Origin of the sequence: Methylobacterium sp. FF17 (genome assembly GCF_025813715.1) — a bacterium.
GTDB lineage: Bacteria > Pseudomonadota > Alphaproteobacteria > Rhizobiales > Beijerinckiaceae > Methylobacterium > Methylobacterium flocculans.
Map to the genome: position 1 here is coordinate 3,274,365 of NZ_CP107532.1, position 108,208 is coordinate 3,382,572.

The window sequence follows — 108,208 nt, forward strand, 5'->3', positions numbered from 1 at the left end:
CAGGTCGAGCCCGACGAAGCCGTAGGGCGGGTAATCGGCCGGCACGCCGATCTTCACGGTCTTGGATTTCGTGATCGTCGCCAGCGCGTCCTGCGCCAGGGCGCCGCCGGAAGACCACAGGGCTGCGCCCAGACCGAGGGCGAGGAAGAGACTACGTTTGGTGAAGTGCATGGTGAACCGGCTCTCGTGGGATGTACGGCCGGACGTTGTGCAATTTCTGTGCAGTTCGGAGCGTGCGTGGGTGACGATGCGCCGCAATCGTCAGGCGGATCGCGTCCGCTCAGACCGGGACCGCCTCCCGGGATGGGGCTCGTCCGAGCGAAGCAGCGAGCAGGTCGCGAAGTGCCCGCAAGGACGACGCCTGCGCGAGCGGATCGGAGGCCCTGGGTCGTTCGAGGGAGAGCGTGTCGTGGATACGTCCGGGGTGGGGACGCAGCACGACGACCCGGTCGGCGAGGGCCACCGCTTCACCGACATCATGGGTGACGAGCACGATGGTGGGCCGCGTCTCTTCCCAGAGGGCGAGGAGATGACGGTGCAGGTCCTCCCGGGTTACGGCGTCGAGGGCCGAGAACGGCTCGTCGAGGAGCAGCACCTTGGGGGCCGCCACGAAGGCGCGTGCGATGGCCGCGCGCTGCTGCTGGCCGCCGGAGAGGTCACGCGGCCAGCGCCGCTTATGCGCCGAAAGGCCGACCCGTTCGAGAACATGCGCGACCCGTGTCCGCCGCTCCGTACGGGTGAGATCGACGAGCCCGAAGCCTACATTATCCGCGATATCGAGCCAGGGCAGCAGGCGCGGCTCTTGGAACACCAGGCCGATGCCGGGATGCGGAGCTCGAACCGAGGCGCCGTCGAGGCGAATCGTCCCGGTGGTGGCGCTGTCGAGCCCAGCAACAAGGCGCAGCAGCGTGGTCTTCCCGCAGCCCGACCCGCCGACGAGGGCGAGGATCTCGCCGGAGGGAATCGCGAGGCGGATGCCGGACAAGGCCTCGGTGCCATCCGCGTAGGTCTTCCCGACATCCTGGATCGTGAGCATCGCCACCCCTCAGAGTACGTCGCGCGACACATCCTGCCAGCGCAGCAGCGGCCGGGTCAGGAGAATCAGGAGCGCGTCGGCGAGCTTACCCAGGACCGCGAAGGCCAGGATCGCAGCGAGAATCTGGTCCGGCTTGCCGAATTGCTGACCCTCCACGAGCAGGTAGCCGAGGCCCTCGGAAGCGCCCATGAGCTCGGCCGCCACCACGAACAGGACGCCGAGGCCGAGACCGGTGCGCAGCGCCACGATCGTGCCGGGCAGGACCGCCGGGAGCAGGATGCGGCGGGCGAGCGCGAGGTTCGACAGCCGGAAGAGGCGACCAACCTCCACGAGCTTGCGATCGACGGAGGCGATCGCTCCCGAGACGCCGATATAGACGGGAAAGAACACGCCTACCGCGATCAGCACCACCTTCGGCGTCTCCAGGATGCCGAGCCAGAGGATGAAGAGCGGAACCCAGGCCAGGGACGGCACGGCGCGCAGGGCCTGCAGCCCGGGGTCGACGAGATGGCGCACCACCGGCAGGGTTCCGGTAAGCGCTCCGGCCACGATCCCGATCCCAGCGCCGCCGAGGAAACCGAGGGTTACGCGCAGCAGCGTCGCCCGCACGTGCAGCCCGAGGTCACCGGACCGCGCCAGGATCAGGAGCGCGTCGAGCACCCGGCTCGGGGGTGGAAGCAGCCGTCCCTGCGCCCATCCGCCGCGAACGGCGATCTCCCAGGCAAGGGCGAAGCTCAAGGGGAGGAGAAGGCCTAGGACGAGGCGGCCGCCCCGACGCCAGCCGGCCCACATGACGGATCGGCGGCGCTCCGTGCCTTGCGCCGACGCTACGGCCTCGATGCCGAGGGCGGGTGTGATCGAGCCCGCGCTCACCGCTCCGGTCCGGTGTTGAAGCGGGTGTCGATGAGCCCGTCCACCGCCGCCGCGACGTTCGTCTCCGCCGGTATCACGCCGGCTTGCTGCAGGGCGAGGCCCGCCGCCTGGATGCTGTCGGCCTGAACCCGGCCGATCTTCGGCTGGCCGAGATCGGTGCGGGCGAGTTGGCGCGCGATCACCGGCTCGGGCAGCCGGGTGGCCGTGACGAGGGCCTTCCGTACGGCATCCGGGTTTGCGACCGCATAGGAGCGCGCCTGCTCGTAGGCGGCGATGACCGTGCGCACGACATCCGGGTGCGCGTTGGCGAAGTCCTCGCGCACGTCGAGGACGCCCCAGGTGTTGGCGGCCGGGTCGCGGAAGAACAACACGCTGCCGCCCTCGATTTCCGACGCCGCCATCATCGGATCGAGGCCGGCCCAGGCATCGACGTCGCCGCGCTCCAGAGCGGTGCGCCCATCGGCGTGCTGGAGGAGGACGAGCTTGGCGTCCTTCTCGGTGAGGCCAGCGCCATGGAGGGCGCGGATGAGGAAGATGTGCGGATCGGTGCCGCGCGTGACCGCGATGCGCTTCCCCTTGAGGTCGGCCGGTCCGGTGATGCCGCTCGCCCTGGTGGTGACCAGAGCGGTCCATTCCGGCTGCGAGAAGGCATAGATCGCCTTGACCGGGTTGCCGTTGATGCGCGCCAGCAGGGCGGCGGCGCCGGCCGACGAGCCGAAGTCGATCGCCCCGCCGTTGAGGTACTCGAGCGCCTTGTTCGAGCCGAGCGACTGCGTCCAGCGTACCGCGATGCCCTTCTCCTTCAGGGCGGCTTCGAGGAAGCCTTTCTCCTTCAGGACGAGGCTGACCGGGTTGTAGGTCGCCCAGTCGAGGCGGACTTCCCCGAGTTCGGCCGCCTCGCCGCGCGACGCCCCGACCCAGTGAAGCGCTCCGCACACGGCGACCAGGAGCAGGCCGGCGACCTTGCGGCGAGAGAGGAACGGGGCACGGTTCCGAAGGGCAGGCGTCATCGGGTCGGTTCCTGAGGCAGGGCGGATGGGCCGAGTGCGGGTTCAGAGGGACGGCGGCACCCAGATCCCGAGGGCGGAGGCGTCGACGGGGCGGGGCAGGAGCCCTTCGGCCCGGAAGGCGTCCGCGATGGTCTGCTGCTCGGCGAGTCCCGCCCGCGTCACCGGCTCGACGGCGTAGCTGCGCCGGCCGTTCGCCTGCAGGACGACGGCGGGTTCCAGCTTCCACAGGGTGCCGAGTCGGTTCGCGGCGGCGTCGGGGTTGGCCTTCACCCAGGCGCCCGTCTCACGTAGCTTGGCGAACAGGATCGCCAGGACATCGGCGCGCTGCGCCGCGTAGTCGGCGCTCGCGAGGTAGTAGCGCTTGTACTGGGAGAGACCGGTGCCGTCGCGCAGGATGCGCGCGCCCGTCTGCTGCTCCGCCGCCGAGAGGAACGGATCCCACGCGACCCAGGCCTCGACGCTGCCGCTGGCCAGCGCCGCGCGTCCGTCCGACGGGGTGAGATAGGCCGGACTGATCGCCTTGAACGGCAGGCCCTCGGCAGCGAGGGCCGCCAGCAGCAGGTAATGGCTGCCGGCGCCCTTGGTCACCGCGACCTTGCGGCCCTTCAGCTCGGCCACGCTCCTCAGGTCAGAACCCTTGTTCACCAGGATCGCCTGCGCCGACGGCGAGGCGGCTTCCTGGGCGATGTAGGTGATGTTGGCCTGTGCGGCCTGCGCGAAGATCGGCACGGTGTCGGCGACATCCGCGGAAACGTCGATCTGCCCGGCATTGAGTGCCTCCATAATAGGCAGACCGCTGGTGAATTCGTGCCACGAGACGGTCACGCCGAGCGGCTCCAGGGCCTTCTCCAGGGCCACGTCGAGCTTCAACAGGGCGATGAGTGTCGAGGATTTCTGGAAGCCGATACGCAGGCGCTTCGGCTCGGCGCCGCGGCCGGCGACGGGCGTCAGGGCGAGGAGGCCCAGCGCGGCGGCGGCCCGCAGGGCGTGGCGACGATCGATCATGTCAGCGGGTCTCGGTTTCGGAAGGATGCTTGTGGATGGGGTCGACCCAGTGGACCACCTCGGGGCGCTCGACCGGCTCCACATCGGTGATGTTGACCACCACGGCCTCGTTGTCGGAGCGCACGAGGACGCAGTTCAGGGGCTGGTCCGGGTCGGCGTTGATCTCCTGGTGCGGCACGTAGGGTGGTACGAAGATGAAGTCGCCCGGCCCCGCCTCCGCCACGTATTCGAGGCGCTCGCCCCAGCGCATGCGGGCCCGGCCCGAGACCACGTAGATCACGCTCTCCAGGGCGCCGTGGTGGTGCACGCCGGTCTTGGCATCGGGCGCGATCGCCACGGTCCCGGCCCAGATCTTCTGGGCTCCGACGCGCGCATGGTTGATCGCGGCCTGACGGAACATGCCCGGCGACTGGGCCGTGTTGGCGTCGAGCTTGTCGCCCGGAATCACGCGGACGCCGTCGTGCTTCCAGCGCTCGCCGATCGGCGCTTCTCCGTGTCCGTGTGCGTGCTGCTCGTGGGTGTGGTCGTCGTTCATGTCGCGTCCCTCCGGCTCATCGACGCCTAACGTACCGCGGTAGAGCCGCGTGCGAAGCCGCGACCTCGGAGGGCGTTGGGCGTGCGGGCCTGCGGGATGGACCTTGAGCGGGAGGAGGGGACCATGGAGCCCGAATGGTCGGTGATCTCCGCGTCGAAGCTGGGAAGGTTCCCCGGCGCGGCCCCGCACCTCCCGATGCCGCCGCGCGCCAAGTGGCCGTCGCGGACGATCGCGCTGAAGGCATACAGGATTGGCATCGTGCGGTGGTGGTTCCCAGGCGCGACCATCATCGACGGCGCGTCGTTCCGGCGGAGGTCTGCATCGTCCGGCGAGGCACGTGCCAAGTCAACCAGAACGTTCTTTTTTCAGAACGAGGATAGATAGGATTCTCATCCATAGGAGCTTCAATCGTGGAAATATCCTTACGTCTTGCTCATCGCTCAGTCGCTACAACCGTTCTGCACGGTTGCGAATGCTTCAGCCGGATGCGGGGTGGCCATCCTGATTAGGTGCCTTGTTCTCTAAAACGAACGACCCCTAAGAGCCTGCATCACGCTGCCGGATTGGAGTTCGTACCGATGACCTCGACCGTCCCGCCGCATTCCATCGCCATCATCGGCGGAGGCTTCAGCGGCTTTACGGTGGCGACGCAATTGCTGCGGGCACTTCCCGGCGAACGCCCCATCCTCCTCGTCGAGCGGGCCCACGAACCGGGGCGGGGGCTCGCCTATGCGACGGCCAACGCGGATCACCTGCTGAACCTGCGGGCCACGCATATGAGCGCCGATCCCGAGCGGCCAAGCGCATTCGCCGACTGGCTCGACTGCACCCGGCTCGACGCCGACGCACAGGCCGGCATCCGTGTCACCGATGCGGGCACCTTCGCCGCACGCGGCCTCTATGGACGATACATCTCGGAATCCTTCGAACGGACACGCGCCGAAGCGGGTGCGCGTCTCGACGTCCTGCGGGATGCGGTCCTCGATCTGGAGCCGATCGATGGCGGCTTCACCCTGCGCACGGAATCCGGCCGGTCCATCCCCATTGCCGGCGCGGTGCTGGCCATGGGCAATCTGCCGGGGCCCGTCACAGCGCGCAGCCGCTACCAGCGCGACCCCTGGGACGTCGCCGGCCTGCGCGACCTCGACCCAACCCGCGAGGTCCTGATCGTCGGCACCGGGCTGACGATGATGGATGCCGTGGCGACGCTGCGCCGTCAGGGCTTCCCGGGCAGAATCGTCGCCGTATCCCGCCGGGGTCTGGTGCCGAAGCCGCACGCCCCGGTGCCGGTCCGGGCGCGTCCGGAGTTCAGCGCGGAGACCCGAGCCTCCATCCGCAAGCTCCTCGCCTGGGGCCGGGCGGAGATCGCGGCGGCGCGAGCCGAGGGCGCCGATTGGCGCAGCGTAATCGATGCCCTCCGGCCCATCACGGATGAACTCTGGACGGGATTGCCGCGTCTCGAGCAGGCGCGCTTCCTACGCCACTTGCGCCCTTACTGGGACGTGCACCGCCACCGGACGGCACCGCCCGCCGCCGCGACCATCGCGGGGGAGGTGGCACGCGGCACCCTGCGCATCCTCGCGGGGCGTCTTCAGACCGTCGAGGATGCGACGGCGCACGCCATCGTCACAGTACAGCCGCGCGGCAGCGGCCGCCCCGTGCAGATCGCGGCGGGGGCGATCCTCGACGCCACCGGGTTCAGCCGGTTCGCGGAAACGGCGGATCCCCTCGTGCGCAACCTGCTGGCACGCGGCCTCGTGCGCCCCGGCCCCTTCGGCCTCGGCGTCGACGCCACGCCGGACGGCAAGGTCGTCTCGTCACGGGGAGACGCACCGCTCTGGGCGGTCGGCCCGCTCCTGCGCGGCGTCCTTTGGGAATGCATCGCCGTTCCCGATATACGCGATGCCTCGGTCGATCTCGCCGACGCCGTTGCGGCGCGGATTAGCCAGGATTGACCGGGCGCGCGGCCCGGCTTCGGCGAAACGGTCGTTCTTGTCCCGTGCCCCGCAACGTCATCACGCAACTCCCATTCCCAAGATCTTTGGAAGCACATTCCCGAAATGGTTCGGTAGAATAACCCGTATCAGCAAAGCCCGATGCCGATGAACCGGGACGACATCCCATGACCTTGCACATCGCCACCTTGCAACTCGCCATGCATGCCCCAACGCCCTGTTGTCCGTGCCCGATCGAAGACGAAGGACATTGCGCAATCGGCCCCGCGCTGGGGCGAAGCAAGGGACAGGACGATCATGGGATTTCACGCGGTACGATTTGACGGCGTCACGCCGGCGAGCCCGGCGGCGCTGCTCGGCGCGCGCAGCACCCGCCGAAGCTACGGCCGGGCCGCCGTCGCGGCGGCCATCGAGAACGGAATGCTGCCCGGCGAACTGTCCGAGGTGCTCGCAGGCCGCAGCGTCGTCGAGGCTTTTCCGGTCGCCGGTCACGAGAGCGTCTCGGATTACGCGGAGCGCGCCGTGGCCGAGTTGATGGTCGCCTATCTCAGCCACCCCCTCGTTTGAACGAAGGCCGGCACGTCAGCGAAAGCGCCCCCGGCATCGGTCACCCTCGGTGATGCATCCTGAACGCCGGAGCCGCTTCTCCGGCGGAAGGAGCTCACGATGCGGCGCGCCGGGCCCGGCTGTGTAGCAGATTGAGAATCAGCGCGGTCCAGCCCGTCTGGTGGGACGCACCGAGTCCGCGTCCCGTGTCGCCGTCGAAGAACTCGTGGAAGAGCAGCGCCTCCTCCGTGCCGGGCAATGGCGGAATGGGCGGCCTGCCCCCGAAGATCGGCCGGGTTCCGTCCTCGCCTCTGGCGAAGAGCGCGATCAGGCGGTCCTCCAGGGCATCCGCGATGGCGCTCAGGGTCAGCGAAGTCCCGGACCCAGTCGGATACTCCACCAGGAAGTCGTCGCCATAGTAGGTGTGGAAGCGGCGCAGGGCCTCGACGATGAGGTAGTTCATCGGCATCCAGACCGGACCCCGCCAGTTCGAGTTGCCACCGAACATGTTGGAGGTCGAATCCGCCGGATCGTAGCGGATCGTGAAGGAGGCCCCGAACTCGTTCAGCGCGTAGGGGTGGTCTCGGTGCGCCTTCGAGAGCGAGCGCACCCCGTGGGCGGAGAGGAACTCGGCCTCGTCGAGCATACGGCGCAGAAGCGCCTTCATGCGGTGTCCCCGCAGGAGGGAGAGGAGCTTGCGATCCTTCACACCCCCCTCGTCCCAGCGCGAGACGAGCAGGGCGAGGTGAGGGCGGTTCTCGAGCAGCCAGTTCAGGCGCCGGGCGAAATCCGGCAAACGCTGGAGCACGGAGGGTTCGATCACCTCCACGGCGAAGAGTGGCACCAGCCCCACCACCGAGCGAACCCGCAAGGGGAGCATGCTCCCGCCGGGGATGTCGACCTCGTCGTAGTAGAACTCGTCCTCGTCGTCCCAGAGACCGAAGCCCTCGCCCCCCATGTCGGTCATCGCCTCGGCGATGAGCAGGAAGTGCTCGAAGAACTTCGAGGCGGTGCTCTCGTAGACGTCGTTGTGAAGCGCGAGTTCCAGGGCGATGCGCATCATGTTGAGGGCGTACATCGCCATCCAGGCGGTCCCGTCCGCCTGATGGATCCGACCAAATCCGGGCGGCGGGCGCGAGCGGTCGAACACACCCACATTATCGAGGCCGAGGAAGCCGCCCTGAAAGACGTTGCGGCCCTCCGTGTCCTTGCGGTTCACCCACCATGTGAAGTTGATGAGCAGCTTGTGGAAGACCCCCTCCAGGAAGGCGAGGTCACCGCGCCCGCCGCGCCGGTCGCGGTCGATCTCGAACACCCTATAGGTCGCCCAGGCATGGACCGGGGGGTTCGCGTCGCCGAATTCCCACTCGTAGGCCGGAAGCTGGCCGTTGGGGTGCATGTACCATTCGCGCGTCAGCAACAGGAGCTGCTTCTTGGCGAAATCCGGATCGAGGAGCGCCAGCGGGAGGCAGTGGAAGGCGAGGTCCCAGGCGGCGAACCAGGGATACTCCCATTTGTCCGGCATCGAGAGCACGTCCGCACCGGCGAAGTGGCGCCAGTGGATGTTGCGCCCACCATCCCGCTCCCGGGGCGGCACCGGCTGCTGGGGATCACCCTTGAGCCAGAGGCGTACGTCGTAGGAATAGAGCTGCTTGGACCAGATCAGACCGGCAGCCGCCTGGCGGAAAATCGCGCGGGAATCCGCATCCGCGATGCCGTCCTGCAGGCTTTCGTAGAAGGCATCGGCTTCCGCGATCCGGCGGTGGACGATGGTGCCCTCACGGTCGACAGGGCGCAGGCGCGCCCCCGCCGAGAGGCGTAGGCTGACCCGTGTGGTCTCGCCCGGTTCCAGCAGACGCGCGTAGTGCAGGCCGAGCTTCGTGCCGCCGTCGCGCCACACGGCGGCCTCGTCGCCCCCGACGATGGCTGCATGGAGACCGTCCTTGAACGGGCCGACCGCCTCAGGCTGTCCGCCATGGAGCCGCAGATTGGTGTCGTTCTCGCAGAAGAGCGGGTCGGGATAGCCGTCGAAGGAGAGCCGGTAGGGTCCGAGGCGCGGATGATCGCAGGCCACGCCGCCGTCCGGCCGGATGCTGAGGCGGGGACGCCGATCGGTGCCCTCGGCGCGCCAGGACCACGTGTTGCGGAACCAGAGCTGCGGGATGATGTGCAGGTCGGCGGCTTCCGGCCCGCGATTGACGGCCGTGATCACCACGTGGATGTCCTCCACGTCCTCCTTGGCGTACTCCACCGTGACCTCGAAGAACCGGTCGCCTTCGAAGATTCCGGTGTCCTCGATCTCGTATTCCGGCTGGTCGCGCCCACGCCGTAGGCCTTCGCGCACGAGATCGTCGTAAGGGTAGGCCGCCTGAGGGTAGCGGTAGAGGAACTTGAGGTAGGCGTGGCTCGGGACCGCGTCGAGGTAGTGGTAGAGTTCCTTGACGTCCTCCCCGTGGTTGCCCTCCTCGTTGGCAAGCCCGAAGAGTCGCTCCTTGAGGATATGGTCCCGGCCGTTCCAGAGGGCGAGCGACAGGCACATCTGCCCCCGCTCGTCGCAGATCCCCGCCAGGCCGTCCTCACCCCAACGATAAGCGCGCGAGCGCGCCTCCTCGTGGGGGAGCGAACGCCAGGCATTGCCATCCCGGCTGTAGTCCTCCCGGACCGTCCCCCATTGGCGCTCGCTCAGGTAGGGTCCCCACAGCGACCAGGGCCGCTCGGCCCGCCCCTGTTCGGCGATGCGACGGCGCTCCGCCCAGCCATCGAGTTCGCTCACGCGCCGCACCCTTGTCCACCGCTCCGGGTGCGGCAGGCCGGAAAGCCTGTGCAGGAGACAGCATGCGGAGCAGGTGCCGTTCGGAAAGGCGGCTGGAGATACGGCAAGGCGATCATCAGATCCGGTCGGCTGAGACTTGATGGCGCCAGGGATGCATCATCAGCGCCAAGCTCACCACACGGCAGGGAATCGAGCGTTAACACGGCCGCGGCGGGATGGGCGGAACGCGAGATCCGCACGACTTGCCGGCCCCATCTCGCCGCAACCCGCGCCCGCATCAGCCGCGATGTCGCATCGAAGTCACAGGCCGCGGCAACCTGCACGGGCAGTGGCATCGTTTGCGCCGCAGCCGCGTTGCCCGATCCCGACCGGTGTCGGTTCCCGGCCCGCGTCGCGCGATGGAGCGCCCACGATGATCCCGAAGTTCCTTGTCGCCCTTCCCGTGTTCATCCTCGCGGGCCTAGGCACTGCTGAGGCCCAGGGCCTCGTTCAGGGGGCCCAGGAAGGAGCGGCACGCGGCGAGATGGCGGCTGGGCCGCTCGGCGCCGTGGTCGGCGGCGCCATCGGAGCGGCGGTGGGCACCGCCAACGGAATTCTCGGCGTCGACCGCCGCGAGCGCTTCCGCATCTACGCGCTGGCCGAGCGCCGGCCGTCCTTCAGCTATTCCGGTGGGATCCGAACCGGCACGGTCCTGCCCGAGGACGGTGTGGTCTATTACGACGTGCCGCCCGAGTTCGCGCTATCCGGCTACAACTACACCATCGTCAACGACCATCCCGTCCTCGTCGAGCCACGCACGCGACGGATCGTTGAAGTCATCGACTGAGCCTTCCCGGATGAACCGAGCCGGGCCGATGCTCCTGTCTCTCACCCGGAACCCACTTGCGTCGTGCTGTCGCTGTCTTCGGCCCAACCCAGCAGCGGCCTCCGTCGTACAGGCGAAAGACCGGAGCGGCGCGTCAGGTGACATCGCCCGAGGCGCCGCGGCGAAGGATCCCTCCGGCGCGACGCACCGGAGAATCCCTGCGGGAGGACAAAGGGTGCGGGGCACAGCGCGAACCGCCGTCACCGCTCGACGGTTATCGCTCGAAGAATGAGTGACGTCCGGGCCCGAGGGTTCCGGCCCACGCCGCGACATGAGAGAGGACGAACCATGGGACTGTTCTTCGCACTGTTTCTCATCGGCGTTCCCATGGCACTCGCCGGACTGGATTTTGTCCGGCTGCGGGCAACACGCCCGATGTGAGATTCGCGGGTCCCGACCGACGCGACAGGCGGGCTTCTCCGAGGCGTTGCTGGCTCCGCCGAACAACATCGCATGACACGGCGACCGTGTGTCGACGGCTCGGCCGTGTCGCGAAGAAGCATGTCGGTAGGTCGGCCCCGCATTTCGAAGAAAAGCGCCGCGACCTTCGGCGGACGTGCGTGCCGCCATTTCAAAGGGTTAGGCGCGATTTGTGACGAGGGACCCGCCGATCCACGTCGGAGAAGCCGGAAAGACGCGCAACAAAACCAGCTTCGAGAAGGGTCAGGTCGCGGAGGAGGCTGCCGGCGGCGATGTGGTTCGAGGCTCACGGCGCGTGAAGCCGTCCACCACCGCATCGTGCATACGGCCTAACCAGTCCTCGGCTTCTGCCGCGCGCCGCTCCGCAAGTTCCGCTCTGCTCTGCGTAACCGAAATCTGAGCCTCAAGAGCGGATTCCCGCGCCTTGAACTGTGCGACTGTTCGCTCGAGCTCCTCTTCCAGTTCGTTTGCACGTTCCTCGCTGATGCGGATCGCCGCTGTCGCTTCGTGGATGAGATCGAGGGACGCGGACCAGTCACGTCGCCGACCTTCATCAACACTCGACAGAGGCTGACGCGCGGTATCGAGGGAAACGGTCTCGGACGAGACTGTCTCCGCCACCGTTGCGTTGCGGTTCGGACTCGGAAGGCTACGCATGAGCCAGGCGCCAGCGGAGGACGGCTCTCGATCCCGAAGATTGCTGTCGGTCATGTCTGCTCCCTGTACCGAAGGTCGGCCGTGCCATATCGAAGATGCTGGGGGGTGATCCACTCAGTCGTCAGTCGGACGGTTGAGCCGGGGATCCCGGGGCACCAGCTTTCCCGGAGGCACTGAAGGGCCTGACATTGCTGGCCTCGGCGGCCGGTGCTGCCGGTTCCGTACGAGACGCCGCATCGTCTCCGGCGTAAGCGCGTGCAGAGCGCTTGAGGGCCTCATGCTGCTTCTGCAGAGAAACGCGGCTTTCGCGGGCAATGTCCAAGGCGCCCTGCGCCAGCTTCCGTTCGGAGCGCTCGTGCTGAAGCTCCTCGACGAGGCGGTGATTCACCGTCTCGAAATCGGCGCGTTCCACCTCCTGACGATGAACCAGGTGATCGATCCTGTCCGACAGGCTCCCGACGCGTCCCAGGGCTTGTTCGAGGGCTGCATCCTTGGCCGCCATCGCCTTGGTCAGCATCTCGCACCGGTGCTCGAACTCCGACCGTGCCCGCTGCATCTCGAGGGCGCGTTCATTCTGCCGGGCCAGGTCCGCCTGCGCGCTCTCGAGCCGTCGCTCCGCCGTCACCCGTTCGATGGAGGCCTCCTTCAAGCCACGCTCGGCAGCGCGGCCCACCTCATCCCGTTCGCGAAGCTGGTTGCGCAGTTGAGCCACCATCTGCTCGGTCGTGGCGAAACGGCTGGTGGCTGCGTCGACCCGCATCGTGAGGCTTGTGCGCTCCGCCCGCAGGTTGGCGATGTCCGCCTCGTACTGCACCTTTGCCTTCTCCGTCGCCGCGGTCTCAGCGGCCAGTTGCTGCTCGGCATTGCGCAGGGCGACGCGGCTGTTTTCGGCCTGGGCCTCGAAATCCTGGCTCCTCGCCGCGAGTTCGGCCAAATGTACCGCTTGGGACTCGCTTAGATTTTGAAGGCGCAAATTATCCCGTTCGAGGGCATGGCGGCTTTCGCGAAGGTCCTGGAGTTCGCCCTCCGATCTGGCGAGCGCTTGATCGAGGGCTTTTGCCTCGACACGGAGAGATTTACTCTCACCTTGCAGGGCACGAACCTGCTCGCTCGCCGCAAACAAGCGCCGCTCGAGGTCTTCCGCTTCAAGCGACTTGTCGCGCAAGGCCAAGCGTACGTCTTCTGCAGCCGCGTCACGCGCCTGCAGACTGGATTCCAGATGATGAAGCTGGATCTTCGACGCTGAGACGTCGTTCGTTGCGCCAGCCAAGCGATGCGTGGCGTCAGCCAGGTCACGCCGGAGATTGGACGCGTTTGCCTGTTCGAGGGATAACAGGGCTTCGAGTTCGGACGTCCGAACCTTGGCGCGCGGCAACTCGTCTGCAATCGCAATGATGGGCTCCAGCAGGGCGGCAAAATCGCCCTGGAGCGATTTCAGATCGTCCAACCGCTCCGACATCTCCGCCACGCGGAAGCGAAGGACCTCGTTGTGCTGCCCGAGCGTATCGAGCGAAAGATCGTCACTGTCGGATTGATGCTCGATATATTCGACGCCCTCATCGGGGAGAGGCGGCGACGACAAGAGTATCGGCCCCTCCAGCCGAAGGATTTCCGCTTCCTTCGAGGGCTTGTTCTTGCTCTCGGCTGCAGCAAATTTACGGAGTGAAATCCAGCTCATCTCTGCGGTCCGTTCGCATCGCACGCCGTATACGATTATCCGCACCAGAGTTGAAAGGGTGGCGCGCTGTCAATTGTGTGACGTTAAAGAAGTGTGATTTTCTGCGGGACGGTTCGCGCTCATCACATCACTTCTTCCGTGATGACCACGCGGCTCCGCCGGTCCATGTCCGGATCCTCTGCGGCGTGCTGGAGCGCGAGCTTGTCCGTCGGATCAAACACCTACGTGCCCACCCGAGACATAGGGTTCGGTGCCTGACAATGGGCGAGACCTGCGCAGAGACTGGGGTCTGGCAGCCCCAATGGGCGGCCGGTGCTGACTCCAGGAGGTCGTGGGCGGTGCGGGTCATCGCCCACTCGCTCCGGCCGATCGAGATGACGGAACAGGAACGGCCGGAAGCCCCTCGCCTGCTTGATCTGCCCGAAGACGGGCTCGACCACCTGCCTCCGAAGGCGGCAGCGGCGGCCAACCCGCATTGGGCGGGCGGCGGTGATCAGATGCATGTCTCCTGCCTCGGGCGACCGGCCGCGTCCGGCGCACCGTGACGCGCTCGATCCGACGTGAGATTGCCCGTGCGTCTCCACTCCGGCAGCGCGACCAAGTTCGCCGCGTTGGCAACGCCAGCATCCCGCCGAGATGCGAGGGCGGCAGCAACGGCCCTGATCCACGTTCAGGAGCGATCCGGGCGTCTCGAAGACGCCGACCGCACGAGCCCTAGGCCGGTTGATTCTTCCGGAAGCGAATACTGAGGAGCACCAGACCTGTCGCATTAAGCGACTTACATCCGCCGGCCATCAGATGGCACACAGGGACACGGCTACTTCTTTGAGATTGCTGGCGCACCCGACACGATTCGAACGTGTGACCTTTGCCTTCGGAGGGCAACGCTCTATCCAGCTGAGCTACGGGTGCTGACCGCGACGCTGTGTTAGCCCATGCGGAGGCCTTTCGCAACGGGGCAGTGGACGCCGACCCGTCAGGTCGGCGCGGGATCAGGCTGAACGTGCGGACGAGCCTGAACCGGAAGTGTCTGGGATGAAGCGGGTTCGACGAACCATGGCCTATGGCTAACGGGAAGCGGGCCAGAGAGTGGTCGGTGAACTCTCTGGCCGCCCCGATCGCATCGTGAGGCGGGCACCTCACGAACCGCTGCGATCGTTTCAGTTCGCCATGCGCTCGCGCCCTCGTCAATGAGACCCTTGGGAGTAGATCGAACGTCCCGTTGGATCGCGAAGCGGCAGCCGTTCGAAGGGCATCGGGGTCGATGCCGTGTCCCCGGAATGGGGCATCGGCATCGATCGAGGCGGACTCAGGCATTCGATGGGTCGCACACGGTCGCGCCGCTTCCACAGGGATCACCGCTCCCGATCGTCCTGTCGCATCCGGCGCGGTGCCCCCTTCCGCCCGGAAAGGCGATTTTCCGGGTCCGCCAATGCTGCTAAGGGCGACCGAGGGACGCTCTCGTCGCCGGCTCTCGCGAACCCGTTGCCTCCGGCGGTGGCGGGGAAGGCGTGAACGGGACGATCGGTCGGGTCGGTGCGGCAGGATGATGATTGACGTTATTCTGCGACGGCAAGAGGTTCGGCGCCTGCGAAGTCCTAGGGAGCGCGGATCCCCCGCAGGAGAGTTGGCCGGGATCATGCGTCGACAATGATCTGTTCCCAGAGAAGTGACGGTCTCGGAACACGCATCCTGTCGGCCGTCTATGCACAGTTGCTCTCACGGCACATCGACGTGCCGTTGCGCGTGTTCTGGACACCCCTCGGATGGCCCGACCCGCCGCACAGTCCTGTGCTGATGCATCCGCGATACGTCCTTGAGCTCTTCGCCAGCCTGCATCTGTTCAAGGACGCAACGAAGGGCCCGTACGCCGACATCGTCATCCATGAGGAACCGGTGACGACGGGCCTATTCAGCGTGTTCCACAACAAGGACGAGTTGTTCGATCTGTCCGAGAGCGAGGTCGCACAGATCGCGCGGATGGGGAACGGGATCAACTACGACTTCCCGATACCATTGTTTCAGTTCATGGCCGAGACGACAGATCTCAAGGCAAAGGTCGCGCATGTCGCTGCGCAGATCAACTGGAACCCTACCATTCTTGAGGCTTTGGCCGCGTTGGATCGGCGGTCGCCCCTATCCCATTGCATCTCAGTGCATGTCAGGCGAGGCGACATCCTGGACATGCTCCTGCATTCGAACCTGGACATCCTCGCCGATGGGCTGATGATCCAGATTCTTCAGCGGTTCATGCCCCTTCGGGGGTACTTCCATGCGGTCGATCAGCATCGCAGCGGCAGCATCATCGTCTGCACCGAGGACCAAAGCGTCGTGGCACAGTTCCGCGGCCGGTACGGGACCGAACGCATCGTGTCCTGCTCCGACCTGCCGTTGAGCGAAAACCAGCGTGCTGCGATGGATCTTCTCCTGCTGTCGCGATCGCAGCGGATCATCGCGCCGGTCGTCAGCTTCTTCTCGCAATGCGCCGCATCGATCGGAAACGTCCGCCTGGAGAATACGGCCTGGCATCTCGAAGAAACGACGGACGAGATCCGACAGCTTCTCGAGGAGACTGGTTGCGACCGTACGAAGCCGGTCATCGCCATCATGTATTCCGCGGCCTACCTCATCGCATTGCGCAACCATCTCGGTTCGGCGGAACGCTTCAAGACGCTCGGCCTGGACCTCGACCCCGAGACGTTCCATCGGGTTACGGCAAACAGCTGAACACTGGTCGGCCGGTCTGGGCCATGTCCAGGCGCGTTTCCGGCCCTAAGTGACCAACGACATCCACCTTCGCTGGAGCTCATGCCTCGATGACACCGACGCGACGCGCCTTCATCGCCGGGACCAGCCTCCTACCCCTCTCAGTACCGTTCCTCGAATGGGGCGCATCGCCCGCCCGCGCCGAGGCTGCGAGCCTGCTCCGGCGCCCCATCCCGTCATCCGGTGAAACCCTCCCCGTGATCGGGATCGGCACCTCCCGGCGCTACGAGGTCGAGCCGAGTGCCGCGGCGGTGGCGCCCCTGCGTGAGGCCGTACAGCGCTTCGTGGCGCTCGGCGGAACGGTCATCGATACCGCGCCGAGCTACGGCACCGCCGAGGACGTACTCGGCCTGATCCTCAATCAGGACGGACTGCGCGAGAAGGTGTTCCTTTGCAGCAAGGTCGGGACACCCGGCCGCGAAGGCGGGGCCGCGGAGATCGCACGCTCGTTCAAGCGCCTGAACACGCCGATGATCGATCTGGTCGCGGTCCACAACCTGATCGACCCGACCGCCAACCTCGCCACGCTCCGCGACCTGAAGGCAGAGAAGAAGATCCGCTACCTCGGCGTCACGGTCTGGCGCGACAGCCAGTTCGCCGATCTCGAAGCCCTGATGCGTCGTGAACCCCTGGATTTCATCCAGGTGAACTATGCCCTCGACGACCGCGCCGCCGCGACGCGCATCCTGCCGCTCGCCGCCGAGCGCGGCATGGCCGTGATGGTGAATGTGCCCTTCGGACGCGACCGCCTGTTCAAGGCCGTCCAGGGCCGGGAGCTTCCGCCCTGGACCGCGGAGTTCGATTGCGCCTCCTGGCCCCAATTCTTCCTGAAGTACGTTCTTGCGCACGAGGCGGTGACCTGCCCCATTCCCGGCATGGCCAAGGCCGCCTATGTCGAGGACAACCTGGGCGCCGCGCGGGGGCGGATGCCCGACGCGGGTCAACGCGCCCGGATGGAGGCTTTCGTCGATGCGCTCTGATCTCCTCTCGCGCCGCGCGCTCCTGGCGGCGACCGCCGCAGCAATCCTCATCCATCCCGCACGAGCCGAGACGCGGCCCATGCGCATTGGCATCATCGGTGCCGGCAACATCGGCGGTACGCTGGGCGGCCTCTGGGTCAAGGCGGGACACGAGGTGATGCTCTCGTCACGCCACCCCGAGGATCTCAAGGGGCTGGTCGACGGCCTCGGGCCGAAGGCACGCGCCGGGACGCCGAGCGAGGCGATCGCCTTTGGCGACGTCCTCCTCATCGCCGTCCCCTACAAGGCTTACCCACAACTCGCGCAGGATTACGCCAACGCCTGGAAGGGCAAGGTCGTCATCGACGCCGGGAACGCCACCCAGGCCCGCGACGGCGATGTCTACGGAGAGGTTCTGGCGAATGGGATCGCGGCGGTGTCCGCGAAGTACCTCGCCGGCGCCCGGGTGGTGCGGGCTTTCAATGCGGCGAACTACAAGCTCTTTGCCAGGAACGCCCATCGCGAGGGCGGCCGGATGGCCATTCCCATCGCGGGCGACGATGCCGATGCCTTGGCGAGCGCCGGTCAGCTCGTACGCGATGCCGGCTTCGATCCGGTGACGGTCGGTCCCCTCGCCAAGTCGGAGAGCTTCGCGATGGGGTCTCCGGGCTTTGGCCTCGACCTCACCGCGCCGGAGCTCAGTGCACGCCTCGGTGTCGCCCGTTGAACGCCAACGCCAGAGCACGTTCGTCCGGGTGGTTCGCCCGCCTCGTCGACGTCCGGCCCGGGGAGGCACCGGCGCTGGCGTGGTCGTGGGCCTACATCTTCTCGATTCTCGCCGCTTACTACGTGCTGCGGCCGATCCGCGACCAGATGGGCGTCGCGGGCGGCATCGAGAACCTGCCCTGGCTCTTCACCGGCACGCTCGTGGGGATGCTGGCCCTGAACGTGCCCTTCGGGTGGCTCGTCAAGACGCTGCCCCGGGCCCGGTTCGTCCCGCTGACCTACCGCTTCTTCGCCGCCAACATCCTGCTGTTTGCGGGCGCCCTTTACCTCGCGGGGCCGGACGGCGACGTCTGGATCGGGCGCGCCTTCTTCATCTGGCTGTCGATCTTCAACCTGTTCGTGGTCTCGGTCTTCTGGGCCACCATCGTGGACGTGTTCTCCGCCGATCAGGGCAAGCGCCTGTTCGGCTTCATCGCGGCGGGCGCGACCCTCGGCGCCATCGCCGGCTCGGCCACGACGGCGATCCTGGCGCGGGACGTGCCGACCTGGGCGCTCCTGCTCGGCGCGGCCCTGCTCCTCGAGGTGGCGGTGTTCAGCATGCGCGGCCTCGCGCGCCTGTCCGATCGGCTGAACCAGGCGCCGGTCGCGGGCGAGGCCGCATCCTCCGAGGCCATCGGTGGCAGCGCCATCGCAGGCATCACCCGGACGTTCCGGTCGCCCTACCTCCTCAATATCGGCCTGTTCCTGCTGCTGTTCTCGGTGACATCGACGTTCCTGTATTTCGAGCAGGCCGGCATCGCCAAGCGCAGCTTCCCCGATCGCGGCGCGCAGACGGCGTTCTTTGCGAGCGTCGACCTCCTCGTGAACCTGCTGACGCTCGGGATCCAGTTCTTCCTCACCGGCCGGATCGTTCGGCGCATCGGCGTCGGGCCGGCCCTGGCGCTGCTGCCGGCCGCCAGCGTCCTCGGCTTCGCGGCGCTTGCCGTCTCGCCCACCATCACCGCCATCGTGGTCTTTCAGGTTCTGCGCCGGGCGGGCAACTTCGCCATCGCGCGACCGATCCGCGAAGTGCTGTTCACCGTGGTCCCGCGGGAGGATCGCTACAAGGCCAAGAACTTCATCGACACCGTGGTCTATCGCGCGGGCGATCAGGTCGGGGCCTGGTCGTTTGCCGGCATCGCGGCCCTTGGCCTCGGCTCGACGGCGGTGGCCATCACCGCCGTTCCGCTTTCCGTCGTCTGGCTTCTGAACAGCCTCTGGCTCGGTCGCCGGCAGGAGGAGCGTGAGGCACGGGGGGAGGGGACCGCTCCTGAGACCCGCGCCGCCGCTCCGCTCTCCCGCCCCTGAGTCTGCAAGGCCAAGTTTGCACGGCCCACCGGCGATGCTAACAGCGCCCGCTCCCCGGCCATTCGTATTCGGTTTCACCCAGGACCGGGGACCAGGGTTTCCAGTTCCATGAATGAGATCGTGACGCGGAAGGTCATGTGGCGGCTGCTGCCGTTCCTGATGCTCTGCTACTTCGCCGCTTTCCTCGACCGCGTGAATGTCGGTTTCGCGGCACTGACGATGAACCGTGACCTCGGCCTCTCGGCTGCGGTCTACGGCTTCGGCGCCGGCGTCTTCTTCCTCGGTTACTTTCTCTTCGAAGTGCCGAGCAACATCATCCTGGAGAAGGTCGGCGCACGGCGCTGGATCGCCCGGATCATGGTCACCTGGTCGATCGTTTCGGCCTCCACCGCCTTCGTGGTCGGGGAATGGTCGTTCTATCTCGTGCGCGTCCTCCTCGGCGTCGCCGAGGCCGGGTTCTTCCCCGGCATCATCCTCTACCTGACCTACTGGTTCCCGTCGGAGCAGCGGGGCAAGGTCATCGGCGCCTTCATGGCTGCGATCCCGATCTCCTCCGTGGTCGGAGCGCCGCTCTCCGCCTGGATCATGTCAGCCACGGACGGGGCCTACGGTCTCGCCGGGTGGCAATGGCTCTACCTGATCGAGGCGGCCCCGAGCTTCGTCCTCGGTGTCCTGGTGCTCCTCTACCTGACCGACCGCCCAGCGGTGGCGAGCTGGCTCACGCCGGAGGAGCGCGCGTGGCTCGTCGCCCGCATCGAGCGCGACCGCAGCGAGACCGTCGCGGTCCAGAAGCTCAGCCTCGGCCAAGCCCTGCTCCACCCCCGGGTGATCGGTCTGGCGCTGGTCTATTTCGGTGTCAGCACGGGTCTCTATGGGATCGGCCTGTGGCTGCCGCAGATCGTGAAGAACTTCGGCCTCACCACCCTCCAGACCGGCTTCGTGACCGCCATCCCGTACCTCGTCTCGGTGGTGGGCATGATCCTATGGACGCGCCATTCCGACCGGACCATGGAGCGGACCTGGCACGTGGCAATTCCCGCCATTGCGGGCGGCATCGCCCTCGGTGCAGCGGGCTACGCCGCGTCGCCGACCCTAGCCATGATCGCCTTGAGCCTGGCGGCCCTCGGCGTCTTCAGCGCCATGCCCACCTTCTGGACCCTGCCGACGGCCCTGCTCACGGGCAGCGCCGCCGCCGGGGGCATCGCGCTCATCAACTCGGTGGGCGGGCTCGGCGGCTTCGTCGGACCCTACGTCATCGGCTGGATCCGCGAATCCACGGGGCAATTCAGCCTCGCTCTGCTGACGATCGCGGGCTTCATGGTCGCGGCTGGACTCCTGACCCTGATCCTCGGCCGTGCCGTGACTCCGGTGCGCAGCCCCGCCGCGCCGGTGCGGTAAGGCACGCGACGGTTCGCCTGCGCCATCGGCTCGCCCGGCGGCGTTGGACGGGCGGGTGGCTTCCCTCGCCGAAGGCGGCTCGACTTCCCATATCAGGTCGGTCCCCCGCCTGACCTGGAACCACCTTGCTCAAGATCGCCGCTCTCGCCTTCGTCCTCGTCTACCTCGCTCCCATCGCCATCTCCGCCGCTCTCTACTTCAGCCAGAATCATGCGGACTGGCGCTCCGCCGATCGGTCGAGCAGCGGCCTCCTGGCTTCCCCAGCGACGAACCCGGAGGCGATCGTGCGCATCTTTTCCGCGCGCACGGTAAGCTGGCGCGGAATTATCGCGACCCATAGCTGGATCGTGGTGAAGGATGCGGGGGCACGGGCCTACCAGCGCTTCGACTACACCGCTTGGGGTCAGCCGATCTGGATCGACCGCTTCGTTCCGGATGGGCGCTGGTTCGGAAGCCTGCCTCAGACGGTCTTCGCGGCCAATGGCGCAGCCGCCGAGGCCATGATCCCCCGCATTCGAGAGACCATCCGGACGTACCGCTACGCTCGCCCGGGCGACTATACGGTCTGGCCCGGTCCGAACTCGAACACCTTCGTGGCAGCGGTGATGAGCGCGCTCCCGGAAATCCAGGCGACCCTTCCGGCAACCGCCATCGGCAAGGATTTCCCCTATGACGGTCGCTGGATCGGTCTGACTCCATCGCGCACCGGCATCCGGTTTAACCTCGGCGGCTATCTGGGTCTGACATTGGGCTGGGTGGAGGGGCTTGAGGTCAACGTTCTCGGCGCCGTCGCGGGTATCGATATCCGGCGCCCGGCGCTCAAGCTGCCCGCATTCGGCCGTCTGGGGCTCTGACCGGGATTCATGAGGAACCCCCGCCGGGTCGAACCCGGCGAGGGGCATGGGTCCGCGATTCAGGCCGCGTCCGGCATACGGTCCAGGAGCTTGTCGAGGGTGATCGGGTAGTCGCGGACCCGTACGCCCGTGGCGTTGTAGACCGCGTTCGCCACAGCCGCGCCGACACCGCACAGACCGAGTTCGCCGACTCCCTTAGCCTTCATCGGCGAGGACATGGGATCGACCTCGTCCAGGAAGATGACCTCCTGGTGCGGGATGTCGGCATGCACCGGCACCTCGTAGCCCGCCAGATCGTGGTTGACGAAGAAGCCGCGCTTCGTATCGACCGCGAGTTCCTCCATCAGGGCCGCGCCGACGCCCATGGTCATCGCGCCGATCACCTGGCTGCGCGCCGATTTCGGGTTGAGGATGCGGCCGGCGGCACAGACCGCCAGCATGCGCCGGACCCGGACCTCGGCGGTCTGCACATCGACACCGACTTCGACGAAATGCCCGGCGAAGGTCGATTGCTGGGCCTTCTTCGAGAGGTCTCCGTACTCGATGGTGTCCTCGGCGACGAGCTCGCCGGCCTTAGCGGCGTCGCCGAGTGAGGCACTGCGGTTGCCCGCACGAACCATACCGTCCGTGAAGACCGTATCGGCGGAGTTGAAGCCCAGACGCTGCGCCACGTTCTCCCGCAGCTTGACGCAGGCCGCGTAGACGCCGGACGTCGCGTTGTTGGCGCCCCATTGCCCGCCCGAACCCGCCGAGGCGGGGAAGTCCGAATCGCCGAGGCGGACCACGACCCGATCCAGCGGAAGCCCCATCATCTCGGCTGCCGTCTGCGCGATGATGGTGTAGCTGCCCGTGCCGATATCGGTCATGTCGGTTTCGACGGTGACGATGCCGTCCGCGCCGAGGCGCACCCGGGCTGCCGATTTCGTCAGGAGATTGTTGCGGAACCCGGCGGCCATGCCCATTCCGACAAACCATTGCCGATCACGGACCTGCGCCGGTTTCGGGTTCCGCTTCGCCCAGCCGAACGTCTCCGCGCCGAGCTTGAGGCAGCCAACGAGGTCGCGTTGGGAGAACCGCCGTTCGGGATGCCCCGGATCGACCTGGGTGTCGTTGCGGATGCGAAACGCCACCGGGTCCTGCCCCAGCGCCTCGGCCATCTCGTCCATCGCCATCTCCAGCGCCATCATGCCGGGTGCCTCGCCGGGCGCGCGCATGGCGTTGCCCTCGGGCAAGTCGAGATGGGCGAGCTTCATGGCGGTCAGCCGGTTCGCACCGGCATAGATGAGCTTGGTCTGGTCGACCGCCGTCTCGGGCCGGCCTTCGGGCAGGTTTCCGGAGGTGCTCTCATGCGCGATCGCCGTGATGGTGCCGTCCTTGGTGGCGCCGATGCGGATGCGCTGGATGGTCGCCGGCCGATGCGTGGTGTTGTTGGCGATGAGCGGACGGGTGAGCGCCACCTTCACCGGGCGCTTGGCCGCCTTCGCCGCCAGGGCAGCGACGATCGCGTCGGAGCGCACGAACAACTTGCCGCCGAAGCCGCCGCCCACGTAGGGCGAGTCGAGACGGACGTTCTCTGCCGGCAATCCAAGGATCTTGGCGACGCTGCCCTTGCCCCAGGCGATCATCTGGTTTGAGGTCCAGAGGGTGAGCTTGTCGCCGTTCCACGCCGCGATGGTGGCGTGCGGCTCCATCATCGCATGGGTTTCATCCGGAGTCGTATAGGTCTCGTCGAGCTTGACAGCCGCCGCCGCGAAGGCGCCCTCGAAATCACCCGCCCGCTCCTCGCCGCCGCTGCTGCTGCCTTCGCCGCTATCGCCAGGAACCGGTGGCGCGCCTTTGGCTTCCGCCGCGAGATCGAAGCGTCCGGCTGTCGGCGCGTAGTCGACACGGACGAGGAAAGCCGCCGCCCGGGCCTGCTCGAAGGTTTCCGCCACCACGACGGCGATCGCCTGATGGTAGTGCTGGATTTCGTCGCCGCCGAAGAGGTTCGCGGTGTTCATCTTGCCGAGGCCCTGCTTCGGCAGATCGAGGGTGGTCACGATCGCGACGACGCCGGGCGCGCGCCGGGCTTCGGCGCTGTGGATCGCCCGGATGCGCCCCTTGGCGATCCCGGCGCCGAGAACGTAGCCATAGGCCGCGTTCGGCGCGATGTCGTGGCGCTCATAGGCATAGGGCGCCGTGCCGGTGGTCTTGGCCGGCCCGTCGATGCGGTCGGTCGGCTTCCCCACGACCTTGAGCTGGTCGATGGGGTTCTGGGCCGCGGGCGTGTCGAACTTCATGGCTCAGGCCCTCGCTTCGATGAGCGCCGCCCCGAGGGTGCGCTCGGCCAGCTTCAGCTTGTAGGCATTGTCGTGAGTCGGTTTGGCACCCGCCAGCATCCGCTCCGTCACCGCCTTTGCTCCGCGGGGCAGATCGGCCTCCGCCGCCTCCACCCGCCATGGCTTGTGCGCGACGGCGCCGATCGCGACCCGGCCGGTGCCGTCCGGCTGCACCACGGCCGCCACCGAGACCAGGGCATAGGCGTAGGAGGCACGGTCACGGACCTTGCGGTAGATGTGCTTGCCACCGAGCGGCTTCGGCAGGGTCACGGCGGTGATGAGCTCGCCGATCTTCAGCGTGGTATCCACCTCGGGCCTGTCGCCCGGCAGGCGGTGAAATTCGGCCATCGGGATCGACCGCTGCGTGCCAGCCGCATTCACGGTCTCGACCGTGGCGTCGAGCACGCGCATGGCCACCGCCATGTCGCCGGGATGGGTGGCGATGCAGGCCTCGCTCGCCCCGATCACCGCGAGTTGCCGGCTGACCCCGTCGAGGGCCGAACAACCCGAGCCCGGCTGACGCTTGTTGCAGGCTTGGGCGGTGTCATAGAAATACGGGCAGCGGGTGCGCTGGAGCAGGTTGCCGGCGGTGGTCGCCTTGTTGCGCAACTGGCCCGAGGCCCCAGCCAGAAGCGCCCGGCTGAGCACCCCGTAATCCTTGCGGACCCGGGCATCGGCGGCCAGATCCGTGTTGCGCACCAGCGCACCGACGCGCAGCCCACCCTCCGGTGTCGCCTCGATTCGATCCAGTCCCAGACCGTTTACGTCCACGAGATGGGTCGGCGTCTCGATCTGCAGCTTCATCAGGTCGAGAAGGTTGGTGCCGCCGGCGATGAACTTGGCGTTCGGTGTCCGGGCGACGGCTGCAGCGGCCTCGGCGGGTGTCCCAGGGCGCTCGTAGGTGAAGGACTTCATGCCTGCCTCCCGGCGACCTCGGTCATCGCCTCGACGATGTTGGAATAGGCGCCGCACCGGCAGATGTTGCCGCTCATGCGCTCCCGGATCTCGGCCTCGGTGGCCTCGTAGGTTCCGTTGAGATCGGCACTGACGTGGCTGGGAATACCCGCCTTGATCTCGGCCAGCACCGCGACGCCCGAGCAGATCTGACCGGGGGTACAGTAGCCGCACTGGTAACCGTCATGCTTGATGAAGGCCGCCTGCATCGGATGCAGGTTGTCGGGTTGGCCGAGCCCCTCGATGGTGGTGATCTCGCTGCCCTGATGCATCACCGCGAGCGTCAGGCAGGCGTTGATGCGCCGCCCATCGACGATCATCGTGCAGGCGCCGCACTGGCCGTGATCGCAGCCTTTCTTCGAGCCGGTCAGGTGCAAGTGTTCGCGGGCGGCATCGAGCAAGCTGGTGCGGATGTCGAGTTCAAGGTCGCGACGCTCGCCGTTCACGGTGAGCGACACCTTCGCCGAGACGGGCTGATCCGTCCCGGCATTCTCCGCGTGGCTCACGCCGGGGATGGCCGAGAAGGCCGCACAGGCGGCCGTCCCCGCCATCAGGTCGCGTCGGCTCAAGTCATAGTCTCCGGGATTGGGCATTCTGTTCTCCGAACCCGCTGCGCCGCGGCGACAGCGACATCCTCTCGGGCGGGTCATCCCACGTCGCGAAAGTCCCGCTCTCGTGGATCAACGCAAGGCTTCGCTTTCAGGGTTCGCCTTTCGGCATCATCGATCGAGGGAGAAACGCAGCAAACCCGCACTGGGATACATCCCGGTGACCGATAGTCGCGCCACGAGAACGGAGGCGCCGCGCAGGTCGAGCACCTCAAGACGCCGAGCTGGGGAAACCGCGCCTCGAAGACCGTCGAGCCGCGCCAATCTTGCTGCGCGTCTGCATCGAAAACGCGGCCGGGTTCTGCTCAGACGCGGATGGTCTCAAACCCCGAGCCCTACGTCATAGGTCCGAGGGGTCCAGGGATTCGCTGCAGCGAACGTGGCGACGCTCAAAATAGGAAACGGTCCGCTTCACGCGGATACAGGGCATGCTGTCTCATTGGCACCGAACGCCCCTCAGTTCAGTGGGCTGCGCTGGGGTTTGCTCGCGACCTTGGCCAGCGCCATGCCGAGTTCGATCAGCATCATATCGCTCATGCGCTGCAGGAGGGGCTCCGGCAATTCGTGGATGGTCCTTTGGAATGCGAGGCAGTGCTCTGCGGCGCGCTCCAGAGGGTGCCGCGCCGCTGTCGCGTCCTCCAAATCACCGGACCGTTCTTCCTCGCGCATCCTCGTGACATCGACCAGCACGCCATCGCCATGGATTGGCCGGCCCTCCGCATCATGCGTGATGCGGCCACGGTCGACGATCCAGCGGATAACGCCGTCCGCCGAACAGACGCGGTATTCAAATACCCAGCAACCGCCGGATTGCACGTGACGTTCGAACTGCCGCGTTGTCCGCTCCCGATCCTCGGGGTGAACCCCCGCCAGGAAGACGTCGATCGACGTGCCGGAACGGGCCAGGAGCGGATCCACGTTGAACACCATCGCCACCATGGCATCCGCGCAAGCCCGGTCGTTCTGAACGTCGTATTCCCAACGTCCGATCACATCGGAGGCGTCGATGGCGTCTTGCAGAACGAAGGCCGCGTCCTCGGTTTTGAATGTCTGATGTCGTCCCACCTGCACCTCGGGGCTCGTGGAAACTTTAGGTCCAGAATCGCCTAGGTGCGAAGATTTAACAATTGCTGTCCGGGTGAGATTAAGTGCCACATCGAGATCAGGGTAATTACAGCGAGAACGATATCTCTACGCCGCCCTCAAATTTTCGTGATGTGTACGAAGATGGCTTTCACCGACCAAGATCACCGACGACGAAATCGAGCGTGCTGAAGAGGCACCTGATGGAAATGGGCCCGATTCGAAACGCACCGGATCGGTCACGGTCTATCCGGGCGATGAGATGATCCTACTCGAACGATTGGCTCCGCGGATTGCTGACGTCTCCCGCTGGACCACCGCGCGGATCTCACAGTATCGAGCCCTTGCGAGGCAGCAACGGCACGATTCTTCGGCTCAGCCGCACGCTTGGCATACTAGGGCTGCGTCTGCACCGCTGGTGCCCCGCGACCCCTCGCCTACAACGAAGGAACGCTTTCCTCCCTAAGCGATCCTTCCCGCCCGGCGTGAGCCGCGGCGGGTTTTTGTTTCGAATTGCCCCACCTGTCGCTTTTCCTCAGAAAATTCGCTTTCCGCTCTGGCATACCAGTGCGATGGTGAGGCGTTCCTTCCCAGGAACAGTGACGCGCACCTTCACCCGCCATGGCCCAGCCGTGGCGGGTTTTTCTTTGTGCCGACCGGACGTCGACCGAAATGGCGAGTTCGGGCGGATAGGTCATCAAGAAGCCCCGGGCGCCTGTCGGGCACCCGGGGATCTTGAGGTCAGTCCGAATTTGCGCTGGCCCACATCGGGCCAGCGCTCCACGGCTCAGAGCCGCGCGGTCTCGCGCCGATTGAATCCGAGGGCACAAAGCGTCGCGACGGCGCCGGAGAGGAGGTAGACCCCCACCCACGAGAGACCGAATCGGCTCGACACACTGAGCGCGACGAGAGGTGCGAAACCCGCGCCGATCAGCCATGCGAGGTCCGAGGTCAGCGCCGCGCCGGTGTAGCGATAGCGCGAGCCGAGATTGGCGGTCACCGCCCCCGAGGTCTGGCCGTACGAAAGCCCGAGAAGCGCGAATCCACCCAGCACGTAGATCGTCTGCCCCAACTCGCTGTCGCCGAACACGATCGGCGCGATGATGCTGGCGATCGCGAACAACAGGATGAGGGCGGCGGCCACGCCCACCTGGGTGCGACGGCCGATGCGATCGGCCATCAGCCCGGACAGCACGATCGTGCCGGATGCCAGGAAGGCGCCGGCGCATTGCACGAGCAGGAACTCACCCGCATTGCGGCTCGTGAACAGGTGGATCCAGCTGATCGGAAACACCGTGACGAGGTGGAACAGCGCGAAGCTCGCGAGCGGCACGACCGCGCCGATGACGATCAATCGCCCGTGGGAGCGGAGCACCTCGAAAACCGGCGTCGGCTCGAGCTCCTGCATCTGCAGCATGCGCGAGAACTCCTCGGTCGCCACGAGCCGCAGCCGTGCGAAAAGGGCGACCACGTTGATCGCGAAGGCGACGAAGAACGGGTAGCGCCACCCCCAGTCCAGGAAGTCCTCGGTGGAGAGGTTGCCGAGGAAGAAGGCGAACAGCGCACTGGCGAGCATGAAGCCGACCGGCGCCCCGAGCTGCGGGATCATCGCGTACCAGCCGCGCTGTTTCTCGGGCGCGTTCAGGGCGAGGAGCGAGGCCAGGCCGTCCCAGGCGCCGCCGAGTGCGATGCCCTGACCGATTCGGAACACCGCGAGAAGCCAGATCGAGGCGGCGCCGAGGTGCTGATAGTTCGGCAGGAAGCTGATCGCCATCGTCGATCCCCCGAGCAGGAAGAGGGCGATCGTCAGCTTGACGCCGCGTCCGTGCCTCCGGTCGATCTCCATGAAGACGACCGACCCGATCGGGCGGGCGACGAACGCCAGGGCGAAGATCGCGAAGGCATAGATCGTCCCGGTCAGGGGGTCGGCAAAGGGGAAGAACACGCCCGGGAAGATCAGGACGGAGGCGATGCCGTAGACGAAGAAGTCGAAATACTCGGCGGCGCGACCGATGACGACACCGATGGCGATCTCGCCCGGCGCAACCCTGTGATCGCTGGAGGCCTCGTGTGCGTCGCGCTCCAGCGACGTCGAGGATGGCACTGCGTATTCTGCGCTCATCGGGGAAACCGTACTCGCTTCATCCGTTCCGGATCGAATCAGACGCGGCGTAGCCCGCGCGCTGCTTTCTTAGATCCTAGGGACTGTCCATGCCGTGGGTTCCGGCTGCGGCAAAGGGCAGCGCGGCTGAGCCCGAGGCCATTCACCTATCAGATCGGGACCACTCTAGCCTACAGGGAAAAGAAACCCCTACCGTATCCAGAAGCCGCCCGGCTATGATCCTAGCGCTGATCAGACACGTCGTATTTCACTTGTCAATTTGGTGCGATGCAGCGCAGTGAGACGCGGCGCTTCCCACCCCGAGCGATCGGGGCCTGACGGGGGGCGGCCTCACCGACGATTGCGCCAGACGAGTCCATGCCCGTCAAAATCCTTCGTACGCTCGTGCTCCTTCCGCTGTTCGGCCTGCTCTCGGGCTGCAACATGGTCCTGATGCAGCCCTCCGGCGACATCGCCACGCGGCAGCGCGATCTGATTCTGGCCTCCACCGGCCTGATGCTGCTCATCATCATCCCGGTCATCGCGTTCACCCTGCTGTTCGCGTGGCGCTACCGCGTCTCTAACAAGGAGGCCGAGTACGACCCGGACTGGCACCACTCGACGCAGCTCGAGGTGCTGATCTGGTCGGCGCCGCTGGTCATCATCATCGCGCTCGGCGCGCTGACGTGGATCAGCACGCACACCCTCGATCCCTACCGGCCCCTGAGCCGTCTCGACGCCGAGCGTCCGCTGCCGGCCGGGGTGAAGCCCCTGACGGTCGAGGTCGTCGCACTCGATTGGAAATGGCTGTTCTTCTACCCAGATCAGGGCATCGCCACCGTCAACGAACTGGCGGCACCGGTCGATGTGCCGATCTCCTTCAAGATCACCTCCGCCACCGTGATGAATTCATTTTTCATTCCTGCGCTCGCCGGGCAGATCTACGCCATGGCCGGCATGGAGACGAAGCTTCACGCGGTGATCAACAAGGCCGGTGTTTATGAGGGTCTATCGGCCAACTACAGCGGCTCCGGATTCTCGCGGATGAACTTCAAGTTCCACGGTCTCGACCAGGCCGGGTTCGACAATTGGGTCGCCAAGGTGAAGGCCGAGGGTAAGCCCCTCAGCCGGCAATCCTACCTCGACCTGGAGAAGCCGAGCGAGCGCGAGCCCGTCCGGTACTTCTCCTCGGTGGAGAACGGCCTCTACAGCGCAGTGCTCAACATGTGCGCCGTCCCCGGCAAGATGTGCATGAACGAGATGATGCACATCGACGCCATGGGAGGCGCTGGCAAGGAGAGCCACGCCAACCGCGCGCGGCTCGAATACGACAACCGCTACGCCGAGCAGGGCGTGGAGGCACCGGCCGCCACCGTCGGAGGCTCGGGACGCGAATCGCACAGCCCGGAGCAGCCGGAAGGCATGAAGCCCAAGTCCACTGCTCCCGAGGTGAAGCCCGGTTCGGCGCCCGAGCATTCGGCTCACGACCATGGCGGCCACCAGGGTCACGGCGGACCCGCCGGCGACAACAAGGATTCCAAGGGGTCCGACTCGGTCGCACCCGGCCAACTCAATCGATAGCGCGGACGCCTCGGACGCCCGCCACTCCCATTCGGCACTCTTCTCTCACGAGCAGGTCCCATGTTCTCCAATCCGGATCTCCAGAAGCTCCTGTTCGGGCGTTTGACGCTCGACGCCGTGCCGCTTCATGAGCCGATCCTCCTCATCACCTTCGCGATGGTCGGCCTCGGCGGCGTCGCGGTGCTCGGCGCGCTCACGTATTTCCGGCTCTGGGGAACCCTCTGGCGCGACTGGTTCACCTCCGTCGATCATAAGAAGATCGGCATCATGTACATCGTGCTCGCCCTGGTCATGCTGCTGCGCGGCTTTGCCGACGCGCTGATGATGCGCGCGCAGCAGGCGATGGCCTTCGGGCCGAACGAGGGCTACCTGCCGCCGCACCACTACGACCAGATCTTCACCGCCCACGGCGTGATCATGATCTTCTTCGTGGCGATGCCGCTGGTCACGGGCCTGATGAACTTCGTCGTTCCGCTGCAGATCGGCGCGCGCGACGTCGCCTTTCCGTTTCTCAACAACTTCAGCTTCTGGATGACGGTGTCCGGCGCCGTGACGGTGATGGCTTCGCTGTTCGTTGGTGAGTTCGCCCGCACCGGCTGGCTCGCCTATCCGCCGCTCTCGGGACCCGCCATGAGCCCCGGCGTCGGGGTGGACTACTACATCTGGGCGCTGCAGATCGCCGGCATCGGGACGTTGCTCTCGGGCATCAATCTCATCGCCACCATCGTGAAGATGCGCGCGCCCGGCATGACCATGATGAAGATGCCCGTCTTCACCTGGACGGCGCTCTGCACCAACATCCTCATCGTCGCCGCCTTCCCGATCCTTACGGCCGTTCTCGCGCTGCTGTCGCTCGACCGCTACGTCGGCACGCACTTCTTCTCGAACGACCTCGGCGGCAACCCGATGATGTACGTGAACCTCATCTGGATCTGGGGTCACCCGGAGGTCTACATCCTCATCCTGCCGGCGTTCGGCGTGTTCTCCGAGATCGTCTCGACCTTCTCGAGCAAGCGCCTCTTCGGTTACGCCTCGATGGTCTACGCGACCGTCGTCATCACGATCCTGTCCTACCTCGTGTGGCTGCACCACTTCTTCACGATGGGCTCGGGCGCCAGCGTGAACTCGTTCTTCGGCATCACGACGATGATCATCTCGATCCCGACGGGCGCCAAGATCTTCAACTGGCTGTTCACCATGTACAAGGGCCGCATCCGCTTCGACGTGCCCATGCTCTGGACCGTCGGCTTCATGGTGACCTTCGTCATCGGCGGCATGACCGGCGTGCTGCTCGCGGTGCCCCCGGCCGACTTCGTGCTGCACAACTCGCTGTTCCTCATCGCCCACTTCCACAACGTGATCATCGGCGGCGTGCTGTTCGGTATGCTGGCGGGTATCACCTACTGGTTCCCGAAGGCGTTCGGCTTCAAGCTCGACGAGTTCTGGGGCAAGGTGTCGTTCTGGTTCTGGCTCACCGGCTTCTGGTTCGCCTTCGCGCCGCTCTACGTGCTCGGCCTGATGGGCGTCACCCGCCGCGTCCAGCACTTCGACGATCCGTCGCTCCAGATCTGGTTCGTGATCGCGGCCTTCGGTGCCTTCCTCATCCTGCTCGGCATCGCCTCCTTCGGCGTCACCCTGCTCGTCAGCTTCCTGAAGCGCGACCAGCTGCGGGACACCACCGGCGATCCGTGGGGCGGCCGCACCCTTGAGTGGGCGACCTCCTCGCCGCCGCCGGACTACAACTTCGCCTTCACGCCCGTGATCCACGATCACGACGCGTGGTGGGACATGAAGAAGCGCGGCTACGCCCGTCCGCTGACCGGCTTCAAGCCGATCCACATGCCGAAGAACACCGCCACGGGCCTGATCCTCGGCGTCCTGAGCATCGTCTTCTCGTTCGCGATGATCTGGTACATCTGGTGGCTCGCAGCCTTCAGCTTCCTGGTCATCGCGGTGGTCACCATCGGCCACACCTTCAACTACAACCGCGACTTCTACATCCCGGCCGACGAGGTCATCCGGACGGAAGGCCAGCGGACAGCCCTGATGGCGGAGCGCGTCTAAGACCATGGCATCCCACTCCTCCGCCGCCATGAACCTGTCGACCGGCAAGGAGCCGGTCGACTCCGCGGCCTTCTACGACGCCGCCGGCGAGCATCACCCGGAAGGGAGCACGATGCTCGGCTTCTGGCTGTACCTGATGAGCGACTGCCTCATCTTCGCGGCGCTGTTCGCCACCTACGCAGTGGTGGGACGCAACTACGCGGCGGGGCCCTCGCCGAAGGATCTCTTCGACCTGCCGCTGGTGGCGCTCAACACCTCCATGCTGCTGTTCTCCTCCATCACCTACGGCTTCGCGATGCTGGAGATGGAGAAGGGCTACCTGGCACGCTGCCAACTCTGGCTCGCGGTCACCGGACTGTTCGGCATCGCCTTCGTGGGCCTCGAACTCTACGAGTTCCAGCACCTCATCCACGAGGGTGCGACCCCGCAGCGGAGCGCCTTCCTCTCCGCCTTCTTCACCCTGGTCGGTACCCACGGCCTGCACGTGACACTGGGTATCGTCTGGCTGGTGATCCTGATGGTCCAAGTGCACCGGCGCGGCCTCGTGCCCGAGAACAAGCGCCGGCTCCTCTGCCTCAGCATGTTCTGGCACTTCCTGGACGTGATCTGGATCGGCGTGTTCACCTTCGTGTACCTGATGGGAGTCCTGCAATGAGCGCCGCGTCGAAGGCAGCCTACGGGCAGGACGCCCACGGGCACGCGGGCCATGGCCACGCTGACGGGCATGGCGACCACGGCCAGACCCACGGTTCGTTCAAGGGCTACATGACCGGCTTCGTGCTGTCGGTCATCCTGACGGCGATCCCCTTCATCCTGGTGATGGGCAACGTGCTGGGGAACGACCGGCTCACCGGCATCGTCATCATGGGCTTCGCCGTGGTGCAGATCGTGGTTCATATGATTTACTTCCTGCACATGAACACGAAGTCCGAGAGCGGTTGGACCTTCCTGGCCCTGATCTTCACCCTGACCCTGGTGATCATCACCCTGACGGGTTCGCTCTGGGTGATGTACCACCTCAACACCAACATGATGCCGATGCACATGCATACGCGCTGATGCGAGCGTCCGGCCCGGGGCGATGGCGCTCCGGGTCCATCCTCCTGCTTCTCTGCTGTGTCGGGCTCATCCTGGTCGCCGCCCTGACGGCCCTCGGAACCTGGCAGATCCAGCGTCGGGCCTGGAAGCACGACCTCATCGCCCGGGTCGATGCCCGCATCCACAGCGATCCGGTCAAGGCACCCGGACCGGCGCTCTGGGATAGGCTGACCGCCGACGCGGACGCCTACCGGCGGGTTCGGGCGACGGGGCTCCTGCGCCATAATCAGGAAACACTGGTTCAGGCTGTGACCGAACTCGGAGCCGGGTTCTGGGTCATGACCCCGCTGGAGCGTGCGGACGGCACCACGATCCTCGTCAATCGCGGCTTCGTTCCTCCCGACCGGCGTGATCCGGCCACACGGGCCGAAGCGCGGGACGAGAGCCCCGTGACGATCACGGGGCTCCTCCGCTTGAGCGAACCCGGCGGCGGCTTCCTGCGCACGAACGATGCCGGTGCCGGGCGCTGGTACTCGCGGGACGTGGCAGCGATCGCGCAGGCGCGCGGGCTGTCCCGCGTCGCGCCCTACTTCATCGATGCCGAAGCCCAGCCCGATGCCGCTTCCTCGCCGGTGGGTGGCCTCACCATCGTGGCCTTCCCCGACCATCACCTCGTCTACGCCATCACCTGGTATGTTCTCGCCCTCATGGTCGCGGGCGCTGTTGCCTACACGGTGATCGATGCCCGCCGGACCCAACGGAGACCAAAGCCGTAGATCCCGGAGGGTACCGAGGGCAACGAGCGGTCACGCCGGGAAATGGCGAGCGATCCAGCCTGCGGACCGCTCCACATCCGCTTGCGTGAGGCCGTGTCCGGCCGGCAGGGTTTCGTGGGCAACATGGCCCCCATGGCCCCGCAACCGTTCCGCCAGCGCGCCGGCATTCGCGGCCGGCACGATCGGGTCTGCGAGGCCCGAGAGCATCAGCACAGGGCGCCCGCCGAGGTCCACGGGAGACGTCGCGGTCAGCGGCAGCATCGGCCGCAGCAGCACCGCGCCGGACAGGGCCTCGGGCTGCAGCAGCAGCAGGGCGGCGGCGATGTTGGCGCCGTTGGAGAAACCGACCGCCACGGGTGCGGCGAGGCCGTAGGCGGCCCGCGCATCCGAGACGAAGTCGGCGAGCTCCCCGGCGCGACGCCGGACATCCTCCTCGTCGAAGACGCCCTCGGCCAGGCGCCGGAAGAACCGGGGCATGCCGTTCTCCAGCACGGGCCCCCGCGGAGAGAGGAGGGCTGCCCCGGGAGCGAGGGCCTCCCCGAGGGGCAGGAGGTCGGTCTCGTTACCTCCGGTGCCGTGGAGCAGCAGGAGCGGCGCCCGCTCGGGCATGCCACCGGGCACGAAGCGGTGAAGGAAGCCAAGGGATGGAGCGTTCATGGCAATCTCGCGGTAGGGAGGGCCCGCCCCCGGAGGGGCGGGCGAAGACATCTCTTGCGACCTCACGTCAGGCGATCTGAGGCAGCTGCGCCTCGATCCGGGACCGGTGCGGTTCGAGGAAGCTCGGCAGTTTGAGCGCCTCGCCCAAGGATACTGCGGGCTCGTCCACGGTGAAGCCGGGCACGTCGGTCGCGATCTCGAACAGCACCCCGCCGGGCTCACGGAAGTAGACCGAGCGGAAATACTGCCGGTCGCGCTGCTCGGTGACGGCGAGCCCATGCGTTCCGGTCAGCTTCGCCACCATCTCGGCCTGCGCTGCATCGTCCGCCGCCCGAAATGCGATATGATGCACCGAGCCGGCGCCCTGCCGACCGGGCAGGAACTCGCCCACCGCCCGCAGGGTCACGGAGCCGCCGGCCTTCGCACCGCTGGTCAGGCGGACCATCACGCCCTCGCGTCCGGTCTCGCGGAAGCCGAGCACATCCGCGAGGATCGCCGCCGTGGGACCGGCCTCGACCACGAGCAGCGTGACGCCGTGGAAGCCCCGGATCGCATGCTCGACCGGAACCCGGCCGCCAACCCAGGCGAACGCTTCATCCACAGTCTCGACGCCCACGAGGGCCAGCATCATCCCATCCGGGTCCCGGAAGCGCAGGGTCGGTTCGCCGAAGGCCTGCACCGGGGATTCATGAGGCACGCCTTTTTCGACGAACCGATGGGTCCACCAGCCGATGGAGGCACGTGGCACCCGGAACGCGGTCTCCTGCGTCTCCCCGATCCCGACCCGGCCCGGAGCTGCGTGCGCGATCGGGAAGAAGGTCAGGATGGTGCCCGGTTGGCCGGTCTCATCACCATAATAGAGGTGATAGGTACCCGGGTCGTCGAAATTGACGGTTCTCTTTACGAACCGCAATCCGAGAACGTCGGTGTAGAAATCGAGATTGCGCGCGACGGGGCCGGAGAAGGCGGTCACGTGGTGGATGCCGTATTGGGACATGGGAGGCACTCCTGAAGAGCGGCAGTGCGTCGTCCCGACGGTGCCGCGATGGAGTGAAGATGCGTCCCCATCCCTCGCTTGAAAATGGAAACGATGGAAACTCATCGTTTCACATATACAGGCCTCAATCTTTCAGACCCAAGGCGGTGAATGTGGCCTGTGCCTCAGCGCCTCGGGGTCAGTGTGCTTCCCCGCCCTGCTGTCCGCATTCTGCATGCCTCCTCTCGCCCCAAGAGCATCTGGCCGCGACGGATCACGAGAACGCTTTCTTCACTGGAGCCTCGGCGCCGGGCAACGCATCGGAGCCTTCGGCGAAGCGGCTCGGCGATTCAGGTATGGCCCGTGCCGATCCTGTGCGATCCCACCATCCGGGGCGGAACGGCTTCGCCCCTCGCTGCGAACATCGAAGCCGAACGCGTTCGGCACGGAAAACCGAAGCGTTGTCGGTTACCGTGCGGAGGAAACCGTTCAAGCCTCCGCGATTTCAAGGTGGAGACCGCGACCCCGGAGGACCTTGTCGATGCGCCCGCGCATCTCCGGGCAGAGGCGGCTGACCCGCATATGCAGGGTGTCGCCCTGCGGAGTTCCGGTCACCCACAGACGGTAACGTAAGCCCTCGTCGCGCAGCTGCGTGAGCAGCCGTTCGGACGCGATCCGATTCGCCTCGTTGTTCATCGCGATGAGGCTGAAATCCATGGCGGTCTCCTTTCCGTGAGGAATGCAACGTCTGGGTGATCGGTTTCATTCCCACCGCCCCTGCAATAGGCCCGCCGTCGGACTACCGAGGCGCCGGCGGCCTCATCGGCGGCAATGGGAAATCACCGTCGCCGCAGCCAGTCCCGACACCGAGACGCGCGTTCGTCCCCATCATGCACCCACATCGTGGCCCGCGCGAATCACGCCAGGAGCGCAAGAAGGATCGTAATCCCATAAACGATCAGGAGGAGTGGAATGATCTCGCGAGGCTCCAGGATACGGATCAGGCCCTCCGGCTCACGCCCGTCCGAGACACGATCAGACAGTCGGCTCGCATCCTTTTCGGAAGCATCCCAACACGAAACGGGAGGACCACGGGACTCGGAAATTGGAACAGGCTGCACCACGGGATTGATCCTCCAGCGGGTACATGGATGCAGAAGGCTCGATGCGGCGCATTGCGGAGCGTTAACGTAAGATTTCGACGTTCGAATATTGCGCGTCCGGTGTGAAATCAGACGGACGCGGACGCTAAGCCGGCCGCCACGTTTCTGCTACACTCCTCGCCCTCGAATGCTTCTGAGCTGAGGCGAACGCGGCTGCGTCCAAGTCTTGACGCATCCTATCGAGGACACTCCTTTGGAGCCCCAATCACGCATGTGGTTGCCCCCGTGAATCGCCATCCCGCTCGTGTGAGGCCGCGTACCGATACGTGAACCAGTCTCCGGAACAATCTCACGAAAACGCTCACGACCCCAGCGTCACTTGACCTACGCAGACCTCCCGATTTGAGTCAGGATTGCCGCCCAAACTGACACAGCGCGTTGTGCCTCGATGCGGGAGCATCGCGCTGGAAGGGACGATAATTTGGGGAAATTGGAATGGCGGAGACGGAGGAACCCAAGGCTCGTTGATTTTGCTCAGGAATTCGCGGCAATTCTCTCGCTACCCCACCATTCACCCTACCCGAGCGCGGCGCGTTAGGATTTTGGGGTTCGGAAGGGCAGGGGAGGTGTGACCTCGGCGGCATAGCTCACCAGCGCGCCGATCCCCTATCCCGTCCGGCCCGCACCAGCCTCCGGACCCCATGCCCGCCACGCCTAAGATCGTCCCCGCCGACCCGAAGCTCTGGCGCCAGGGATTCCTCACACTCAGCCCCGGCGTGTCCCCCTGCCATGGCCTCACGGGCGCGAACTGGGCCGCCATTCACGCGAAGGGCATCGACTTCCTTGATCGGTGGGCGGATCAGGCCGTAGCGCTCGGCTGGACCACGCTCGATTGCTGGGGCGTTCACCCCGAGGCGGGCACCATCAGGTCCGACTTCTGTGGTGCTCTGGTGCTCAGCACCGATCTCGTGTCCGGCATCACCGAGACGCGCATGCGGTTCGTCAACACGACGTTCTACCGGGACACGCCGGGCCGGCCCGAGGGCGCGGTGCCGCTGTGGCAGTTCGGCCGGTGACCTCTATCTCGTCGGGGGCAGAAGCCGCGAAGGAAGCGCACATGCCCGACAAGCGAGGTCGTAAACCCGAGCCGCCAGCCGATGACGCCCCGGACCGGTCTCCCGCCGGCATGCGCGCAACGGCCGACCGCATCGAGGAGCGATCCTCGCAGGGGTTCTACGTCCCTCCCTCGGCTGCCGTGCTCTACGCCGAGGCGCTGCGAGCCCTCGCACGCGAGCACGAGAAGGGATGAGGATCGGTCAGGGCATGCTATCCAGCGCCCATGGCTGAGAACCCCACGACCGGCGAACTCTACAAGGCGAAGACCCTCACCGAAGAGGACGTCGGCGCGGCGGTCGACGCCTTCATAGCGGACCCGACGACGACGCTCTTCGTCTTCGGAGACGGCTACCGCCTGGACCTCGCTGCGGCGGTCCGAGATCACGCATGGGCGTCCACCACCGTGGCTTCTGGAGATGCGACCCCGCACCTGAAGCGCGCCGCCGTCCGCACGGCGATCCTGCTGGCGCGTCCAGAGAAGGCGTGAGCCGCACGATGAACATGTCCGTGTTGGCGCTCATGATCGGCATCACCTTCGGGGCTCTGGTGCTGCTCGTCTACGCAATCGCCTTCGACCACCCCATGCTGCTGGTGGCGATGGGCGCGGCCGCGCTTTTCGCGTTTGCGCCCTGGCACCGCTGGTAGCAGTGTGACCGGCGAGCTGCCGCCGTGGCGAGAGATCACCACGGACGACTACCACCCGCGCGTGTTCCCCGACGGTAAGGGCGGCGCGGCCTGGATCGCATCGAGCCAGCGAATCAAGGATCTCCTCGAGCGCCAGCATGCCGGCGAGTTCCGGCTGCGCCTCGTCCTGCGGGAAGCCGTCGACCTGAAGCGCGGCCCGAGGGTCGATCCGACCTGGCTCTGGGACTACGACGCCGGCCCGGCCGCCATCATGAGCGTGGCCGAGATCGTGATCCAGACGAAGGACGGCCGCCGGCGCAAAGAGGCCCGCACGGTCTCGTCGCCTCCGGTCGCTGCCCCGGAGGTCGCTGCCCGGCGCTTTGCACGTCCCTGGTCGGTACGCGAGATGCAGGGGGCCTTCGTCATCCAGGACGCCTCGGGCTTCTCGATCGCCCACCTCTACTTCTGCGACGACGAGCAGCGCCGATCCTCCACCGGGCGCATGTCGCGCGATGAGGCGCGCCGAATCGCCGTGAATATGGCGCGATTGCCGGACTTACTGCAGATCGAGCGGGAGAGGCCCGGCGAGCCGTAACGGGCATGGAGCAAGGGCATAGGAACGACGATGACCCGAGCGGTTCAACAGACCGAAATTGACGAGATCTGGCGCAGAGATGGTGAGAAAAATGGTTGGCAGCTGCCCAGATCAGCACCCCTGTTCTTCCGCTTGATGGGTGTCCGGCTCGCGAGAGCGGCTTTCCTAGAGGCACGCGCCCGCCGCGAAGCAGTGCGCCTGAAAGCTCACGGGGTAGGGCTGGGTATACCGAGCCAACGCGAGCTGTGGGTCATTTACGGGGTAGCTCGCGGATGGTGCTGAGCATTGCCACGGGGCGGATGCCCTTGCTCTGTGAGCCCTCCGCAATTTTGGCTTGATCGAGCGCCAAGGACGGCCTCGCACAGGGGAGATAAATTATGGCTGCGCCTCCGGATGAAGGCCTGCGACCAGTACATAAACTAGAGATCTACGCCCACGTCATCCGCGCCCTCGTCTTACGCGACATGCGCACGCGCTTCGGTGGCTCCCACTGGGGCTACGCGGTCCTCGTCCTGTGGCCGGTGGCTCATATCTTCGTCATGGTCGGCGTCATGGCCTTTCGCGGCCAGCCGTCGCCGATGGGCGACAGTCCCCTCCTGTTCGTCGCCACGGGCTGCGTCCCCGCCCTGACCTTCCAGTACATCTCGCGCGAGGTCATGAAGGCGGTCACCGCGAACAAGCCGCTGCTTTACTATCCACAGGTGAAGATCTTCGATGTCATGCTGGCGCGGCTGATCGTGGAGATCGTGAAAGGATTCACGGGTCTCCTGATCGTCATCGCCATTCTTGCGAGCCTGGGCGTCAATCCCATCCCGTTGGAGCCGTCGATGGCGATCGGCGCCTATTGTGCCGCGATCCTGTTGGGGGTCGGCGTCGGCTCCGTCAATATCGGGATCGTCTCCTTCTTTCCCGGCTGGCAACTGGGCTACATCATCGTGGCCATTACGATCTATCTGTCCTGTGGTATCTTCTATCTGCCGCACCTGCTGCCCGATCAGCTCTACAACATCATGAAGTGGAACCCGATGGTTCAGATCGTCGAGTGGACCCGGCTCGCCTACGAGCCCAATCTCGGCGTCGAGGTCGATTACATGTATGCCTTGTTGGTCGGCGCGTCGGCGCTCTCCATCGGCTTGCTTATGGAGCGAACCCTTGTGCGGCGTATGACCTAGGATGCCGCCGCGCTTAAGCAGGCCGCGGCGGACCGGGTGAAGGCCGCATGGGCGTTGTGGCTGGAAACGCAAAACCCGCCACGGCCGGAGCCGGGCGGGTGAAGGTTGTGGCCGCTCGCCGAGCAGGGACGCAAACTGGTTAACGGCCACCTGCAGAGTGCGGCCGCTAGCTTACCCGAAGCTGGCGAACTGTACGGGCGCAGACGAAAAACCCGCCTCGGATCGCTCCGGGCGGGTGAATGTCGGGTACCACTTTGCTCGCGCTGGCCACCGTTAATGTGCTGTGCAGCATGATCGGCTACTCTCAAGCGATGCGCTACACATTCGTTGCCGCCTTCCTGCTGTTCGCCTCCGGAGCCTCGGCCGGGCCGTTAGACTTTATCGCAGGCATCCCCGATGCGCCGGGGGTAGTTTCTGGTGGCTCCTTCGGAGCCAGCGGCAATGACTACTACGGCGACATGCACCGGACCGGCTCAATCGCTCACGCCAGACAAACGCGGCCAAGCAAAACAGCCAAGGCTCGCATCACGACGTCGAGAAAGTTAGGTTCGCGCTCGTGAATACGAAAACCCGCCGCAGCTTTCGCTGGGCGGGTGAGGTGCGGCCTCTGGCTGGGCAGGGCTGCTGCACCCGGAAGCCGTCGGCAGGGTGGTCATCGTCGCTTGCCTGAGGCTGCCCGTTGGTACGGGTTCGGACGGGGCGCTCGCTGCGACAGGTGATCGGCGGTTACGGGCCACTGACCGCACCAAGCACGAACGACCTACGAAGCCATTGCCGCCGCAGGATCACGCGGGATCACAGGCAACACCCTGACGGTCTTCCCCGACGCGTTGCGGATGATCATCATCCACTGATCTGCATCGTTGGCGAGCTCGTTGTCCTCTCGCATTTCAGCAAGAGCTTCGCCCGCCTGACGGATTGCATCATCCAGATCTATTGCGGAGACGCCCACTTCGTCGCTGATCGTGGAAAGTCCGTTGGTGAGATCGAAGTAGAAGCGCTCCGACAAAATTCTCTCCAAATGTCCGCTCGACTCAGGGCCGTCGGCACTACTCCCCTATTCAGTCGTTGGTTTCGACATAGGCGAATGTGCCGCATGAAAAACCCGCCTCGGATTGCTCCGGGCGGGTGAGGTGTGTGCCCTCGGTAGGGCTTAGGGCTTCTGTGTTTAGCAGGCCTCGCACGTCTGGCTGTTCACGTTCCCGCGCTCACCCGGCGCAGCGGATATCCCGCGTGCCCCGGGTGAGCCCCTGGATGGCTTCGACCATCTCGCGATGCTCCTGGTGCCGGTCCTCGGCCATGCGCTTCTCATGCTGGCGCCGCTCCTCGAGCAGCCGCCGCTCGTGCTCGCGGGTCTCCTCGACCTCTTTCTTCCGAGCGGCCATCTCGGTTTCGCGCGTCAGGGTGCATCGGTCATACGATGCGGAGACCATGCGGAGCCCTTCGTTCAAGCTTGCTAGGTCGCCCTGACCCATCACCATGCCGGCGATCTGCGCGAGGCCGCCGCTGCCAACCGTGGGCGGGGTAATGTGCGGCTTCTCCACCTTCGCTCGCATGTAGCCGATAACGGCGAGAAGGATGCCGCCCCCGCCACCTGCGGCCAGCAGGGTGCTCAGGATGTCGACCCACTGCTTCACGTCCTCAGGTGACATTGCGCGGCGCAGCTCCAGCGGTGAGGGAACCGTTCTTGAACATGTCGTAGCCGGTTGCGAGGACACACCAGCCCTCGAACACGAAGCAGAGCGGGTACCAGCCAAACCCGGCAGGTAGGCGCGTGTTGAAGGCGTAGGACCCGACCAGCATCAGGAACCCGATGGCGAGCCAGCATAGGCCCCCAGAGAGGGCGCCGATGAAGCGGATCACCGGAGTGCGCCGCCACCACCCATTGATGCCAAGGCCGACCATGCGCAGGACGGCGACAGAGGCCGCCACCATCCCCCACCGCGATTCCGTCATCACCTCGCCCATGATCTTGTAGACGGGCAGATCGAAGAAGGCTTCGGGCCGCAGCATGCTCGCCCCCCAGACGAGAAGCATGCAGGATAGCATCCACTCCAGGGGGCGGGTCATGTGCATCGAGGTCGGATTGTGGGCGCGGTTCATGGCAACGCCTCCTGCGGTCCTCACCGCGCGAACGGGAAGGTCGGCAGGTCGCCGATCACGTCGGCCAGCACCTTGTCGCTGACCGTCTCATCGAACTTGAAGACCCGGAACAGGCGCTCGGTGATGCCCTTGGCGCCACCGGCTTCCTTCAGCAGCCAGGACGGCGTGGAGCCCATGATCCGCTCCAGAGCGACCTTGATGACCGGATACCCCACGTCCACCGACAGGGCCTTGTCATGGGTGGCACCCTCGACGGCGTTGATGGCGTAGTCGGCCCCGGTCTTCAGCATGCGGTCGATGCGCTGGGTCGTCAGCCACATCGTGACCCACCAGGGCAGCCGGGCGGCGCCGGCCACCGCGAGGGCTGACAGGATGGGCAGGATGATCTCCAGGGCGGCCTTGGAGAACTCGGCAACCATCTGGCCCCAGGGGATGGCCAGCGCCGAGTTGGAGGCCTCCTGCGCGAACACAGGCGAGACAGACAGGACGCTGGCGAGCGCCAGCGCCGCGAGCAGAAGCATGCGGGTCATTTCAAAAACCTTCCAGTATGAGCAGGCTGTTATGTAAAGCGGGCGAACCCGCCGTGCATTTTGATCACGGCTTCTTGGTACAGGGCCGCCGCTTCTTCTCTTGTTTCTCGAAATCCAAGAAGCTTGCGCCGGCTGGCGACGGTTGTGGTTGCCGCCCACTTGCGACATCTCTTGTCCCAGTGGACGCCTTTGAAGCCGCTGTTGTTGTTCTTATAGCGAGGAATGTTGGCCTTGTTCTGCGTACTCGTGCAAAAGCGAAGATTGCAAGTCCTGTTGTCCAGCTTGTCCCCGTTGATGTGATCGACTTCTTGTCCCTTACATGCACCGATAATCAGCCGGTGCATGTAGACGCGCGACACAAGCCCATCCCGCTGCTCAGATCGAGCGGCGTAGTGCCCGATCGCAGATGGGACCGCTTGCCAATTCACGCCCGAGACAAGGGCCAAGCACCCAACGTCAACGATGGCAGTTTGCCCCTGCGTCAAGATGATCTTGGCAACCCCGTCTTCGATCAAGGGCGGGCGGTATCGCTTGTCCGGCATCTGGGTCTCCGTATCATGTACACGATTGAAGGAATACCGTGTCCATGATACGAGGTCAAAGCGTGTACACGATACGAGGTCGCTTTGACGCAGATTGAGTTTTCAGGCACCCGTCCCCGCATGGGTCGGAAGAAGCTTTGGGCTGAGAGCCTGCGATTACCGCTGGCTGAGGGAACTACCGCCCGCTTGGATGCCGCTCTGGCTCCTGGCGAAGATCGGGTTTCGCTGATTCGAGAAGCCATCGAGCGAGAGTTAAAGCGCCGCGCGAAGGCAATACGGACTCAAACTTGATGCGTGCCTTCGACGCCGCGCGCCATGCGCGCGCGAGTACGGGACAGGAGCGCTTCCTGTGCAGCTTCGACGTGCTTCAACGCTTCAGCGTTCTCGGCACAGGCGTAGGGGCCGGCTTGGAACGCCTGGAGGCGGTCGGCGACGATTGCCAGCAACACCTCCTGCGTGACGCCGTTCACGCCAACTTCGGCGATCGGGCCGTTCTGAAACAACACGAGAAGGGCGTTGCCGCCCACTTTGTGCTCTGCCGCTGAGGGGTTCGTCCCATAGTCGAAGCCCTCCACTTCGTAGAGATGGTGGGCGCCTCCGGCGCCCGAAGAGTCCAAGACCTTAAGCGTCAGGGTGTCATTCGCCGGGTTCACCCGGTGGCTGGTGATCTCTCGCATGATGGTCTCTCGATGTTGGGGGTGCGCGGCGTCCGGCCGGCTCGGAGCGGGTGGTGGTTGACGGAAGCGCGAAGCGATGGCGGTTTAGGGTGATCGCAGCGGTCCGCGGCCCAGCGCGGAGCGATTGGGGCGGCCAGGGGGGAAACCGACCACTCTCTGGCCGCTTCCCTCAGCGCCGGGTGATGCGGTCGAACAGCCACCGGCCGAGGCGCGCCCACGGGGACGGGTTCTCGGGGTAGCGCGGCGCGTCGAGCAGCTTCTGCGGCGGGAGGCCGGCGGCGCGGCGGGGCGCGGCCGGGAAGAGCGGGCGCCGATCCTCAGCCATCACGCTTCCGACACGCCGGAGCGCGCCCCCGCCACGGTGGTGGGCAGTCTGGACGCCGCCGGGATCGGCATGTCGGCCGGCCAGCGGAAGGCGACGATCTCCGAGCGCTTGAAGGCCGCGACCGACACCTGATCGCTCTGGTTCCCGCCGAGCAGGAACACCTGATCCTTGTCCGCCCCGACGACGAAACCCGTGTGGCCCTGCCAGGATGAGCCCGCCCGCTTCTTGGTGGCGATGCAGCCCAGGACCGGCTCCTTCAAGCCGATGCCCCAATTCTCGAAGCTCCGGGCCGCGAGGCTGCGTGAGCCGCGGTGACCTGCGCGCTCCAGCATGGCGTTCACGAAGGCCGCGCACCAGGCGGTGGAATCGGTCTTGATGCCCGGGAAGCCCGCGTCCGCGAACAGCTTCACCACCTGGGCGTTGTTCGCGGCGCCGGGGCCCTCCTTCACGCCGAGCATGGCCGCCGCCAGCGTCAGCCACCCGGGCTGATCCGGCTCGGCCTTCTTCTCGGACACATCGACCGTGGCGAGGGCCTTCTGCGTCAGCGGCCCGGCGATCCCGTCTGCGACGAGGCCGGCGGCGCGCTGGAAGGCCGTCACGGCGGCGATGGTCTTCGGCCCCGCATCGCCATCGGCGCCGGCCGGCCCGAGGTCATACCCGCGCGCCAGGAGAGCGCGCTGGATCTCAGCGATCGTCATGGTGGATCTCCGGTGTGAGGAAGGGTCAGCGGCGGCGCGCAGGCCGGGCGCAGACGAGGGACGGGATGCCCTCGATGGCGACGGTCACGCAGACGGCGCGGTGGCGGGCGGCCATGGCTGAAGAGGCCAGCGCGCAGAGGAGCGCGGCAGCGATCAGGGCGCGAGCCATGGTGGGTCTCCAGATTGTCGAGGGTCGAGGGCTCGGGCCGGGTGGCGCAGCGAGCGGAAGGTCAGGCGGCCTTCGCCTCGAGCGCGGCGAGGCGCGCATCGAACCCGCGCGCCAGGAACAGCATCAGCTCGTCGGCGCGGAAGCCGTAGCGGTCGCCGGCCGGGATCTCGGGCGTGGCTGGCGCGACCATGAAGGTCTCCCCCGTCGGCTCGTCGTCCTCGCCCAGCACGTCCTGGAAGACAGCCTCGCGGGCGGGCACCGCCTCCCAGGTGTCGTGGCAGATGAAGGCGTAGGCGAGCGGGTCGAGCCCGTGCGCCTCAATCACCGCGATGGCCCGCTGGACCGTCATGCCGATGTGGCGGCGTGCGCCGTCGCCCTTGAGCGCGCAGGCATCCAGGAACTGGAACAGCCCGATCTCTCCGGCCAGCGCCTTGGCAGCCGCGATCTCCCGCTCCTCCAGCGGCACGACGGGGGTCTTCTCCCGGGCGTCCGAGGTGTTGATCGTGCCGCTGCCGGCATAGACCGTACTCCAGCGGAGCGAGGCCGAGCCGAGCGTGAGGAGGTTGTCACCGCCCGGCAGGAAGTGGGTGCCGCTCTTGTTCCCGCTCACCAGGTCGAGGGTCATCGCCGCGCCGATGTTCCACGCTGCCATGGACATGAAGGTCCACGCACTGGAGGAGGTGGCGGCGCTCGAATAGTCGCCCGTGTTGGTCAGGGCGATGCGGCCCGAGAAGATCCCGGGGGCCGTGCGCCCGAGGTAGAAATCCCAGCCGATCCCTTGCCCGGCGGCGGTCAGCCCAAGGTTCTGGATGCGCTGGACGGTTGCCAGCGAGTTGTCGCTGTAGCTCTGCGTGAGGAGGCCGCTGGCATAGCTGTAGGTCCGCCCACCCGAGCCGAGCGAGAGGCCGGCGAAGGCAGGGCTGTTGCCGGTGCCGAGCCCGAGCGCCGTCGCGCCGGCCGCGTCCACGGTCGTGATGGCCGCCGGTCGATGCCCAGGCGTCACCACCATCTCCACCGGCGCATCCGGACGCACGATCACGGCCGAGGCCGAGGCGGTGTCCGGCGGCGAGCCGAAGTGCACCTTGGCCGGCGCATCGCTGAGAAGCCGGGCGATCACCACGCCCGAGGCGGGAGCTGCCGGAACCGGGTTGGTGCTCGCCACGGCTGCCGCGCCCGTTGCGATCCGGTCGCCTCCAAACGGGCGGCGCTGCCCCCGCGCGTCGACGCCGAAGTACTGGATTTTGACCGTCATCCGGTCCTCCTCACAAGATGAACGGCAGGGCCGCGAACGCGCCCTCGCGCTTGGATTGCGCCGGGCCCGGATGGTTGATCCGGTTCTGGCAGGCCGTGGTCCGGCGCGGCTGGATCAGGCCTCCGTAATTGTCGTCGGCGTTGCCGAGCAGGTGCAGCGGGCAGTAAGCCGCCCCGGCATCCTTGGCCGCCTGTTGGAGGGCGTGCGCGGTGTAGGCGTCGCGATCCGCCGTGGTCGAGGCCAGCCGCTTGGGCACCGTCGACATGCCGATGACGTAGACCAGGGAGACGTTTTTCTTGTGCCTCGTGATCAGGTCGCAGAGGTTGCCGTAGGTCGAGCGCTTCCCGCTCTCGTTTCGTCCCGTCCTGATGATCGCGAGGTCGGCCTTGAAGGACAGCGCGGCCGCGATGCGCGCCGGAAAGCGCATGTTGGGCCGGTCGGTGAAGGTGTCGCTGGAGTCCGTGCCGCCGATCGCGAGGTTGCCGGCCGTGACGAAGCAGCCGGCTTCCTCGATCGCCTCCACCACCGACCAGGTGGTGCCGATGTGGGTGTGGTAGAGCCCCGCTCCGTCGCCGTGATCGTAGAGCGGCAGGATGGACCGGTCCGCGAGGGTATCAGCAGCGAGGCCGCCCGCGTCCCAATAGCCGAGGATGCCACGGAGCGGGCTGAACGGATTGTACCACTCGGTGTCGCCGTTGCCGTTGCCCTGTGCTTCGGTGCTGTCGCCGTCGCCAAGCACCCGTAGAGAAGCCCGGCGCCGCATCGCGCCGAGGATCGGGGCCAGCTCCTGCTTGGCCTGGAACACCCAATCGAGCGCTTCCGTCGAGCGGCCGACGCGGATGTTCTTGTGATACCAGCCCGCCCGGGTGACTTCGACCGAGGTGGTGGTGACGTGGGCGGCGTAGAGCAGCATCGCGTTCAGCGGCACGGCCGGCGGATACTCGACGGTGTCGGCGCCGCGCTCGGTGCCCCTGACGATGGACAGCGTGCCGGTCTCGGAGTCGACCACGACGTAGTCCAGCCGCTCCAGTGCGGCGGTGTAGGTGATGCTCGGGTTCCCGGTCAGGCCCGACTTCAGCGACCGGATCGTGCCGAGCACGTAGTCGATGGTGTAGTCCGTATCGCGGACCCGCGCCGAGCCGTTGAGCGTCACGGTCTCCGAGCCCGCCACGATGCCGCGGTGGTTGAGCGTGTAGTTCCCCGCGCCGAGGTAGGTGGTGTAGGCGGCAACCCCGTTCGTGCCGGGGGTGACGAAGTTCAGCGTCTGCGCCGGGATGACGATGGGCTGGCCCGCGATCTCGATGGTCAGCTTCTGGAGCGGGTAGGCCAGGTTCGGCCAGTATGGGACGGACGGCTTGTCCTCGGTCAGCGCCAGCAGCTTCGGGGTCAGCGTCTCCTTCTGCGGGACGGATACGCTCTCGAAGAAGTCGTAGGCGATGGCAATGGAGGGGCCGACCGGGGCCCAGCCGCCATTCACCTGGAAGAAGCCCCGCTGCAGCGGCGTCGAGCCGGCGGGCGGCACGGCGGCGTTGGCCCATGCGATGTTCGAGCCGTCCCCGGTCACCACGAAGAAGTAGGCCACGCCCGGCAGCAAGGTCGGAGCATCGGCGCCGAGCACGAAGGTCGCGCTCTGAGCACCATCGAAGGTCGCGTCATCCGCGACATCGGCGATGGGATAGCGGTTCAGGTAGTCATTCTGCAGAGCGCCGACGCCGGTGAAGCCGTTGTCCTGCGCGTTGGCGACAGTTCCGCGATTGATGAGCAGGGCGAGGCGGGCGAGGCCCGACATTCCGGGGATGTAGACGCGGAAGGCGTAGGGCGGGATCATCGGTCGATCCACAACGATCGGGATCGAGAGAGCCTGGTAGGCGCCGGTCGCCTCCACGTTCCCGTCGATCAGCGAGCGCCGCCGGCCGAGGTAGGGCCGCAGCCGCCGGCCCTGGCCAGGGCTCAGGACATCGACGCCATCTGCCCCGCGCTTCGCTGTTCCGGTAACGGCATCGAAGCGCGCGGAAAGGCTGTCGAATCCCAGCGTATCGGTGGCGTCGTTGACCTCGAAGCGGAGAGCGTCGGCTTTCGAGTTGACCGCCTGGGCGTAGAGCCGCAGCGCCTCCTCCACCCCTGTGGCGCGGCGCACTTCCTCGGACAGCGCGGCAGCCAGCGCCGGGACGCTGTCCGGGGGAATGAGGCCGAGCAGGAGCTGGAACGCGTCGGTGATCTCGACCGCGCCGAGATCGGTCACCGTCGTGCGCTGCTCGAGGCCGTAGGCGCGAATGCCGATGCGGAAGTACGCCGCCCCGGGCGGGGGCTCCAGCGCGCCTTCGATGGCCAGATTGGAGCCGATGATCTGCGAGAAGGCGCGCGAGCCGCTGGCGATACTCGGGGCTTCCGACCCGACCTCGGTCGCGCTCAGAGGGCTCCGGTCGGGACCGTACCAGAACACGAAGCGCTGAACGCTGTCGTTCGAAGGGTCGGTCGGGTTGACCCGGCGCCGGTAGTTCCAGCGGGCGCGCCAGAGTTCGCCGCCCCCCACCGGATGAAGGGCGCGCTCCCAGATCTCTCGCGTGGCGAACAGGTCGCGGCCGAGCCCATCGTCCACTACCTGCAGCGGGTAAGCCACATCGGAGAGTGGGGCCAGATCGTCCGGGTTGCCCTTGTCGAACGACCCGCTGAAGGCGCTCGGGTTGTCGCCCGGCCGCAGCGCCGGGTAGAGGCCCGCGTTGATGCGCAGGATGCGCTGGAGGAGATCGGTCAGTTCTGATCGAGAGGCTTTGCCGTCAACGGCGGCGATTGCCGCCGCGATGGATGCCTGGAGCGCCGAAAGATCAAAGGCGCCCTGCTTGCCGCCGACCACGTTCGCCAGCGCGTTGAGCTCTCTGCGAAGGCTGGCGATTCCGGACGGATCGCCCGACACGACATCGCGCACGGCATCAGCCAGCGCGCTGACGCTGGCACGAGCAAGGACCCGCGTCCCGCCGCCCGCATCAGCGTGCCCGAGAACTTCGATCAGGGCCCCGAGCGGGACGTTAGGCGTGCGGATGCCGTTCTCGGCCATGCGGTTGATTCCCAGCACTGGAGAGGGCGCTTGCGCGGCCCTGTCAGATCGGACGGTTCAGAAAGGCCGAGAGGCCTGGGTGTCAGACGACGGTGACGTTGGCCGGGCCGCGCGGGATGGAGGCGACGGGCGGCGCATCGTTATCGAGCGCTACGACGAAGATGCTGTACGGTCCCGGGTCGAGGGCGAGATCTAGCGAGAGGCCAACGTTCGGGCCGCTGGCGATCGGATCACCGTAGGGGCTGGCGGCCGAGAACGAGGTGCCGGTGCCGGTCGCCACGTAGACCTGCGAGGCGGCGTTGTTCGAACTGGCGCTGCTTCTCCACGTCACTCGCGCCCCGCCTGCCTGAGGCACGGCTGCGAGGCCTTCTGGCGCCACGGGGCCGATCGGGTCCGTGGACGCCACCACGTGGGTCATCAGGGGGGTAAACTCGCCGAGCGTGCCAAGGGCCGAGATCCCGCGCGCCTTGAACTCGATGTCGTTGCCCTTCGCGTAGCCCGGCAGGAGCACTGCGCCGCTTCCCGCCTCGGCGGTCGTCGATGCGAAGGCGGTCGTTCCGCCGATCCGGCTCTGCACCTCGTAGGTGGCGATGGCGACGGTTCCGGCCGGGTTCGGCTGGAGCAATACGACCACTGGATATGGCACGGCATCCGTGGCGACGCTGGCCGCCTCGCGCCCGGAAGCGACGCCGGTGATGATGGGGGCCACCGGCGCATCAGTGTTCTGCTGAGCCTCAGACCCCGAGCGCCCGCTCCAGGGCGGCGGGACCTCGGCGTCGACCAGTTGTTCGATCTGCGGAGCGTGGTCGACGAGCGTCAGCCGGGCGGTGAAGTTCTCCATCGCCTCGACCCCCTTCACGGTGCAGGCGAAGGATTCTTCCGAGCCGGGGCCAAAGAACGCGAGATTGCCGACTTCCGGCGCGTCGCCTGCCCCCTTCAAGGTGACCACCTGGGTCTCGCCGAAGCCGCCGACCGCACGGACCAGACTGGCCCCGTCAGACCGCCGGAAGCGGCAGGCGTAAGCCAGGCCGGGTTCGAAGATCACGGACTCGTCGAGGTAGACGCTGTTGCCGATGACGGTCTTCACCCGAGCCGCGACCATCGTCCGGTCGAGCACGTCGTGGCTGAGCTGGGCCCGGTCGCCGCGGGCGACCACCAGCGCCTCGAAGTCCTGGTTCACCGTGTAGGTGTCGGGCCGGTGGATCAGCTCGTACTGGCGCCGCCGCGTCTCTTTCCAGACCATGGCGGGGCTGGTGACGCCCGGCAGATCCAGCTTCTCGACCACCTTCGGGTCGCCCGCGAAGCCCGGGAACGGCACGATGCGGTCGGCCTTGGCGTAGCCGTTGGTCTCGTCGAGGAACGACACCCGGAAGGCATCCGGGAACTTGGCGAAGGGCCGCTCGCCCTGGAAGCCCCAGGAATTGCGCGGGCTGATGTGCGCGGTGACGGTATCGAGGATGCGGTCGATGACGACACCCCAACGCTCGCCGCTGTCGTGCGGGCTGGCCCGGCCGGCGGCCGCCACATCGGAGAGCACGTCGAGGACGGAGGCCTCATAGTCGTGGACGCGGTTGTAGGTCAGGCCCTTCGCGACACAGAACCCGTGCCAATCCTCGAGGGCGCCGACTTCGTCGAGGCTGAACGGGTAGCGCATGGCCGGGCCGGTCAGCACGTGCCGGAATAGCGAGGCCGGGTTCTGTGTCTCGCGCGTCACCCAAGCCCGCGAGGGCGCATCCCAGTCCGGGCAGATGCAGAAGAGGTCGGCGTTGAACTCGTCCAGGGTGCCGTTCAGCTGGCCCGACGCGCGGATACGGACGGCCGCCAGAGCCAGCGGCTGGTCGAAGTTGACGATGTACTCGGGCCGGAACGAGCGCAGCGCCGACCAGGCCGAACGCGAGGTGCGCTGGATGCTTTTACCCGACTGGTCCTGGTCCTCGTGGTCGTCGGCGAGCCGGGTGAGTTCGACCTCGTAGCGGCCGCGAACCGGAAGGCCGAGGGTGAAGGTGCGCGTGAGGGGCTTGCCGGGTTTCTTGCTGGTGACGGAGATCGTCCCGGAGAAATTCCACTCTTCGCTGCCGACGAGCCGGTAGCGCAGGGTGAAATCGATCAGCACGCTGACGCTCCCGCCGTCCTTCTTGAAGCCGCCAAGGCCACCCGGAAAGGTGATGTCGATGGAGCAGTCCGAGGCGTCCGGCGCGGTGAAGCGCGACTGGGGGCCGCCCGCTGGGCCGTCCTTCTTCAGCTCGATGGAGAGCGGCACCTCCAATGTCTGCCTGGGGTAGAGAGCCAGTCGCTCGTCCGTGGCGCGTCCCTCGCGCAGCTCCATCTGCACGTCCTTGAACTTCTCGATGGGCGTCTCGCCGATCCTGGGGTTCCGGATGGCGACGGGCCCATAGCCGAAGCAGAACGCGGCCGTGACGTAGCGGTCATCGCCCACGGCCTCGGTGAAACGCAGTGCGGCGTAGGGCGGCGCATAGCGATGGAAGCCGAGCACGGACGGCACGACACCGTCGGGGGTCGCCTGATTCCGCAGCCCCTGGATGGCGTAGGTCGGCGTGTCCTTGCCGTTCGTCCGCGCCGGGATGAGCGCGTTCACCAGCAGCGTGCCGGCGATCAAGGCCGAACCGGTGATGGCAGCCGAAAGCGTCGAGGTCAGCGCTCCGGAGGCCGCGCCGCCGAAGCCGAGGAGAGACCCGGCCAGCGCCGGGGCATAGAACTGCCCGAGAGCGAGTGCGCCCACCGTCACCGCGATCGTGAGCACGTTCCGGAGCACGTCGTCGCCGGGGACGACCCGGATGACGACCTGCGTGCCCGCCTTCGGCCGCACGGCATGCCACAAGCCCGGCAGGATGACGTGCTCGCCGATGGTGACGCGCAGCCGCTCGCGGATCGTGCCGACGGCCTGCGGCAGCGCACAGGCGATCATATCCGCAATGGACGACCCCGGCAGCGCCCGCGCCTCGATGCGCCCGAACGACGGGTCGAGATGCGGCAGCGCGAGAATGGCGACGTCAGAGGCCAAAGCGGCGCTCCATGAGGTCGGCATGACGGTAGACGCCCGCCAGCCGGTGAGCCCAGCGCCCCGAGCGATAGTCGACGATCGCGCTCTCCTGATCGTGGGTGATGTGGAGCATGCGCCCGCGCTCGCAGATGATGCCGACGTGGGTGTCCATGCCGGCGCGCCGGAAGATCGCCACGTCAAGGTCGCGCTCCTGGCCCGGCACGACGAGATTCCAGGGCCACGTGCTCGTCGCGCCGTCGATGATGGCGGCGATCTCCGCGCGCTCGGCCGAGGTCGCGAAGGCCTCCGCGTAGGTCAGCAGCGTGACGCCGGCGACCTCACGGTAGATCAGGACGCCGAGGCCCCAGCAGGAGACGCCCTCGTGGGTGTCGCCCTTCTCCTGCCAGGGCAGGCCGACGTAGGGGGCGGACCAGTGCATCAGAGGATGCCCTTGCGGAAGATGAGGACGAGGAGGAGGCAGGCAGCGGTGCCGGGGATGGCGGTCGGGCCGAGGATGCAGGCGAACGCCAGAGCTGCCAGAGTCACCAGCCGCCCTTGGGTGCGGGTCACGCCGCGAACAGCCCCGGGAACCGGCTCACCGTCTGCCGCCCGGCCGGCCAAGGCTCGGCGGTCAGCGGCTCGGCCGAGATGTCGAGCGAGACCTGCGCTGCATCGTAGGAGCCACGGACGCTGCGCAGGTTGGTGTAGCGAGCCTCGATGATATCGGGGGTGCCGGCGAGGACCACGATGTAGTCGACCGTCGCGTAGGTGCCCGGTGTGATGGAGCGGATGGCCTTGGCCATGTCCGCATCCACGTTCTCGAAGGCCAGCGTCGCCTTGGGCGGACTGTCCTTCTCGTCGTCCGGCAGGACGGTGCCCATCAGGACGAAATCGTAGACCTGCCCCTTGTGGCGGGTGCCGTAGCGAAGCGGGTCTGCCGAGATGCGCTCGGTCGGATCGCTGGAGAGGTAGGCCGGCGCCGACAGGCTCGGGTGCCGGATCGTCACCAGGACCACCGGGATCTGGTCCGTGTGCTCGGCGTTCGCCGCAGCCCGTACCGTGAGAGAGACGAGGCGTCCCATCAGGGTAGGACCGACAAGCTGAAGGTGGATCGATACCAGCCGCCGCCCCGGTCCTGCGGGGTCGGCAGATTGCCGCCGAACATGACCAGCCACCATGCCGTGTTCAGCAGTGGGCGGCCCTGCTCATCCAGAAGAGGGATACCGGGCGCCACCATCAGAGGCAGGGCATCGCGTGTCTGATCGGGGATGAGGAACGGCAGAGAGCCGCCCGCCACCTCTTCTTCGTAAAAGCGCTCAAGCCGAGCGAACGCATCCTCGCGCTCGTCCAACGTCACCGTCACCGGTTTAATGGCAGAGGAGAACCGGCGCCGTGTCTTCGGCGGACCGGCCTCCATTGGGGTGCTCAGGCGGCCATCAGCGAATCCGCGGCTATAGCCGTCACGCTGGAAGCGCTGGGGGAGATCGGCGGGCCAGTAGGGGATCACGTAGACACCAACTTGCGGCGGTTGAGGGCGGCTTGGCCACGGGGGCTGTTGATGCCCTGGACGGTGGCCTCGGTGATGACGACCTCTTGCCGGCGGCCTCCGCGGCCGTCGTCGACCTCTCTCGCCTCAACCTGAGCCGACGAGTTGTTGTAGACGGCGATGTTCGCCGGGGCCTGAGGAGGGTTGGTGTTGGCCGCGCTGCGGGCCGCCCGCATATCCTGCGGGGTCACCCCGACGTAGCCTCCGGTGTCGTATCCCTTCGCGGACGACCGCATGGCCTCCAGGGTGTTCACGCCGAGGCGCCGCACAGAGTCCTGGTCGAAGACGTACTCGCCGCGGTGGACAACTCCGGCCGGCTCCAGGCGCGGGCCCATGCCGGTGTAGCCGCCCGCATCGAAGCCCTTGACCGTGCCCGACCCGAACAGGGAGGCGAAGAACCCCGTGATGCCGCCGCCGCTCTTGTCGGCCCCGGCGAACAGGCCGGAGATGACCTTGTCCGAGGCCAGGCTGACCAGCTTGTCGGCGAACCGGTTGGTGACGTTCGCCATGGTGGAAACGAGCGATGTGCCGGTGCGCAGGTCGCCGAGCATGCCCGAGAACGTGCTATTAGCGAGGTCGCGGGTAGCCTTCAGACCGTCGTTGATCTGCGATTGCTCGATGTAGGCCTGGGAGCGGGTGGAGGTCGTGTCACCATAGATCGACCGCGCCCGACTGAAGCTGCCCTGTTCACCGGCACTACGGCCGATCTGATCTCGGTCAAATTCCAAGTCGCGACCTGCCCGCGTATTTGCTAGGTCGGCATTTGCCTGGGCCTTGGCTGCCTCTGACGCTCGGATGCTTGCGGCGTAAGCATCGGTGATCGTGACGCCCTTCTGCTGCTCCTCCGTAAAGCGTTGGTTGACGCCAAGTTGGACCTCCAGAAGCTGGCCGTTCTTGCCGTATAGCTGATTGGTGGTCTCAAGGTTCTTTATCTGAAGGTCCAGCTGCGCATTGCGGTCCACCTCAGCTTTGACGAGCGCCTCCGCGTTCGGCGGCGGGGTCATAATCGCTTTGATGTACTTCTGGGTTTCGTCGGGAAGGACCGCAGTGTCACGGCCCGAAGCCTGGAAGCGCTCGCGGGTTCTGGTGCCGGCGTTGTAGCCAACGAGCGCCGATACCTCGTCCTGATTGTACTGCTTCAACAGCTGAGCCATCAGCTTGGCCTGCGCCATGATGGCCGTCTCGGGGTCGAACGGATCGGCGAGACCCATACCGCGCGCCGTCGGGTCCATGAACTGAGCGATACCCTTCGCGCCGACCGGAGACACGGCTCGGGGATTGTACCGGCTCTCCTGATACCCCTGCGAGGCGAGAAGATCCGCGTTCACGCCTGTGGCGTTTGATGCGTTGATGTAGAATTGGCGGTACTGCTCGGGTACTTGGCCAACACCGCGAGCATAGCGGCCACTGCCACTCGACGTTTCGTTCACCTGACGGATCTGCTGCGTCTCTAGGAGGAGCTTCCGCTCGGCCTCGATAGAAGCGAGGCGCTTCTCGTACATCGCTTGGTCGTTATCGTTCATCGACTCCCGTAGGGCCGTCAGCTTCTTGGCGTCTTGAGCTTCGTTGATCTGCGCGACGCTGAGAGCTGTAGGTGCATAGGAGTCGGTCCGCCTTCCGAACTCCGCTGCGCGCACGGCATCGGCGAAAGCCGCGCCGCCAGCCGCCATGTCTTCGCGCATCTGTTTGGCGGCCCGGGTCAGGCCATCCATTGCGCGCTGGATCGCGTTGAGCGGGTCGGACACGCCATCCTGCTCAAGGGCTTTCCGGAAATCCTTGGCCTTGTTCTCCAACTGCTGCAGCGCGCTGCTCATCGGGTTGAGCGCCTTCACCTGGGAGCCTACCTCAAGGCTCCGCTGAGCCGTCGCGCTCTTCGCGCTTGCTGCTGCAGCCTTCGCGACCTCAGCCTCGACTTGCGCGATCTGGGCCTTAATTCCAGGGATGTCGAACGAGAGCGCCTTGCCCAGCAGGTTGCCGCTCTCGCGGAATGCCAACTGGCCCTTCAGGGTCTTGAGGCGCGACTCCGCATCGTCGAACCCGAGACCCTTCGACAAGAACCCGCCAATCGCATCTACGTCGTTGGAGGTGTTGGTTTTGAACTCCTGCCACTCCCTCGCAAAGAAGCTGAGCTTTGAGCTCGCCCCCGCCGTTGCGGACGCGACACCCTCCATAAAGAGCTTCTGAGCACCCAGGCGGTCGCCAGACTCCTGCATGCGCCGGATGTTCTCCAGCATGGTGAAGTCGAGAAAGCCGAGCGTCTTGTTCAGCGCCAGAGCGCCAGCCGTTGGATCGGCGAATGCATCGGCGAATTCCTTCGTCGCGTCGGTCGCGTCCGTTCCGGTGATGCGCGCGTAATCGGTGGTGACCTTGATCAGCCCAGCATACATCTCCGTGCCGATCCGACCGGTGGATGCGAATGCGCCCGCCATTTCCCGGGCGGACGCAACTGACACACCAGCTGCTTGGGCGGCCCCAGGCGCAAGCGCGTTGATGCCCCCAGCGGTCGCGCCCGAGGCGCGTCCAGCACCTGACAGAGCCCGGTCAAGCTCTCGCTGGGACGACGCGTAGGAGAGGATCGCTGCGGCGCCCGTGACGGCCAGGGCGGTCACTCCGCCGATGGCCAAGCCAACCGGCCCGATCTTGGTGAGAAACCCGCTGACCGCTTCGCCCGCCTGCCCAAGCGCGCCCTTTACGCTGGCCCCGCCGGGGCCGGCAAAGATAGGCGCTATCTGCCCGCCCTGCTGCATCAGCACCGTCAGCGGGTTCATACCGCCCTGCAGAGACACGCCGACGTCTATGGCCTGCGCAGTCAGGTTCTGGACCTGATCGCCACGCAGCCGCCCGGCCTGGACTGCGGCGTTGCCCTCGCGGATCGCCTTCACCTGCGTTGCAAAGGCGTCCTTCGTCTTCATCATCGCCGCGGCACGCTCTGCCTCCGAAAGCACGCCAGCCTTCGCGGCATCGGAGATTTCCGTCAGCGTGCTGCGGTACTGGGTCTGGGCTGCGAACAGCGGGCTGTACTTCGCACGCAGACGATCGGCGCTTGCGGCGGCGGCCTCGAAGTCGGCGGCCCGGGACACGATGCCGGATGAAGGCTGCACGCCAAGGCGCTGGTTAATGGCCTGCTGATTGGCACCAGCGGTCGCCTGAGCCGCTGAAGCCTGCGCCGCACGCGCTTGGATCTCCGCGCGAGCAGCCTGCTCCAGCGCCCGCGTGTAGCCCGTCAGCTTATCGACGGCCTGATCGTACAAACGGGTGCTCGCCTCCTGCGAGATGCGCCCAGTCGCCTGAGCGATCTCAAGCTGCTTCGACAGGCCGACCAGCTTCTGCTGAACGGCGTACATCGGCTCGTATGCACGCGAGGCCCGATCAATTGCCGCCTGGTTAGACAGCATCGCCCGCCCCTGGCGATCGGTAGCAACCGTGACCCCATCCGAGGACGCAGCGAGCTTGTTGAGCGCTGAGGCCGCAGCCTCAACACCCTCGGTGCGAGCCTGCGTCGTGATGCGCCGGATGGTTTCGATTGTGGGCATGCGTTACCCGTGATGTGCGGTGGCGGGGTCGTCGGGCCGCGAGGAGGAGAACTGGATGCTGAAACGGGTGCTCGTTCTCTTGGCGTCGGCTTACGGTTTGTGCGCACCAGCAGCGGCACAGCTTGAGGCCCTGGGGTTCAAGCTTGCGCGCGAGAGCGGAGAGACGATTGGCGCAGCAACGGCATGCGGCCTCGACAAGGACCGGGCGCTCGCGACAGGGCAGCGCATTATGGCCCTCGCTTCCGATGGGCCGAACGCACCGCTGGAAGGTCCCATCCGGGCCGCGCACGCCGATTCCGCGCAGATGGGCGCTGCGAGGCAGATCCGGGATAACAAGGCAGGATGCAGACGCGCGCTTCAGCGCTTCCGGCAGCTGGAGGACAAGGCGACGATCAATCGCTGACGCCTCAGTCCTTCTGCTTCATCTGCTCGGCCATGTAAGTCCGCCACTCGCCGTCCATCACGCGGATGAACCTGACGAGGCGGCCGAACTGGTCGCCGTCCAGGACGCCAGCCCGGTCAGCGAACCGGTCGATAGAGGCCCATAGGATCGGGCCCGGGAGACCGAAGCCGAGCGGTCGGTCTCCGTTCAGTGCCCAGAACGCGTCCCAGAAGAACGACAGGTGCTCTGGGATATCGGGCTGAGCCTCTAGGGCGGCCGGAAGGATGCCTTCCTCTTCGGCCATGTCGGACAGCCACTCCGCCTTCTCACCCCAGGTGAGATGCCAACGGAGGGCTGCCCTTAGTTTTTTGCGCCGGCCTCGATGCTCTCGCCGGCTTCCTCGGAGACGAGATTGGCGGCCCAGACCACGGCGGCGCGAAACTTCGCGTACTCGGGCTTGGTCACGAGATCCTGCGCGAGTTCGCTCGTGAAGGGGATGGCCGAGCCGGCCTCGTCCGTCAGGCCGCGCCAGTCGAGCAGGATTGCCTCGTGCAGACACTCGCCCACGATCCGCTCCCGATCGTCCGGCTGCAGCCCGCGAAGCTTGCGCGCGCGCGGCACCGCGTCGGCCTTCTTCTCGAAGAGACGCTTGTAGTCGGTGTTGCCGAGGCCTCGGACATGGAGCTCTAGGCTTTCCATGTCGGGGATCTCACCGACCCACTGGCCGGCCTCGAGCTTGGCGACATCGGTCTTGAGGGCAGAGAGCTTCACGTGTTCGCTTCCTTGCTGGTGGCCTTGGTCTCGGCCTTGCTGGCGGGGGCAGGCTTGGCGACCTCTTTCGCCAAGCCTTTGCCGACGATCAGGTCGGCGAAAGCAACGGAGACGGTGGGCTCCTCCCCTTTGGTGAAGCGCACCTCGTCCTTCCCATTGGGGAAGCCGTCGAAAGTCTCGGTGATGCGAACCGTCTTCATCAGGCGACACCACGAGTGATCTGGAGGGTGGCCGAGATCCCCGGGTCGTAGACGGCCCGGAACGGGATGGAGACCATCACGTCGTCGTTGTTGCCGCCCGGCCGGCGCTCGCCGTTGCCGAAGATGATCTTGGGCAGGTTGAAGGTGTACTTCGACCCCGATGCGTTGCCGGCGGTGAAGCTGAGCGCCGACGAGCCGTGGTCGAGCACCTTCTGATAGAGCTCGTTCGTCTCGAAATAGCACTCCATCGTGCCTGACACCTCGAACCGGCCGGAGCCAAACGAGTCCGTGAAGAGGCTGCCGACAAGCGGGCGCGTGCGCAGATTGTTGTTGATCTCTAGGCTTAGGCTCCGCACCTTCGGCGGTGCCGTGATGCCTGGGATCGTCAGTGCCGCGACGTTGGCCGACGACGTCATCACGGGGGTTATGCCGGATGCCGCATAGGTCGATCCGGCAACGATGGCCGTGTCCAGCATCTCCTGGCGTGCCATGATCGTGGCAGAGCCAGTGATCGCCGCACGTGAGGCGATTGAGAGGCTGAGCATGCTGACAGCGCAGCCCAGGAAGCGCGAGAGGGACTTGTTGCCGCCGCCGAGGTTGATGGTTTCCTCGAAGGTGAAGCTCTTATCCGTGGTGCCGTTGACCAGCACGTTGGTCGCCCAGGTGCTGAACATGACGCCCTCCAAGAGGTCGTCGAGGTTCCCGTAGGTAAGCTCGAAGTCGTAGGCGCCGGTGACGTCCTGGCCGAGCTGATACTCATCGCGGACATTACGATCGGCCTGGATCTCGTCCGAGGTGCCGGTCGTCTTGTTCGTGCGCGGCCCGCCGCCGGTGGCGCGGAAGGTCTTGAACGAGGGGGTGGCCGGCGTGGTACCGAAAACGGTCTCCGGCACATAGGCGATCCGACGGCTGGAGCCGCTTGCGATGGTCATGGCATTCTCCTGGAAGAGGGCGTGACGCCCGCGCGCTCAGCCGAGGATGTCGGCCTGGTACTCGACGGCGACGGAGAGGACGAAATAGTTGCCCTCGTCGTTTCGGTCGTCGATCGATGGTGAGGAGGGGGCGAAGGTCTGCACCCCGCCGAATTCCTTGCCTCGGAACATGGCGGCCAACTCATCCGCCCAATCGAGGCCTTCAGCGACGCCTGCGCCCCGCTCGGCCATGATGACGAGGCGGAAGGTCCCACTCTCGCGATAGATGTTCTCGCCCGGCGCGCCGATGGTCAGCTGCTCGCCGTTCGCAACCGGATAGGACACCTGGATGAAGCTCGATGCGTCTTCGGGCGTCTCGCCCTGCAGGTTGACCCCGAACACCGGGCACCTCGACCATTCGGCCGCAAGCTTGCCCTCGACGGCATCCACGACGAGCTTCAACGGCATGGATCAGCGACCTGGATCTATGAGGATGGCGGGCTGGCGGGTAAGCCAGTCCTCATGGCCCTTCTGGCTGCCGCCACGGACCTCGCGCGCCAGCTTCGCGGCCGAGGCCGACCCGGCCCATTTGCCGATCGCCCCACCTGGGAACGACCGATAGGAGAAGCCGACGTAGGCGACGTTGCCGAACCGGCGCTTGGCGAGGGTGGCTACGGCTTGGTAGACGCCTTCCGGCGCCTGCGCAGACAAGCCCCGCTCGATCTTCCTCGCGTAGGGCTGCGCGTTCAGAACGACGTATGCCTCGGCCGGCGGCGGGTTGTTGGGATCGGGGAACTCGACATCGTCAGCGAACCAGGCGTGGCTGCGCGCGTAGCGTTCGCTCTTCACGGGGGAGTGGAGGATCAGCTGCTCATCGATCCACTGGATGACGTCGAGTAGGAGGTGGAACTCAAAGGTGATGGCGTCCGAGATCCGCAGGCGCTCAAGGCTGGAGACCTGAGCGCCGCCGACGAACGTGTCGTGATCGGGCACGTAGCCGAGCGCCCGGCGATTGACCTCCTGCCCTTCCTTCAGCACGCCGCGCGCGAAATCCGCGTACCGCTGCACCTGAACGTCGGGCGAAAGCTCTTCGCTGATGATGAGGTCGATGTCGCGAGCGAGCGGCGAAAGGCGCTGCGCCATCAGCCACGAAGCCAGAGGTTCACGCGTACAAGCACGCCTTTCATCTCGACGGGCTCGACCGCCTGAATGGTGCGGACGCGCCCGGAGACATCCAGCCTGTCGAGCCGCTTCGGCAGCGCCCCGAGCCCGGTCGGAGATAGTACCGCCGTACTGTCGCCCTGCTGGATGCCGCCAGCGAGTTCGTCAGGCTTGTAGCCCCGGAAGAAGGCCCGCAGCCCTGAGGCTGAAGCGGGGTTTAGCCGCTGGAGCGTTACGGCTTGCCCATGGGCGGAGATCTGGCGATCCAGAGCCGCGATGGCGGCGGCCGGCGTCATGCGAACAGCATCCGGCGGTACTGGCCGAGGGTGGCTTCGGCCTCCGGGTGAGGAAGGGCAGCACTGGCCCCCTGGACGTACCAGGAGGTGGAGCCGACGCCCTCGACATCCTCCGATTTCACCATCATGTCCCGGCCCGACGCCGAGATCGCGACGGCGACGAGTTGAATGACGGCACGCTCTATGTCGGCCGGCAGATCCTCGGCGGTGGAAGCAATGCCATTGACCGCCCGCGCCTCGCCCGGGAGAAGCCATCCAGCCTCATACTGGACGACGACGTCCCGGCCATACCAACACCGCCGGTCATCGCCCTCCATCCGGTAGAGCATCCGGCCGTCGGTGGCGTAGGCCTCGGGGGCCAGGAGCATGCCACCAACCTTGACGCTGGCGATGGACACGACGGGCCAGCGGTCGAGTAAGATCCCGCCGCATTCGCCAACAACCCCCGTGCAAGCCAGATCGAATCGCTCGCGAACCGTCTCCCGGCCGAAGGCCCGTCGGCAGTAGGTCGCCGCTTGCTGCGATGCCTGGATGATGAAGCGGTCTACCTGCGGGTCGGTCGGATCACCCATAGCACCACCAATGTCCATGCGGACATTCTCCAGCGTCGTGAGACGCTTCGTGGTGGCTGGCGTGATGACGGTGACGCTCACAGTTCAGCCTTCCGAGGCGGCGGGGCGCATGGCCATCTCTTCTTCGGACGGCGGCCAGGCCTCGTCGCGGTCGATCGAGACCTCGGTGAGCATATTCAGCGCGTCCCAATGGGACTGGTACTCGGGCGCGGTCTTGAATTTGGCGGCGAGCACGAACTTGCCCTTGTGAGGACCGGCCGGCACTTCCTGGGGGTCGAGCCGGTATTCGTCGTTCGCCGAGGCCTCGCGGATGTGCGCGGCCTGAATCGCTGACATGACGAGGTACGGATAGTTGTTGGCCATCAGGCAGCTCCCTTGGCGGTCAGGTAGGTGTTGAGGCGAGTGTTCAGGTTGGCGACATCGGTAGCCGTCAGCGCGGCGCCGTAGCCGATCACAGCCAAGCGATCGTCACCGTAGGTCGCGGCGGAGCGGTGCGAGCAGCCGTTCGTCGTCGAGGGCGTCGAGGAGGCCGACGAGATGTCGGAGACCAGCTGCCCGTTCGTGTAAACCTGCTGATTCGCCGACGTGGGGCGAACTGCGCACCGGAAGCCGCTGCGGTTGCCGGAGCCCGTGTAGGCGGTGGCCGTGCTGACGTTCACCTGCCAAGTGTTGTTGCCGGCCGCGCCCAAGACGTTGATCGAGACGCGGGCCGAACCCGTATTGCCCACCTGCGGCACGCGGCCGGTGCCGGTGCCGACCACAGGTGAGACAGCGTTGTTGCACCAGACGAAGACGCTAGCGCTGTCCTGCTGGAACATGCTCGCGCCGTTCAGATAGGGCTCGCCGAAATCGAGAAAGCCCGTCGCGGCGATGTCGCCCGTGTAGCCCCGACTTGCCGCGAAGGACGATGCCGTCAGGTTCGTCGCCGCCATCGACTTGGCGGGGTTCCGCAGGCAGAGGCGCGCGGCCTGCGCGGTCTCGGCCGCAAGGAGCGATAGGCGGTCGATCTTTGCCCAGACGCCGTCCGTCTTCAGCCCCCGGACCAGTGCATCGACCAGCGACCGCTCGGTGCTGCTCGGCGGTGTGGTCTGCGCATTCAGGTAGGCCGCCGCGTCCGCGTCCTCGCCGCCCCCTGCGGTGAGCGTCCCGCCGGCCACGGCAGGAGCCGAGGTCGTCGCGCTGAGGCCCTTCGTGACTGTGAGTGCCGCCGCCGTAACGGACAGCGCCGACGTGCTGGCTCCGACAGGTCGGGCCACAGTCAGACCGCCCGCCGTCGTGGAGGTTGCCGCGCTGGCGCCGTCGAAGCCCTTGGACACCGTCAGCACCGCCGACGTCACACTCAGTGCGGCAGCTGATCCCGCCAGCGACCGCTCGACCGTCACGGACCCCGCCGAGGTGGACTGCGCAGTCGTTGAGGCCGAAGGGCTGACGGTCGCCGAGATCGCTCCAGTCGAGGCGCTCTGCGCGTTGGCGGCCGCAGTGAGATTGCGCTGTACGGAGAGAGCACCCGCCGCCTGCGACGTGGCAGAGGACGCCCCGCTGATGCCGTTGGCGACCTGGAGCGTCCCGGCCGTTTGCGCCACCGCAAGTGTCGAAGCGTTGAGCCCTCGGGCCACGGCAAGGTCGCCGGTGGATGATGCCAGCGCCGCGCTGGTTGCGGAGAGCGGCCGTCCGACGCTGAGCGCCGCGCCACCCTGAGAAGTCGTAACGCCCGCGCCGGAGATCGACGACACGACCGACAGGGCGCCGGCCGATATGCTGAGGCAGAGCGCGGCCGCTGCAAGCTCGCCGATCGCCAGACGCGGGATCGCGGCAACCTTCACCCGCCGGACGACAGGACCGAGCCGGACTGGAATGCGATGTGTGGTCAGGGCGGCCATGGCCTGAGATCTCGTCCGATACGGGGATTCGGGGTTGAGTGGCCGGGATGGCAGTGTTTCAAGAGGGGGTTGGAACTGACCTGGACCTGCCGTGTGAACCCCGACCACCTGCCGGCGGCATAGGCGTGCAGGTCTGCGGTATGAAAGCGATCTGACGGATGCCGAGTGGGCGGTGATCGCCCTCTTGATGCCGCTGCCGGCGCCGTATGGCCGCCTGCTCGTCCGGAGGACGCGAGAAATCCTGAACGCGATCTTCTAGGTCTCGCGCGGCGCCATCGCGTGGCGGCTAATCCCGAAGGACTTGCTGCCCCGCTCGACTACGTTCGGCTACTCTAGCCGCTTGGCGTGATGATGGATTGTTTGCTCTCATCAACCACAACCTCGTCACGGCGGACCGTGAGCGTGTCGGAAGGGAAGCCTCACCCACAGCCGCGTTGCTCGACAGCCAGTGCATCAAGACCACCGAGAGCGACGGACCGCGCTGCGACTACGCTGGCAAGAAGGTCAACGGGCGCAAAAGTCAGGCGTCCGTCGATACGGATGGACGCGCACTTGTTCTTGATCCGAAGTCGGCCAACGTCTAGGACAGGAATGGAGCTGTACCGGCCTTGCTTCTGTCGGTCGAAATTTTACCTCCAATGCAAGGGCTTTTGCAGATGCTTGGTTCGCGGGCGACAAACCCGCGACCGCCTCAATCATCAACGTCCACATCGTGCGTAAGCCTCCAAATCAGGTCAGCTTTGCCGTGAATCCGCGCCGATGGGTGGTTGAGCGTTTCTTCGGCTGGATCAGCCGCAACCGCCGCCTCTAAAAGGACTTTGAGGCGACCCTGAACTCGTCTCAAGCCTTTCTCTAGGCCGCGGCCGTCGTGATCCTCGTCATCAGGCTTAAACGCGGCTCATTACCTGCCAGACAGAATTCAATGCATCTGTTGGCCACGAGTTTGAGGCTTACAGTTCTGACGTAGAAGCAGCTTCTGCACCTATGGTTGTTCCCAACAGCACGGGGCTCCAGTCGGCCAAGCTCTCCAAAACGGTGGCATATCCACACTTTCTCCCAGACGACGACTCAGCAATATAGACGCCCATGACTCTCGATTGGTCGCCATACTTGAATAACGGAGATCCTGATACGCACGAACCACCAATATCACTAACTTCAAAAAACCATTCTCCCTGATACATACTTAAATTTGGATTTGGGGAAAAGTCTATCTTACGTCGAACGTATCCCTTGAAGCATACTATATCTGGTCTAAATTTTAGAAAATGATCTTCTAACTGCATGTTTTGAACCTCTTCAGAAATTATTTCTGGATATCCCCACATAATATAATCACAAGGCGGGTGCTCCTCAGTATTTTCAATCTTTATGTAGGATACACGCTCATCCGGCAAATCATCAAGTTTAAAAATTGCAATGTCTTCTGTTGGGTGCGCTTCAACATCTCCAATAGGAACGGCATATTCTTTCCCGTCATGATTAACTATTACAAACCTCTCATTCTCGTTTGTTTGAGTTATTACATGTGCAGCGGTGATACCGAATCCTCTCTTTCCGATAAGAAAACTTGTTCCTGCAAGATAGGAACTGCTTTCTAAAGCAACTTCATTTTCGAATTTGAGATTACAAACTGGGAGCACAAAGTCGTATATAGGCCTAATACCAGATGGATGCTTCACGCTATCTCCAGAATCAATTGGCCGGCAGGGAAATTTGCAACACTTCCCACTGCGTAGCCGTGCGCACAGCCGGTCATATCAGCCATTCTTGAAATACCATAGTCTCACCATCTGCTGTTTCGCGTTTTCTCTAATGGCAAAATAATAGACGCCCGTGACCTAGCCGAGGCCGTACCCTCGGAAGGTTTTGTCTTAGCACATGCCGGTAAGGACTAGGTGTGCAGTCCCGCAGTGTGGTGGCATCAGTTTAGCTGAGATCACTGCATGCCGGGAGGCGCTATGGGACCGGTTCTGAGATCAGTCCGAGGTCAGCGTCAGGGCGCCGATGGCGAAGCTAACGGGATCGCCTGCCGACACCGATTTCGAGGCCGTCAAGGCGCCGGAGAACAGCTTGTTGCCCCCGCTCGCTGCGTCGAACACCGCGTAGTGGCTGACGGTGGCCGGTGCCGCAGCGCTGCCGAAATCGACCAGCGCCGTGTTGGCGATCGTTCCGGCGGCGTTCGGCGCGCCGAAGGTGGCGCTGGGGCGTCCCGCCGCGCGGATGGTGGTGGTGACCTCCGTCCCGCCCGTGGCCGCGTCCGTCGGGTCCGACGAGAACAGCCCGACGAACATCCCAGCGGGGGCGGTCGGCATGGCGGTGCCGCGCAGCCAATTCAGGGTCGCGTTCTCGACGTAGTCCGAAAATCCGGGCACGGCCTGTCTCCAGAAATCTGAGGGTGGGAGTCGTCTGCGGTCGAGCCGTCAGTCGTCGTTGAGGCTGTCGACGCCCGTCACCGAGCCGGCGACGATCGTGATCTGAAGATCACCGTCGCGAAGCTCGATCTCGTATCGGCTCAGCCGGCCCAGCGGGATCGCGCGGCTCTCAGCCAGCGATGGCGTCCACGTCACTGTCGAGGTCGTTGAATCCACCGTGAAGCCGTCTGCAGTAGTGCTTTCCTTGCGCATGCGCCCGCCGCCCCACTTGAGGGTAAGGACCAAGCTGCGTCCGGCCAGAAGCAGAGGGGCGTCGTTCTCGTCCACGAGTTCCCAGGCTACGGCCGGGGCGTTGTTCCCGCGACGGATCGTGATGTCGACGTCGTCCATCAGCGACCACTCTTCCCGAGTTCGTCTTCGACGATCAAGGTCATCTGCGCTTCCTAGGTAGGCGATGAGCCGCAGAGATTTTGCGCCAAACGCGGCATACTGCCTGCGGTGATCATTGGGTGTTCCCGTTTGGGGCCCGATGAGATGCGCGGCGCGTTGCTCTTCGTATTCCAAGCCGGAGAGCGCCAATGTCTTCGCTGAAAATCCTAGCCGGCACTCGGACGATAGAGGTGCCAGGTGGGTACGAACTAACGTTGGAAGCTGATGACGGACAGATCTTCAGCGTGTTCGCGACCGAAAACCAGATCAACGATCTAGCTGAAGACCTTCTGGACTTTCTCGATGAGGACGAAGTTGAATTTACTCCCGAGCAGGAAGTCGCCAGCCAGGAGACCTCCTCCTAGGCACCCGTCTTAACGCTCATCTGTTCACCGCGTAGACGGCCACGGGGATACTCAGCGTCGTCAGCAGCGCCACCTGGGGCACGCTGTAGACAAGCCGCAGGATGTTCGTGGCGGTCGGGAAGGCGTGGTGGATGGCGACGCCCTCGGGCACGCTGCTCGGCGTCGTGGGATAAATCTCGAGGATGTCAGTGGTCAGCGCGCCGGCGCAGGCGATGCCGGTCTTCGACTTAATGCCCGAGGACAGGCCGATCGCGATGGTGTCCGCCAGGGTGGTCGTGCAGACGAGGGTTGAGGCCTTCGGGCCGGCTGCGCCTTGCGGGCCCGGGGCGCCCGTCGGCCCTACAGCACCCGAAGGCCCTGACGGGCCAGCGGCTCCGGTATCCCCCTTCGGACCAGCCGCGCCGTTCGCGCCTGCCGGTCCTGCCGGTCCAGTCGATCCTTGAGGGCCACGCTCCCCAGCGGGGCCGGTCGGACCAGCATGTCCAGCCAAACCAACTGGGCCTCGATCACCAGCAGCGCCGTCTGCGCCGCGAGGACCAGGGATACCGCTTGGACCTGCCGAACCTGCTGGCCCAGTTGCTCCAGTCTCTCCCTTTGGTCCTGCATCGCCTGGCCTCCCATCGGGTCCCTGTGGCCCAACGGCCCCGGGCGCTCCAGGTTCACCTTGCGGACCAGCCGGGGCGACGCGCGGCACTCCATCGCCCGCCATGGGGCTGGCGGCACGAAGCGCGCTCTCAGCCGGCGAGATCAGGCCAAGGCTGAGGCAGGCGAGAAGCCAGAGGACACGCATCAGCCGCCCCGCCCATATTGAAGTTCGACGTTGCAATCGACGCTGGGAGTGGCCGTCGTGATGAGGGAGACGAACTTGGGCTCGCTGGTGCCCAGCGTCTCCGAGGATCGGGCCAAGATGCGTGTGCCGGTCGTCTGCGTCACGGCTTCAGCGGCGCTCGACACCTTCCTGATCCGGATATCGACGTTGCACGGGTTCACGATCCGATAGGACGTGGCGTCGGCCGGCTTCGTGATGGCGAACTGCTTCGGCGTGGTGGTGATGCCATCGAAGATGATCGGGTCGCCCGTGCCCGAGCGCACGAAGGGCGTCGAGAGCACCGTCATCGGTGTGAGCGCGCCACCGCAGGGCGCGGCCTCCCGCTTCACGCCCGTCGCACAGAGGATGACGTAGGCTGGCGTCTCTGCCCCACCGGCCTGCGTGAAGGGCTGGTAGGCGCCCTGCTGTGCAGAGGCACCGGAGACGAGCGCCAGCAGGATGCCGGCGATCAAGGAGATCGAGAGCTTCAGCATGACGAACGCCTCCGGGTTGAAGAGCCCTACTTCTTGCCCTTCGTGTCGGCGGCCGGCTCGGCCACCGCGATGCCCTGCTCGCGCAGGTTCTGGGCGACGGCCTCGGCGCCGGACAGGGTCGGATCGTTGAAGTCGATGCGGTTCTGATCGACCGTGGTGTTGGCGCGCGGATTGTCGTCCACGGCCGGATGGCTCATGTCGACGTCCGGCACGACCTGCTGCGGCGCGCCGGAGGTGTCGACGCTGGTAGCTGCAGGGATGTTCGCAGCCTTCGCGCCAGCGGTCTCTGCCGGCTTGCCGTCCGGCGCCCTATCGGTGGTCACGGCCATGATGGCCTCCTGATCTGAGAGGGGATGGATCGTGACGGCGGGCGATCAGCCCGCCGCCGTGACTGGGCTTCAGGCCGCGATCTGGAGGGCGCGCATGGGCTCGGGGTTGTAGACGCCGCCACCGACCCGCTTGACCGTGTAGAAGGCCACGTAGGGCTTGTTGGTGTAGGGGTCGCGCAGCACCGAGATGCCGAGGCGGTCGACGATGAGGTAGGTCGCCTCCATGTCCCCGTAGAGCGCGGCGATGTTGCCGGCGGCCACGAGCGGCATGTCGGGGATCTCCACCACCGGCGCGCCGCCGAGGGTCTGGGGCTCGCCCTGCTGGTAGGACGGCTGCCAGAGGTAGTTGCCCTGGCCATCCTTCAGCTTCCGGGCGGCGCCGATGGACAGGCGGTTGATGTAGAGCTTCGCGTTCGCGCTGAACTCGGACGGAAGATCGTACATCAGGCTGATGAGGCCATCGCCGGTCAGGGCGGCGGCGGCACCGCTGTTGATCACCGGGATGGCGCCCCACGGGTGGCGAGCGGCGTTGGCGCCGCCGACCACGTAGGTGAGGACGCCATAGGGCTTGTTGGTGCCGTTGCCGGACAGGTAGGCGATACCCTCCTGGCGCGCGAACTCGGTGTCGACCTCCTCGGCGAGCCACTGCTCGAGGTCCACGGCAGCGTCGTCGAGAAGCTGCTGCGAGATCATCGGGTTAGCGTAGAGTTCGCCCGGGGTGAAATCGAGGATGCCGAGCGCCGGGGTCGAGGTGGCGGGACGGGAGGCCGTCTCACCGACCCAGCCGGAGCCGACGGCACGGTCCGAGAACACCTTCTTGAAGCCGGACACCGAGATGGTCTGCACCCGCGCATTGGCACGGATCTGCGAGATCCGCTTCAGCTTGCTCGTGATGGTGCGATCCCACTCCACCGGAGCGAGGTAGCCGCCGTTGCCGTCGGTGCCCTTGTCCATGGCAGCCGAGACGGTGCCCTTGCGCATCCAGGCCTTGTACTCGGCCACGAACTCGGGGTTCGTCGGGGGCAGGTCGCCGATCTGCTCGCCGGGGCGCAGCATGGCGGCGGCCAGCTTCTTCTGCATGTCGTCGAAGGCCGTCTGCATGTCGCCCAGCGAGGCGCTCATGCGGTCGATCTTCTCCTCGGCCACGACATCGGCCTTGGCCTTCAGCTTGTCGTCGTTCTCCTTCTTGAAGTCCTCGAAGCCCTTCTGCAGGGCGGCGATGATGGCCTTCGGATCGGAGGCGTCGGCGCGGATGCTGGGGCTCAGCAGCGCGCGCGGACGGACGATGGCGGACGCGCCCGCGAGGGCCGCCGCAGCGGAAACGTATTTCATGGTGGTGGGTGCCTTCAGGGACGAATTACAGCGGCCAGTCCAGCAAGGCTGGACCAATCGAAATCGCCTGCTTTTGGCTCGGCGGGCCCGGTAGAACCGGGCTCGAGGGCAGCGCCTGGCGTACCCTCTTCATGGGCAGCGCCTGGCGTGCCCTTGATCTTGTTGATCCGCTCGCGCGCATCGGTGCGCGACATGCCGGAGGCGACGAGCTGAAGCTCCATCGCACGAAGCTCGTTGACGGAGTGGTCGGAGGCCTTGGCCTTCTCGTCCACCTTCGTCTTGTCGGCCGTCATGATGGCGTCGGCGAAGCGCTTCTCGACGGCGGTGGCGCCGGAGAGGTAGGTCTCGTCGTCCATCATCTTGGCGACAGCCTTGACGTCGAGGCCGGTGCGCTCGGCGTAGACGCCGGCCATGGCCACATCGAACGGCTCCAGGAAGGCAGCCATCTCGGCGAAGTCGTGCCGGTTGCCGCCGCCCATGACCGAGCAGTTGTGGATCATGATGAAGCTGCCGGTGCCGATCTCGACCCGGTTGCCGGCCATCGTGATGATCGAAGCGGCGGATGCGGCGATACCCATCACCTTCACCGTGATGTCGAAGGGATGCTCGCGCAGCACGTTGTAGACCGCGAGGCCTTCGAACATGTCGCCGCCGAACGAGTTGATGTGCACCTCGACCGGGCGGCTCCCGATCGCGCGCAGTTGCGCGGTCACGCGCTTGGCGGTGATGCCCTCGCCCGTCCAGAAATCCTCCCCTACGGGTCCGAACATCGTGATGACGTTGTCGCCGTACTCCACGGCGCGGACACCCGCTGCATCAGCGTTCCAGCGTTCGATGACCGGCGGCGGGGTGTAGGCCGAGACGTTGCGCCGGTGGGGGACCGGCAGCGCCTTCGGACGCGCGGCGCGGGGGTCGTTACTCTCGGCGCGGATGCGACCGATCACGCCCTTCGGACGCTGAGCCTGAGCGAGCGTCTCGAGTTCGACGCTGGCGACCAGCTTGGGCTTACCCTTCGTCTCGGGCTCGCCGTTCGCATCTTGGGGGCTCGCCGGGGTCGGCTTGCGGGGTTCATCAGCCATTTGCCGTCCCTTCTAAGGTGGCGAGCCAGCATCCTGGCCCATCATGGGGTTGCCGAGCCGGTCGCCATCGGCGTGCGCCGGCATGTCCAGCATCTCGCGGACTTGGTTAGGGGTCATCCAGGCTTGCTGCCCCCCGGCGCCGAGCGCCTTGGCGAAGTACTCGCCCTGCGTCTGGAGCGAGCCCCGCAGCAGCGCACCGGCGTTGAATTTGGCTTCAAGCGTTTCCGCCTCCTCGTCGCTGAGGAGGCAGCGTTCGACGGCCTGTTGCCACGCCTCGAACCAAGGACTCAGCCCATACTCGACGAAGAACTGGCCGAGGGCTTCGATGCCCGACCCCCAGCTTGTCTCGTCGATCATCAAGAGCGGTCGCGGCACGCCGAAGATGCGCGCGATCTCCTCAAGCTGCCGGCCGCGCGTCTCGTGCGACTGTGCGTCCTTGGCCGTGGACCCGAGCGCCTTGTACTCCAGCCCTTCCTCGAACACCGGCGTGCGACCAGCGTTCTCCGCCCCCGCGAACCGGCTGTCCCAGTTCTGCCGGAGCCGGATGATGGAATCCTCGCTGAGGGTCTTCGGATGCGCGAGGTAACCGTTGACGAAGCTGCCGTGCTTGTAGAGCCGGCCCAGGGCGAGCTCGGCGGCGATCGCGAGGCCGATGGCGTCGGCGGCTTGCCGGACCAGGGACATCCCCCGGATGCCGTCTGACGACATGCTCCGCAGGTGGAAGACGTCGGTGGGGTCGAATGTGGCCTGGCCGCCACGAGGCGGGCGGTAGCGATAGGAGACGGTGAAATCGGGGTTCTGGATTGGCGTGACCCAATCCGGGTCCAGGGGGACGAGGCCCACGATCTTGTCCCGCCGCGTGCGAAAGTCCCTCGAGCGGATGATGCGGGCATAGCCATCGCCTTTCACGAGGGCACGCATCTGCATTAGCGTCCGGAAGTCGTATGCGCTCTGCCACGCGTTCGGCTTGCGGTGGAGGATCTTGAACAGCGGGTGGTCCCGCGCCTTCTCCTTCGTGTCCTTGTCGACGAGATGCAGCGGGAGCATCCCGATGGTCTGCGAAAGCAGGCTGACTGACCGGAAGACGGCCGGGTTCTTCATCGCCCGGTCGACCGTCACCTCGATGCCGGATGCCGACGAGTTCCCACCGCGGAGGTACTCGAGCAGCGCCGGGTCATCCAAGCCGATGAACGGGACCGATGCGGCATCGGCCATCACAGAGCCTGGGGCTCCGCTGGTCCGCGGCCCCGCCTGCGCGGCGGGCGCGCCGCCAAGCGGGATGCGCGGTACAACCTGCATACGTTACACCATCAGCATGTCGCGGGACTCGTACACGGACCGTGTTCGCGCAGGTTCGGGGTTCAGCGACATCGGCACCACCGCGTCGAACAGAGACATCACCGGGTCGATCTTCGCGTCGCCCGCGTTCTGCTTCGTCGCCCGGATGGCGGTGGCGGTGGGCTCGATCTTCAGGTTACCCACGGCCCAATTCATGAGGCTCGAGCCCGAGTGACGAAGCGTCCCGTTCGCCAGCTTCCGCTCGGCTGTCTTGATGGCGTTCATCATGCCGTAGCCCTGGGGCACGCCCACGAGGAGCTTCGCCTCTTGGGTCACCCCGATCTCGGCCATGGCCTCGATGAACTCGCCGAGCCCGGCAGGGTCGACGCCGACACAGGCCAGGAGACCGCGGTCTTTGATGCTGGCCACCACCTCGACGATCTCCGCGATATCGCCGAGCTCGTCGTTGACGATGGTGAGTTCGCCGGCCCGTTCGAAATCCCGCAGGCGAGCCGCGATCGACTTGCGCCGCGTCAGTACGCCGTCGTGGCACCAGGCATGGGTCCAGGCCAGCCAGTCTCGCGTCGCCCTCTCACGGCCGAGCACCGTGAGGCCGAAGAGATCGTCCAGGCCCCCGCCGTCGATGCCGACGCAGACGACCTCGCAGAGTTCCAGGATGGCCCGCAGGCCCGCTTGCCGATCCTCCGATGGGCTGACCAACGCGTGGTCGACCCGGCTCTTCCAGAACTCCGAGCCGGGCCACCGATTGGCCCGCAGGCCCATCCCGATCTCGACGTTGAAGTGCTGCGAAGCCAGCAGGGCCAGCGCCTCGGCGCCGTTCTCTTCCGCCTTGAGCAGCTGATTGACGAGGAACGACTCGTCGACCGACTTGCCCATGTTCGGATTGACCAGAGGCCAGAGCTTCCGGTCCTTCCAGCCGCCGTCCGCAGAGATCCGCTGGGGTAGTTCGTACAGGATCGGGAGGAGCGGCAGCCGCATCTCGCCGTCCCGCACCTTACGAGCGTTCTCCAGTTCCTCCTTGAAGACGCCGGACGGCGGGTCCTTCGATTGAGTGGTGACCTGGATCAGGAAGCCGTCCGGCCGGGCGGCCAGAGCGCCCCGGATCTCCACGAAGATGTCTGAGGCCCGGGGCTTCTTCGCGAAGACGTGCGTCTCGTCGATGAGCGTGTAGGTGGCCTTCGATCCGGTGATGGCGTCGGTGTCGGCCGCCTTGATCTGCATCGTCGCGCCGCTGTTCCGGTGCGTGATGAGGCGGATATGGTGCTGGCCGTGGAAGAGCTTGGCGAGTTGAGCGTCCGCCTGAATGATGCCCCAGGCCTGCTTGTAAGCGATGTCGGCGATCTGCTTTGTCGGGGCGATCAGCAGCCCTTCTGCGAGCGGTCGGCGGTTCAGGATCATGATCGTAATCATGATGGCGGCCGCGCCGCTCGATTTGCTGTTCTTCTTCGGCACCAGCCAGAAGAACTCGTTGATCATCCGCCGCTGAGCGGCCGCGTCGTACGAGCCGAAGATGGCCTCCACGATCGGGAGCAGCCATTCCGTCCCCGCCTCTGCCATGGTCGGCTGGCCGATGACGTCCGGGATCTTCAGCCGGTTGAACACCCGCACCGCGCGGGCCGCCTCATCCCGAAAGAGCGGGAGATCTGGCACCAGGGTGCGCCCGGCGAGGATACGGTCCTCCCAGTCTGGGCAGGCGGTGTTCCATGCCTTCATCAGTTCGGTCGCGCGTCCGGCGCGGCGAGGTCATCGCCCCAATCCGAGCCGAGGCCCGCTGCCTTTGCCTCCTCGGCTGCGGCGGCCTTCTTCCCGGCCGGCGCCAGCGTCTCGGCCAGCGTCTTCACGGCTAAGGCGAGATTCTTCAGCGTCCCGGCGCGCACCGGCAGACTGACCGCCTTCATCATCGCCTCGCGACGGCGGGCGCCGCTCTTGCCGGGCGTTGCCTCCTCGATCGCCTCTTCGATCTCGCCGATGTGCGAGGTGGTCGCATCCAGTTCATCGAGCATTCGGAGGGCGAGAATTCGGCCGCGGCCGATGATGGCCTCCGGCTTCGCGGTCTCGCTGTTCAGCGGGGTGCGGATGCGCTCCACGATCGGCTCGACATGCTCAATGAGGGGCCGCGGAGTCCGCGGAGCGTCCTGCGGAGCCTCGGCACCCGGCCGGGCCCACCCGCCTGCTTTCGCCCGAAGCCGAATCGCCTTGTCGGAGCACCCGTACCAACGGGCTATCTCTCTGATCGACAAGTCGGTTTTGACGTAATCCCGCTCAATGCCAGCCCAGTCGATCGGTTTTTTCGCCTTGCTCATCGCCGACTGTCCGCACCGCTCCGCACCCTCGAAAACACCCACCAGGAAAAGTTCTGCGCATGCGACCTGATGCGGTAGCCGCCCCTTGGCCTGGTATACTTTAGACCCCCCCCTACCTTCTGGTAGGCAGGCGGCTAGACTCCAGGCTCAGCAGCCACCTCGACCATGATGGGCGGGTGGCTGGTGCCGAGGATTCGCACGTGGATGGGAGCGCCAGCCTGAAGGGCGGCAAGCTCGTCAGGGGTGGGCAACCATGCCGTCGTCATGGCGGGCGTCTCAGGCCCGCCCACGCTGCAGGTGATGACCTCATCGCGGATGGGCACACCAAGGTATCCCTGGCTCTTGCCGAGCACCCGAGTGCAGCCCTCGATGCGACCGATCTGCATGCTCAAGATCCTGCCGTGCCCATGCGGCGCGCCCGAGCGGCCGCCGTCTTCTTCTGATGGTGAGGTGGGCACAGGGCTTGCCCGTTCCTCGGGTCTAGCGGGTCTCCACCGTCCCGACGCTCCACGATGTGGTCAGCGTAGAGCCGGACCCCGCCGCGCCTGCCATGAGCCGTGCAGCCCGGAGCCTGGCACTTCCACCCCGCTCGCTTCAGCACCTCGAGCCTCCAGGCTTTGTGCTCGGGGGTGAGGAGGTCTGCCTCTGCCGTCTTCGGAGGCGGGCGCGAGGTACGCGTGTCGAGAGTGGCGAGGCGCGAACCTATGGTGGTTAGGCGGGCCATGCATGCCACCCTCAACGAAGTGAAAGAATTGCGCCTGGGCTTCGCCAGGCCTGCCTCGATCATGCTTCCCCGACATGAGGCGCGGTCATGCGACGGTTTGGTCTCAAGTACGTGAGGAACGGCCGAGAGCGCCGGGCATTCACTGCTCACATCCGAACAGCCGTGGCATACCAGCAGGACCTACCGCATGCGCAATCACATCACGCCTGCCAATGCCGCTTGGCCGAATGCATCGCATCAGGCGAACCTGACGGCGACATCGGTCGGCAGCAACCAGCGTATGGACCTGGTGAACGACGCTTCCGAGTCTCACTCCCTGCAGAACGCGTTGGAACTGGAAGGTGCCGTCGTAAAACCCGCATCCGACTTCGGAGGCTTCGGATCGTTCTCCGGCTAGCTACCAGCCTCTGTCAGGAGAGCCCGAGTTGCCCCTGGCAAACCACCCTTCCAACCAGCAGGACAACCGATGACCGCGATCAATCACCTCGATGCCGTTCCCAGTCAGACCACGAACGACGTGCTCAATGCGGATGCCAACAAGGCGGGACCGGAGAGCACCTCGATGAACCGGGAGCATCGGATCGGCAACACGGTCGACAAGGTCGATCAGGTCAGCAGCGTCACCCTCATGGGCATGGCCATTGCCGGGTCGGCGGTCATGCTCGGCGCCCACTGGCTGGTAGGCTGAACGCGGCAATTGTTTCACCACGGGCTGCGTTCAGATCGACGCTGCTACAGGGCACAGGCGGGCTACCGGAGAGGTAGGTCCGCGGGGAGTTACCCAATGTTCAAGACACTCACGCTCGGTGCTGGCCTGATGGCTGCTGGTCTGTTCATGGCTCCCGCACCGTCATCGGCAGCACCGCTCAGCGTCACGGCGATGCCCGATGCTGCGACTGCCGTCGAGAACGTCCAGTACGGCTATGGTGGCTACGGCGGCGGTGGATACGGGCGTCGCGGCTACGGTGATGGATATGGACGCCGTGGCTACGGTGGTGGTCGCCACTTCGGGCCTCGCTTCGGTGGCCGTGAATTCGGATACGGTCGGGGACGCGGTTACGGCTATGGTCGCGGTTACGGTCGCCGCAGCTACTATTAGGACTTTCCGGCGCCCCTTAGGATTGAGGGGCGCCAGTATCCGATCCGCTGATCTCCGTAGTCCAGATTTCGCGGTCTTCTGTGTCTACGATCCGCGCCGACGTAGCTTTGTGCAAGATCAGGCCTTCTCGAGCATGCGCTTTGGCTGCTTCGAAATCCCCGGGTTCCAACCTTGAGCCGATCTCAGTTTGGCCGTCGCGGAATTCAATTCGGTATGTCATGGAGCGTCAACGCACCGGAGCGGGGTGAGTCGCTCCACCTAGTCATATGATGACACCCGTGGCGATCTCTCGCCCAGGACAGAGCTTCTCTTAGGGGAGAAGCGGCAGGGCCAGTGTCAGCCTCACATCCGTTCTCGCGCTCGATCCGTCCATATTGTTCTGCTATCGGCGCGAGAAGGACAATAGGCCCGGCCTAAGACACGTCAAGGGATAAGCGGCCCGTACTTTTAGATATGCACGGGCCGTTCCCCGGTTCAGGCCGAGAAGGTGGCGTCGGTCCAGGCGCCCTGCGCCGTCAGCGTGTCGGCGAACACGGCGCTCAGGCGCGCCCGCTCGGCGGTGACGACGGGACCGTCCACGGCTACCGGCCGGCAGCGGGCCGACCAGCCCGGCGCCACGAAATCCGGGTTGTGCAGGGCATGGTCGGAGGCTTGCGCGAAGAACGGACGGTCGCCCCCGTCGATGTAGCTCTCGGCGGCGAGACCCTCGGCCAGCAGGATGTCGTGGGAGTCGAGCTCCACGTGCCAGTAGGTGACGGTGGCAAGCGGCAGGCGCACGATGGTGGTGCCGTTGATGAGGCACATGATCGGCACGAGGTGGCCGCCCTGCGCGTCGTCGTCCGCGCCCACCAGCACGGGATGGCCCGGCGAGAGGGTGAGGTCGCGGGTCGGCAGGCCGTCTCCGAAGGCACCGGCGCTGACGCGGACCGGCTGCTGGGCGTGGGCCAGCGCGCCGCCCTGTCCCGCGAGGTCGCGGTGCCCGATCCAGACGATCGGCCGGGCCGTGCCGGACGCGGTCACGGCCCGGTCGCCGACGCGCAGGTCCTCCACCGCGACATCCGCCTCGCGGCCGTCGCGGATCACGCGGATGCCCGTGCCCGTGACGAAGCAGACCGGCGTCACGTAATCGCCCTGGGGGGTGGTGAAATTGTACGTGGCATTATCGCGCGAAATCGCGCTGTTCGAGAATATGAGATTACCGCTCTGATCCTGCTTCTCCAGGAGAAACATCGAGCCGTTATCAAGTTTTGTTTGCGATATTACATTAATTCCGGACCTAATAGTCGGGTCGTTGTAAATGCTGATGAAAGTCTCGCTCCCATCTTGCTTGAGGCCATAAAGATAGCGCGTTTCCGAGCCTTCATTGTTAAGCGCAAAAGCGTTGTATTGCGAGAGATCGGCGCTCAATGAAGCAGATGAAGCTGAGCCCAGCCCACTATTATTATAGGAAAATGAGCTAACCGAAGCTACATTTTCGGCCGGATAAATGGTTCTGTTGAAGAAAGGATCGTTGATAAAGCCAGTCTTTTTCGTGACGTCGCCCATAGCACCCATCCCATTTGCGGATAGAGACTACTGTTCGGCGATCACGACTACGTCAAACGATTCCCGGGACGTTGGTATTCATCCAGTTTCAGCGTTGCAATTTGGATACACATACATCGCATGCTCAAGCGGCCCTATGCACATCCTCAATCGGCAGGCTGACATTGCAAGAAGAGCCCATGACGGTCAGAGAGATGACGCCAACGGTGCCCCCCTCCGTTGTCCCGACGAAGCGCCCGGCAAACCCGGTAAAGACGCCGGAGCCGGCGCGCACGTCATCTCCCGCCTGAAGCCCGGCCAGTGGATTGAGATTCGTCCTACCCGCTAGCTCGTCCTCGCCCTGTTGGCGCATCCAGCGCATGCCCTCGCCATTCATGCGTAGCGGCCCTGCAGTGGGTGAGCCGAGAATACCGGACAGACCGTGGACGTTGCGCTGATCGACATCCCGCTCCCGTAGCGCCGCCATGGTCACGTCGCAGAGACCGCCCAGCACCCCGAGGAACAGGTACGAGCGCATGATGGGGCGCTGCTGCTCGCGCCGTGGTACCCGCAGGTTCGAGCGGATCGCACGCCTCCAGGTGAACTCGCACGGCACGTAGGCCAGGAACGGCGTCTCTCCGGCCCTCGCGCCGCCGAGACCGATCCGCCTGACGCTGGCAGCGGCCGACAACTCCCGACTCGGCGCAGTCGTGCAGACGTACCAGCGCACGCCCTTGGCCCAGAGGTTCGGCGTCTTGTTCCGGCGCTCCTGCGGGATCGGCTCATCCTGAGCCACGACGACGTTGTGCTGCGGCGTAGCCTTGGCGTCGAATCCGCGTCCGTTTCTGCTGGCAGGCATGGTGTTGATCCTCGATACGCTACGAGAGGATGGGGAGAGGGACCGGTGGCAGCCGGCCCGGACGATCGATCAGCGAACAGCCGTCTCGATGCGACGGAGGCTGCGCTCGACCGCTTCGGCTCTCTTGAGCAGCGCCGCGCCCTGCTGCATCAGCGCCTCGACGGCTTTGGCGTGCTCTGTGTTCGCCGCCATCACGGCCCGCGCTTCGGCAACCGTGCGCTGAAGCTCCTCGCTCTGATCTGGCCCGAAGTTCTCGTCCCGTATGGTCGAGACCCACGCCCGCGGAACGCCGAGGTCTTCGGCCAGACGAGCGTCCGTCCAGCCAGCCGAATAGCCGGCCTTCTCGTCCACATAGACCTCGTCCAGCTTCGCCCAAATGAGGCGGCGCTCGTCGCGCGTCATCTCGCGCGGCTTCTCCGCAGCCGTAGCTTGCGGCTTCCCTGCTTCAACAACAGCAAGGCTTGGGGTTGTCTGGACCACCGTTACGCACTCCTCACTCTGAACGACATGAAGGCGCCGACGACGCGCCTCCTGCTCTCGGTTCACACAGGATGGGCAGAGGTCATCTCGACCATCGCGCCGCTTGCCGACGCTCCATCCACGCTCCTCGAACTTCTTGGGCACCTGCGAGTCGGCGATCTCCGACCCGAAGTTCTGACGGCCAAGGGTCTCGCCACAGCCGCACGAGCCGCAGACGAGCCGATAGCGCGGGACGGGCTGGCCATCCTCGCGCACCGGGGTCTCAACGAAGTGGCGACGGCTCACGGGCGCGGAGTCCGAACAAACGGCAGGACCTTCTGTCCGCGCCGCTCGGCCGCCTTGTGCTCAATCTCGGCCCGGCCGCCCTCGTCCAACCACGCCCTGGCGACCAGCGGATCGAACACGTAGGCTTGGCTGCTGCCGAGCGATGCCATCCGGACCACCGCGCCCTTCTGAGCGTGAAAGCGCCTGAGCCGATGCGAGACCCACGGCGCCATGCCGCGAAGGCCCCTCCGAGCGCCGAGGCCGGCCATGGCGAGCACCTGGCCCGCGCTGACGCCTCGCACAACGGAGTGCTGCTGCTCCGCGACCTGCTCCCGCACCATCATCGGCAGAAGCTCGCCCAGCTGCTTTGCCAGGATGCCCTTCATCATCCCGCCGACGGCCTTCATGTCTATGGTGGCCGGCAGGTCGAGGTGGCCGCGGCGCCAAGCCACGAACGTCCGAATGAGCATGGCTCGGACTGCGGAGGCGTTCGGCGCCCGGCTGAGGGTCGCGATGAGCAGCGCCTGCTCCTCGTTCAGCCAGAACTCCTGCACCTCCATCGTGCGGCCCTTGCCGCTCGTGATTGGCGCGGCGCCGTACCGCGCCAATGCCCCGAAGGTCTCCAGCTCCTGCCGGTTGCGCTCGATTAGCTGCCGGATGTCGCGAAGCTGGCTCAAGCCAAGGCGTTCCGCGATTTCGATGTCCCGAGCGCGAGGCTCGCCATCCTTCTCGATCAGCGCAACCTCTTGAAGGCTCGCCCCAGATCCGGACCCGGTGCTATGCGTCGACTCGGTCATCGTGATGTTCCTGCATCTCGGTGGTCGCTGGTCCCTCGTTGACGCGAGGGATCGGGGAAGGCGGCGGGGCTGTGCTTTGGACGGCTGCGGCCCCGCTGCCGGTGGTGTTTCATTTCTGGACAGAGTCACCCGGCGATCGCAACTGCGAGGCGCTGTCTGTCCCCGCGACTCCCAAGTCATTAGACGTCGCTTAGCCATCGGACTGCTGCTTATGAATCAGGCGGTTATCCGTGTTGCACCACCCTCCGCTGGCGCCGTTGCCGTTGCCGGCGTCGAGGTTGCACCGTCGCCCTTCAGAGCCGCGATCCTCGCCTTGCGCTCGGCCTCGGCCGCTTGGAACCGCCGGACGTAGGCCGCCTGTTCAATCCGAGCGGCGTTCGCGCTGGCATCGCTGAGTTCGGCGTCGAGCTTTGCGCCGGCATCGGCGATGGATTTGACCAGTTCCGCGGCGCGCGCGGCGCAGGCGTTGCGCTCATCGTCCGTCGGAGCCGCCGCACGCTCCGGCGCCGGCAGCGCCCGCAGCACCACCTCCACGTCACGACGCTCGACCCGCAGGGCGGCCATGATGTCGTCGGCTGCGCCTCGGAACTCGGGCGGACCGGGAGGGAAGCGGTAGTCGACGCCCTTGATCTTCTTCTGATTCCAGGCCCGGCAGGTGCGCGCAACGACCTCGAGGGGCAGGCCCTCGACTGCCTCGACAAAGTTCTCCAGCATCATCGCGGCGCCTTCAGCATCAAGGCTGCGCAGCTGCGAGAACCCGCCGAGGAAGACATGCAACCGGTCGTGGATGGCCGACGCGTCGCCGGGGCGGAGCATCTGGTGCAGGCTGGCCCGGTACGGCTCCAGCCAGACCCGGTCCTCATCCGTAGGCGCGGCGCGCGACGAGATCGAGAATTTGCCCGGGGCCGTCGCCGTAGCCGCCTCGCGCATCGTCTTCAACCGGTCGCGCTGCTCCCGGGTGAGCGGGGCGAACGGAGCGATCTGCGTGATGCTCGGTAGCGTGGTCATCTCCGTCCTCCATCTGTCGTGCTGCGCGTTTCTGGGCTGCTAGGTGGCCGAAGCCGTTGCCGCGGCCTGGTGGTGGCGGTTGCCGGCCCTGCTGTGGGCTTCGGCGTCGGACCGTTTCGCGAAGCCGGTTCCGCAGGGTCCGGTACCAGTCGAGCTTCGTCGCCTTCTCGCCGGGCAGCGCAGCCCAGAAGTCGACGAACTCGGCCAGCGCCTCGGAGGCTTGCCCGGCAGCTAGGCCGAACTCGGAGCAGACGGCGAAAGCCTCGGGCCGCTGAGCGAAATCGTCCGGGATGCGGTGACCGCGTTTCGTCGTCGACTTGGGCAAGCCCGCAGGCAGGTCCGCAGCGACGGCCGCGTCGAGGTTATCCGGGGTGGTGGGGGGATTAAGGGGGGAGTGAGGGGGTGCAGGGGGAGCGAGGGGGGCATGAAGGGGGGCGGCGGGAATGTCCCCGTCTGTCCCCCGATGTCCCCCAATGTCCCCATGTGTCCCCGGGACATCGGGGGACGTCTGAAACGCAGGGGCGTTACCAACGGGCCCGGTAACACCCGCGCGCTGACGCCGCTTCTTCGCCGCGGCCTTTGCTCTGCGGTCGTCAATCGCCTGCTGCTCCACAGCCTGATCCGCCTCGACGGCAGCAATCAGCATCTCGGATGAAGCACCGGCTGCCAGCATCGCGCGAAGGACCTCGGCTCGAATCATATCCGCGCTACTCCGCAGCCATGGGGAGCGCGGCATCAGCAGCGGACCACGACAGGCGGTGAAGCGCCGTCGGTCCACGATGGGACCGGTCCCAGACGAACCATGCGAACGCCGTGGTGCTGCTCGTCTTCGGGCCGGTCCAGCCGTCCCGGTGCATCATGGGGAGGCGGTTGCGGAAGACGTGGACGCGGGCCAGCGTGCCGTCCTCGAGGATCGAACGACGGCGCTCCGACTCCAGGAAGGCGAGGCGAAGCAGCATGATGACGCGCGGGCAGAGCTCCAGCGCATGCGCGACGAACGCAGCCGCATCCTTGAAGGGCGGGTTCGTGACGATGCAGTCGGCCTCAGGCGCGCGGGTCGTCAGGAAGTCCTCGACGGTCTGGCCAGGGCAGCCGTAATCAACGATGTCGGACGCGAAGACAGCGCGACCGGTGGCGCGAAGCTCCCGAACGATTACGCCGGGCCCGCAAGCCGGCTCCCAGATCCGGTTCGGAAGCCATTCGGCGCCCAGTAGAGCCTGCACGGCCACCGGCGGCGTCTCGTAGAGGTCGTGGCCACGATCGGCCAAGGGATGGCGGATCATGCGCTCTGCGCCTCCTGCTGACGGGCGGCGTAGAGGGCGTCTTGGTGACGACCGATGACGTTGGCCGCGTAGGCTTGGGCGATGGTCAGCGAGGGGATCGGCTCGCGCAGCGTCTCGAAGTGGACGCGGACCGCCAGGGCGGCCTGATAGCTGGTCTGCCCAGCCTTCCAGACGCGGAGGACGAGATCTCGGGCCTCGCCTTCCATCGCCGGGGACGACGAGATGCGGAGGATGGCGCGGGTCATGGCCGGGCTCCACGCTGCGAGGGATTGGTCTGGTAGGCGGCTGGGCCATTCACCTGAGGGCGCACCACGCCCCAGGCCTCCAAGATGGCGATGGGCTCGTCCCGGCCGTAAGTATCGGCGAAGGGGATGGAGACGAAGGCGCACAGGGCCCGGAAGGTCTTCTGCTCGAGCGAGAGCCTGCCGGTCGGCGTCTTGAGCTCCATGAAGCCGATGCGGACGCGGCCACCGATGATGAGGAGGTCGGGCAGGCCCTTGGTGAGGCCGGCCTGACCCTTTGCGGCCTCGTTCGGGATCGCCGCCACGAGGGTGTGCGGCAGGCCGAACATGCGCCAGTGCTGGCACACGGCCGCTTGGATCGCGGACTCGCGCATCGGCACGCCCTTGATGGGCAGGCGGCGGGAAATCGGGTGATGCGCGAAGGTCCGCATGATATCAGGCCATATTCAGGGCTTGCATGTAGAGCTCAAGGATCGCCTCTTCCTCTTGGCGCTCCGCATGGTCTTTCTTTCGTAAGCTAATGATCTTACGAAGTGCTTTCGTATCGAAGCCTGTACCCTTCGCTTCCGCATAAACATCTTTGATATCCGCGGACAGGCCGGCCTTTTCTTCTTCCAGACGCTCCAGCCTCTCGATGAAGACCTTCAGTTGGTCGGCGGCGACGGACGATGCGTCAACGGCGGGCGCTTGTGCGGCGGTGTGCTGTGTGGTCATGTGCGGGTGCTTTCCGTGGACAAGGACGGGGAGCATTTCGCCCGGTCTTTCGCCGTCCCCCGTTACGGCTTGAGAGGCCGGGCGACTTTCGTTCAGGCGGGATCGACGAGAGACAGGTGCGAGCGCGGCCGATCGGTCTGCGCTGGCAGGCTGTGGAGCGGGGTCGAGAGACCGATCCGCACGCATATGATGACGTCGCTCAGCTGCTCGGCTGTCACAGCGCCCTTAGCGATCGGCTGACGGCCTAGCCAAGCCTCGACGATCTGACCGGTGATCAGCGCCACTCCGGCTTCTTTGCTGTCGACTTGGATTTCCATGACACTCTCGCAGTGTGAGGATGGCGGGAGCCGCCCGCCGGCGGTGAAGGTCAGGCGTCGGGACGCGGAACGCAGGGGCGGTGCGGCTTGCGCACGGGCACCCGGATGCGGTCGCCATCGGCGGTGAGGACGAGGATGGTGGCGCAGCCGGCGCTCATGGGCGCACGCTCAGTCGCGGTGCGCCCTGACCCACCAGCGGAGCCACCAGGGCAGAGGTTTGCCGGCCGCCTTCAGAAGCCGCGCGCGGCTCCACATCGCGGCTCGTATCCGAGCTCGAATCCATCGCATCATCCCCCCTCCCGAGGGCGAAGAACGCCGCTCGATCTTCGTCGGCTTGCGCTTCCCAGTGGTCACAGTTGGCTTGGTAGGTCGCGTGAATCCGGAGGAAGGTGTCAGCGTCCAGCCGCACGGGCTGATTGCCGAGGAACTTCCGGACCCAAGAGCCCGTCGCGCCGATCGTGCGGGCGACGGTGTCGTAGGCGAGCATCCGAGAACCAGTACGCCGCTCGGCATGGCGCACGAGAGCGTCCAGCATCGGACTGGTGAGATCAGCAGCGCTCTGCATTGTCCGTTTCCGGGCAAAAATTGTCCGCACCTGAACAATCCTCCGTGGTCGATTGGACATCGACAGAGGGGGTGCAGGCCGAGACTGAGGACTGAGACGGAACCCGATACGCAACACAGGTCAGAGACGCGCGGCGGCCATGGGCTGGCAGGCTGGAGCCGATGCGCGAAACACGAGAGAAGGACGACCGAGACATGGCCGACGACGAGACAGCAGGGACCGCGACCATCTTGGCGATGCACGCCATGGTGTCGTGGCTGGTGAAGAGGGAAGTGGAACGGGAAGGACCGACTGCAGGAGCAGCGCTTACCCGGCACGTGGCCGAAGCCATGATGGGGGTGACGCAGCTGGACCCGAGCCTCGCCCAGGCGGCGCACGCGGCCCGCGGCGTCGTCGCCCGCGCCATCGGTGACCGCCCGATGTTCGTACGGCTGCACGGGTAGGCGCCCGGCCGGTAACGCGAGACCAGATGACCGGCCGGGCGCCGCGCGAGAGGTACGCCGAGCCACGACGGTGTGTTGCCACCGTCGGGCCCGACGATCGGCCGGAAAAGCCCGGCGCGATGGGGAATGACTGGCACCGGTGGCAGGAGTCGAACCTGCAGGCTTCCGTTTTGGAGACGGAGCCGCGCCCGCGCGCTCACCGATGAAAGAGAGTGAGGACCGAGGGCTCTCATGCGTGAGCACTCGCACCGCCTACGGACACGCGGACGGCCCCGGCGGCTCGGGACCAGTCATTGAGGCCCACCTGACCAGCGGTCGCTTCGCCGATGCGGATGGCGACCTCAATCGAGGGGCCCCGCTCGCCGTATTTAAGCTTCCTGATGCCGTGCTCGGTGATGCCGCCAACGCGCGCGGCCATCGCCGCATCGTCGAGGTTTTCGGAGCGCATGTAGTCGATGAGCCTCATAGGCCCAGAAGTTGCCCCCAAAGGGGAAGATAGTCAACCCCTACAAGGGGAAGGACCGACGCGACTGTTTTCGTTCAAACATCCCCTTATGGGGAACGCGCTTCGACAGTTGCGGAAAGAGCGGCGATGGACGCACGACGAGGCGGCCGATGCCATGGGCATTTCTCGCGGCCAGTTCATCAAGCTGGAACGCGGGGAGCGCGGGCTGACCGAGCGAACGATCGGACTGGCAGCGAAGGCTTTTGAAGTTTCGCGCTCCGTGATCATCGGCGATGACATTTCAACTCCGGCGGTTCTGATTGACGAGCAGAGACCAGAGCCCAGCGCCGCAATTCCTTCAGATCAATCCGCCGTGAACACCCACCAGTTCCTCGGCCCACGCAACGTTCCAGTCTATGGCACCGGCTCGGGGGGTAATGGCGGCGACTTTCGTTTAAATGGCCAGACGATCGATCATGCGCCACGACCGCCGGGCATAGAAAATCGCCGAGATGTCTATGTCGTCTACGTGATCGGAGACAGTGTCTCTCCGAAATACGAAGATGGCGACCCGATTTACGTAGACCCGCATCGTCGGCCTCAGCCACGCGACTACGTCCTTGTGGAGCTTCATCCGGCCAACGACGGCACGCCGGGCGACGCGTTCGTAAAGCGCCTTGTGAAGCGCACGGCTACTAAAATCGTCGTAGAGCAACACACGCCGGCGAAAGAAATCATCTTCGATGCCGCGTCCGTAGTCCGCCTACATCGGGTGATCCCCTATCCTGAACTGATAGGGATTTGAACATCCTACTTAATTTATGTGCCAACCTTCACAGTTGCGTTTCCCGCTGCACCTAGAAAGGATCATATTTTGGCGTCGCGTCGAGCGATTAGCCTGAAATATAACGCGGATCGGAATTACAGTGCAGACATGCGATCCAGTTACGCAACCTCATCCTTAGTACGGGCAAATAAATTCGATGCTCTCCAATGTTCGTTTTGTTGGGTTTAGTGCTGAGTCCGAAGCGCGGAATCGCTCATCAGTTCACTTCGAGCCGCAGGAGCGATCACCTGGCTTGCTGATCCTTCAGGATCTCATCTACGTTCCCGAATACGCGGCTCTGTACACAAGGGATGGCGTGTGCGTCGATGAGACTGCTGCTATTCATTTAAGACCGGCACCAAGTATCGGCGCCTCAAAGCTAAGGCGGGTAAAGCAGAGTGTTTGTAAACATTTTCCGCCGAAGATAGACCCGCCCAGCGCTGAAGCGGTATTCGAGCGGCCGATAGTTCAGATTGGTCATGTAGCTCCTCACTACGGGCACTTTGTTGTTGATGGCCTTGCCAGAATGTGGGCTTTGTCAAACTTCGAGAGGCAAGAACACTTCTATTTTACTGATAACAGAAAGCTATCTTCGTTTTTATCTCTGCCTTATGTCGCGGAGGCTTTTGCTGCTCTTGACTTTGATCCTAAAAAGATCGCGCGATTCGAGGTCAACACTCTTCTCAAAACCGTCATCATCGCACTCCCGGGAATCAATTACTCCTACAATGCATATGATGCGCTGAAGCATGCTCCCCTCAGAATTGCAGAGAGGCTGCGCAAACACGGCGCGCCTTGTGACGGCCAACCAATCTATATCTCTAGGACCACCCCTGGATCAGGCAGACGAAAATTAAATGGAGAAGAGCAGGTTGAGGAGGCGTTTCGCTCTGCTGGATATAAGATTTTTCACCCTGAGCGTCACACCCTGTCGGAACAAATCGAAATCTTTTCGGTCACCAGGAGGATAGTCGGATCAATAGGATCGGCTTTCCATTCGATGCTGTTCGAACCGGATAGCTTCGTCGGTGAGCGCTTTATTTTTTCGCCAACACTTGTAAACGGCCGATTTCTTATAGTTGACGGCTTGAAACAGGACTCGCATCGTACAGTCTACATCCGCGCGATACAGGACGGGCTTGATGCTTCCGGCCGCTCTACGTCGGATATCGACGCTGATTTAGCGTTGTCACATGCTAGATCCCTCGGCTTGCTCTAAGAACCCAGATGAGAAATCTTTCTTTTGCCTGATTGTTGAGAGCAGTTTCTGTCATGCGGCCGGTGCCTCAGGCAAGGTGGACTGGTAGGCATCGGAGCAGCCAGTCCTTTCACGAACGAGGCCACCGCGAACGAGCCTGCTGGAAGCCCGTTCTACGATCCACCACTGCGGCTTTTCGGCTTCCCGCAGAGGCCTGAAGGCCGCAGCCGCCCCCAGCCTTCATGTGCACGCCTCCGGTGGGCCAATGGGTCCTGTGCCCCGCAGCACGGGGATCAGACTGATGTTCTTGCCGCTTCCTCCCCTGGCAGCGCAGGGATCGCAGCGAAGCTTACCGCCGAGGCCTGGAATGGTCTTGAAGCCCTTGCGAACGGCTTCCCGCACTCGGGAGGGCGGCCAATACCTACGATGGCCGCAGTCGTCGCAGCGGATGCGAATCCCGACAACCTCACAAAGCTCAGGCTCCAGTGGCCTGTGACCATCTCGCACCTCTCTGTCGTTCCCTTGTTCCCTATATGTTCTAGGGTGAGACCGTGCATGGCCTTTGTCGAGTCTATTTCTGGGGCTGTGGAAAAGCTAAGTTGCCCCCGCCCACCGCAAGCTTCCCCTTTTAGGGGTTGACATAACTACCCCTCAAAGGGGAATATGCTTTCATCGCCTTCCGGCAGATGGAGCCACCCGGTGCTGAAGCAGACCGCCTCGAAAATTCGAAGCCTTCTCCGGTCCGCCGGGTGCGGTGTCCCGGTGCAGCTTCGCTGGCTCGCCAGCTACCTCAAGATCGACATCGCAGAAGTCTCCGCCGCGCTCGATATCATCGAGACCAGGACCTTCCGGGTGATGCGCTTCCCCGGTGTCGGCGCCTCCGTGGCGATGGCGTGAGGCGGTGGCGATGGACACCCCGATCTCCTCCCGCGAGCGCAGCATGCGCTCCTTCGGCAACGACGGGACTGGCGAGGGCCGGCGCCGTCGGGCTGCCGAGCGTGCCGCCGACACCCGAGAGAAGCTGCAGGCCAAGCGCCGCCGCGAGGCGAAGCTGAAGCCGAGCGACTACGCCCACTTCCTCCCCGAGACCTACGAGCACCTGTTGACGCTGGTCGCGCGGCAGATGCGGGCCGGCCGGCTCGACGCGCCCCGCGCCAATGCCATCCTCTTCTCCTCCGTCCGGTCGAAGCGCTCCGGTTTCGTCGCCATCACGCCGAAGCCCGAGAGCGCCGCCTTCCTGGCGACGTGGCTGCGCAGCGCCGGGGTGGACACCTTCTGCCATGCGCTCGCTGAACTCGACATCATCGCGGGCACAGCGGCCCCGGCTGGCCGGCCGGTCGATCTCCCGGTGCCCGATCTGATCCAGATCGCCGCCGACCTCGAGCGCACCGGTGCCGCCGACGCGGTAGCGGCCGCCAAGCACCTGCGCACCGCTGGCGTCTCCGGCTGCCACGCCCGGGTGTTCGTCACCCCTGACGACGCCGCGCCCATCGCCGAAGCGGTCCACGCCATCGGCGCTTCTCGCTCCCTGGTCCGGAGCCTCGACATCATCGCCGGCCGAACCGAGCCGCGTCCGCACTGATCTGCTCGCCCATGCGCTGGGGCTGACGGCGCACCGAATCCATCCCCCTCCGACAGACGCCCGAGGCCACCATGTGCGCTCCGTTCCGCAATACCGACCCGACTCTGACGGCCGACGACCTCGCGTCCCAGGTGCATGTGGTGAACGTGGCCGCGCACCGGCTGCTCGGCGCCGTCGTCAAGCTCGCCTTCGAGGACGCGACCAGCAAGGACTTCGACAATCTCAACGGCGCCCGCGCGATCGAGACGATGCGCGCAACCCTCGAGGGCTCGTTCACCGACCTGCGGTCGATGTTCTCCGAGGCCTTGGGCACCCCGGGCGCCATCGATGGCTCAACGGCTTCTCTGGTCGTCGCTCTGCGGGCCCGGCTTGAGGAGAACGAGATCGCCGCCGGCTGCCGGCCCCGCGATCCGCTCGCTACCGCGATGCGCCGGGTCGATGAGGCCGAGCGCGGGCTGATCCTGGCGGCCCATGGCGCGGGCGTGAAGATCCCGACGCCGGACAGCTTCCAGTCCGGATTCCACAGCCCGATGGCCGGGTGACGCCATGAGCACCCTGGCCGCCGTCACCATCGGAATCGGCTTCCTGACCGGCGTCTCCTGGCTGGTCCTCGCCTCGCTCGCGCACGCCTACCGCGCCGACGAGGTCTCTCTCCCACAACCGCAGACCGACGAGCCTGGCCAATGATCTCGCGTCCGTTCCCTGGCCGTCCGGCCAACGACAACCCGGCCCCGTTCGATGTGACCCGGCTCACGCTGCAGATCTTCGGCGGCACGCTCATGCTCACCCTCATCGTCGGCCCCGTCTGGCTCGTGAGCGTGTGGCAATGAGCGCTGCCCTCATCATCGACAGCTTCGCCGGCGGCGGCGGCGCATCCGAGGGCATCCGCGCCGCGCTTGGACGCGATCCCGACTACGCAATGAACCACTCGCGCGAGGCCCTCGCGATGCACCGGATCAACCATCCGGACACGCATCACATTGAGGAGGATGTCTGGAACGTGGACGCGCGCTCGCTGTGCGCAGGGCGTCCCGTCGGGCTCCTCTGGATGAGCCCGGACTGCAAGCACTTCAGCAAGGCCAAGGGCGGCAAGCCGCGCGAGAAGGCCATCCGTGGCCTTGCCTGGGTTGGCGTGCGCTGGATCAAGAGCCTGCCTGCACGCCAGCGCCCGCGCATCGTGTTCCTGGAGAACGTCGAGGAGTTCCAGGATTGGGGCCCGCTGCTGGACGATGGCCGGCCGTGCCCTGTCCATCGCGGCGCGACGTTCCGGTCCTTCGTCGAGGCCTTCGAGGCGATGGGCTACGCGGTCGAGTGGAAGGAGCTGCGCGCCTGCGACTACGGTGCGCCGACGATCCGCAAGCGCCTGTTCCTGATTGCCCGGCGCGACGGCAAGCCGATCGTCTGGCCTGCGCCGACGCACGGCGGCCCGACGAACCCGGGCGTCATCGCCGGCCTGCTCAAGCCCTGGCGGACAGCGGCCGAGATCATCGACTGGTCGCTCCCGTGCCCGTCGATCTTCGAGACTTCGGCCGAGATCAAAGCCAAGCATGGCATCCGCGCAAACCGGCCCCTCGCCGACGCCACCATGGCGCGGATCGCCAAGGGCACGAAGCGGTACGTGCTCGACGCGGCCAAGCCGTTCCTCGTGCAGATCAACCACGGCGGCGGGGCTGGCGGTCGGGATCACGCAGTCAATGAGCCGGCCCCGACCCTCACCGGCAAGCGAGGTGAGGCCCTGGTCGCCCCATTCGTGTCCTACGCCCAACAGGGCGGCGCGAGCCGGGACATCTCGGCGCCGCTGCACACCATCACGGCGAGCCCGAAGGACCACAACACGGTGGTCGCGCCGTTCGTGACGAAGTTCAATCACGGAGCTACCGGTCACCTGATCGACGAACCGCTGCACACGATCACGTCGCACGCCTCGGAGACGCATGGAGGTGGCGCAGCGCCGCTGGGGATCGTCTCAGGCTTCCTCGTGCCCCGGTACGGCGAACGCCCAGGCCAGGAGCCGCGCACGCGCTCGCTGGAGGAGCCGTTCCCCGTCGTCGTCCCGACCGCCAACGAGGGGAGCCTCGCAGCCATCCACATGACTCGCCAGTTCGGCGCGTCGGTCGGATCGGACGTGCAGCAGCCCGTCGGCACCATCACGGCCGGCGGGGCGGGCAAGGCCGGCGTGGTCGCGGCGTTCCTGGCGCAGCACAACACCGAGCGAGACGGAGCGGTAAAGGCCGGCGCCGACGTGCGCGAGCCGGTGTCGACCATCACGGCGGGCGGCGGCCATCAGACCGTCGTTGCCGCCCACATGCTGAACCTGCGCGGCTCGGACCGCCGGGACGGGCCGGTCGACGCACCGGCTCCGACTTTCTCGGCCGGCGGGAACCATGCAGCGGCGGTCTACGCCTTCATCCAGAAATACTACGGCGCGGGCGAGCCCTCGCAGGCGGCCGACGAGCCGATGCACACCCTCACGACCAAGCCGCGGCACGGCGTGGTCACGGTGACGATCCAGGGCCAGCCCTACGCCATCGTGGACATCGGCATGCGGATGCTGACGCCGCGCGAGCGCTTCAACGCCCAGGGCTTTCGTCCGACCTACACCATCGATCGCGGCGAGCTGGAAGACGGCACGATCATCCCGCTCACGCTCGAACAGCAGGGCGCGTGCTGCGGGAACTCCGTCTCCCCGCCCATGGCCGAAGCCCTCATCGCCGCCAACGCGGACGCGGTCGACTTCGAGACGATCGATCGCCGCCGCGCTGCGGCCCCCATGACCCTGTTCGCAGCGGAGTGACCGATGCTCGCTGAACCTGTCTTTCACGACAAGCACCTGATCGGGAACGGAGAGACCTGCGGCCACTGCGGCGGCACCGGTCGCACGAAGGGCACGCGCGGGCCTTCCACGTCTCGCCGCTGCCGACCCTGCAAGGGGTCTGGTCGCGCTCCTCTCCCCGCTGAGGTCATCGTCGCGAACACCCGGCCCGCTGGGCGCCAGGCCGCGCTGGTCATCGAGGCCCGGAACGCCCGTGAGGCTGCCGAGGTCAACGCGCTGCGCGACGAGGTCGAGGCGAAGGCCGCGGCCGACCGCAAGCCGATCGAGACCATCTGCGGCTTCCCGCTGCCCGTGGAGTTCGGCCGGCGCGAGGACGACACCGCCTGGATCGGCTTCGGTGTCCCTCTGCGCCATCACCTCATGATGGACTGGCCCGGCAACCTCCGGGACGCGTCCGCCTTCGCGCAGATGCTCAACGGCCTCCCGGCGATTCGCGATGCCCTCAAGGCCGTCCGCGCCGATGCGCTGGACCCCGATACCGACGCGGCTCTTTCGACCGCCACGGGTGACCTCGTCGAGACCGCGCTTCGGGCGCTGGGAGAGCGGCTATGAGCGGCCGCACAGAGTTCTCGAAGCCGGTCCGGCGTGAGGCGTGGAAGCGCTCGGGCGGCCTCTGCGAGTTCATCCTCGACACGGGAGCGCGGTGCGGCTGCGCCCTGACGCCCGGCAAGTTCGCCTACGACCACGTCATCACCGACTGGATGGGCGGCGAGGCCGTCCTGTCGAACTGCCAGGTGATCTGCACCCCCTGCCATACCGAGAAGACCCGCCAGGACGCTGCTGACATCGCGAAGGCGAAGCGCCTCGAGGACACGCGCCTCGGCATCACGAGCCCTGGGAAGATCCAAAGCCAGGGCTTCCGGAAGTTCGCGCCTCAGCGCCGGGCCACGACACCGATTCCCAAGCTCGCCATCACCTACCGGAGGGACGCCTGACATGACCTGTCGGATCACGACCGTCGACCCAGAGGTCGGTCGCCTCATCGCTCACCACCGGAAGCGCAAGGGCATCCTACAGTCCGAACTGGCCGAGTTGATCGGCGTCTGCGGCTGCCAGATCAGCCGGTACGAGCGCGGGCACGAGTTCGTGTCGCTCGGGCGCCGCCAGAAGATCGCCGAGGCCCTTGGCATCGATCCCGCCGTGTTCGCGGACCCGTCCCTGATCGAGGTCACCCCTGACGAGCGAGATCTGATCGAGGCCTACCGGCTCATCGGCACCCCATCCGGACGGCAGCGCGTCATGGCGCAGATCGAGATCGGCCGTGGGATGGCGTCATGCTGAACCCGCCAGATCTCTCAGGATTCGACCTCGCCGCCCTGGCCGGCGGCTTGGAGGCAGCTGCGCTTCGCCAGGACCGGTGCAGGCGCCTCGCCAACAGCATCGGGGTGGATGAGGCCATCAATCCCGAGACGGCCCGCGCCGTGGCCGCTGTGGACGCCGATGCGGCAGCTACGGCCGAGGCTCACCGGCTGGTCTGCCTGCTCCGTCGCTTCGCGTCCGACGAGGGCCACGCGCGGCCCCGCGCCCCTGTCACGCATCTCCGGGTCGTCCCGGCACCCGCGCCGCCCCGCCCCGGCATCTTCGCTCGAGCCATGGCGATTCTCGGCCGCGGTGACCCCAGCCCTTCGCCTGTCGCCAAGCGCGATGCTGCCTGACCCGGAGGCCAATCCCATGTCTCAGCACACCCAAGACCCTGGCCTGCGGGCGGCGCTGGAAGCCATTGCTAAGGCGATCAAGATCAACGACACGGACACCCTCTCCAGAATATCTCCCGACCGCCTCGTCATCTGGACAGCTTCGGGGAGCTGGACCGGAAGCGCGTCGGTGACGCTCGGGCATCTTCGGGCCATCGCCGCCCTCTCTGCCACCCCAGCACACGCCCCGGGCAAGGCGGGCGATCAGGAGGGGTTGGAAGCCGGCCGTACTGCCTACGCCGCTTATGCGCGCAGCGTCGAAGACTACGAAGGCAGCCCCGACAAACAGCCGGCCTTTGGCGAGTGGGAGAGCGTTAAGCCGAGCATCCGACGACATTGGGCCGCTGTAGAAGCCGCCCTCGCCCCATCTCCCACCGGCAACGAGGCGTCCCGGGGCGAGAACGACGGATTGCGCAGTAAGGCTGCCGATGAAGTGGAGGGGATCGCCGGGCTGTGGGAAGGCGACGGCCGTTCCTACGCGATGACGATTGCAGCCATCCTGCGCTCCGAGGAGCCCGCTGAACTTCCGCCGGCAGACGAAGAGACAAAGCGCATCGTAACTCGTGCATGGGAACGCTTTCAGCGAGGCGTCGCACCCCCGCCGCCAGTCTCGACCGAGCCCGACAGCCGGGCGGGTGCGGAGCGGGAGGCGCGATGGGGGATAGAAGACACTGGGGAGATGCTGTGGGTCGGGCCGATGCGCCCCGATGGACGCAAGGTTGACCGCATCGTCTACTATAAGCATCTGTCGGGGTATAAGCAGGATTATGTAGACCGAGCAAAATTTGAAGCACGGCTTGTCGTTACTGCTGTAAACGCCGCCCTCCACCCGTCCCCGCCCACCGCATCGGGAGCCGCACCCCCGGTGGGGGATGGCTACGAAGTTCTAGCGACGATTTATGATGGCACAAAGATCCTAGCGCCGAAGCACAAATCAGATCGCTTCACGACGCAGGAAATCCGGGATGCCGTCATGAAGCATTTCGAGACGATCACCCCCACGCCAGCACCGCACCCTGTCCCTGAGGGTCAGACGACGGGAGAGGTTTGATGTCGGCCGAATGTGGGCTCTGCGAAGTCAGCCTTCGCCAATCCAAGCTGATCGAGACGTGCGACGAGGCTCGCTGCCCCTACCGCAAGGCGGCTGACCCGGCGCGTGTTTGTGGACCGGACGCCCTCCCACTGAGCGAGATGAGCTACCGCGAGATGATCGGCTTCTATCACGACGACGAGGACGACGCATGACCGCTCCCCAGGACGTGCCCGCGCCGTCCCCGACCGTCTCGGAAGCGATGCGTGAGGCGATGTTTCGAGTAGGCGCCGACGCCTTGCGCCCCGTGAGCACGGGAGGCTGGTCCACGCATGCAAAAGCCGAGCTAGTAATCGACGCCATCTGTCCACTCATCGCCTCGGCGCTCGCAGCCCTGGAGCGGGAGAACGCCACCCTCCGGGCCGAGCGGGATGAGGCGACAGCCCGCGCCCGCGAACCGATCGGTGACACCTGGGACCAGATCAGGCACCTCGAAGGAGAGTGCCGGGTGTTCATCCGAGAGCGCAACGAATGGAAGGCCGTTGCTGACACCGCCGAGGCCGAACTCGCCACCCTCCGGGCCGACGCAGAGCGGATGGAGGCGGCGCGCCCCAAGGTCTGGGTCATCACGAACAACGAGAGAGGGGCCGACAGGCGCTATCGCATGTGGAGCGGTCGCGCGTGGGTCTGGACGCCCGATGTAGCCCAGGCTGCGCACTTCGCGCGGAGGGCAGACGCGAACCAGATCCTGCCGGACGGTAGCCCCTACGACTACGCAGACCGGATAGCCGCACTCAATCCCAAGGAGACGCCCGATGCCTGAGACCTACGAGATCGCACCGGACGGCACTCCTGAGCGACTGATCCAGCGGCTAGAGAATGCAAATTGCGGAGAGCTCTTTTACTGCGAAGCCGACCGCGAGGAAGCCGTCGAGATCGCGCAGGAGGAGTTCGCCACCGCCCTCGCAGAAGCCAAGGCGCAGGCAAGACGGGACGCGTTCGAGGAGGAGAGACGGAAGGGGCTGGAGGAGGCGGCGAGCCGCTTCGACAACCTCGCATCTGCTGCGCGCGAACGGCGCGACGACAGAGCCGCCAGCGCCGCAGCTGATGCCGCGGAGCATGCCAGAGCCCTCATTGCAGACGGAGCCGCCCAGTGAACGCGATCATGCAGAGCCCGACCGTTCGCCGCATCGTCGGCCCGACCATCCTCCTCGCCAGCGGCAACTACTTCGACTTCCTGGCGCCGGAAGAGAGCACCTTCACAATTGAGGATATCGCCACCGGGCTATCGAACGTGTGCCGGTTCGCCGGTCAGTGCTCGCGCTTCTACAGCGTGGCGCAGCACAGCGTCATCGTTTCCCACCATGTGCCGCCAGCCTTCGCCTTTGCCGGCCTGATGCACGACGCGGCAGAGGCATTTATCGGAGACGTGACCAAGCCTCTGAAGGACATCCTACCGGACTATCGCGCCCTTGAGGAGCGCGTCGAGAGAGCCGTCCTCGGGCGGTTTGGGCTGCCGCACAAGATGCCGCCCGAGGTCAAGGAGATCGATGTCGTCATGCTCGCGACCGAGCAGAAGCAGCTCATGCGCAACCGGGACGACTGGAACTACACGCGCGGCCGGCAGGCGCTGGACATCCCCATCCCGCCAATGGGGCCGCGCGAGGCCAAAGCGATGTTCCTCGCTCAGTTCGCGGACCTGACCACGACCCTCGCCACCGCCCCGGCCGAGACGGAGAAGCCCGAGACGGGGGAGGCCGGACGATGAGTGGCATCTATATGGCGTCGAAGACGTCACACGCGCCGTTTTGGCGGCAGCTTCGCGCTGATGGCCTGCCAATCATCTCAACGTGGATTGATGAGGCTGGCAAAGGCGAGACGGCTTGCTTCAGGGATCTATGGCGGCGATGCGTGTCCGAGGCGGCAACGGCCGACTACACCATCGTCTACAGAGAGCCCGGTGAAGTTCTGAAAGGTGCATTTGTTGAGGCAGGCGCCGCCTTGTCCGCCTTCCGTCACGTCGTTGCTGTCGGATGCGATGAGTTCAGCTTCGTGAACCATCCCGGCGTCACTCGCTGTTCGTCGCTTGCCGAGGCGCTGACCTTCGCTCTCGGTCGAGACTACACCCCGCCCCAGCCTACGGCCACCAATACCCTGGAGGACGGTCATGCGTGAGAAGCTGACGGAACTGCTCGGGAAGGTGGAGGCAGCCAAGGAGCCTGATCGGCGCCTGGATTACGAGGTCTTCGCAGCCTTCGCCGTGCCCGGCGAAGCTAATCCTTGGGACCCGAAGGATGGGCACCTCTACACATCGTCCGTAGATGCCGCGCTCGGTCTCGCTGAGAGGGTCGCGCCACGAAGCATTCAGTGGGCTGAAATCCTTCGAGAGGCAACGACCGTGCTCTCTCGCCGCTACGGGTGGCACTGCAATTTCAGCAGGCCCGGCCAGCTTCAAGAGCTACCCCTCGCCATCCTCGGCAGCCTTCTTACCGCCCTCCTCGTGCAGACGGAGGCCTCCGATGGCCGCTGAGACGAAGGGGGTGAAGCTGAGCCCCGAGCACAAGCAGGTGCTAACCGCATGGACCAACACCTGCGAGGACTTCGACTGCCTGACCTTCGACGCCATCGCCTCGATCAGCGGGGTAGCCCGGCCGCGCATCCGCCGAATTGTCCGGCACCTCGCCCGAAAGGGCATGACCGAGTTCCACCAGGGGCTCTGGACGGAGGATATGCGCCCGGCCGGATCGGGATACGCGATCACGCCCGCCGGCCGCTTGGCTCTCGCCGCTCACGATGGAGGGCAGGATGGCACGTGAACGACGCTCGGTGCGCAACGAGGCGTTCAACGACGTCCTCGAATACCTGACCTATCGGATCGCCGTCTGCCGAGCCGGGGTGAGGCGGTACGAGGCATCCCATGGCCCCACCAGCCGGGCAGCCGCAACGGAACGTTCAGCGCTGTTTGAGGCCGAGCTCATCAAGAACGAGATCGGCCAGCTTGGCGTGATCCAGCGCCGGTCCAAGCGCTTCAAGGCGCTCGTCGCCGAGCGTGCTGCCTACCGTCCCTCCCAACCCCCCAGCCCTCAGGAGGAAAGCCGTGGGTAGGCCGTCCCGGACCGTCGCATTCGAGGAGCAGGGAATCAGCGTCGTGCCACAGGCCGCAACGCCCATCGCCTACCGGATTCCGGAGGCTGCCCGCATCGTCGGTGTCAGCGCCTCAACGATGTGGGCTCTGATCGCCCGGCAGGAGATCGTAGCGCGCAAGCTCGGCGGGTCGACGGTGATCCGGCATGCCGATCTCGTCGCCTATGTCGATGGCGCCCCGATCGCCGAGAGGGCGAACGCCGCCCAGGCGTCCATGAGGTGACGCCGCTTCTCCAGAGCGTCGCCCCGGCGGTAGGCCAGTTCGGTCTCATCGCCGAGCATGTGCGCCAGCGCCGCCTCGATCACCTCGCGGGGGTAATCCGTCTCGTCGCCGGCCCAATCCCGGAACGTCGATCGGAACCCGTGCGTGGTGATCTCCGTCGTGCCGGCGCGGCGGTACAGCGCCTCGAATGCCATGTCCGATAGCTGATTCCCTCGCTGGCTCGGGAAGACCAGGGCCTCGGGGGAGGGCGCTTCGGGGTGCTGAGATCGAAGCCGGACGAGCGCCGCGGCCGACAAGGGCACGCGGTGCAGCCGCCCGCCCTTCATGCGCGCCGCCGGCACCGTCCAGACGGCCGAGCCCCAATCGATCTCGCCCCAGGTCATGCCTCGGATCTCTCCGGACCGGCCCGCTGTGAGGATAATGATCTCCAGGGCCCGCGCCGAGGTGGCGGGGCGCGCGGCGAGCATCGCCATGAAGGCGGGCAGATCGCGGTAGGGCAGGGCAGCGTGGTGCCCGCGGGAGAGCTTCACGGCGCGCGGTAGGATGTAGTCGAGATGCCCCGTCCATCGCGCGGGGTTGTCGCCGGTCCGGTGCCCGGCCACGCGCGCGGCATCCATCACCCGCTCGATGCGCCCACGGAGCCGACTCGCCGTCTCAGGCTTGGCCTGCCAGATGGGCTGGAGGACACTGAGCACGGCCGTCGTGTCGACGTCGGCGACCGGCATTGCCCAGACCTTCGCTCCGTGGACCTCAAGCGTCTGCCGCCATTGGGCCCGGTGCTTCGCGTTCTTCCACGAGGCCGCGCGCGCCTCCATGTACGATTCGGCGACCATGGCGAAGGTCACGACTGCGGCAGGGGCCGCTTCAGATGGTGGGGTGCGCCGCGCCTCGATGGGGTCTACCCCACCAGCGATCAGCGTTCGTGCCTCGGCGGCAAGCTCGCGCGCGCGGGCGAGCGGGACGGACAGCACCGGACCCAGCCCCATCTCCCGGCGCCGGCCTGCCATACGGTAGAGCATCACCCACCGGCGGCCGCCGCCCGGGTCCACCACGAGATACAGGCCGCCGCCGTCAGCGTGTCGCCCTACCTCTGTGAGCGCCTGCACCCGGCGCGCTGATAGACGGTTGATCTCGCGAGCCACGGCACCCCACCATCGACCCCACCACCGACGCGCGATTGCATCGCTCTGGGTTGGACCGGATAGGATTGTTCGACCATCCCAGGCGGCCCGCGCAAGAGCGCAGACGGCACGCATAGGACGATATTGGATTGATCTGGATGCTTGAATGGCGGAGACGGAGGGATTCGAACCCTCGATACCCCTTTCGGGGTATGCTCATTTAGCAAACGAGTGCCTTCAGCCGCTCGGCCACGTCTCCGTAGGGCGTCGATCTAGAATTTCGCGGTTGGCGGGTCAAGCGACGTTTCGCGGCATCCGCGGAATTGTAGCGGTTTGCGCCGGATCGGAGGCGCGCAGCGACCATGATCAGGCCTGCACGAGGCGCTTCCGCTGAACCTTGCCGTTCGGCGTTCGGGGTAGGGCGTCGACGAAGCGCACCGTACGTGGGCACTTGTAGGCAGCCAGGCGTTCCGCGCACCATTGCAGCAGCGCATCCTCATTCACCCGCGTCTCCGGCGCCCGGACGACGAAGGCCGCGATCAGCGTCAGGTCGGCGCGCACCGCCAGTTCGGTGACGCCGACCTCGGCCACGCCGGGGTGCCCGATCAGCACGCCCTCGACCTCGTTGGGCGAGACCCGGTACCCGAGCGCGTTCATGAGGTCGTCGTTGCGGCCATGGAACGTGAGGTATCCCTCGATGTCCAAGCTCGCGAGGTCGCCGCCGACGAACCAGTCGCCGCGCATCACCGCCGCTTCTTCCTCCGGCCGGTTCCAATAGCCGAGCATCAGCCCCGGTTCGCTCCGGTGAACCGCCAGGAGGCCAACCTCTCCGTGGGGCATAGGGTCTGGCGGCCCCTCCACCGGCAGGATCGCCACCCGCCGCCCCGGTTGGGGTTTGCCCGGCGAGCCGGGACGGACCGGACTGGTCGGACCGCTCGACACGTAGGTCGAGATCTCGCTCATCCCGAGTGCCTCGTAGAGGGGTTTACCGGTCGCCTGCCGCCAGGCTGCGAGGAGCTCGGGCGAAAGAGCCTCGCCGGCCGTCACGCCGTGCCGCAGCGATCCGAGGTCGTCGGCCGAGACGTCGGCGTGTTTCAGGATCTGCCGGTAAAGGCTCGGCACGGCGGCGAACAGCGTTGCCCGGTGGCGGGCGATCAGGCTCGGCCAGACCGCCGGATCGCGCGGTCCGTCATAGAGCACGGCCGTGGCGCCGCATGCCCAGGGATCGGTGATGCCGACCCCGAGGGTATAGGTCCAGTTCATCGTGCCGGCATGCAGCATCACGTCGGACTCGGTGAGACCGAGCCAATGCGTGTGCATTGGCTGCCTGCCCCGGATCGCCCGATGGGCGTGCAACACACCCTTGGGGCGGCTCGTGGTCCCTGAGGTATAGACCAGGGTCGCTGGATCGTCGGCGCAGGTCTCTGCGTAATCGGGCAGCGGAGGGCCCGCTTTCATCGCCGCGATCTCCGCCGGCCCGAGCACGATGCGCGATCCGAAGCCCGCGCGGTCGTGCCCCAACGTTTGCCCGACCACGACCACCGACGCCCCCGCATTCTCCATGAGGAAGGCGGCCTCCGACGGCGTCAATTGTGGCGAGGAGGGCAGGGCGACGAGTCCGGCAGCCAGCGCCCCGAAATAAACGAGGACGTAATCAGCCTCGTTGCCCATGCGGATCATGACCCGCGAACCGGGTTCGAGGCCAAGATTCGTCAGGCCGGCCGCGATACCTCGGACGGCCCGGTCGGCCTGCGCGAAGGTGAGGGTGCGGACATCGTCGCCCGCCCCGGCCATGATGAGTGCGACCTTGTCCGGCCGGAGGCGGGCGTTCTCGGCAAGGCAATGCCGCGCACCGTTGAAGCGATCGGACGACGTTTCGTTAGCCTGAGATGGGAACACGGTGGCATGGGCTCCGCGAATGCTTTCGCGCGACGATGCCTGAAGCGCGCCTCCGCACAAGAGGGCGGAGCCGGAACCTCTCGACTCAGCCGACGATCTCCTTGGCGCAGGAGAGCATCTCCTTCATCGCGTCCGCCGCGGCCTGATAGGCGGGCGTCCCAACATCCCAGTTGCTGACCTTGATCGCGTCGATCATCTTGGACGCTTCTGCGAGCGCTCGCGTTTCCGCCGCGACGAAGCGGCCGAAGGCCGGATGGGCGGCGGGGACCGTTCCGGCGAGGCGCGTGCTCATGCTGTCCCCGGCTCGGCCCGTCGGTGTGGCGACTGCAGTGTCCGGCGGCGCCAGACCGACGAGGATGCGTGCGAGCTTGCGTTTCCACGCGCCGAGATCGGCTGGAAGCCGGACGAAGGCATAGACCGGAACTGGGCGAGCGCCCGAATCCAGAGCGGCCTGGCCGGCGCTTTCGGCCCGAACCAGCCGGTTGGTGATCTTCTCGATCTCTTCGTGGGTCTTGGCCGCCTTCCCCGCGATGCTCTGCACGCTGGTCGAGATTTCCCCGGTGGCAGCTCGCTGCTGGCTCAGCATCTGCGAGATGGCCTGGTTCAGGTCGCTCGCATGAGCGATGCGCGCATTCGTATCCCCGATACGCTGTTCGAGGTGATCGACGATCGCCCGTCCCGTGGCGATAGCGCTGCGGCTCTCCCCGACAGCGTTCGAGATCGCGCCCATCTCGGCGGTGAGGGTACTGAGTAGACCCCGGATTTCCCCGGTGGACTTGGCGGTTTGCGCCGAGAGCGCCTTGACCTCGGCGGCGACGACCGCGAAACCCCGCCCCGCCTCGCCGGCACGGGCCGCCTCGATCGTGGCATTCAGGGCAAGCAGATTGGTTTGTGCGGAAATGGCCGCGATTGCCGTGGCCATGACTTCGATCTGCGCGATCGCGCCCTCGAGGACCGCGACCCGATCGACGATCTGCCCGGTTCGCGTATCGATCTCATGCATGGCCGAACGCGCCTGCTGAGCGTCGCCGATGCAGGTCTGCATGGCGCCCAGCGCGTCCTGCGCCACCGCGACGACCGTCTCGGACGTCTGCGCGACCTCGGCGACCGATGCGGCCATCTCCTCAGCGGCGCCGGCGATGGTCTGGGTCGCGCGCGCCACTTCGCCGACGTCGTAAGTCATCCAGCCCGTGTTGGTCGCGGCCTCGGATGCCTCCCGCGCCAGAGCCGCCGTGCTGCCGAGACTGCGCAACAGGTCGGTCTCGCGTCCGGTCTGCAGGTTCGACAAAGCCTTGCGGAGGGGCCCCTCGGGGAGATCGACGGCGGAGAGGTCCTGACCGACCAGGAGGGCCTCGACGGCCGTCGCCAATCGGGCTTCAACGAGGTGCGAGTTCGGGTCCGACACGGCCGCGAGCGTAGGCAGTTTCTTGTCGGATCGGGCGAAAGGAAGTCCAAGCATCGAATGCGGTCCCAAAAGCGTCCGGATCAGCGATACCTGCCTTGAATTAATGCACCCTTATGAAACGCCCTGTGCGGCCGATAGATCTTCCACGACGCCAAGCCCTGCGCCGAGAAACCTTAGTTTCGGGCGCTCCTTCCGCGTCGATTATGGATCAGATGACCTTCGGCATGATGATCCCTGCACAGATAGTATCGTCATGGATATTTGCTCGGTGACGGCGGACGCGGCAGCGTTGTTTTATCATTCAGTGAGACAAGAGATTTTCTCGCGATTGAAGTATCGTTTGAATAAAATTGCCTGACGGGCCCTTATCGAAACATTCTGCTTCCCGATTTTTCAATCGATGCGGTTTCCCAGATTTTGCAAAACGTTAAGTCGATCCCAATCCGTAGCACGAGCCTCGCCGAGCGGGACGCGCGACGTCGTGTTCGCCTCTGGGCATCAGCTAGACCTTGCTAGAGCCGCACGGCTCTACACCCTGGCAGGCCGGGAAGACGAATTCCCGTCCGAACCGTTGTTGCGGACGAACGGTTGAGTTCACAAACCAGGCGGAGTTCGAAGTGACGATACCGATGACCCCGAGTCCGCTGATTCCCCTGGCCGATGGCAGCCACATCCCGCAGCTCGGTTTCGGCGTCTACCAACTCGCCGACGAGCGAGCGCCCGAAATCGTCGGCGGGGCCATCGCGGTAGGCTACCGCTCCATTGATGCGGCGGCGATCTACGGCAACGAAGGCGGCGTCGGACGAGCGCTGCGCGCCAGTGTCGTGCCTCGCAGCGACCTCTTCATCACCACGAAGGTGTGGAACGATCGGCAGGGATTCGATGAGACGCTGCGGGCGTTCGACGAAAGCCTGACGGCTCTGGGTCTCGAGGATGTCGACCTCTATCTCATTCATTGGCCCTGCCCGGAACGTGGCCGCTACCGCGAGACCTGGAGGGCGCTCATCCGCCTGAAGGAGGAGGGACGGGCGAGATCCATCGGTGTGTCGAATTTCATGCCCGAACACCTCGAGCGCATCATCGGAGAGACCGGCGTCGTGCCGGTCGTGAACCAGGTCGAACTTCACCCGCATTTCCAGCAGCGGGCCTTGCGCGCGTTTCATGCCCGGCACGGCATCGTCACCGAGTCTTGGAGCCCCCTCGGTCAGGGCCGGGAACTGAACGACCCGGTCCTGAGCGCGATTGCTCAGCGACACGGCCGCTCGCCGGCCCAGGTGGTCCTGCGTTGGCACATCGAGAACGGCCTGGTGGTGATCCCCAAGACGGCGACGTCGGCGCGGATCCGCGAAAACTACGACGTGTTCGGCTTCACGCTGACGACGGAAGATCACGAGGCCTTCGCCGCCCTGGACCGGCCAGATGGCCGGATCGGCCCGGATCCCGAGACCTTCGGATAGTCTCGTCCGGTCGCGACATCTCCCTCGCCCGAAGCCCCGCCGGGTATCGGCGGACGGAAGCTCAGGCCGTCCGCGACAGCGGCACCGCGTGAGCACCGATCATCTCGGCCCTGCGCTCCAGCAGGGTCGGCGGCGGAACCGGAGCCTCGATGGTGCAAATCACTCCGGCCGTGGCGAAGAGCAGCTGGACCTCCCCGTCAAGTTCCCGCGCGAGGCTTCGCTCGATGAGGCGAGAGCCGAAGCCGGTCCGGGTCGGCGGCGCGACGGGCGGGCCACCATGTTCGCACCAGCGCAGCATCAGGCGGGTGTTCGGCTCGCGATCCACCGTCCAGGTGATGCTGACGGTCCCACCTTCCTGCGACAGCGCCCCGTACTTCACCGCGTTGGTACCGAGCTCATGCAGCGCCATGGCGATTGAGAGGGCGAGCCGCGGCGACAGGCGCAGGGCCGGACCGGACACGAGGAAGCGCGAGCGCTGGCCGTCGGCGGCATCGAGGGGGGCGATGGCGTCAGCCACGACGTTGCCGAGTTCTGCGCCGTCCCAGCTCTCCCGGGTCAGCACATTATGCACCCGCGCCAGGGCCAGGAGGCGGGCCTCGAAGGCGGCACGGGCGGCCGAGGCTTCCGGGCCATCCAGCCTGCGCAGGGACTGGCCCGCGATGGATTGCACGGTCGCCAGGGTGTTCTTCACCCGATGATTAAGCTCGTGGATCAGCAGCTGCTGGTGCTCGGCGGCGCGCTTGGCGTCCGTGATGTCGACGTTGCACCCGGTATAGCCGAGGAAATTCCCGGTATCGTCGGTGCGCGCGACGCCCTCGCAGCGTAGCCAACGCACGATCCCGTCACGGTCGATCACGCGGACCTCGGCCTGGAAGGGCCTGCGCGCCGCGAAGGCCGTCCGGAACAGCGACGCGAAGCCCTCCAGATCCTCCGGGTAGATGATCCGGCTCCAATCCTCGCCCGCCAGCACCGAGACCGTATCGACGCCGAACATGTGATCGAAATGCAGGTTGGCGAAGCTGATCTGGCCCGTCTCGTCGGTCATCCAGATCAGGGCCGGCGCCGAATCGGCCATGTGGCGGAACCGTGCCTCGCTTTCCCGCAGGGCGCTCAAGCCCCGCTGCGTCTCCGCGAGCGCCCGGTCACGCTCCTCCGCGCGGGTCCGCAGCCGAAGGGATGCATCCGCGAGGACGTCGCCGAGCCGGCGGATCTCGTGGATCGGGGACGTGATACGGGGGATCGCCTCGCCGCGCGCCAGCACCGGGCCGGTGGCCGCCAGCCGGCGCAGCGGTTGCGAGACGCGCGACCACAGGTGCACGGCGAGGATCGACGACGTGGCGAGGACGAGGAGTCCGAAGCCGAGGAACGCCCAGATCCAGTTGCGCAGGCGGGCTTCGACCAGGGTCTGGGGGATCACCGCGACCGCCATCCAGCCCGTCAGGCGGGAGGGAGCCTCGACCACGGTGACGGATTTCATCTGGCGATCCTTGCCCTCCCAGACGCCCGGCGTCGGTGTCTGATGCTGCCGCAGCGTCGGGAGCCGGGGCTTGCCGATCACGGCCTCCAGCCTCGGGACGCGCGCCAGGACGGTGCCGTCGCGGTCCGAGATGCCGGTGGACCAGCCGTTGACGCTTTCCCGCGCCACCAGGGTTTCGAGGCGGCGGATCGGAACCGTGAAGCTCAGGATGTGGCTGACGCTTCCCTCGTTCAGCACCGGAACCGCGACCGCGTAAGTTGCATCATCCGGCAGCATCCCCTTGATGAAGCCGGAAATCATCGCCCGTTGCGCGCCCGCGGCCAATTCGCGGTCGAAGGGCAAGCTGCTGCGGGGGAGGGGGGCGCCGCGAGGAACGGCGGTGTTGACGACCTGCTGGCCGTCGGGCCGGCGCAGGAGAAGGTCGAGACCGACGGCATCGCGCACGAGCCGTGCCTGGGCATCGAAGCTCTCGAACTCGCTATCCTTGAGGCGCGGCGAGGTCGCGAGGGTCTGGAGCACCGAGACGAGGCCGGCGGTGTCTCGATCCACCGACAGCGCGATGCCCCGCACGGTCTCGCGGGCATCCTGCTCGAACCGGGCCCGCTCCGTCGCGGCATAGCGCGCGAGCAGGATCCCGGTGAAGATCAATCCTGGCCCGATCAGCGCCACCACCAGGGCGACGAGGTAGATCTGGGTCGAGAACCCGCGCTGGCGGATGCGGGCAAGCGCGCGGAACAGCGGCGTATGCCGCCACCACCAGCGCCAGCCGGACAGCTCATGCGTCGGATCCTGGCCCCTCGGAGCGCTCATGGTCGATCGATATGGCCGAGGTCGCGCTCCGGCGCGAGGCGGTCGCGCACGCGCTGCTTCAGCGTCTTCACATCGGGAAAGCCGCCGTCGCGGGTCCGATCCCAGATGGTGTCCGCCCCACATTGGATGACGAAGATACCGCCGGTCCCGGGGATCAGGGCGACTTCCCCGAGTTCATCGCGGAAGGTGGAGAGCAGCTCCTGCGCCATCCATCCCGCCCGCAGGAGCCACTGGCACTGCGTGCAGTAGGTGATGGAGACCCGCGGCTTGGCAGGCGATGGGCAATCGACCTCGATCATGCGCGGGTAGAGCGACCGATCCGCCTGAGGTTGTCAACCGCGTCACAGAGGGCTTGTGCGGCCGTGCGCGTTACGGCACGGAGGGTGCCTAAGGCCGAGCTTTCCGCGCAGGGCACCTTTCGCCACGCCTCGGGTTGCCTTGTCTGTGACGCCGGGCCGGTGGGCCGGGTCCGATCGCATCGGTGTTTCGCGGGAGTCTGTCATGCGTTCCAGTGCCACCATCGTCGGAGGTGCCTCCGGCAGGTCTCGGTTCGATGGGTCCTGGTTCGGCAGGGCGAAGGCCGTTCTGGCCGCGTTGGTCCTCACCACCGGCCTCAGCGGCTGCGGCGCGATCAACCAGGTGCCGACCCTGGAGGAGCGCGCGAAATCCGCCTGGAGCGAGGTGCAGAACCAGTACCAGCGCCGGGCCGACCTGATCCCGAACCTCGTGGAGACGGTGAAGGGATACGCGCAGCAGGAGAAGGACGTCCTGATCGGCGTCACCGAGGCACGGGCCAAGGCGACCAGCGTCAAGGTCGACGCCTCCACCGTCAGCGACCCACAGGCGTTCAAGGCTTTCCAGGACGCCCAGAACCAGTTGTCCGGCGCCCTCGGCCGACTGCTCGTGACCGTGGAACGCTACCCGGACATCAAGTCGAACCAGAATTTCCTCGCGCTGCAATCGCAGTTGGAAGGAACGGAGAACCGCATCGCCGTGGCACGGCGCGACTACATCGGCGCGGTTCAGGCCTACAACACCGAGGTCCGCACCATTCCCGGACGCTGGATCGCGGCCTTGTTCTACCCGGAGGCCAAGCCGATGGAGACCTTCACGGCGACCCCGAACGCGGAGCGGCCGCCCAACGTGAAGTTCTAGTCCGCCGTGCGGGTGCCCGGCCATCGCGGCAGAGCCATGGGATTCGGAGCGCTCGGGGCCCTGCCGCGCCTTGCCGCGTTCCTCCTGGGCTTGGCGCTCTGGAGCTTCGCGGCTTACGCCGCCGATCCGGTCTTCCCGCCGCTCAGCGGACGGGTCGTCGATGCCGCGAGCCTGCTGAAGCCCGAGGATCGGACGAGCCTCGAGGCGAAGCTGAAAGCCTACGAGGAGAAGACGTCCGACCAGGTCGTCGTGGCCACCGTGCCGAGCCTGCAGGACCTGACGGTCGAGGATTACGCCAATCGCCTCTTCCGAAGCTGGAAGATCGGTCAGTCCAAGACCAACAACGGGGCGCTGCTCCTCGTCGCGCCAAACGAGCGCAAGGTCAGGATCGAGGTCGGGTACGGCCTCGAAGGGGCCCTCACGGATGCCCTCTCGAAAGTCATCATCACCACGGCGGTCGCCCCGCGCTTCAAGACCGGTGACTACGCGGGCGGCATCAACGCGGGCATCGAGGCGATGCTCTCCATTCTCGCGGGGGATGCCGAGGAATGGCAGCGCAAGGGACGCGTGCGCAGCGACGAGGCCGATTCCGGTCAGGTCATCCTGTTCGTCATCCTGTTCCTCGTCATCCTGTTCGTCGCCTATCGGATGAACCGGGGCGGACGCGGGGGCGGGGGCTTCGTCATCCTGCCGGGGCCGTCGTCCGGGGGCTGGAGCGGCGGCGTGTCCGGCGGATTCGATAGTGGCGGATTTTCGGGTGGCGGCGGCTCGTCGGGCGGAGGAGGAGCATCGGGTGACTGGTGAACCGACCGATCTCCTGAGCCGCGACGCGCGGGACCGGATCGCCCAGGCGATCGGGGTGGCGGAAGCCGGCACCGCCGGCGAGATCGTCGTGCTGGTGGCGGCGCGCGCCGGTCGCTACCGCTCCGCGCCCCTGCTGCTCGCCCTGGCCTGCAGCCTCGCGGCACCCTGGCCGCTGATCCTTCTCACCGCCATGAGCGCCG

General features: G+C 66.1%; 128 protein-coding genes, 3 tRNA genes and 2 pseudogenes (2 of these 133 only partly in view). 54 read left to right on the top strand and 79 right to left on the bottom strand.

Features of this window, described 5'->3' with window-relative positions:
* The 6 genes from OF380_RS15345 to OF380_RS15370 form a co-directional block, all read right to left on the bottom strand.
* Positions 1-171, bottom strand: the 5' portion of a protein-coding gene (locus OF380_RS15345) for a transporter substrate-binding domain-containing protein (RefSeq protein WP_264045388.1). Its footprint begins 624 nt before the window's first position; 171 of the gene's 795 nt are visible here — the first part of the coding sequence; its start codon is at positions 169-171; the stop codon falls past the left edge of the window.
* A 109-nt stretch (positions 172-280) separates the two neighbouring features.
* On the bottom strand, positions 281-1,036 hold the full coding sequence (locus tag OF380_RS15350; protein ID WP_264045390.1) for an ABC transporter ATP-binding protein: 756 nt from the start codon (positions 1,034-1,036) through the stop codon (positions 281-283).
* 9 nt (positions 1,037-1,045) lie between these two features.
* Positions 1,046-1,828, bottom strand: a complete 783-nt coding sequence (locus tag OF380_RS15355; RefSeq protein ID WP_264051347.1) for an ABC transporter permease — start codon at positions 1,826-1,828, stop codon at positions 1,046-1,048.
* Positions 1,829-1,905: 77 nt separating this feature from the next.
* Positions 1,906-2,919 carry an aliphatic sulfonate ABC transporter substrate-binding protein gene (locus OF380_RS15360; protein WP_264045391.1) on the bottom strand — a complete coding sequence of 338 codons (1,014 nt, stop codon included), beginning with the start codon at positions 2,917-2,919 and terminating at the stop codon, positions 1,906-1,908.
* Positions 2,920-2,961: 42 nt separating this feature from the next.
* Positions 2,962-3,924, bottom strand: a complete 963-nt coding sequence (locus OF380_RS15365) for an aliphatic sulfonate ABC transporter substrate-binding protein (protein ID WP_264045393.1) — start codon at positions 3,922-3,924, stop codon at positions 2,962-2,964.
* A gap of 1 nt (position 3,925) precedes the next feature.
* Positions 3,926-4,459, bottom strand: a complete 534-nt coding sequence (locus OF380_RS15370; RefSeq protein ID WP_264045395.1) for a cupin domain-containing protein — start codon at positions 4,457-4,459, stop codon at positions 3,926-3,928.
* Positions 4,460-5,037: 578 nt separating this feature from the next.
* On the opposite strand from OF380_RS15370, the gene OF380_RS15375 reads away from it, so the two are divergent.
* On the top strand, positions 5,038-6,414 hold the full coding sequence (locus OF380_RS15375; RefSeq protein WP_264045397.1) for an FAD/NAD(P)-binding protein: 1,377 nt from the start codon (positions 5,038-5,040) through the stop codon (positions 6,412-6,414).
* A gap of 297 nt (positions 6,415-6,711) precedes the next feature.
* On the top strand, positions 6,712-6,981 hold the full coding sequence (locus tag OF380_RS15380) for a hypothetical protein (RefSeq protein ID WP_264045399.1): 270 nt from the start codon (positions 6,712-6,714) through the stop codon (positions 6,979-6,981).
* Between the two features lie 94 nt (positions 6,982-7,075).
* On the opposite strand, the gene OF380_RS15385 is transcribed toward OF380_RS15380, so the two are convergent.
* The gene (locus OF380_RS15385) at positions 7,076-9,733 is read right to left on the bottom strand and encodes an MGH1-like glycoside hydrolase domain-containing protein (RefSeq protein ID WP_264045401.1); all 2,658 of its coding nucleotides are present in this window, start codon (positions 9,731-9,733) and stop codon (positions 7,076-7,078) included.
* A 412-nt stretch (positions 9,734-10,145) separates the two neighbouring features.
* Here OF380_RS15385 and OF380_RS15390 point away from each other — a divergent pair, with 412 nt between their 5' ends.
* On the top strand, positions 10,146-10,559 hold the full coding sequence (locus tag OF380_RS15390) for a DUF1236 domain-containing protein (RefSeq protein WP_264045403.1): 414 nt from the start codon (positions 10,146-10,148) through the stop codon (positions 10,557-10,559).
* Between the two features lie 702 nt (positions 10,560-11,261).
* On the opposite strand, the gene OF380_RS15395 is transcribed toward OF380_RS15390, so the two are convergent.
* From OF380_RS15395 to OF380_RS15410, 4 genes and pseudogenes are all read right to left on the bottom strand, one after another.
* A complete protein-coding gene (locus OF380_RS15395) occupies positions 11,262-11,729 on the bottom strand; it encodes a hypothetical protein (RefSeq protein WP_264045405.1) in 468 nt (155 codons plus the stop codon).
* Positions 11,730-11,796: 67 nt separating this feature from the next.
* On the bottom strand, positions 11,797-13,353 hold the full coding sequence (locus OF380_RS15400) for a chromosome partitioning protein ParA (RefSeq protein ID WP_264045407.1): 1,557 nt from the start codon (positions 13,351-13,353) through the stop codon (positions 11,797-11,799).
* A gap of 304 nt (positions 13,354-13,657) precedes the next feature.
* A pseudogene (locus OF380_RS15405) lies at positions 13,658-13,981 on the bottom strand (IS5/IS1182 family transposase); the annotation flags it as partial.
* Positions 13,982-14,188: 207 nt separating this feature from the next.
* Positions 14,189-14,265 (bottom strand) — tRNA-Arg (locus tag OF380_RS15410).
* A 738-nt stretch (positions 14,266-15,003) separates the two neighbouring features.
* On the opposite strand from OF380_RS15410, the gene OF380_RS15415 reads away from it, so the two are divergent.
* The 6 genes from OF380_RS15415 (at position 15,004) to OF380_RS15440 (ending at position 21,403) form a co-directional block, all read left to right on the top strand.
* On the top strand, positions 15,004-16,080 hold the full coding sequence (locus tag OF380_RS15415; protein ID WP_264045408.1) for an O-fucosyltransferase family protein: 1,077 nt from the start codon (positions 15,004-15,006) through the stop codon (positions 16,078-16,080).
* Between the two features lie 89 nt (positions 16,081-16,169).
* Positions 16,170-17,099 (top strand): aldo/keto reductase, encoded by a 930-nt coding sequence (locus OF380_RS15420; protein WP_264045410.1) that lies wholly within the window; start codon positions 16,170-16,172, stop codon positions 17,097-17,099.
* Positions 17,089-17,805: an NADPH-dependent F420 reductase gene (locus OF380_RS15425; protein ID WP_264045413.1), complete on the top strand. Its 717-nt coding sequence runs from the start codon at positions 17,089-17,091 to the stop codon at positions 17,803-17,805. Before OF380_RS15420 ends, OF380_RS15425 begins: the two co-directional genes overlap by 11 nt.
* Positions 17,802-19,151 carry an NTP/NDP exchange transporter gene (locus OF380_RS15430; RefSeq protein ID WP_264045414.1) on the top strand — a complete coding sequence of 450 codons (1,350 nt, stop codon included), beginning with the start codon at positions 17,802-17,804 and terminating at the stop codon, positions 19,149-19,151. Before OF380_RS15425 ends, OF380_RS15430 begins: the two co-directional genes overlap by 4 nt.
* A gap of 108 nt (positions 19,152-19,259) precedes the next feature.
* Positions 19,260-20,549 carry an MFS transporter gene (locus OF380_RS15435; RefSeq protein WP_264045417.1) on the top strand — a complete coding sequence of 430 codons (1,290 nt, stop codon included), beginning with the start codon at positions 19,260-19,262 and terminating at the stop codon, positions 20,547-20,549.
* A 125-nt stretch (positions 20,550-20,674) separates the two neighbouring features.
* Positions 20,675-21,403 (top strand): DUF3750 domain-containing protein, encoded by a 729-nt coding sequence (locus OF380_RS15440; protein WP_404810464.1) that lies wholly within the window; start codon positions 20,675-20,677, stop codon positions 21,401-21,403.
* A gap of 59 nt (positions 21,404-21,462) precedes the next feature.
* On the opposite strand, the gene paoC is transcribed toward OF380_RS15440, so the two are convergent.
* From paoC to OF380_RS15465, 5 genes are all read right to left on the bottom strand, one after another.
* Positions 21,463-23,682, bottom strand: a complete 2,220-nt coding sequence (paoC, locus tag OF380_RS15445) for an aldehyde oxidoreductase molybdenum-binding subunit PaoC (RefSeq protein ID WP_264045419.1) — start codon at positions 23,680-23,682, stop codon at positions 21,463-21,465.
* 3 nt (positions 23,683-23,685) lie between these two features.
* A complete protein-coding gene (locus OF380_RS15450) occupies positions 23,686-24,636 on the bottom strand; it encodes an FAD binding domain-containing protein (RefSeq protein ID WP_264045421.1) in 951 nt (316 codons plus the stop codon).
* Positions 24,633-25,268 (bottom strand): aldehyde dehydrogenase iron-sulfur subunit PaoA, encoded by a 636-nt coding sequence (gene paoA / locus OF380_RS15455; RefSeq protein ID WP_264045423.1) that lies wholly within the window; start codon positions 25,266-25,268, stop codon positions 24,633-24,635. The genes OF380_RS15450 and paoA overlap by 4 nt, the downstream gene beginning before the upstream one ends.
* Positions 25,269-25,739: 471 nt before the next feature.
* On the bottom strand, positions 25,740-26,354 hold the full coding sequence (locus OF380_RS15460) for a PAS domain-containing protein (RefSeq protein ID WP_264045425.1): 615 nt from the start codon (positions 26,352-26,354) through the stop codon (positions 25,740-25,742).
* 799 nt (positions 26,355-27,153) lie between these two features.
* Entirely contained in the window at positions 27,154-28,488 is a 1,335-nt protein-coding gene (locus OF380_RS15465) for an MFS transporter (protein WP_264045452.1), read from the bottom strand.
* Positions 28,489-28,845: 357 nt separating this feature from the next.
* Here OF380_RS15465 and cyoA point away from each other — a divergent pair, with 357 nt between their 5' ends.
* The 5 genes from cyoA to OF380_RS15490 are packed head-to-tail and all read left to right on the top strand — an operon-like array spanning position 28,846 to position 33,926.
* Positions 28,846-30,048 carry a ubiquinol oxidase subunit II gene (cyoA, locus tag OF380_RS15470; RefSeq protein ID WP_264045454.1) on the top strand — a complete coding sequence of 401 codons (1,203 nt, stop codon included), beginning with the start codon at positions 28,846-28,848 and terminating at the stop codon, positions 30,046-30,048.
* A gap of 60 nt (positions 30,049-30,108) precedes the next feature.
* The gene (gene cyoB / locus OF380_RS15475; protein ID WP_264045455.1) at positions 30,109-32,112 is read left to right on the top strand and encodes a cytochrome o ubiquinol oxidase subunit I; all 2,004 of its coding nucleotides are present in this window, start codon (positions 30,109-30,111) and stop codon (positions 32,110-32,112) included.
* Between the two features lie 28 nt (positions 32,113-32,140).
* Positions 32,141-32,767: a cytochrome o ubiquinol oxidase subunit III gene (gene cyoC, locus OF380_RS15480; protein ID WP_264051349.1), complete on the top strand. Its 627-nt coding sequence runs from the start codon at positions 32,141-32,143 to the stop codon at positions 32,765-32,767.
* Positions 32,764-33,171: a cytochrome o ubiquinol oxidase subunit IV gene (cyoD, locus tag OF380_RS15485; RefSeq protein ID WP_264045457.1), complete on the top strand. Its 408-nt coding sequence runs from the start codon at positions 32,764-32,766 to the stop codon at positions 33,169-33,171. The genes cyoC and cyoD overlap by 4 nt, the downstream gene beginning before the upstream one ends.
* Positions 33,171-33,926 carry an SURF1 family protein gene (locus OF380_RS15490; RefSeq protein WP_264045459.1) on the top strand — a complete coding sequence of 252 codons (756 nt, stop codon included), beginning with the start codon at positions 33,171-33,173 and terminating at the stop codon, positions 33,924-33,926. The genes cyoD and OF380_RS15490 overlap by 1 nt, the downstream gene beginning before the upstream one ends.
* Before the next feature lie 30 nt (positions 33,927-33,956).
* Here OF380_RS15490 and OF380_RS15495 read toward each other — a convergent pair whose 3' ends face one another.
* The 3 genes from OF380_RS15495 to OF380_RS15505 form a co-directional block, all read right to left on the bottom strand.
* Positions 33,957-34,583 carry an alpha/beta hydrolase gene (locus tag OF380_RS15495; protein WP_404810465.1) on the bottom strand — a complete coding sequence of 209 codons (627 nt, stop codon included), beginning with the start codon at positions 34,581-34,583 and terminating at the stop codon, positions 33,957-33,959.
* Between the two features lie 67 nt (positions 34,584-34,650).
* Positions 34,651-35,580: a ring-cleaving dioxygenase gene (locus OF380_RS15500; RefSeq protein WP_264045461.1), complete on the bottom strand. Its 930-nt coding sequence runs from the start codon at positions 35,578-35,580 to the stop codon at positions 34,651-34,653.
* A 468-nt stretch (positions 35,581-36,048) separates the two neighbouring features.
* Positions 36,049-36,276, bottom strand: a complete 228-nt coding sequence (locus OF380_RS15505; RefSeq protein ID WP_264045463.1) for a hypothetical protein — start codon at positions 36,274-36,276, stop codon at positions 36,049-36,051.
* Between the two features lie 1,087 nt (positions 36,277-37,363).
* Here OF380_RS15505 and OF380_RS15510 point away from each other — a divergent pair.
* The 7 genes from OF380_RS15510 to OF380_RS15540 all read left to right on the top strand — a co-directional run bounded on the left by OF380_RS15510 (position 37,364) and on the right by OF380_RS15540 (position 40,729).
* Positions 37,364-37,738 (top strand): hypothetical protein, encoded by a 375-nt coding sequence (locus OF380_RS15510; RefSeq protein WP_264045465.1) that lies wholly within the window; start codon positions 37,364-37,366, stop codon positions 37,736-37,738.
* A gap of 41 nt (positions 37,739-37,779) precedes the next feature.
* Positions 37,780-37,971 (top strand): hypothetical protein, encoded by a 192-nt coding sequence (locus OF380_RS15515; protein WP_264045467.1) that lies wholly within the window; start codon positions 37,780-37,782, stop codon positions 37,969-37,971.
* A 30-nt stretch (positions 37,972-38,001) separates the two neighbouring features.
* Complete coding sequence (locus tag OF380_RS15520) at positions 38,002-38,265, top strand: hypothetical protein (RefSeq protein WP_264045469.1); 264 nt, start codon at positions 38,002-38,004, stop codon at positions 38,263-38,265.
* A gap of 8 nt (positions 38,266-38,273) precedes the next feature.
* Positions 38,274-38,423: a hypothetical protein gene (locus OF380_RS15525; RefSeq protein WP_264045471.1), complete on the top strand. Its 150-nt coding sequence runs from the start codon at positions 38,274-38,276 to the stop codon at positions 38,421-38,423.
* Positions 38,424-38,427: 4 nt separating this feature from the next.
* Complete coding sequence (locus tag OF380_RS15530) at positions 38,428-38,997, top strand: hypothetical protein (RefSeq protein ID WP_264045473.1); 570 nt, start codon at positions 38,428-38,430, stop codon at positions 38,995-38,997.
* A gap of 377 nt (positions 38,998-39,374) precedes the next feature.
* Positions 39,375-40,169, top strand: coding sequence for an ABC transporter permease (locus tag OF380_RS15535; protein ID WP_264045475.1), 795 nt, complete (start codon positions 39,375-39,377; stop codon positions 40,167-40,169).
* A 239-nt stretch (positions 40,170-40,408) separates the two neighbouring features.
* Positions 40,409-40,729, top strand: a complete 321-nt coding sequence (locus tag OF380_RS15540; protein WP_264045478.1) for a hypothetical protein — start codon at positions 40,409-40,411, stop codon at positions 40,727-40,729.
* Between the two features lie 200 nt (positions 40,730-40,929).
* Here OF380_RS15540 and OF380_RS15545 read toward each other — a convergent pair whose 3' ends face one another.
* The 17 genes from OF380_RS15545 to OF380_RS15625 all read right to left on the bottom strand — a co-directional run bounded on the left by OF380_RS15545 (position 40,930) and on the right by OF380_RS15625 (position 57,600).
* Positions 40,930-41,178, bottom strand: coding sequence for a DUF6894 family protein (locus tag OF380_RS15545; RefSeq protein ID WP_264045480.1), 249 nt, complete (start codon positions 41,176-41,178; stop codon positions 40,930-40,932).
* A 199-nt stretch (positions 41,179-41,377) separates the two neighbouring features.
* Positions 41,378-41,821 carry a hypothetical protein gene (locus tag OF380_RS15550; RefSeq protein WP_264045482.1) on the bottom strand — a complete coding sequence of 148 codons (444 nt, stop codon included), beginning with the start codon at positions 41,819-41,821 and terminating at the stop codon, positions 41,378-41,380.
* Positions 41,811-42,272: a hypothetical protein gene (locus OF380_RS15555; RefSeq protein ID WP_264045483.1), complete on the bottom strand. Its 462-nt coding sequence runs from the start codon at positions 42,270-42,272 to the stop codon at positions 41,811-41,813. The genes OF380_RS15550 and OF380_RS15555 overlap by 11 nt, the downstream gene beginning before the upstream one ends.
* A gap of 20 nt (positions 42,273-42,292) precedes the next feature.
* Entirely contained in the window at positions 42,293-42,802 is a 510-nt protein-coding gene (locus tag OF380_RS15560; RefSeq protein WP_264045485.1) for a hypothetical protein, read from the bottom strand.
* 29 nt (positions 42,803-42,831) lie between these two features.
* A complete protein-coding gene (locus tag OF380_RS15565; RefSeq protein WP_264045487.1) occupies positions 42,832-43,344 on the bottom strand; it encodes an HNH endonuclease in 513 nt (170 codons plus the stop codon).
* 281 nt (positions 43,345-43,625) lie between these two features.
* On the bottom strand, positions 43,626-44,021 hold the full coding sequence (locus tag OF380_RS15570; protein ID WP_264045489.1) for a hypothetical protein: 396 nt from the start codon (positions 44,019-44,021) through the stop codon (positions 43,626-43,628).
* Between the two features lie 169 nt (positions 44,022-44,190).
* Positions 44,191-44,346, bottom strand: a complete 156-nt coding sequence (locus tag OF380_RS15575; protein ID WP_264045492.1) for a hypothetical protein — start codon at positions 44,344-44,346, stop codon at positions 44,191-44,193.
* On the bottom strand, positions 44,346-45,044 hold the full coding sequence (locus OF380_RS15580) for an NlpC/P60 family protein (protein WP_264045494.1): 699 nt from the start codon (positions 45,042-45,044) through the stop codon (positions 44,346-44,348). The genes OF380_RS15575 and OF380_RS15580 overlap by 1 nt, the downstream gene beginning before the upstream one ends.
* Before the next feature lie 25 nt (positions 45,045-45,069).
* Positions 45,070-45,213 (bottom strand): hypothetical protein, encoded by a 144-nt coding sequence (locus OF380_RS15585; RefSeq protein WP_264045497.1) that lies wholly within the window; start codon positions 45,211-45,213, stop codon positions 45,070-45,072.
* Positions 45,214-45,274: 61 nt separating this feature from the next.
* Positions 45,275-46,465 (bottom strand): tail fiber domain-containing protein, encoded by a 1,191-nt coding sequence (locus OF380_RS15590; RefSeq protein WP_264045499.1) that lies wholly within the window; start codon positions 46,463-46,465, stop codon positions 45,275-45,277.
* 10 nt (positions 46,466-46,475) lie between these two features.
* A complete protein-coding gene (locus OF380_RS15595; protein WP_264045501.1) occupies positions 46,476-49,520 on the bottom strand; it encodes an SGNH/GDSL hydrolase family protein in 3,045 nt (1,014 codons plus the stop codon).
* Between the two features lie 82 nt (positions 49,521-49,602).
* Positions 49,603-52,542, bottom strand: coding sequence for a TipJ family phage tail tip protein (gpJ, locus tag OF380_RS15600; RefSeq protein ID WP_264045503.1), 2,940 nt, complete (start codon positions 52,540-52,542; stop codon positions 49,603-49,605).
* A complete protein-coding gene (locus OF380_RS15605; protein WP_264045505.1) occupies positions 52,532-52,960 on the bottom strand; it encodes a C40 family peptidase in 429 nt (142 codons plus the stop codon). The genes gpJ and OF380_RS15605 overlap by 11 nt, the downstream gene beginning before the upstream one ends.
* Positions 52,960-53,091, bottom strand: a complete 132-nt coding sequence (locus OF380_RS15610; protein ID WP_264045507.1) for a hypothetical protein — start codon at positions 53,089-53,091, stop codon at positions 52,960-52,962. Before OF380_RS15610 ends, OF380_RS15605 begins: the two co-directional genes overlap by 1 nt.
* Entirely contained in the window at positions 53,088-53,603 is a 516-nt protein-coding gene (locus OF380_RS15615; protein ID WP_264045509.1) for a DUF1833 domain-containing protein, read from the bottom strand. Before OF380_RS15615 ends, OF380_RS15610 begins: the two co-directional genes overlap by 4 nt.
* On the bottom strand, positions 53,603-54,028 hold the full coding sequence (locus tag OF380_RS15620; RefSeq protein WP_264045510.1) for a hypothetical protein: 426 nt from the start codon (positions 54,026-54,028) through the stop codon (positions 53,603-53,605). Before OF380_RS15620 ends, OF380_RS15615 begins: the two co-directional genes overlap by 1 nt.
* Positions 54,025-57,600 carry a phage tail length tape measure family protein gene (locus tag OF380_RS15625; RefSeq protein ID WP_264045512.1) on the bottom strand — a complete coding sequence of 1,192 codons (3,576 nt, stop codon included), beginning with the start codon at positions 57,598-57,600 and terminating at the stop codon, positions 54,025-54,027. The genes OF380_RS15620 and OF380_RS15625 overlap by 4 nt, the downstream gene beginning before the upstream one ends.
* A gap of 55 nt (positions 57,601-57,655) precedes the next feature.
* On the opposite strand from OF380_RS15625, the gene OF380_RS15630 reads away from it, so the two are divergent.
* Entirely contained in the window at positions 57,656-58,003 is a 348-nt protein-coding gene (locus OF380_RS15630) for a hypothetical protein (RefSeq protein WP_264045513.1), read from the top strand.
* Between the two features lie 4 nt (positions 58,004-58,007).
* Here the strand turns inward: OF380_RS15630 and OF380_RS15635 are convergent, their stop codons facing one another.
* Genes OF380_RS15635 through OF380_RS15680 form a run of 10 tightly spaced genes read right to left on the bottom strand, consistent with a single transcriptional unit; the run spans position 58,008 to position 63,773 of the window.
* On the bottom strand, positions 58,008-58,286 hold the full coding sequence (locus OF380_RS15635; protein WP_264045515.1) for a phage tail assembly chaperone: 279 nt from the start codon (positions 58,284-58,286) through the stop codon (positions 58,008-58,010).
* 56 nt (positions 58,287-58,342) lie between these two features.
* Complete coding sequence (locus tag OF380_RS15640) at positions 58,343-58,753, bottom strand: hypothetical protein (protein WP_264045517.1); 411 nt, start codon at positions 58,751-58,753, stop codon at positions 58,343-58,345.
* Positions 58,750-58,953, bottom strand: coding sequence for a hypothetical protein (locus tag OF380_RS15645; RefSeq protein ID WP_264045518.1), 204 nt, complete (start codon positions 58,951-58,953; stop codon positions 58,750-58,752). The genes OF380_RS15640 and OF380_RS15645 overlap by 4 nt, the downstream gene beginning before the upstream one ends.
* Entirely contained in the window at positions 58,953-59,885 is a 933-nt protein-coding gene (locus OF380_RS15650; protein WP_264045521.1) for a phage tail tube protein, read from the bottom strand. The genes OF380_RS15645 and OF380_RS15650 overlap by 1 nt, the downstream gene beginning before the upstream one ends.
* 36 nt (positions 59,886-59,921) lie before the next feature.
* Positions 59,922-60,332 (bottom strand): DUF4128 domain-containing protein, encoded by a 411-nt coding sequence (locus OF380_RS15655; protein WP_264045523.1) that lies wholly within the window; start codon positions 60,330-60,332, stop codon positions 59,922-59,924.
* 3 nt (positions 60,333-60,335) lie between these two features.
* Positions 60,336-61,007 (bottom strand): hypothetical protein, encoded by a 672-nt coding sequence (locus OF380_RS15660; RefSeq protein WP_264045525.1) that lies wholly within the window; start codon positions 61,005-61,007, stop codon positions 60,336-60,338.
* Positions 61,007-61,321: a hypothetical protein gene (locus tag OF380_RS15665; RefSeq protein WP_264045527.1), complete on the bottom strand. Its 315-nt coding sequence runs from the start codon at positions 61,319-61,321 to the stop codon at positions 61,007-61,009. The genes OF380_RS15660 and OF380_RS15665 overlap by 1 nt, the downstream gene beginning before the upstream one ends.
* Entirely contained in the window at positions 61,318-61,974 is a 657-nt protein-coding gene (locus tag OF380_RS15670; RefSeq protein WP_264045529.1) for a hypothetical protein, read from the bottom strand. The genes OF380_RS15665 and OF380_RS15670 overlap by 4 nt, the downstream gene beginning before the upstream one ends.
* 3 nt (positions 61,975-61,977) lie before the next feature.
* Positions 61,978-62,256 (bottom strand): hypothetical protein, encoded by a 279-nt coding sequence (locus tag OF380_RS15675; RefSeq protein WP_264045531.1) that lies wholly within the window; start codon positions 62,254-62,256, stop codon positions 61,978-61,980.
* The gene (locus OF380_RS15680) at positions 62,256-63,773 is read right to left on the bottom strand and encodes a hypothetical protein (protein WP_264045533.1); all 1,518 of its coding nucleotides are present in this window, start codon (positions 63,771-63,773) and stop codon (positions 62,256-62,258) included. The genes OF380_RS15675 and OF380_RS15680 overlap by 1 nt, the downstream gene beginning before the upstream one ends.
* A gap of 133 nt (positions 63,774-63,906) precedes the next feature.
* Here OF380_RS15680 and OF380_RS15685 point away from each other — a divergent pair.
* Positions 63,907-64,629: pseudogene (locus OF380_RS15685) on the top strand (IS5 family transposase).
* Positions 64,630-64,723: 94 nt separating this feature from the next.
* Here OF380_RS15685 and OF380_RS15690 read toward each other — a convergent pair.
* From OF380_RS15690 to OF380_RS15700, 3 genes are all read right to left on the bottom strand, one after another.
* Positions 64,724-65,455 (bottom strand): S1 family peptidase, encoded by a 732-nt coding sequence (locus tag OF380_RS15690; RefSeq protein WP_264045535.1) that lies wholly within the window; start codon positions 65,453-65,455, stop codon positions 64,724-64,726.
* 297 nt (positions 65,456-65,752) lie between these two features.
* Entirely contained in the window at positions 65,753-66,148 is a 396-nt protein-coding gene (locus OF380_RS15695) for a phage tail fiber protein (protein WP_264045537.1), read from the bottom strand.
* Between the two features lie 48 nt (positions 66,149-66,196).
* A complete protein-coding gene (locus OF380_RS15700; RefSeq protein ID WP_264045539.1) occupies positions 66,197-66,538 on the bottom strand; it encodes a hypothetical protein in 342 nt (113 codons plus the stop codon).
* Between the two features lie 254 nt (positions 66,539-66,792).
* Between OF380_RS15700 and OF380_RS15705 the strand changes: the two genes are divergently transcribed.
* Positions 66,793-66,942, top strand: a complete 150-nt coding sequence (locus OF380_RS15705; RefSeq protein ID WP_264045541.1) for a hypothetical protein — start codon at positions 66,793-66,795, stop codon at positions 66,940-66,942.
* Between the two features lie 16 nt (positions 66,943-66,958).
* Here the strand turns inward: OF380_RS15705 and OF380_RS15710 are convergent, their stop codons facing one another.
* The 11 genes from OF380_RS15710 to OF380_RS15760 all read right to left on the bottom strand — a co-directional run bounded on the left by OF380_RS15710 (position 66,959) and on the right by OF380_RS15760 (position 75,373).
* Positions 66,959-67,093 carry a hypothetical protein gene (locus OF380_RS15710; RefSeq protein WP_264045542.1) on the bottom strand — a complete coding sequence of 45 codons (135 nt, stop codon included), beginning with the start codon at positions 67,091-67,093 and terminating at the stop codon, positions 66,959-66,961.
* A 188-nt stretch (positions 67,094-67,281) separates the two neighbouring features.
* Entirely contained in the window at positions 67,282-67,548 is a 267-nt protein-coding gene (locus OF380_RS15715; RefSeq protein ID WP_264045544.1) for a hypothetical protein, read from the bottom strand.
* Between the two features lie 183 nt (positions 67,549-67,731).
* Positions 67,732-68,244, bottom strand: a complete 513-nt coding sequence (locus tag OF380_RS15720) for a hypothetical protein (RefSeq protein WP_264045546.1) — start codon at positions 68,242-68,244, stop codon at positions 67,732-67,734.
* Between the two features lie 26 nt (positions 68,245-68,270).
* Positions 68,271-68,573, bottom strand: a complete 303-nt coding sequence (locus tag OF380_RS15725) for a hypothetical protein (RefSeq protein ID WP_264045548.1) — start codon at positions 68,571-68,573, stop codon at positions 68,271-68,273.
* 69 nt (positions 68,574-68,642) lie between these two features.
* Entirely contained in the window at positions 68,643-69,905 is a 1,263-nt protein-coding gene (locus OF380_RS15730) for a phage major capsid protein (RefSeq protein WP_264045550.1), read from the bottom strand.
* Between the two features lie 14 nt (positions 69,906-69,919).
* Positions 69,920-70,984, bottom strand: a complete 1,065-nt coding sequence (locus tag OF380_RS15735) for a head maturation protease, ClpP-related (RefSeq protein WP_264045552.1) — start codon at positions 70,982-70,984, stop codon at positions 69,920-69,922.
* Positions 70,985-70,996: 12 nt separating this feature from the next.
* Positions 70,997-72,199 (bottom strand): phage portal protein, encoded by a 1,203-nt coding sequence (locus OF380_RS15740; RefSeq protein WP_264045554.1) that lies wholly within the window; start codon positions 72,197-72,199, stop codon positions 70,997-70,999.
* Between the two features lie 87 nt (positions 72,200-72,286).
* A complete protein-coding gene (locus OF380_RS15745) occupies positions 72,287-73,996 on the bottom strand; it encodes a terminase large subunit (protein WP_264045556.1) in 1,710 nt (569 codons plus the stop codon).
* Entirely contained in the window at positions 73,996-74,586 is a 591-nt protein-coding gene (locus tag OF380_RS15750) for a hypothetical protein (RefSeq protein ID WP_264045559.1), read from the bottom strand. Before OF380_RS15750 ends, OF380_RS15745 begins: the two co-directional genes overlap by 1 nt.
* A 134-nt stretch (positions 74,587-74,720) precedes the next feature.
* Entirely contained in the window at positions 74,721-74,972 is a 252-nt protein-coding gene (locus OF380_RS15755) for a hypothetical protein (protein WP_264045561.1), read from the bottom strand.
* Positions 74,973-74,974: 2 nt separating this feature from the next.
* Complete coding sequence (locus OF380_RS15760; protein WP_318784127.1) at positions 74,975-75,373, bottom strand: HNH endonuclease signature motif containing protein; 399 nt, start codon at positions 75,371-75,373, stop codon at positions 74,975-74,977.
* 124 nt (positions 75,374-75,497) lie between these two features.
* Between OF380_RS15760 and OF380_RS15765 the strand changes: the two genes are divergently transcribed.
* The 3 genes from OF380_RS15765 (at position 75,498) to OF380_RS15775 (ending at position 76,409) form a co-directional block, all read left to right on the top strand.
* Positions 75,498-75,707 (top strand): hypothetical protein, encoded by a 210-nt coding sequence (locus OF380_RS15765; RefSeq protein ID WP_264045564.1) that lies wholly within the window; start codon positions 75,498-75,500, stop codon positions 75,705-75,707.
* A gap of 69 nt (positions 75,708-75,776) precedes the next feature.
* Positions 75,777-75,998 carry a hypothetical protein gene (locus tag OF380_RS15770; protein ID WP_264045566.1) on the top strand — a complete coding sequence of 74 codons (222 nt, stop codon included), beginning with the start codon at positions 75,777-75,779 and terminating at the stop codon, positions 75,996-75,998.
* A gap of 96 nt (positions 75,999-76,094) precedes the next feature.
* Positions 76,095-76,409, top strand: a complete 315-nt coding sequence (locus OF380_RS15775) for a hypothetical protein (protein WP_264045568.1) — start codon at positions 76,095-76,097, stop codon at positions 76,407-76,409.
* A 474-nt stretch (positions 76,410-76,883) separates the two neighbouring features.
* Here the strand turns inward: OF380_RS15775 and OF380_RS15780 are convergent, their stop codons facing one another.
* From OF380_RS15780 to OF380_RS15830, 11 genes are all read right to left on the bottom strand, one after another.
* Positions 76,884-77,639, bottom strand: coding sequence for a Hint domain-containing protein (locus OF380_RS15780; protein WP_264045570.1), 756 nt, complete (start codon positions 77,637-77,639; stop codon positions 76,884-76,886).
* A 439-nt stretch (positions 77,640-78,078) separates the two neighbouring features.
* Positions 78,079-78,792 carry a hypothetical protein gene (locus tag OF380_RS15785; RefSeq protein WP_264045571.1) on the bottom strand — a complete coding sequence of 238 codons (714 nt, stop codon included), beginning with the start codon at positions 78,790-78,792 and terminating at the stop codon, positions 78,079-78,081.
* 69 nt (positions 78,793-78,861) lie between these two features.
* A complete protein-coding gene (locus tag OF380_RS15790) occupies positions 78,862-79,557 on the bottom strand; it encodes a hypothetical protein (protein WP_264045573.1) in 696 nt (231 codons plus the stop codon).
* On the bottom strand, positions 79,554-80,333 hold the full coding sequence (locus OF380_RS15795) for a hypothetical protein (RefSeq protein WP_264045575.1): 780 nt from the start codon (positions 80,331-80,333) through the stop codon (positions 79,554-79,556). The genes OF380_RS15790 and OF380_RS15795 overlap by 4 nt, the downstream gene beginning before the upstream one ends.
* 216 nt (positions 80,334-80,549) lie before the next feature.
* Positions 80,550-81,341, bottom strand: a complete 792-nt coding sequence (locus OF380_RS15800) for a hypothetical protein (RefSeq protein WP_264045577.1) — start codon at positions 81,339-81,341, stop codon at positions 80,550-80,552.
* A 707-nt stretch (positions 81,342-82,048) separates the two neighbouring features.
* Positions 82,049-82,624 (bottom strand): class I SAM-dependent methyltransferase, encoded by a 576-nt coding sequence (locus OF380_RS15805; RefSeq protein ID WP_264045579.1) that lies wholly within the window; start codon positions 82,622-82,624, stop codon positions 82,049-82,051.
* Positions 82,621-82,869 carry a hypothetical protein gene (locus OF380_RS15810; RefSeq protein ID WP_264045580.1) on the bottom strand — a complete coding sequence of 83 codons (249 nt, stop codon included), beginning with the start codon at positions 82,867-82,869 and terminating at the stop codon, positions 82,621-82,623. The genes OF380_RS15805 and OF380_RS15810 overlap by 4 nt, the downstream gene beginning before the upstream one ends.
* A complete protein-coding gene (locus tag OF380_RS15815) occupies positions 82,866-83,297 on the bottom strand; it encodes a hypothetical protein (RefSeq protein ID WP_264045581.1) in 432 nt (143 codons plus the stop codon). The genes OF380_RS15810 and OF380_RS15815 overlap by 4 nt, the downstream gene beginning before the upstream one ends.
* A 4-nt stretch (positions 83,298-83,301) precedes the next feature.
* A complete protein-coding gene (locus OF380_RS15820) occupies positions 83,302-83,580 on the bottom strand; it encodes a DUF2312 domain-containing protein (RefSeq protein WP_264045582.1) in 279 nt (92 codons plus the stop codon).
* Positions 83,581-83,672: 92 nt separating this feature from the next.
* Entirely contained in the window at positions 83,673-83,897 is a 225-nt protein-coding gene (locus OF380_RS15825) for a hypothetical protein (protein ID WP_264045583.1), read from the bottom strand.
* Between the two features lie 154 nt (positions 83,898-84,051).
* Positions 84,052-84,462, bottom strand: coding sequence for a hypothetical protein (locus OF380_RS15830; protein WP_264045584.1), 411 nt, complete (start codon positions 84,460-84,462; stop codon positions 84,052-84,054).
* A gap of 194 nt (positions 84,463-84,656) precedes the next feature.
* On the opposite strand from OF380_RS15830, the gene OF380_RS15835 reads away from it, so the two are divergent.
* Positions 84,657-84,905, top strand: coding sequence for a hypothetical protein (locus OF380_RS15835; RefSeq protein ID WP_264045586.1), 249 nt, complete (start codon positions 84,657-84,659; stop codon positions 84,903-84,905).
* Between the two features lie 131 nt (positions 84,906-85,036).
* Here the strand turns inward: OF380_RS15835 and OF380_RS15840 are convergent.
* A tRNA-Trp gene (locus OF380_RS15840) sits at positions 85,037-85,109 on the bottom strand.
* Positions 85,110-85,134: 25 nt separating this feature from the next.
* A complete protein-coding gene (locus tag OF380_RS15845) occupies positions 85,135-85,371 on the bottom strand; it encodes a hypothetical protein (RefSeq protein WP_264045588.1) in 237 nt (78 codons plus the stop codon).
* On the opposite strand from OF380_RS15845, the gene OF380_RS15850 reads away from it, so the two are divergent.
* The 22 genes from OF380_RS15850 (at position 85,361) to OF380_RS15955 (ending at position 97,880) form a co-directional block, all read left to right on the top strand.
* Positions 85,361-86,155: a helix-turn-helix domain-containing protein gene (locus OF380_RS15850; RefSeq protein ID WP_264045589.1), complete on the top strand. Its 795-nt coding sequence runs from the start codon at positions 85,361-85,363 to the stop codon at positions 86,153-86,155. The genes OF380_RS15845 and OF380_RS15850 overlap by 11 nt on opposite strands.
* A 274-nt stretch (positions 86,156-86,429) precedes the next feature.
* Positions 86,430-87,395, top strand: coding sequence for a glycosyltransferase family 61 protein (locus OF380_RS15855; RefSeq protein ID WP_264045591.1), 966 nt, complete (start codon positions 86,430-86,432; stop codon positions 87,393-87,395).
* Positions 87,396-88,073: 678 nt separating this feature from the next.
* The gene (locus tag OF380_RS15860; RefSeq protein ID WP_264045593.1) at positions 88,074-88,271 is read left to right on the top strand and encodes a hypothetical protein; all 198 of its coding nucleotides are present in this window, start codon (positions 88,074-88,076) and stop codon (positions 88,269-88,271) included.
* Between the two features lie 10 nt (positions 88,272-88,281).
* The gene (locus tag OF380_RS15865) at positions 88,282-88,956 is read left to right on the top strand and encodes a hypothetical protein (protein WP_264045595.1); all 675 of its coding nucleotides are present in this window, start codon (positions 88,282-88,284) and stop codon (positions 88,954-88,956) included.
* A gap of 71 nt (positions 88,957-89,027) precedes the next feature.
* A complete protein-coding gene (locus OF380_RS15870) occupies positions 89,028-89,498 on the top strand; it encodes a hypothetical protein (protein ID WP_264045597.1) in 471 nt (156 codons plus the stop codon).
* Between the two features lie 4 nt (positions 89,499-89,502).
* Positions 89,503-89,643 (top strand): hypothetical protein, encoded by a 141-nt coding sequence (locus OF380_RS15875; protein WP_264045599.1) that lies wholly within the window; start codon positions 89,503-89,505, stop codon positions 89,641-89,643.
* A complete protein-coding gene (locus OF380_RS15880) occupies positions 89,640-89,786 on the top strand; it encodes a hypothetical protein (RefSeq protein ID WP_264045601.1) in 147 nt (48 codons plus the stop codon). Before OF380_RS15875 ends, OF380_RS15880 begins: the two co-directional genes overlap by 4 nt.
* Positions 89,783-91,750, top strand: coding sequence for a DNA cytosine methyltransferase (locus OF380_RS15885; RefSeq protein ID WP_264045603.1), 1,968 nt, complete (start codon positions 89,783-89,785; stop codon positions 91,748-91,750). The genes OF380_RS15880 and OF380_RS15885 overlap by 4 nt, the downstream gene beginning before the upstream one ends.
* A gap of 3 nt (positions 91,751-91,753) precedes the next feature.
* Positions 91,754-92,341 (top strand): zinc finger-like domain-containing protein, encoded by a 588-nt coding sequence (locus OF380_RS15890; RefSeq protein WP_264045605.1) that lies wholly within the window; start codon positions 91,754-91,756, stop codon positions 92,339-92,341.
* Positions 92,338-92,724, top strand: a complete 387-nt coding sequence (locus OF380_RS15895) for an HNH endonuclease signature motif containing protein (protein WP_264045607.1) — start codon at positions 92,338-92,340, stop codon at positions 92,722-92,724. The genes OF380_RS15890 and OF380_RS15895 overlap by 4 nt, the downstream gene beginning before the upstream one ends.
* Before the next feature lies 1 nt (position 92,725).
* Complete coding sequence (locus OF380_RS15900) at positions 92,726-93,070, top strand: helix-turn-helix domain-containing protein (protein WP_264045609.1); 345 nt, start codon at positions 92,726-92,728, stop codon at positions 93,068-93,070.
* On the top strand, positions 93,064-93,444 hold the full coding sequence (locus tag OF380_RS15905; RefSeq protein ID WP_264045610.1) for a hypothetical protein: 381 nt from the start codon (positions 93,064-93,066) through the stop codon (positions 93,442-93,444). Before OF380_RS15900 ends, OF380_RS15905 begins: the two co-directional genes overlap by 7 nt.
* A gap of 16 nt (positions 93,445-93,460) precedes the next feature.
* A complete protein-coding gene (locus OF380_RS15910; RefSeq protein WP_264045611.1) occupies positions 93,461-94,534 on the top strand; it encodes a hypothetical protein in 1,074 nt (357 codons plus the stop codon).
* Complete coding sequence (locus tag OF380_RS15915; RefSeq protein ID WP_264045613.1) at positions 94,534-94,728, top strand: hypothetical protein; 195 nt, start codon at positions 94,534-94,536, stop codon at positions 94,726-94,728. Before OF380_RS15910 ends, OF380_RS15915 begins: the two co-directional genes overlap by 1 nt.
* Positions 94,725-95,336, top strand: a complete 612-nt coding sequence (locus OF380_RS15920; protein ID WP_264045615.1) for a hypothetical protein — start codon at positions 94,725-94,727, stop codon at positions 95,334-95,336. The genes OF380_RS15915 and OF380_RS15920 overlap by 4 nt, the downstream gene beginning before the upstream one ends.
* Entirely contained in the window at positions 95,329-95,670 is a 342-nt protein-coding gene (locus tag OF380_RS15925) for a hypothetical protein (RefSeq protein ID WP_264045617.1), read from the top strand. Before OF380_RS15920 ends, OF380_RS15925 begins: the two co-directional genes overlap by 8 nt.
* A gap of 8 nt (positions 95,671-95,678) precedes the next feature.
* Complete coding sequence (locus OF380_RS15930) at positions 95,679-96,281, top strand: metal-dependent phosphohydrolase (protein WP_264045620.1); 603 nt, start codon at positions 95,679-95,681, stop codon at positions 96,279-96,281.
* Entirely contained in the window at positions 96,278-96,688 is a 411-nt protein-coding gene (locus tag OF380_RS15935) for a hypothetical protein (protein WP_264045622.1), read from the top strand. The genes OF380_RS15930 and OF380_RS15935 overlap by 4 nt, the downstream gene beginning before the upstream one ends.
* Positions 96,681-97,043 (top strand): hypothetical protein, encoded by a 363-nt coding sequence (locus tag OF380_RS15940; protein ID WP_264045623.1) that lies wholly within the window; start codon positions 96,681-96,683, stop codon positions 97,041-97,043. Before OF380_RS15935 ends, OF380_RS15940 begins: the two co-directional genes overlap by 8 nt.
* Entirely contained in the window at positions 97,033-97,329 is a 297-nt protein-coding gene (locus tag OF380_RS15945; protein WP_264045624.1) for a helix-turn-helix domain-containing protein, read from the top strand. Before OF380_RS15940 ends, OF380_RS15945 begins: the two co-directional genes overlap by 11 nt.
* Entirely contained in the window at positions 97,319-97,618 is a 300-nt protein-coding gene (locus OF380_RS15950; protein WP_264045626.1) for a hypothetical protein, read from the top strand. Before OF380_RS15945 ends, OF380_RS15950 begins: the two co-directional genes overlap by 11 nt.
* Complete coding sequence (locus tag OF380_RS15955; protein WP_264045628.1) at positions 97,611-97,880, top strand: helix-turn-helix domain-containing protein; 270 nt, start codon at positions 97,611-97,613, stop codon at positions 97,878-97,880. The genes OF380_RS15950 and OF380_RS15955 overlap by 8 nt, the downstream gene beginning before the upstream one ends.
* Here OF380_RS15955 and OF380_RS15960 read toward each other — a convergent pair.
* The 4 genes from OF380_RS15960 to OF380_RS15975 form a co-directional block, all read right to left on the bottom strand.
* Positions 97,820-99,022, bottom strand: a complete 1,203-nt coding sequence (locus tag OF380_RS15960) for a tyrosine-type recombinase/integrase (protein ID WP_264045630.1) — start codon at positions 99,020-99,022, stop codon at positions 97,820-97,822. The genes OF380_RS15955 and OF380_RS15960 overlap by 61 nt on opposite strands.
* Positions 99,023-99,168: 146 nt before the next feature.
* A tRNA-Ser gene (locus OF380_RS15965) sits at positions 99,169-99,260 on the bottom strand.
* 107 nt (positions 99,261-99,367) lie between these two features.
* Positions 99,368-100,900: a class I adenylate-forming enzyme family protein gene (locus OF380_RS15970; RefSeq protein WP_264045632.1), complete on the bottom strand. Its 1,533-nt coding sequence runs from the start codon at positions 100,898-100,900 to the stop codon at positions 99,368-99,370.
* Positions 100,901-100,985: 85 nt separating this feature from the next.
* Positions 100,986-102,188 (bottom strand): methyl-accepting chemotaxis protein, encoded by a 1,203-nt coding sequence (locus OF380_RS15975; RefSeq protein ID WP_264045634.1) that lies wholly within the window; start codon positions 102,186-102,188, stop codon positions 100,986-100,988.
* A gap of 746 nt (positions 102,189-102,934) precedes the next feature.
* On the opposite strand from OF380_RS15975, the gene OF380_RS15980 reads away from it, so the two are divergent.
* Complete coding sequence (locus OF380_RS15980; protein ID WP_264051351.1) at positions 102,935-103,762, top strand: aldo/keto reductase; 828 nt, start codon at positions 102,935-102,937, stop codon at positions 103,760-103,762.
* A gap of 61 nt (positions 103,763-103,823) precedes the next feature.
* Here OF380_RS15980 and OF380_RS15985 read toward each other — a convergent pair whose 3' ends face one another.
* Both OF380_RS15985 and OF380_RS15990 read right to left on the bottom strand, forming a co-directional pair.
* Complete coding sequence (locus OF380_RS15985; protein WP_264045636.1) at positions 103,824-106,049, bottom strand: sensor histidine kinase; 2,226 nt, start codon at positions 106,047-106,049, stop codon at positions 103,824-103,826.
* Entirely contained in the window at positions 106,046-106,348 is a 303-nt protein-coding gene (locus tag OF380_RS15990) for a SelT/SelW/SelH family protein (protein WP_264045638.1), read from the bottom strand. Before OF380_RS15990 ends, OF380_RS15985 begins: the two co-directional genes overlap by 4 nt.
* A 202-nt stretch (positions 106,349-106,550) precedes the next feature.
* Between OF380_RS15990 and OF380_RS15995 the strand changes: the two genes are divergently transcribed.
* The 3 genes in view from OF380_RS15995 to OF380_RS16005 are tightly spaced (at most 36 nt apart) and all read left to right on the top strand, a layout consistent with a single transcriptional unit that may run on beyond the window.
* The gene (locus OF380_RS15995) at positions 106,551-107,204 is read left to right on the top strand and encodes a LemA family protein (protein ID WP_264045639.1); all 654 of its coding nucleotides are present in this window, start codon (positions 106,551-106,553) and stop codon (positions 107,202-107,204) included.
* Positions 107,205-107,240: 36 nt separating this feature from the next.
* Complete coding sequence (locus OF380_RS16000) at positions 107,241-108,008, top strand: TPM domain-containing protein (protein WP_264045641.1); 768 nt, start codon at positions 107,241-107,243, stop codon at positions 108,006-108,008.
* Positions 107,998-108,208: the beginning of a TPM domain-containing protein gene (locus tag OF380_RS16005; protein WP_264045643.1), read on the top strand. The gene runs 422 nt beyond the window's last position; only the first 211 of its 633 coding nucleotides appear in the window; it begins with the start codon at positions 107,998-108,000; its stop codon lies beyond the right edge, outside the window. Before OF380_RS16000 ends, OF380_RS16005 begins: the two co-directional genes overlap by 11 nt.

Excerpts from the sequence above, each read along its gene's own strand:
- OF380_RS15595 (WP_264045501.1), bottom strand. The coding sequence starts at position 49,520 with ATGGCCGAGAACGGCATCCGCACGCCTAACGTCCCGCTCGGGGCCCTG.
- OF380_RS15810 (WP_264045580.1), bottom strand. The coding sequence starts at position 82,869 with ATGACCCGCGCCATCCTCCGCATCTCGTCGTCCCCGGCGATGGAAGGC.
- OF380_RS15625 (WP_264045512.1), bottom strand. The coding sequence starts at position 57,600 with ATGCCCACAATCGAAACCATCCGGCGCATCACGACGCAGGCTCGCACC.
- OF380_RS15590 (WP_264045499.1), bottom strand. The coding sequence starts at position 46,465 with ATGACGGTCAAAATCCAGTACTTCGGCGTCGACGCGCGGGGGCAGCGC.
- OF380_RS15725 (WP_264045548.1), bottom strand. The coding sequence starts at position 68,573 with ATGGCCGTGACCACCGATAGGGCGCCGGACGGCAAGCCGGCAGAGACC.
- OF380_RS15465 (WP_264045452.1), bottom strand. The coding sequence starts at position 28,488 with ATGAGCGCAGAATACGCAGTGCCATCCTCGACGTCGCTGGAGCGCGAC.
- OF380_RS15425 (WP_264045413.1), top strand. The coding sequence starts at position 17,089 with ATGCGCTCTGATCTCCTCTCGCGCCGCGCGCTCCTGGCGGCGACCGCC.
- OF380_RS15830 (WP_264045584.1), bottom strand. The coding sequence starts at position 84,462 with ATGCAGAGCGCTGCTGATCTCACCAGTCCGATGCTGGACGCTCTCGTG.
- OF380_RS15875 (WP_264045599.1), top strand. The coding sequence starts at position 89,503 with ATGAGCACCCTGGCCGCCGTCACCATCGGAATCGGCTTCCTGACCGGC.
- OF380_RS15365 (WP_264045393.1), bottom strand. The coding sequence starts at position 3,924 with ATGATCGATCGTCGCCACGCCCTGCGGGCCGCCGCCGCGCTGGGCCTC.
- OF380_RS15795 (WP_264045575.1), bottom strand. The coding sequence starts at position 80,333 with ATGACCGAGTCGACGCATAGCACCGGGTCCGGATCTGGGGCGAGCCTT.
- OF380_RS15450 (WP_264045421.1), bottom strand. The coding sequence starts at position 24,636 with ATGAAGTCCTTCACCTACGAGCGCCCTGGGACACCCGCCGAGGCCGCT.
- OF380_RS15435 (WP_264045417.1), top strand. The coding sequence starts at position 19,260 with ATGAATGAGATCGTGACGCGGAAGGTCATGTGGCGGCTGCTGCCGTTC.
- OF380_RS15495 (WP_404810465.1), bottom strand. The coding sequence starts at position 34,583 with ATGAACGCTCCATCCCTTGGCTTCCTTCACCGCTTCGTGCCCGGTGGC.
- cyoD (WP_264045457.1), top strand. The coding sequence starts at position 32,764 with ATGAGCGCCGCGTCGAAGGCAGCCTACGGGCAGGACGCCCACGGGCAC.
- OF380_RS15390 (WP_264045403.1), top strand. The coding sequence starts at position 10,146 with ATGATCCCGAAGTTCCTTGTCGCCCTTCCCGTGTTCATCCTCGCGGGC.
- OF380_RS15905 (WP_264045610.1), top strand. The coding sequence starts at position 93,064 with ATGCTGAACCCGCCAGATCTCTCAGGATTCGACCTCGCCGCCCTGGCC.
- OF380_RS15540 (WP_264045478.1), top strand. The coding sequence starts at position 40,409 with ATGTCGGGTACCACTTTGCTCGCGCTGGCCACCGTTAATGTGCTGTGC.
- OF380_RS15870 (WP_264045597.1), top strand. The coding sequence starts at position 89,028 with ATGTGCGCTCCGTTCCGCAATACCGACCCGACTCTGACGGCCGACGAC.
- OF380_RS15630 (WP_264045513.1), top strand. The coding sequence starts at position 57,656 with ATGCTGAAACGGGTGCTCGTTCTCTTGGCGTCGGCTTACGGTTTGTGC.
- OF380_RS15995 (WP_264045639.1), top strand. The coding sequence starts at position 106,551 with ATGCGTTCCAGTGCCACCATCGTCGGAGGTGCCTCCGGCAGGTCTCGG.
- OF380_RS15490 (WP_264045459.1), top strand. The coding sequence starts at position 33,171 with ATGCGAGCGTCCGGCCCGGGGCGATGGCGCTCCGGGTCCATCCTCCTG.
- OF380_RS15550 (WP_264045482.1), bottom strand. The coding sequence starts at position 41,821 with ATGTCACCTGAGGACGTGAAGCAGTGGGTCGACATCCTGAGCACCCTG.
- OF380_RS15525 (WP_264045471.1), top strand. The coding sequence starts at position 38,274 with ATGAACATGTCCGTGTTGGCGCTCATGATCGGCATCACCTTCGGGGCT.
- cyoB (WP_264045455.1), top strand. The coding sequence starts at position 30,109 with ATGTTCTCCAATCCGGATCTCCAGAAGCTCCTGTTCGGGCGTTTGACG.
- OF380_RS15360 (WP_264045391.1), bottom strand. The coding sequence starts at position 2,919 with ATGACGCCTGCCCTTCGGAACCGTGCCCCGTTCCTCTCTCGCCGCAAG.
- OF380_RS15740 (WP_264045554.1), bottom strand. The coding sequence starts at position 72,199 with ATGGCCGATGCCGCATCGGTCCCGTTCATCGGCTTGGATGACCCGGCG.
- OF380_RS15660 (WP_264045525.1), bottom strand. The coding sequence starts at position 61,007 with ATGGCGCAGCGCCTTTCGCCGCTCGCTCGCGACATCGACCTCATCATC.
- OF380_RS15900 (WP_264045609.1), top strand. The coding sequence starts at position 92,726 with ATGACCTGTCGGATCACGACCGTCGACCCAGAGGTCGGTCGCCTCATC.
- OF380_RS15760 (WP_318784127.1), bottom strand. The coding sequence starts at position 75,373 with ATGATCGAGGCAGGCCTGGCGAAGCCCAGGCGCAATTCTTTCACTTCG.
- OF380_RS15650 (WP_264045521.1), bottom strand. The coding sequence starts at position 59,885 with ATGACCATCGCAAGCGGCTCCAGCCGTCGGATCGCCTATGTGCCGGAG.
- OF380_RS15570 (WP_264045489.1), bottom strand. The coding sequence starts at position 44,021 with ATGCGAGAGATCACCAGCCACCGGGTGAACCCGGCGAATGACACCCTG.
- cyoA (WP_264045454.1), top strand. The coding sequence starts at position 28,846 with ATGCCCGTCAAAATCCTTCGTACGCTCGTGCTCCTTCCGCTGTTCGGC.
- OF380_RS15505 (WP_264045463.1), bottom strand. The coding sequence starts at position 36,276 with ATGGATTTCAGCCTCATCGCGATGAACAACGAGGCGAATCGGATCGCG.
- OF380_RS15915 (WP_264045613.1), top strand. The coding sequence starts at position 94,534 with ATGTCGGCCGAATGTGGGCTCTGCGAAGTCAGCCTTCGCCAATCCAAG.
- OF380_RS15510 (WP_264045465.1), top strand. The coding sequence starts at position 37,364 with ATGCCCGCCACGCCTAAGATCGTCCCCGCCGACCCGAAGCTCTGGCGC.
- cyoC (WP_264051349.1), top strand. The coding sequence starts at position 32,141 with ATGAACCTGTCGACCGGCAAGGAGCCGGTCGACTCCGCGGCCTTCTAC.
- OF380_RS15400 (WP_264045407.1), bottom strand. The coding sequence starts at position 13,353 with ATGAGCTGGATTTCACTCCGTAAATTTGCTGCAGCCGAGAGCAAGAAC.
- OF380_RS15885 (WP_264045603.1), top strand. The coding sequence starts at position 89,783 with ATGAGCGCTGCCCTCATCATCGACAGCTTCGCCGGCGGCGGCGGCGCA.
- OF380_RS15745 (WP_264045556.1), bottom strand. The coding sequence starts at position 73,996 with ATGAAGGCATGGAACACCGCCTGCCCAGACTGGGAGGACCGTATCCTC.
- OF380_RS15935 (WP_264045622.1), top strand. The coding sequence starts at position 96,278 with ATGAGTGGCATCTATATGGCGTCGAAGACGTCACACGCGCCGTTTTGG.
- OF380_RS15770 (WP_264045566.1), top strand. The coding sequence starts at position 75,777 with ATGACCGCGATCAATCACCTCGATGCCGTTCCCAGTCAGACCACGAAC.
- OF380_RS15700 (WP_264045539.1), bottom strand. The coding sequence starts at position 66,538 with ATGGACGACGTCGACATCACGATCCGTCGCGGGAACAACGCCCCGGCC.
- OF380_RS15985 (WP_264045636.1), bottom strand. The coding sequence starts at position 106,049 with ATGAGCGCTCCGAGGGGCCAGGATCCGACGCATGAGCTGTCCGGCTGG.
- OF380_RS15615 (WP_264045509.1), bottom strand. The coding sequence starts at position 53,603 with ATGGGACGCCTCGTCTCTCTCACGGTACGGGCTGCGGCGAACGCCGAG.
- OF380_RS15780 (WP_264045570.1), bottom strand. The coding sequence starts at position 77,639 with ATGTTTCTCCTGGAGAAGCAGGATCAGAGCGGTAATCTCATATTCTCG.
- OF380_RS15380 (WP_264045399.1), top strand. The coding sequence starts at position 6,712 with ATGGGATTTCACGCGGTACGATTTGACGGCGTCACGCCGGCGAGCCCG.
- OF380_RS15785 (WP_264045571.1), bottom strand. The coding sequence starts at position 78,792 with ATGCCTGCCAGCAGAAACGGACGCGGATTCGACGCCAAGGCTACGCCG.
- OF380_RS15675 (WP_264045531.1), bottom strand. The coding sequence starts at position 62,256 with ATGGCCAACAACTATCCGTACCTCGTCATGTCAGCGATTCAGGCCGCG.
- OF380_RS15925 (WP_264045617.1), top strand. The coding sequence starts at position 95,329 with ATGCCTGAGACCTACGAGATCGCACCGGACGGCACTCCTGAGCGACTG.
- OF380_RS15680 (WP_264045533.1), bottom strand. The coding sequence starts at position 63,773 with ATGGCCGCCCTGACCACACATCGCATTCCAGTCCGGCTCGGTCCTGTC.
- OF380_RS15350 (WP_264045390.1), bottom strand. The coding sequence starts at position 1,036 with ATGCTCACGATCCAGGATGTCGGGAAGACCTACGCGGATGGCACCGAG.
- OF380_RS15775 (WP_264045568.1), top strand. The coding sequence starts at position 76,095 with ATGTTCAAGACACTCACGCTCGGTGCTGGCCTGATGGCTGCTGGTCTG.
- OF380_RS15605 (WP_264045505.1), bottom strand. The coding sequence starts at position 52,960 with ATGCACTGGTCCGCCCCCTACGTCGGCCTGCCCTGGCAGGAGAAGGGC.
- OF380_RS15820 (WP_264045582.1), bottom strand. The coding sequence starts at position 83,580 with ATGACCACACAGCACACCGCCGCACAAGCGCCCGCCGTTGACGCATCG.
- OF380_RS15735 (WP_264045552.1), bottom strand. The coding sequence starts at position 70,984 with ATGGCTGATGAACCCCGCAAGCCGACCCCGGCGAGCCCCCAAGATGCG.
- OF380_RS15845 (WP_264045588.1), bottom strand. The coding sequence starts at position 85,371 with ATGAGGCTCATCGACTACATGCGCTCCGAAAACCTCGACGATGCGGCG.
- OF380_RS15750 (WP_264045559.1), bottom strand. The coding sequence starts at position 74,586 with ATGAGCAAGGCGAAAAAACCGATCGACTGGGCTGGCATTGAGCGGGAT.
- OF380_RS15375 (WP_264045397.1), top strand. The coding sequence starts at position 5,038 with ATGACCTCGACCGTCCCGCCGCATTCCATCGCCATCATCGGCGGAGGC.
- OF380_RS15665 (WP_264045527.1), bottom strand. The coding sequence starts at position 61,321 with ATGACGCCGGCCGCCGCCATCGCGGCTCTGGATCGCCAGATCTCCGCC.
- OF380_RS15575 (WP_264045492.1), bottom strand. The coding sequence starts at position 44,346 with ATGGCTGAGGATCGGCGCCCGCTCTTCCCGGCCGCGCCCCGCCGCGCC.
- OF380_RS15515 (WP_264045467.1), top strand. The coding sequence starts at position 37,780 with ATGCCCGACAAGCGAGGTCGTAAACCCGAGCCGCCAGCCGATGACGCC.
- OF380_RS15930 (WP_264045620.1), top strand. The coding sequence starts at position 95,679 with ATGCAGAGCCCGACCGTTCGCCGCATCGTCGGCCCGACCATCCTCCTC.
- OF380_RS15890 (WP_264045605.1), top strand. The coding sequence starts at position 91,754 with ATGCTCGCTGAACCTGTCTTTCACGACAAGCACCTGATCGGGAACGGA.
- OF380_RS15755 (WP_264045561.1), bottom strand. The coding sequence starts at position 74,972 with ATGCAGATCGGTCGCATCGAGGGCTGCACTCGGGTGCTCGGCAAGAGC.
- OF380_RS15520 (WP_264045469.1), top strand. The coding sequence starts at position 38,002 with ATGGCTGAGAACCCCACGACCGGCGAACTCTACAAGGCGAAGACCCTC.
- OF380_RS15655 (WP_264045523.1), bottom strand. The coding sequence starts at position 60,332 with ATGCCGTTGAAGCTCGTCGTGGATGCCGTCGAGGGCAAGCTTGCGGCC.
- OF380_RS15560 (WP_264045485.1), bottom strand. The coding sequence starts at position 42,802 with ATGACCCGCATGCTTCTGCTCGCGGCGCTGGCGCTCGCCAGCGTCCTG.
- OF380_RS15500 (WP_264045461.1), bottom strand. The coding sequence starts at position 35,580 with ATGTCCCAATACGGCATCCACCACGTGACCGCCTTCTCCGGCCCCGTC.
- OF380_RS15415 (WP_264045408.1), top strand. The coding sequence starts at position 15,004 with ATGATCTGTTCCCAGAGAAGTGACGGTCTCGGAACACGCATCCTGTCG.
- OF380_RS15420 (WP_264045410.1), top strand. The coding sequence starts at position 16,170 with ATGACACCGACGCGACGCGCCTTCATCGCCGGGACCAGCCTCCTACCC.
- OF380_RS15580 (WP_264045494.1), bottom strand. The coding sequence starts at position 45,044 with ATGACGATCGCTGAGATCCAGCGCGCTCTCCTGGCGCGCGGGTATGAC.
- paoA (WP_264045423.1), bottom strand. The coding sequence starts at position 25,268 with ATGCCCAATCCCGGAGACTATGACTTGAGCCGACGCGACCTGATGGCG.
- paoC (WP_264045419.1), bottom strand. The coding sequence starts at position 23,682 with ATGAAGTTCGACACGCCCGCGGCCCAGAACCCCATCGACCAGCTCAAG.
- OF380_RS15805 (WP_264045579.1), bottom strand. The coding sequence starts at position 82,624 with ATGATCCGCCATCCCTTGGCCGATCGTGGCCACGACCTCTACGAGACG.
- OF380_RS15720 (WP_264045546.1), bottom strand. The coding sequence starts at position 68,244 with ATGCTGAAGCTCTCGATCTCCTTGATCGCCGGCATCCTGCTGGCGCTC.
- OF380_RS15835 (WP_264045586.1), top strand. The coding sequence starts at position 84,657 with ATGGCCGACGACGAGACAGCAGGGACCGCGACCATCTTGGCGATGCAC.
- OF380_RS15865 (WP_264045595.1), top strand. The coding sequence starts at position 88,282 with ATGGACACCCCGATCTCCTCCCGCGAGCGCAGCATGCGCTCCTTCGGC.
- OF380_RS15950 (WP_264045626.1), top strand. The coding sequence starts at position 97,319 with ATGGCACGTGAACGACGCTCGGTGCGCAACGAGGCGTTCAACGACGTC.
- OF380_RS16000 (WP_264045641.1), top strand. The coding sequence starts at position 107,241 with ATGGGATTCGGAGCGCTCGGGGCCCTGCCGCGCCTTGCCGCGTTCCTC.
- OF380_RS15815 (WP_264045581.1), bottom strand. The coding sequence starts at position 83,297 with ATGCGGACCTTCGCGCATCACCCGATTTCCCGCCGCCTGCCCATCAAG.
- OF380_RS15585 (WP_264045497.1), bottom strand. The coding sequence starts at position 45,213 with ATGGCTCGCGCCCTGATCGCTGCCGCGCTCCTCTGCGCGCTGGCCTCT.
- OF380_RS15880 (WP_264045601.1), top strand. The coding sequence starts at position 89,640 with ATGATCTCGCGTCCGTTCCCTGGCCGTCCGGCCAACGACAACCCGGCC.
- OF380_RS15825 (WP_264045583.1), bottom strand. The coding sequence starts at position 83,897 with ATGGAAATCCAAGTCGACAGCAAAGAAGCCGGAGTGGCGCTGATCACC.
- OF380_RS15895 (WP_264045607.1), top strand. The coding sequence starts at position 92,338 with ATGAGCGGCCGCACAGAGTTCTCGAAGCCGGTCCGGCGTGAGGCGTGG.
- OF380_RS15980 (WP_264051351.1), top strand. The coding sequence starts at position 102,935 with ATGACCCCGAGTCCGCTGATTCCCCTGGCCGATGGCAGCCACATCCCG.
- OF380_RS15990 (WP_264045638.1), bottom strand. The coding sequence starts at position 106,348 with ATGATCGAGGTCGATTGCCCATCGCCTGCCAAGCCGCGGGTCTCCATC.
- OF380_RS15355 (WP_264051347.1), bottom strand. The coding sequence starts at position 1,828 with ATGTGGGCCGGCTGGCGTCGGGGCGGCCGCCTCGTCCTAGGCCTTCTC.
- OF380_RS15370 (WP_264045395.1), bottom strand. The coding sequence starts at position 4,459 with ATGAACGACGACCACACCCACGAGCAGCACGCACACGGACACGGAGAA.
- OF380_RS15910 (WP_264045611.1), top strand. The coding sequence starts at position 93,461 with ATGTCTCAGCACACCCAAGACCCTGGCCTGCGGGCGGCGCTGGAAGCC.
- OF380_RS15730 (WP_264045550.1), bottom strand. The coding sequence starts at position 69,905 with ATGAAATACGTTTCCGCTGCGGCGGCCCTCGCGGGCGCGTCCGCCATC.
- OF380_RS15635 (WP_264045515.1), bottom strand. The coding sequence starts at position 58,286 with ATGGCCGAAGAGGAAGGCATCCTTCCGGCCGCCCTAGAGGCTCAGCCC.
- OF380_RS15565 (WP_264045487.1), bottom strand. The coding sequence starts at position 43,344 with ATGCCGGACAAGCGATACCGCCCGCCCTTGATCGAAGACGGGGTTGCC.
- OF380_RS15940 (WP_264045623.1), top strand. The coding sequence starts at position 96,681 with ATGCGTGAGAAGCTGACGGAACTGCTCGGGAAGGTGGAGGCAGCCAAG.
- OF380_RS15555 (WP_264045483.1), bottom strand. The coding sequence starts at position 42,272 with ATGAACCGCGCCCACAATCCGACCTCGATGCACATGACCCGCCCCCTG.
- OF380_RS15535 (WP_264045475.1), top strand. The coding sequence starts at position 39,375 with ATGGCTGCGCCTCCGGATGAAGGCCTGCGACCAGTACATAAACTAGAG.
- OF380_RS15945 (WP_264045624.1), top strand. The coding sequence starts at position 97,033 with ATGGCCGCTGAGACGAAGGGGGTGAAGCTGAGCCCCGAGCACAAGCAG.
- OF380_RS15765 (WP_264045564.1), top strand. The coding sequence starts at position 75,498 with ATGCGCAATCACATCACGCCTGCCAATGCCGCTTGGCCGAATGCATCG.
- OF380_RS15800 (WP_264045577.1), bottom strand. The coding sequence starts at position 81,341 with ATGACCACGCTACCGAGCATCACGCAGATCGCTCCGTTCGCCCCGCTC.
- OF380_RS15645 (WP_264045518.1), bottom strand. The coding sequence starts at position 58,953 with ATGAAGACGGTTCGCATCACCGAGACTTTCGACGGCTTCCCCAATGGG.
- OF380_RS15715 (WP_264045544.1), bottom strand. The coding sequence starts at position 67,548 with ATGCAGGACCAAAGGGAGAGACTGGAGCAACTGGGCCAGCAGGTTCGG.
- OF380_RS15395 (WP_264045405.1), bottom strand. The coding sequence starts at position 11,729 with ATGACCGACAGCAATCTTCGGGATCGAGAGCCGTCCTCCGCTGGCGCC.
- OF380_RS15920 (WP_264045615.1), top strand. The coding sequence starts at position 94,725 with ATGACCGCTCCCCAGGACGTGCCCGCGCCGTCCCCGACCGTCTCGGAA.
- OF380_RS15850 (WP_264045589.1), top strand. The coding sequence starts at position 85,361 with ATGAGCCTCATAGGCCCAGAAGTTGCCCCCAAAGGGGAAGATAGTCAA.